General features: G+C 68.6%; 102 protein-coding genes. 61 read left to right on the plus strand and 41 right to left on the minus strand.

Annotation, left to right across the window (positions count from 1 at the left end; all coding sequences use genetic code 11):
- Positions 1–204: 204 nt before the first annotated feature.
- The gene (pip, locus tag FHP25_RS22665) at positions 205–1,167 is read right to left on the minus strand and encodes a prolyl aminopeptidase (RefSeq protein WP_147849249.1); all 963 of its coding nucleotides are present in this window, start codon (positions 1,165–1,167) and stop codon (positions 205–207) included.
- A 556-nt stretch (positions 1,168–1,723) separates the two neighbouring features.
- On the opposite strand from pip, the gene FHP25_RS22675 reads away from it, so the two are divergent.
- From FHP25_RS22675 to FHP25_RS22740, 14 genes are all read left to right on the plus strand, one after another.
- On the plus strand, positions 1,724–2,248 hold the full coding sequence (locus FHP25_RS22675; RefSeq protein ID WP_147849343.1) for a protein kinase domain-containing protein: 525 nt from the start codon (positions 1,724–1,726) through the stop codon (positions 2,246–2,248).
- 93 nt (positions 2,249–2,341) lie between these two features.
- Entirely contained in the window at positions 2,342–3,367 is a 1,026-nt protein-coding gene (locus FHP25_RS22680; RefSeq protein ID WP_147849251.1) for a peptidoglycan-binding domain-containing protein, read from the plus strand.
- 264 nt (positions 3,368–3,631) lie between these two features.
- Positions 3,632–4,174, plus strand: coding sequence for an RNA polymerase sigma factor (locus tag FHP25_RS22685; protein WP_147849252.1), 543 nt, complete (start codon positions 3,632–3,634; stop codon positions 4,172–4,174).
- A gap of 73 nt (positions 4,175–4,247) precedes the next feature.
- Positions 4,248–5,204 (plus strand): FecR family protein, encoded by a 957-nt coding sequence (locus FHP25_RS22690; protein ID WP_147849253.1) that lies wholly within the window; start codon positions 4,248–4,250, stop codon positions 5,202–5,204.
- A 194-nt stretch (positions 5,205–5,398) separates the two neighbouring features.
- Positions 5,399–7,696 carry a TonB-dependent receptor domain-containing protein gene (locus tag FHP25_RS22695; protein WP_178133707.1) on the plus strand — a complete coding sequence of 766 codons (2,298 nt, stop codon included), beginning with the start codon at positions 5,399–5,401 and terminating at the stop codon, positions 7,694–7,696.
- A gap of 15 nt (positions 7,697–7,711) precedes the next feature.
- Positions 7,712–8,866 carry a PepSY-associated TM helix domain-containing protein gene (locus tag FHP25_RS22700; RefSeq protein ID WP_147849255.1) on the plus strand — a complete coding sequence of 385 codons (1,155 nt, stop codon included), beginning with the start codon at positions 7,712–7,714 and terminating at the stop codon, positions 8,864–8,866.
- Complete coding sequence (locus tag FHP25_RS22705) at positions 8,863–9,060, plus strand: hypothetical protein (RefSeq protein ID WP_231712436.1); 198 nt, start codon at positions 8,863–8,865, stop codon at positions 9,058–9,060. The genes FHP25_RS22700 and FHP25_RS22705 overlap by 4 nt, the downstream gene beginning before the upstream one ends.
- Before the next feature lie 326 nt (positions 9,061–9,386).
- A complete protein-coding gene (gene mnmG / locus FHP25_RS22710; RefSeq protein WP_147849256.1) occupies positions 9,387–11,351 on the plus strand; it encodes a tRNA uridine-5-carboxymethylaminomethyl(34) synthesis enzyme MnmG in 1,965 nt (654 codons plus the stop codon).
- 1,820 nt (positions 11,352–13,171) lie between these two features.
- Positions 13,172–13,798 carry a 16S rRNA (guanine(527)-N(7))-methyltransferase RsmG gene (gene rsmG / locus FHP25_RS22715; protein ID WP_147849257.1) on the plus strand — a complete coding sequence of 209 codons (627 nt, stop codon included), beginning with the start codon at positions 13,172–13,174 and terminating at the stop codon, positions 13,796–13,798.
- A gap of 124 nt (positions 13,799–13,922) precedes the next feature.
- On the plus strand, positions 13,923–14,780 hold the full coding sequence (locus tag FHP25_RS22720) for a ParA family protein (protein WP_147849258.1): 858 nt from the start codon (positions 13,923–13,925) through the stop codon (positions 14,778–14,780).
- 60 nt (positions 14,781–14,840) lie between these two features.
- Entirely contained in the window at positions 14,841–15,887 is a 1,047-nt protein-coding gene (locus FHP25_RS22725; protein ID WP_147849259.1) for a ParB/RepB/Spo0J family partition protein, read from the plus strand.
- A gap of 70 nt (positions 15,888–15,957) precedes the next feature.
- Positions 15,958–17,178 (plus strand): adenylate/guanylate cyclase domain-containing protein, encoded by a 1,221-nt coding sequence (locus tag FHP25_RS22730; RefSeq protein WP_147849260.1) that lies wholly within the window; start codon positions 15,958–15,960, stop codon positions 17,176–17,178.
- 85 nt (positions 17,179–17,263) lie between these two features.
- Positions 17,264–18,091 (plus strand): isocitrate lyase/PEP mutase family protein, encoded by an 828-nt coding sequence (locus tag FHP25_RS22735; protein WP_147849261.1) that lies wholly within the window; start codon positions 17,264–17,266, stop codon positions 18,089–18,091.
- A gap of 72 nt (positions 18,092–18,163) precedes the next feature.
- A complete protein-coding gene (locus tag FHP25_RS22740; RefSeq protein ID WP_147849262.1) occupies positions 18,164–18,886 on the plus strand; it encodes a haloacid dehalogenase type II in 723 nt (240 codons plus the stop codon).
- Between the two features lie 37 nt (positions 18,887–18,923).
- On the opposite strand, the gene holA is transcribed toward FHP25_RS22740, so the two are convergent.
- Positions 18,924–20,003: a DNA polymerase III subunit delta gene (gene holA, locus FHP25_RS22745; protein WP_147849263.1), complete on the minus strand. Its 1,080-nt coding sequence runs from the start codon at positions 20,001–20,003 to the stop codon at positions 18,924–18,926.
- A gap of 3 nt (positions 20,004–20,006) precedes the next feature.
- Positions 20,007–20,576: an LPS assembly lipoprotein LptE gene (lptE, locus tag FHP25_RS22750; protein ID WP_147849264.1), complete on the minus strand. Its 570-nt coding sequence runs from the start codon at positions 20,574–20,576 to the stop codon at positions 20,007–20,009.
- A gap of 280 nt (positions 20,577–20,856) precedes the next feature.
- Between lptE and FHP25_RS22755 the strand changes: the two genes are divergently transcribed.
- Positions 20,857–22,794 carry an autotransporter assembly complex protein TamA gene (locus FHP25_RS22755; protein ID WP_147849265.1) on the plus strand — a complete coding sequence of 646 codons (1,938 nt, stop codon included), beginning with the start codon at positions 20,857–20,859 and terminating at the stop codon, positions 22,792–22,794.
- Positions 22,794–27,098, plus strand: a complete 4,305-nt coding sequence (locus tag FHP25_RS22760) for a translocation/assembly module TamB domain-containing protein (protein WP_147849266.1) — start codon at positions 22,794–22,796, stop codon at positions 27,096–27,098. The genes FHP25_RS22755 and FHP25_RS22760 overlap by 1 nt, the downstream gene beginning before the upstream one ends.
- A 121-nt stretch (positions 27,099–27,219) precedes the next feature.
- On the opposite strand, the gene leuS is transcribed toward FHP25_RS22760, so the two are convergent.
- On the minus strand, positions 27,220–29,835 hold the full coding sequence (gene leuS / locus FHP25_RS22765; RefSeq protein ID WP_147849267.1) for a leucine--tRNA ligase: 2,616 nt from the start codon (positions 29,833–29,835) through the stop codon (positions 27,220–27,222).
- A 367-nt stretch (positions 29,836–30,202) separates the two neighbouring features.
- Between leuS and FHP25_RS41955 the strand changes: the two genes are divergently transcribed.
- Both FHP25_RS41955 and FHP25_RS41960 read left to right on the plus strand, forming a co-directional pair.
- Positions 30,203–31,378 (plus strand): OmpA family protein, encoded by a 1,176-nt coding sequence (locus tag FHP25_RS41955; protein ID WP_231712437.1) that lies wholly within the window; start codon positions 30,203–30,205, stop codon positions 31,376–31,378.
- 222 nt (positions 31,379–31,600) lie between these two features.
- Positions 31,601–32,776, plus strand: a complete 1,176-nt coding sequence (locus tag FHP25_RS41960) for an OmpA family protein (protein ID WP_231712437.1) — start codon at positions 31,601–31,603, stop codon at positions 32,774–32,776.
- Between the two features lie 277 nt (positions 32,777–33,053).
- Here FHP25_RS41960 and FHP25_RS22780 read toward each other — a convergent pair whose 3' ends face one another.
- On the minus strand, positions 33,054–33,617 hold the full coding sequence (locus tag FHP25_RS22780; protein WP_231712438.1) for a DUF3576 domain-containing protein: 564 nt from the start codon (positions 33,615–33,617) through the stop codon (positions 33,054–33,056).
- A 524-nt stretch (positions 33,618–34,141) separates the two neighbouring features.
- Here FHP25_RS22780 and FHP25_RS22785 point away from each other — a divergent pair.
- Positions 34,142–35,359, plus strand: coding sequence for a porin (locus FHP25_RS22785; protein ID WP_147849268.1), 1,218 nt, complete (start codon positions 34,142–34,144; stop codon positions 35,357–35,359).
- 200 nt (positions 35,360–35,559) lie between these two features.
- Here FHP25_RS22785 and hemW read toward each other — a convergent pair whose 3' ends face one another.
- The 3 genes from hemW to rph all read right to left on the minus strand — a co-directional run bounded on the left by hemW (position 35,560) and on the right by rph (position 38,252).
- The gene (hemW, locus tag FHP25_RS22790) at positions 35,560–36,768 is read right to left on the minus strand and encodes a radical SAM family heme chaperone HemW (protein WP_147849269.1); all 1,209 of its coding nucleotides are present in this window, start codon (positions 36,766–36,768) and stop codon (positions 35,560–35,562) included.
- A gap of 135 nt (positions 36,769–36,903) precedes the next feature.
- Positions 36,904–37,515: a non-canonical purine NTP pyrophosphatase gene (locus FHP25_RS22795; protein WP_147849270.1), complete on the minus strand. Its 612-nt coding sequence runs from the start codon at positions 37,513–37,515 to the stop codon at positions 36,904–36,906.
- A gap of 14 nt (positions 37,516–37,529) precedes the next feature.
- Positions 37,530–38,252: a ribonuclease PH gene (gene rph / locus FHP25_RS22800; protein WP_147849271.1), complete on the minus strand. Its 723-nt coding sequence runs from the start codon at positions 38,250–38,252 to the stop codon at positions 37,530–37,532.
- A 171-nt stretch (positions 38,253–38,423) separates the two neighbouring features.
- Between rph and hrcA the strand changes: the two genes are divergently transcribed.
- The 6 genes from hrcA (at position 38,424) to dapB (ending at position 45,521) form a co-directional block, all read left to right on the plus strand.
- Entirely contained in the window at positions 38,424–39,548 is a 1,125-nt protein-coding gene (hrcA, locus tag FHP25_RS22805) for a heat-inducible transcriptional repressor HrcA (RefSeq protein WP_147849272.1), read from the plus strand.
- Positions 39,549–39,809: 261 nt separating this feature from the next.
- On the plus strand, positions 39,810–40,490 hold the full coding sequence (grpE, locus tag FHP25_RS22810) for a nucleotide exchange factor GrpE (RefSeq protein ID WP_178133708.1): 681 nt from the start codon (positions 39,810–39,812) through the stop codon (positions 40,488–40,490).
- Between the two features lie 212 nt (positions 40,491–40,702).
- A complete protein-coding gene (gene dnaK, locus FHP25_RS22815; protein ID WP_147849274.1) occupies positions 40,703–42,640 on the plus strand; it encodes a molecular chaperone DnaK in 1,938 nt (645 codons plus the stop codon).
- Positions 42,641–42,800: 160 nt separating this feature from the next.
- On the plus strand, positions 42,801–43,934 hold the full coding sequence (gene dnaJ, locus FHP25_RS22820; protein ID WP_147849275.1) for a molecular chaperone DnaJ: 1,134 nt from the start codon (positions 42,801–42,803) through the stop codon (positions 43,932–43,934).
- Between the two features lie 156 nt (positions 43,935–44,090).
- A complete protein-coding gene (locus FHP25_RS22825) occupies positions 44,091–44,681 on the plus strand; it encodes a DNA-3-methyladenine glycosylase I (RefSeq protein WP_147849276.1) in 591 nt (196 codons plus the stop codon).
- A 39-nt stretch (positions 44,682–44,720) separates the two neighbouring features.
- The gene (gene dapB / locus FHP25_RS22830) at positions 44,721–45,521 is read left to right on the plus strand and encodes a 4-hydroxy-tetrahydrodipicolinate reductase (RefSeq protein WP_147849277.1); all 801 of its coding nucleotides are present in this window, start codon (positions 44,721–44,723) and stop codon (positions 45,519–45,521) included.
- 90 nt (positions 45,522–45,611) lie between these two features.
- On the opposite strand, the gene FHP25_RS22835 is transcribed toward dapB, so the two are convergent.
- Complete coding sequence (locus FHP25_RS22835; RefSeq protein WP_147849278.1) at positions 45,612–46,112, minus strand: DUF2244 domain-containing protein; 501 nt, start codon at positions 46,110–46,112, stop codon at positions 45,612–45,614.
- Between the two features lie 77 nt (positions 46,113–46,189).
- Between FHP25_RS22835 and nth the strand changes: the two genes are divergently transcribed.
- From nth to FHP25_RS22850, 3 genes are all read left to right on the plus strand, one after another.
- A complete protein-coding gene (gene nth / locus FHP25_RS22840) occupies positions 46,190–46,837 on the plus strand; it encodes an endonuclease III (RefSeq protein WP_147849279.1) in 648 nt (215 codons plus the stop codon).
- A 53-nt stretch (positions 46,838–46,890) separates the two neighbouring features.
- Positions 46,891–48,027: a 3-isopropylmalate dehydrogenase gene (leuB, locus tag FHP25_RS22845; RefSeq protein ID WP_147849280.1), complete on the plus strand. Its 1,137-nt coding sequence runs from the start codon at positions 46,891–46,893 to the stop codon at positions 48,025–48,027.
- Positions 48,028–48,180: 153 nt separating this feature from the next.
- Complete coding sequence (locus FHP25_RS22850) at positions 48,181–49,383, plus strand: CaiB/BaiF CoA transferase family protein (RefSeq protein WP_178133709.1); 1,203 nt, start codon at positions 48,181–48,183, stop codon at positions 49,381–49,383.
- A 21-nt stretch (positions 49,384–49,404) separates the two neighbouring features.
- On the opposite strand, the gene FHP25_RS22855 is transcribed toward FHP25_RS22850, so the two are convergent.
- The 6 genes from FHP25_RS22855 to FHP25_RS22880 form a co-directional block, all read right to left on the minus strand.
- Positions 49,405–49,839 carry a carboxypeptidase-like regulatory domain-containing protein gene (locus tag FHP25_RS22855; RefSeq protein WP_147849282.1) on the minus strand — a complete coding sequence of 145 codons (435 nt, stop codon included), beginning with the start codon at positions 49,837–49,839 and terminating at the stop codon, positions 49,405–49,407.
- Between the two features lie 72 nt (positions 49,840–49,911).
- Positions 49,912–51,366: a DegQ family serine endoprotease gene (locus tag FHP25_RS22860; protein WP_147849283.1), complete on the minus strand. Its 1,455-nt coding sequence runs from the start codon at positions 51,364–51,366 to the stop codon at positions 49,912–49,914.
- Positions 51,367–51,438: 72 nt separating this feature from the next.
- Complete coding sequence (locus FHP25_RS22865; protein WP_147849284.1) at positions 51,439–52,788, minus strand: ATP-binding protein; 1,350 nt, start codon at positions 52,786–52,788, stop codon at positions 51,439–51,441.
- Positions 52,785–53,447 (minus strand): response regulator, encoded by a 663-nt coding sequence (locus FHP25_RS22870; RefSeq protein ID WP_147849285.1) that lies wholly within the window; start codon positions 53,445–53,447, stop codon positions 52,785–52,787. Before FHP25_RS22870 ends, FHP25_RS22865 begins: the two co-directional genes overlap by 4 nt.
- 79 nt (positions 53,448–53,526) lie before the next feature.
- Entirely contained in the window at positions 53,527–54,987 is a 1,461-nt protein-coding gene (locus FHP25_RS22875) for a Do family serine endopeptidase (RefSeq protein WP_147849286.1), read from the minus strand.
- 255 nt (positions 54,988–55,242) lie between these two features.
- Positions 55,243–55,653 (minus strand): DUF2000 family protein, encoded by a 411-nt coding sequence (locus tag FHP25_RS22880; RefSeq protein ID WP_147849287.1) that lies wholly within the window; start codon positions 55,651–55,653, stop codon positions 55,243–55,245.
- A gap of 90 nt (positions 55,654–55,743) precedes the next feature.
- On the opposite strand from FHP25_RS22880, the gene FHP25_RS22885 reads away from it, so the two are divergent.
- Complete coding sequence (locus FHP25_RS22885; RefSeq protein WP_178133710.1) at positions 55,744–56,571, plus strand: AraC family transcriptional regulator; 828 nt, start codon at positions 55,744–55,746, stop codon at positions 56,569–56,571.
- 179 nt (positions 56,572–56,750) lie between these two features.
- Here the strand turns inward: FHP25_RS22885 and FHP25_RS22890 are convergent, their stop codons facing one another.
- Complete coding sequence (locus FHP25_RS22890; protein WP_147849289.1) at positions 56,751–57,611, minus strand: TauD/TfdA dioxygenase family protein; 861 nt, start codon at positions 57,609–57,611, stop codon at positions 56,751–56,753.
- A 108-nt stretch (positions 57,612–57,719) separates the two neighbouring features.
- Here FHP25_RS22890 and FHP25_RS22895 point away from each other — a divergent pair, with 108 nt between their 5' ends.
- Positions 57,720–58,739: a methionine synthase gene (locus FHP25_RS22895; RefSeq protein ID WP_147849290.1), complete on the plus strand. Its 1,020-nt coding sequence runs from the start codon at positions 57,720–57,722 to the stop codon at positions 58,737–58,739.
- 28 nt (positions 58,740–58,767) lie between these two features.
- On the opposite strand, the gene FHP25_RS22900 is transcribed toward FHP25_RS22895, so the two are convergent.
- From FHP25_RS22900 to FHP25_RS22910, 3 genes are read right to left on the minus strand one after another with little or no spacing between them, the layout of a single operon-like run.
- Positions 58,768–59,814: an MBL fold metallo-hydrolase gene (locus FHP25_RS22900; protein ID WP_147849291.1), complete on the minus strand. Its 1,047-nt coding sequence runs from the start codon at positions 59,812–59,814 to the stop codon at positions 58,768–58,770.
- 37 nt (positions 59,815–59,851) lie between these two features.
- Complete coding sequence (locus FHP25_RS22905; RefSeq protein ID WP_178133711.1) at positions 59,852–60,997, minus strand: hypothetical protein; 1,146 nt, start codon at positions 60,995–60,997, stop codon at positions 59,852–59,854.
- Positions 60,998–61,507 carry an ImmA/IrrE family metallo-endopeptidase gene (locus tag FHP25_RS22910; protein ID WP_147849293.1) on the minus strand — a complete coding sequence of 170 codons (510 nt, stop codon included), beginning with the start codon at positions 61,505–61,507 and terminating at the stop codon, positions 60,998–61,000.
- A gap of 478 nt (positions 61,508–61,985) precedes the next feature.
- Here FHP25_RS22910 and FHP25_RS22915 point away from each other — a divergent pair, with 478 nt between their 5' ends.
- Positions 61,986–62,177 (plus strand): hypothetical protein, encoded by a 192-nt coding sequence (locus tag FHP25_RS22915; protein ID WP_147849294.1) that lies wholly within the window; start codon positions 61,986–61,988, stop codon positions 62,175–62,177.
- Between the two features lie 250 nt (positions 62,178–62,427).
- On the opposite strand, the gene FHP25_RS22920 is transcribed toward FHP25_RS22915, so the two are convergent.
- The 3 genes from FHP25_RS22920 to purH form a co-directional block, all read right to left on the minus strand.
- Complete coding sequence (locus tag FHP25_RS22920; protein WP_147849295.1) at positions 62,428–63,381, minus strand: transcriptional regulator GcvA; 954 nt, start codon at positions 63,379–63,381, stop codon at positions 62,428–62,430.
- Between the two features lie 143 nt (positions 63,382–63,524).
- Complete coding sequence (locus FHP25_RS22925; RefSeq protein WP_147849296.1) at positions 63,525–65,543, minus strand: S9 family peptidase; 2,019 nt, start codon at positions 65,541–65,543, stop codon at positions 63,525–63,527.
- A gap of 313 nt (positions 65,544–65,856) precedes the next feature.
- A complete protein-coding gene (purH, locus tag FHP25_RS22930) occupies positions 65,857–67,470 on the minus strand; it encodes a bifunctional phosphoribosylaminoimidazolecarboxamide formyltransferase/IMP cyclohydrolase (protein ID WP_147849297.1) in 1,614 nt (537 codons plus the stop codon).
- A 156-nt stretch (positions 67,471–67,626) separates the two neighbouring features.
- Here purH and FHP25_RS22935 point away from each other — a divergent pair, with 156 nt between their 5' ends.
- Positions 67,627–68,922 (plus strand): SDR family oxidoreductase, encoded by a 1,296-nt coding sequence (locus FHP25_RS22935; RefSeq protein WP_147849298.1) that lies wholly within the window; start codon positions 67,627–67,629, stop codon positions 68,920–68,922.
- Positions 68,919–69,395, plus strand: a complete 477-nt coding sequence (locus tag FHP25_RS22940) for a DUF2269 family protein (RefSeq protein WP_218578530.1) — start codon at positions 68,919–68,921, stop codon at positions 69,393–69,395. The genes FHP25_RS22935 and FHP25_RS22940 overlap by 4 nt, the downstream gene beginning before the upstream one ends.
- 16 nt (positions 69,396–69,411) lie before the next feature.
- On the opposite strand, the gene FHP25_RS22945 is transcribed toward FHP25_RS22940, so the two are convergent.
- Positions 69,412–70,206: a M91 family zinc metallopeptidase gene (locus FHP25_RS22945; protein ID WP_147849299.1), complete on the minus strand. Its 795-nt coding sequence runs from the start codon at positions 70,204–70,206 to the stop codon at positions 69,412–69,414.
- Positions 70,207–70,271: 65 nt separating this feature from the next.
- Between FHP25_RS22945 and FHP25_RS22950 the strand changes: the two genes are divergently transcribed.
- Entirely contained in the window at positions 70,272–70,526 is a 255-nt protein-coding gene (locus tag FHP25_RS22950) for a hypothetical protein (protein ID WP_147849300.1), read from the plus strand.
- Here the strand turns inward: FHP25_RS22950 and FHP25_RS22955 are convergent.
- Positions 70,495–71,745 carry a threonine ammonia-lyase gene (locus tag FHP25_RS22955; RefSeq protein ID WP_147849301.1) on the minus strand — a complete coding sequence of 417 codons (1,251 nt, stop codon included), beginning with the start codon at positions 71,743–71,745 and terminating at the stop codon, positions 70,495–70,497. The genes FHP25_RS22950 and FHP25_RS22955 overlap by 32 nt on opposite strands.
- 139 nt (positions 71,746–71,884) lie before the next feature.
- Complete coding sequence (locus FHP25_RS22960) at positions 71,885–73,129, minus strand: CaiB/BaiF CoA transferase family protein (protein WP_147849302.1); 1,245 nt, start codon at positions 73,127–73,129, stop codon at positions 71,885–71,887.
- Between the two features lie 176 nt (positions 73,130–73,305).
- Here FHP25_RS22960 and FHP25_RS22965 point away from each other — a divergent pair, with 176 nt between their 5' ends.
- The 4 genes from FHP25_RS22965 to FHP25_RS22980 all read left to right on the plus strand — a co-directional run bounded on the left by FHP25_RS22965 (position 73,306) and on the right by FHP25_RS22980 (position 76,315).
- A complete protein-coding gene (locus FHP25_RS22965) occupies positions 73,306–74,010 on the plus strand; it encodes a CoA transferase subunit A (protein WP_147849303.1) in 705 nt (234 codons plus the stop codon).
- Positions 74,011–74,031: 21 nt separating this feature from the next.
- On the plus strand, positions 74,032–74,691 hold the full coding sequence (locus FHP25_RS22970; protein ID WP_147849304.1) for a CoA transferase subunit B: 660 nt from the start codon (positions 74,032–74,034) through the stop codon (positions 74,689–74,691).
- Positions 74,692–74,755: 64 nt separating this feature from the next.
- Entirely contained in the window at positions 74,756–75,196 is a 441-nt protein-coding gene (locus FHP25_RS22975; protein ID WP_147849305.1) for an SRPBCC domain-containing protein, read from the plus strand.
- Between the two features lie 165 nt (positions 75,197–75,361).
- Positions 75,362–76,315, plus strand: a complete 954-nt coding sequence (locus tag FHP25_RS22980) for a DMT family transporter (protein WP_147849306.1) — start codon at positions 75,362–75,364, stop codon at positions 76,313–76,315.
- A 20-nt stretch (positions 76,316–76,335) separates the two neighbouring features.
- Here the strand turns inward: FHP25_RS22980 and rmuC are convergent, their stop codons facing one another.
- Together rmuC and FHP25_RS22990 are read right to left on the minus strand one after the other, a co-directional pair.
- Positions 76,336–77,835, minus strand: coding sequence for a DNA recombination protein RmuC (gene rmuC / locus FHP25_RS22985; RefSeq protein WP_178133712.1), 1,500 nt, complete (start codon positions 77,833–77,835; stop codon positions 76,336–76,338).
- A 121-nt stretch (positions 77,836–77,956) separates the two neighbouring features.
- A complete protein-coding gene (locus FHP25_RS22990; RefSeq protein ID WP_147849308.1) occupies positions 77,957–78,301 on the minus strand; it encodes a YkvA family protein in 345 nt (114 codons plus the stop codon).
- Positions 78,302–78,427: 126 nt separating this feature from the next.
- Between FHP25_RS22990 and FHP25_RS22995 the strand changes: the two genes are divergently transcribed.
- Positions 78,428–79,915, plus strand: a complete 1,488-nt coding sequence (locus FHP25_RS22995) for an MFS transporter (protein WP_178133713.1) — start codon at positions 78,428–78,430, stop codon at positions 79,913–79,915.
- Between the two features lie 57 nt (positions 79,916–79,972).
- On the opposite strand, the gene cobT is transcribed toward FHP25_RS22995, so the two are convergent.
- On the minus strand, positions 79,973–81,004 hold the full coding sequence (gene cobT / locus FHP25_RS23000; RefSeq protein ID WP_147849310.1) for a nicotinate-nucleotide--dimethylbenzimidazole phosphoribosyltransferase: 1,032 nt from the start codon (positions 81,002–81,004) through the stop codon (positions 79,973–79,975).
- A gap of 66 nt (positions 81,005–81,070) precedes the next feature.
- Here cobT and FHP25_RS23005 point away from each other — a divergent pair, with 66 nt between their 5' ends.
- The 7 genes from FHP25_RS23005 (at position 81,071) to FHP25_RS23035 (ending at position 86,566) form a co-directional block, all read left to right on the plus strand.
- Positions 81,071–81,889 (plus strand): adenosylcobinamide-GDP ribazoletransferase, encoded by an 819-nt coding sequence (locus tag FHP25_RS23005; RefSeq protein ID WP_147849311.1) that lies wholly within the window; start codon positions 81,071–81,073, stop codon positions 81,887–81,889.
- Positions 81,889–82,545, plus strand: coding sequence for a histidine phosphatase family protein (locus FHP25_RS23010; protein WP_178133714.1), 657 nt, complete (start codon positions 81,889–81,891; stop codon positions 82,543–82,545). The genes FHP25_RS23005 and FHP25_RS23010 overlap by 1 nt, the downstream gene beginning before the upstream one ends.
- A gap of 10 nt (positions 82,546–82,555) precedes the next feature.
- The gene (gene cobU / locus FHP25_RS23015) at positions 82,556–83,128 is read left to right on the plus strand and encodes a bifunctional adenosylcobinamide kinase/adenosylcobinamide-phosphate guanylyltransferase (protein ID WP_147849313.1); all 573 of its coding nucleotides are present in this window, start codon (positions 82,556–82,558) and stop codon (positions 83,126–83,128) included.
- Between the two features lie 130 nt (positions 83,129–83,258).
- Positions 83,259–84,161: a DMT family transporter gene (locus FHP25_RS23020; RefSeq protein WP_231712439.1), complete on the plus strand. Its 903-nt coding sequence runs from the start codon at positions 83,259–83,261 to the stop codon at positions 84,159–84,161.
- Positions 84,162–84,225: 64 nt separating this feature from the next.
- Positions 84,226–84,708 (plus strand): hypothetical protein, encoded by a 483-nt coding sequence (locus FHP25_RS23025; RefSeq protein ID WP_178133715.1) that lies wholly within the window; start codon positions 84,226–84,228, stop codon positions 84,706–84,708.
- A gap of 225 nt (positions 84,709–84,933) precedes the next feature.
- Positions 84,934–85,542: a lipid-binding SYLF domain-containing protein gene (locus FHP25_RS23030; protein WP_178133716.1), complete on the plus strand. Its 609-nt coding sequence runs from the start codon at positions 84,934–84,936 to the stop codon at positions 85,540–85,542.
- A 112-nt stretch (positions 85,543–85,654) separates the two neighbouring features.
- Positions 85,655–86,566, plus strand: a complete 912-nt coding sequence (locus FHP25_RS23035) for a DUF882 domain-containing protein (RefSeq protein WP_147849317.1) — start codon at positions 85,655–85,657, stop codon at positions 86,564–86,566.
- A 169-nt stretch (positions 86,567–86,735) separates the two neighbouring features.
- Here FHP25_RS23035 and FHP25_RS23040 read toward each other — a convergent pair whose 3' ends face one another.
- From FHP25_RS23040 to rsmI, 5 genes are read right to left on the minus strand one after another with little or no spacing between them, the layout of a single operon-like run.
- Complete coding sequence (locus FHP25_RS23040) at positions 86,736–87,308, minus strand: ankyrin repeat domain-containing protein (RefSeq protein ID WP_147849318.1); 573 nt, start codon at positions 87,306–87,308, stop codon at positions 86,736–86,738.
- A gap of 23 nt (positions 87,309–87,331) precedes the next feature.
- Positions 87,332–88,285 (minus strand): glutathione synthase, encoded by a 954-nt coding sequence (gshB, locus tag FHP25_RS23045; protein ID WP_147849319.1) that lies wholly within the window; start codon positions 88,283–88,285, stop codon positions 87,332–87,334.
- Between the two features lie 38 nt (positions 88,286–88,323).
- On the minus strand, positions 88,324–89,199 hold the full coding sequence (locus FHP25_RS23050) for a SirB1 family protein (protein WP_147849320.1): 876 nt from the start codon (positions 89,197–89,199) through the stop codon (positions 88,324–88,326).
- Positions 89,200–89,230: 31 nt separating this feature from the next.
- Positions 89,231–89,617 carry a YraN family protein gene (locus tag FHP25_RS23055; RefSeq protein ID WP_147849321.1) on the minus strand — a complete coding sequence of 129 codons (387 nt, stop codon included), beginning with the start codon at positions 89,615–89,617 and terminating at the stop codon, positions 89,231–89,233.
- The gene (gene rsmI / locus FHP25_RS23060) at positions 89,614–90,495 is read right to left on the minus strand and encodes a 16S rRNA (cytidine(1402)-2'-O)-methyltransferase (RefSeq protein WP_178133717.1); all 882 of its coding nucleotides are present in this window, start codon (positions 90,493–90,495) and stop codon (positions 89,614–89,616) included. The genes FHP25_RS23055 and rsmI overlap by 4 nt, the downstream gene beginning before the upstream one ends.
- Positions 90,496–90,514: 19 nt before the next feature.
- On the opposite strand from rsmI, the gene FHP25_RS23065 reads away from it, so the two are divergent.
- The 5 genes from FHP25_RS23065 (at position 90,515) to ada (ending at position 94,778) form a co-directional block, all read left to right on the plus strand.
- The gene (locus FHP25_RS23065) at positions 90,515–91,756 is read left to right on the plus strand and encodes a penicillin-binding protein activator (RefSeq protein ID WP_147849323.1); all 1,242 of its coding nucleotides are present in this window, start codon (positions 90,515–90,517) and stop codon (positions 91,754–91,756) included.
- A gap of 13 nt (positions 91,757–91,769) precedes the next feature.
- Positions 91,770–92,423 (plus strand): LysE family translocator, encoded by a 654-nt coding sequence (locus tag FHP25_RS23070; protein WP_218578531.1) that lies wholly within the window; start codon positions 91,770–91,772, stop codon positions 92,421–92,423.
- 72 nt (positions 92,424–92,495) lie between these two features.
- A complete protein-coding gene (locus tag FHP25_RS23075; protein ID WP_147849325.1) occupies positions 92,496–92,876 on the plus strand; it encodes a histidine triad nucleotide-binding protein in 381 nt (126 codons plus the stop codon).
- Between the two features lie 77 nt (positions 92,877–92,953).
- Complete coding sequence (locus tag FHP25_RS23080; protein WP_147849326.1) at positions 92,954–93,526, plus strand: hypothetical protein; 573 nt, start codon at positions 92,954–92,956, stop codon at positions 93,524–93,526.
- Between the two features lie 94 nt (positions 93,527–93,620).
- Complete coding sequence (gene ada / locus FHP25_RS23085) at positions 93,621–94,778, plus strand: bifunctional DNA-binding transcriptional regulator/O6-methylguanine-DNA methyltransferase Ada (protein ID WP_269434401.1); 1,158 nt, start codon at positions 93,621–93,623, stop codon at positions 94,776–94,778.
- A 32-nt stretch (positions 94,779–94,810) separates the two neighbouring features.
- On the opposite strand, the gene FHP25_RS23090 is transcribed toward ada, so the two are convergent.
- From FHP25_RS23090 to FHP25_RS23100, 3 genes are all read right to left on the minus strand, one after another.
- Positions 94,811–95,077 (minus strand): hypothetical protein, encoded by a 267-nt coding sequence (locus tag FHP25_RS23090; RefSeq protein ID WP_147849328.1) that lies wholly within the window; start codon positions 95,075–95,077, stop codon positions 94,811–94,813.
- Between the two features lie 128 nt (positions 95,078–95,205).
- Positions 95,206–95,811 (minus strand): sigma-70 family RNA polymerase sigma factor, encoded by a 606-nt coding sequence (locus tag FHP25_RS23095; protein ID WP_147849329.1) that lies wholly within the window; start codon positions 95,809–95,811, stop codon positions 95,206–95,208.
- A 138-nt stretch (positions 95,812–95,949) separates the two neighbouring features.
- Complete coding sequence (locus FHP25_RS23100) at positions 95,950–96,471, minus strand: sigma-70 family RNA polymerase sigma factor (RefSeq protein ID WP_231712440.1); 522 nt, start codon at positions 96,469–96,471, stop codon at positions 95,950–95,952.
- Between the two features lie 680 nt (positions 96,472–97,151).
- Between FHP25_RS23100 and FHP25_RS23105 the strand changes: the two genes are divergently transcribed.
- The 3 genes from FHP25_RS23105 (at position 97,152) to FHP25_RS23115 (ending at position 100,261) form a co-directional block, all read left to right on the plus strand.
- Positions 97,152–97,571 carry a PaaI family thioesterase gene (locus FHP25_RS23105; RefSeq protein WP_147849330.1) on the plus strand — a complete coding sequence of 140 codons (420 nt, stop codon included), beginning with the start codon at positions 97,152–97,154 and terminating at the stop codon, positions 97,569–97,571.
- 11 nt (positions 97,572–97,582) lie between these two features.
- Entirely contained in the window at positions 97,583–99,124 is a 1,542-nt protein-coding gene (locus tag FHP25_RS23110; protein WP_147849331.1) for a class I adenylate-forming enzyme family protein, read from the plus strand.
- Positions 99,125–99,244: 120 nt separating this feature from the next.
- Complete coding sequence (locus FHP25_RS23115) at positions 99,245–100,261, plus strand: quinone oxidoreductase family protein (protein WP_147849332.1); 1,017 nt, start codon at positions 99,245–99,247, stop codon at positions 100,259–100,261.
- A 209-nt stretch (positions 100,262–100,470) separates the two neighbouring features.
- Here FHP25_RS23115 and FHP25_RS23120 read toward each other — a convergent pair whose 3' ends face one another.
- Genes FHP25_RS23120 through FHP25_RS23130 form a run of 3 tightly spaced genes read right to left on the minus strand, consistent with a single transcriptional unit; the run spans position 100,471 to position 104,345 of the window.
- Positions 100,471–101,562 carry an ABC transporter ATP-binding protein gene (locus FHP25_RS23120; RefSeq protein ID WP_147849333.1) on the minus strand — a complete coding sequence of 364 codons (1,092 nt, stop codon included), beginning with the start codon at positions 101,560–101,562 and terminating at the stop codon, positions 100,471–100,473.
- A gap of 27 nt (positions 101,563–101,589) precedes the next feature.
- Positions 101,590–103,272: an ABC transporter permease gene (locus FHP25_RS23125; protein WP_178133718.1), complete on the minus strand. Its 1,683-nt coding sequence runs from the start codon at positions 103,270–103,272 to the stop codon at positions 101,590–101,592.
- Between the two features lie 29 nt (positions 103,273–103,301).
- A complete protein-coding gene (locus tag FHP25_RS23130) occupies positions 103,302–104,345 on the minus strand; it encodes an ABC transporter substrate-binding protein (protein ID WP_178133719.1) in 1,044 nt (347 codons plus the stop codon).
- 133 nt (positions 104,346–104,478) lie between these two features.
- Here FHP25_RS23130 and FHP25_RS23135 point away from each other — a divergent pair, with 133 nt between their 5' ends.
- Positions 104,479–105,852 carry an MmgE/PrpD family protein gene (locus tag FHP25_RS23135; protein ID WP_147849336.1) on the plus strand — a complete coding sequence of 458 codons (1,374 nt, stop codon included), beginning with the start codon at positions 104,479–104,481 and terminating at the stop codon, positions 105,850–105,852.
- A 7-nt stretch (positions 105,853–105,859) separates the two neighbouring features.
- Here FHP25_RS23135 and FHP25_RS23140 read toward each other — a convergent pair whose 3' ends face one another.
- The gene (locus FHP25_RS23140) at positions 105,860–106,591 is read right to left on the minus strand and encodes an oxygen-binding di-iron domain-containing protein (RefSeq protein WP_147849337.1); all 732 of its coding nucleotides are present in this window, start codon (positions 106,589–106,591) and stop codon (positions 105,860–105,862) included.
- A gap of 86 nt (positions 106,592–106,677) precedes the next feature.
- Here FHP25_RS23140 and FHP25_RS23145 point away from each other — a divergent pair, with 86 nt between their 5' ends.
- Positions 106,678–107,283 carry a TetR/AcrR family transcriptional regulator gene (locus tag FHP25_RS23145; RefSeq protein ID WP_178133720.1) on the plus strand — a complete coding sequence of 202 codons (606 nt, stop codon included), beginning with the start codon at positions 106,678–106,680 and terminating at the stop codon, positions 107,281–107,283.
- A gap of 248 nt (positions 107,284–107,531) precedes the next feature.
- Positions 107,532–108,080, plus strand: a complete 549-nt coding sequence (locus tag FHP25_RS40905) for a hypothetical protein (protein WP_178133721.1) — start codon at positions 107,532–107,534, stop codon at positions 108,078–108,080.
- A gap of 69 nt (positions 108,081–108,149) precedes the next feature.
- On the opposite strand, the gene FHP25_RS23155 is transcribed toward FHP25_RS40905, so the two are convergent.
- Entirely contained in the window at positions 108,150–108,698 is a 549-nt protein-coding gene (locus FHP25_RS23155; RefSeq protein WP_231712441.1) for a Smr/MutS family protein, read from the minus strand.
- A 333-nt stretch (positions 108,699–109,031) separates the two neighbouring features.
- Between FHP25_RS23155 and FHP25_RS23160 the strand changes: the two genes are divergently transcribed.
- The 4 genes from FHP25_RS23160 to FHP25_RS23175 all read left to right on the plus strand — a co-directional run bounded on the left by FHP25_RS23160 (position 109,032) and on the right by FHP25_RS23175 (position 112,651).
- Positions 109,032–110,432, plus strand: coding sequence for a tetratricopeptide repeat protein (locus tag FHP25_RS23160; RefSeq protein WP_178133722.1), 1,401 nt, complete (start codon positions 109,032–109,034; stop codon positions 110,430–110,432).
- Positions 110,433–110,442: 10 nt separating this feature from the next.
- A complete protein-coding gene (locus tag FHP25_RS23165; protein WP_147849340.1) occupies positions 110,443–111,126 on the plus strand; it encodes a YggS family pyridoxal phosphate-dependent enzyme in 684 nt (227 codons plus the stop codon).
- A gap of 276 nt (positions 111,127–111,402) precedes the next feature.
- On the plus strand, positions 111,403–112,113 hold the full coding sequence (locus FHP25_RS23170; RefSeq protein WP_178133723.1) for a histidine phosphatase family protein: 711 nt from the start codon (positions 111,403–111,405) through the stop codon (positions 112,111–112,113).
- A gap of 121 nt (positions 112,114–112,234) precedes the next feature.
- A complete protein-coding gene (locus tag FHP25_RS23175; protein WP_147849342.1) occupies positions 112,235–112,651 on the plus strand; it encodes a hypothetical protein in 417 nt (138 codons plus the stop codon).
- Positions 112,652–112,822 lie beyond the last annotated feature (171 nt).

Here is a 112,822-nt window from a genome sequence, read left to right on the forward strand (position 1 = left end):
CGCGCCGCCTGCGGCGGTGGCCTGCGGCCAGCCTTGACCCGTCTTGCGCGCGGCGCTCTGCAATCTTCATGGTCGGGACGAAGGGATGGTCTGTGCCGATCAAACAAAGGGATGCTTTGTCGATGAAAGCCTCTTGACTTCCAAATGCTCATATAAGGATGACAACGAGGCTGCCCTCACGATGTGCGCTTTACGAGCCGCTCGTCATTCGCCCGGTGCGAATGCATCCAGCGCGGCACGCATCTGCGCCATCGACAGCGGCCCGCCATGTCCTTCGGCTTCCACGATGACCAGCCGGCTTGCCGGCCAGTGGCGGTGGAGATGCCAGGCCGTCGCCGCCGGCCCGCTGATGTCGCGGCGACCGTGAATCAGAACAGCGGGGATATGGCCGATCGTGCCGAGACGGCGTCGTATTTCCTTTCCGTCGTGGAGAAATCCATCGTTCGACCAGTAGTGCGTGACGAGGGTTGCGAAGACCAGGCTCTGCCGCTCGTCGAAGCGCTGGCCGATCGGCTCCCAGTTCGGATCGAGCGAGATGTGCGTTGACTCCCAGTCGTTCCAGGCGCGCGCCGCCCGCCGCCGATCCGCCACATCCATCGTGGCAAGGCGCCGGGCATAGGCGTCGACGATGCGCTCTCCATCGCGCCTGCCGGAGGCATGCTCGAGCCGTTGCCAGGCTTCGGGAAAGAAGCGCCCGACACCGTCGGTAATCCAATCGACCTCCTCGCGGCTGATCGTGGTTACGGCGACGAGAACCAGTTCCGAGATCCTGTCTGGATGGGCCTGGGCATACGCGAGCGCAAGCGTCGTTCCCCAGGACACGCCCGACACCAGCCACGCATCGATGCCGAGGTGCGTTCTGAGCGCTTCGATGTCAGCGAGCAGCGACTGTGTCGTGTTGCGGTGCAGCTCGCCCAGAGCGTCGGTGACAAGGGGGCGGCTTCGACCACATCCGCGCTGATCGATCCCGACGATGCGATACTTCTGCGGGTCGAAGTGGCGGCGATAGCTGCCCGAGCGAAGCGCGCTGCCCGGGCCGCCGTGCAGATAGAGAGCGGGCTTTCCGGCGGGATTGCCCGATGCTTCCCAATAGATCTCGTTGCCGTCGGCGACGCGGAGGAACCCGGAATCGAACGGATCGGCCTGAGGGAATAAATTCTCGGTCATGGCGTAGGCTCAATACATCAGCAGAGGTGATCCTCGACAGGGATCCCGATGCCACTGCGCAAGGTAAGGGCGATGTCAGGGGGCCACGCCATTGTCTGATCAGGGAACGCGATAATGAACGAGGAGCGGCCGGCGGCGGCGCCGATCACGACGGCATCCGATACCGGTCAGGAAGACCCGTTCGGCGGGCTGCGGCCGGGCACGCAGGTCGGCAAGTACGAGATCGTGGAGATGCTGGGCCAGGGCGGCTTCGGCATCACCTATCGCGCGCGCGACGCGCAGCTGCGCCGTGACGTGGCCATCAAGGAGTACCTGCCCACCAGCTTCGCCGTGCGCCAGGGCGGCACCACGGTGCTGCCGCGATCGACCCAGACCGCCGAGGATTTCCGCTGGGGCCGCGAGCGCTTCCTCGACGAGGCCCGCACGCTGGCGACGCTCGAGGACGCGCCGGGCATCGTCAACGTCTACGACTTCATGGAGGCCAACGGCACAGCCTACATGGTGATGGGGCTGGTGCGCGGCGAGACCGTCGAGGCGCGGCTGAAGCGACGGCCGCCTGCCGCAACCGGCCGTCGAGCAGCTCGTCTACCCGCTGCTCGACGGCCTGGAACGGGTGCATGCGGCCGGCTTCCTGCATCGCGATATCAAGCCGGCCAACATCCTGCTCGACGGCCACGGCCGGCCGACCCTGATCGATTTCGGCGCCTCGCGCGTAGCGCTGCAGGGACGCACGCAGGCGCTGACGGCCGTGTACACGCCGGGCTATGCCGCCTTCGAGCAGTCGACCTCGGCCCGGCAGGGACCGTGGACCGACATCTACGCCCTGGCCGCCACACTCTATCATTGCATCACGGGCGCGCCGCCGCCCAGCGCCATCGACCGCATGATCGATGATCGCCTCGTGCCGGCAGCGGACGCGGGCAAGGGGCGCTACGCGCCCAGCCTGCTGGCGGCGATCGATGCCGGCCTGACGCTGAAGCCCACGGAACGGCCGCAGGCGATCGCGCAATGGCGGCAGGTGTTGTCGGGGATCGCACACAGCGCCGGCCATGTATCGCCGGATGACACGCGGCGGATGTAGGCGACGCGACGGATCGGCAGTTCCACGCCGCAGGGGGCGGCGCCGGCGCAGAGCCGCAAGCGCATGCCCGTGGCCCGGATCGCGGCCGGCATCGTGGCGCTGGCCGTCGCCGTCGGCGGCGCGTGGCTGGCCTTGCGTCCGGGCGAGGACAGGACGGCGATGGAAGGCGTGCCGCCGCCACAGACGGATGACGCGCAGCGGCGTGGCGCGGACGAGCAGCGCGCGGGCCGGGAAGCGCAGGCGCGCAAGGTGGCCCAGGAGAAGGCGGCGGCCGAGGCGGCGCAGCGCCAGGCGAAAGAGCAGGCCCGGGCCGCCGCCGCCGCCAGGCAGCAGGCCGAGGCGGAGGAGGCCAAACACCGGGCGGAGGCCGAAGCGCGCGCCGCCGAGGCCCAGGCCAGGGCGGACGCGGAGCGGCAGGCCGAAGCGGCCGAGACAGCGCTGCGCCTGTCGGAGCAGGACCGCAAGCGGATCCAGGTGGCGCTTTCGTCCCTCGGCTACAGCACGCAGGGCAATGACGGCGCTTTTGGTCCGCGGACGCGCCAGATGATCGCGGCCTGGCAGAAGAGCCAGGGTGCGCTGGAAACCGGTTATCTCACGGCGGGTGAGCTGGCGGCGCTACGGCAGCAGGCGGCTTCGGCGCTGGCGCGCTACGACGATGAGCAAAGGAAGATCGAGGAGGACAAAAAGCGGGCCGATGCAGACGCCAGGCGGCAGCAGGAGGAGGACGCCCGCAAGCGCGCCGAGGAGGACCAGCGCCGGCAGGCGCCGCCGCCCGCCTCCGTCGCAGTGGCGCCACCGCCGAGCGCGGCAGCGGCCGACGGATCGTACTATGGAGAGCACTGCTCGGGCCTCAAGGGCGAGGAGGTGTCATGCCGGGCGGTCAGCGCGGTCGTGACCGGCGGCGTGGGAAGCTTTCGCTGGCGGGTCGGCCGTTGCGGCAACGGCTCGTTTGGATCGGCGACATTCAAGATCGACCCGACCGGGGCCCTGACCGGCACCGTCATGGGCTTCAACGAAAGATGCCTGCCCGGCGGCGCCCAGATCTGGGGTCAATATGCGGCCGGCCGGATCACGATCCAGAGCCGGGGCAACCTGCGCGCCACCTTGATCCGGAAATAGGCGTGTGTGGTTTACCTTCCCCCGCTTGCGGGGGAAGGTGGCGCGCAGCGCCGGATTGGGGGGTGCTTCACCGCAAATGGTGCATCCGATCGAGCATCGGCGCTGTTGCACCATCCCCCATCCGCCCTTCGGGCACCTTCCCCCGCAAGCGGGGGAAGGTAGATGACATCAGAGGTGGTTGCGAGTCGCTCGCAACAGGGGTAGCGTCGGCGGTGGTGATTCCGCGATGCCGCAGACTGGCAAAGCAGGGTCTGCGTGCCGCCGATGTCAGATTCGCATCTCAAGCTTCTTGCCGTCTTCACCGAGCAGCGCGCCGCGCTGACGCGCTTCCTTGCGCGGCGCCTGGGCAGCCGCGACACGGCCGAGGATCTTACCCAGGAGGCGTGGCTGCGCGCGTCGGGCGGCGGCGCATCGGCGGTCGTCAACCCGCGCGCCTATCTATTCCGCATCGCGGCCAATCTGGCGGTCGACCATCAGAGACGCGAGGCGCGCCAGCCACTGGCGGCCGCGGAAATCGATGCCTTGCTCGACGTGCCTGACGATGCACCGGATGCGGCTGCCATCGCGGCAGCGCGTGATGAGCTGATCATGCTGCAGCGAGCGCTCGACGAGCTGCCGCCGCGGCGGCGGGCGATCTTCCTGGCCGCGCGCCTGGGCGCGCAGACCCATCGCGAGATCGCCGACCGCCACGGCATCTCCACGCGTGCGGTCGAGATCAACCTGCAGCGCGCCCTGGAGCATTGCGCACGGCGGCTGGAAAAAAATCCGGTCCGCCGCTTCGGTCCGCGCCGCGTCGCGTCGTCTTGATAGGCGAGGAATTGCGATTGGTGCCGGCGCTGCTATTGCTGCGCGCAGCAGGTGCCGCTCGACCCGAGTTGTCATGGCCGATCACTCCCACGACAAGATTGCCGCAGAAGCTCTCCAGCGCGAGGCGCTCGCCTGGGTGGTCCGCCTCACATCCGGTGCCGCGACGCAGGCCGACGCCGATGGGCTGAAGGCCTGGCGCCGGCGTACGCCGGCGCATGACACAGCGTTCCGGGCCGCGGTGCGGCTGTGGCAGCAGGCGGGCGCGGCGGCGACATTGGCGAACGGCGTGCGGCCAAGACCGAAGTTGCCCGGCCGGCGGATGGTCATGGCAGGCGCGGCGTTGGCAGCCGGCGCTGCGGGCGTGATGCTCGCCGGCGTGCGGCTGGGCTACGTGGCGGAGCCCAGCGCGTGGCTGGCGGAGCACCGCACGGGCACCGGTGAGCAGAAGCGGGTGGTGCTGCCCGACGGCAGCGTTGCGGAGCTCAACACGCGCACCAGCCTGTCGCTGCGGTTCACACCGGCGCAGCGGGGGGTCGAGCTGCTGGACGGAGAGGCCTCGTTCGCGGTGACGAAGGACGCATCGCGGCCCTTCGTGGTGATGGCGGGTCGCGGCACGACGACGGTCACGGGCACGCTGTTCACCGTGCGCGACCAGGACGACGTCGTGCGCGTGGTCTGCGTGGAAGGATCGGTCGAGGTGCGGGCCAGGGAGACGGCGCGGCTCTCGGCGGGCGACCTTGCCACCTACGACGATCGCGGCCTGCACAGCGTGGCGCGCGCCGATGCCGCCGCGGAGACCGCGTGGCGCCGGGGCATGCTGGTGTTTCGCGGCCAGACGCTGCGCCAGGTGGTGGAAGAGATCAACCGCTACCGCCGCGGCCGGATCTGGCTGGAGAACGCGGCGGCGGCGCAGCGCAAGCTGAGCGGCGTCTTCCATCTCGACCGGCTGGACGAGGCGATCACCCACATCCAGCGCACCTTGGGCCTGCAGGCCACGCAGCTGCCCGGCGGAATCGTCTTCTTGCGCTGAAATTCAAAGAAATCGTCCGGCGGGATTCGGTCCCGCGCACTGCCGCACGTCCTTGAAAGTAAGACCTATTCGCATTTCAGAATGGGCGTGACCGTGCGTGCCTTGGGGGACTGATGCAAAGCCTGACGAGCCTGACAGGGAAATTCCGCAGAACGAACCATCAGGGGGCCAACCGGCGACAAGGTCATGTGGTCATGGCGGTGCTGGCGGCCACGTTCTTCCCGGCGGCCGGGGTGCATGCCCAACCCGCGCCAGCGTCACGCCCGACGCTCGTGGCGCAGACCCGGCCCTTCAATATCCCGGCACAGCCGCTGGATTCGGCGCTGGCGGCCTACGCTGCCGCCACCGGCGTGCAGGTGCTCTATGACAGCCGCATCACCAGCGGCCTGCGGTCAGGCGGCGTCACCGGGCCGCTGGCGCCCGAGGAAGCGCTGCGCCGGCTGGTGGCCGGCACGGGCCTGCTGGTGCGGTTCACCGGCCCGCGCGCCGCGACGCTGGAGAGGGTGCAAGCCTCGGCGCCGGATGTCACGACGCTGGCGCCGGTGACGGTCGCGGGCGAGAAGGTGCAGCGCTCGCTGCGCGACACGGCCAGCAGCGTCAGCGTTTTCGGACCGGCGGATCTGGGCCGCAAGCGCCCTGGCCTGTCGACCACCAACGACGTGATGGCGCGCATTCCCAACGTCGTGACAACCGAGTCCAACAACCTGGCGCCGGCGATCCGGGGCATCGACGGCACCGGGCCGGCCCAGGGTGTCGATGCGTTCGTCGGCGGCATCCGGCCGCGGATCACCTACACCGTGGATGGCCGGCCGCTCAGCTTCAACGAGGCGATCTTCGGCGACCTGTCGCTGTGGGACCTGGAGCGCGTCGAGGTGTTCCGCGGTCCGCAGAGCACCCTGCAGGGGCGCAATTCCATCGCCGGCGCCGTCGTGGTCAAGACCCGCGATCCCTCTCTGACCGAGACCGAGATCGGCGGCCAGGTGATCGTCGGCAACCAGAACCAGCAGCAATACTCGGCGGTCGTGTCGGCGCCGGTGGTCAAGGACGAGCTCGCGCTGCGCCTGGCCGTCGACTACAAGGCCTACGACAGCTTCGTGCACTTCCAGGGCTTCGGTGGGGCCAAGGATCCGGGCGATTACCGCTCGCTGACCGTGCGCGGCAAGGTGCTGATTCAGCCGGAAGCGCTGCCGGGGTTCTCGACCCTGATCACCGTGACCCACCAGGACTATCGCGGACCGCAGACCGACATCGTTCAGAAGCCGTATCGCGAACATATCCCGTCGACGCCGGACATGCCGGTGTTCGAGCCGACCGCGACCAGCGGGGTCATGGAGACCACGTGGAAGATCTCCGACACGCTCACCTTTCAGAACACGTTCTCGCTGGCCGATGTGAAGGTGAAGCGGCTCGTGGCCCAGTTAAGCGACGGACCGGCCTACGTGCACAGCCGCGAGATCCTGGCCGAGCCGCGGCTGCAGTTCACCGGAATGGAGGGACGCCTGAAGGGCTTCGCCGGCCTCTATTTCTTCCGCGCCAACCAGGACGACTGGCTCAACTTCAACGGCTTCAACCGGTGGGATGACCGGACGACGACGCTGGCCGCCTACGGCGAGGCGACGCTGCGGGTGTTCGGCAACCTCGACCTCACGCTGGGCGGCCGCTTCGAGCGCGAGCACCGTCGTCGCGTCGGCGGCATCCCGCCCCTGTTCGACGTGGATTTCAAAGAGACCTACAACGTGTTCCTGCCCAAGGTCGGCGTTGCCTGGCACGCCACCGACGAGCTGACCGTCGGCGCCACGATATCGCGGGGCTACAATGGCGGCGGTGCCGGCGTCAGCTTCAACGTCCCGTTCGTCAGCTACACCTACAAGCCGGAATACGTGTGGAGCTACGAGGCCTACGCGCGTGCCGAGCTGTTCGACAAGCAGCTGCAGCTGACGGGCAACGTCTTCTACTCGCGCTACAAGGACATGCAGCTGCCGTTTGCGCTGAGCCCGGTTTCGACCGAGATCCGCAATGCCAAGTCGGCCATCACCTACGGCGCCGAGCTGGGCGCGCGCTGGCTGGCGCTGCCCGGACTTGAGCTGTTCGGCGAGATCGGCCTCCTGAAGACCGAGATCCTGAAGTATCCCAACTCCGGGATCGAGGGCGAGGCGCTGCCGCGGTCGCCGGCGTTCACCGCCACGGCCGGCGCCAGCTACAAGCACAGCAGCGGCTTCGACGTCAGCGTCGATGCCCGCTACTCATCCTCGTACTATTCCAGCGCCAACGCCAACACGAGCCAGCCCAACAATCCGCGCGGCCGCGTTGATCCCTATGTCGTGGTCAACGCGCAGGCGGGCTTCACCTACGGCAATGCCCGCGTCTTTGCGTTCGTGAACAACCTGTTCGACTCGGGCAAGCCGGTGGCGGTGTGGCCGTTCGGCGCGGTCGAGGAAGCCAACATTCTGCGCCCGCGCTGGTTCGGCGTCGGCGTGCAGGCAACATTCTGATCGGCGAGGCGAGCGATGAGCCCGGGCACGATCCGCAAATGGTCTTGGGTGCACAAGTGGTCGAGCCTCGTGTGCACGGCCTTCCTGCTGCTCCTGTGCATCACGGGATTGCCGCTGATCTTCCATGAGGAGATCGAGCACCTGTTGGGCGACAAGCCCGAGCCGCCTGTCATGGCGGCCGACACGCCCAGGGCCAGCCTCGACCGGATCATCGCCGCCGGGCTGGCGCGGCGGCCCGGGCAGGTCGTGCAGTTCGTCGTGTGGGACAAGGACGAGCCCGACGTCGTGATCGTCAACATCGCCAGGACGCTGGTCGAGCCGTTCGACAAGAGTCAGGTGATGATCTTCGATGCGCGCACGGCCGAGCTGCTGATGGAGCCAGGCGGACATGTCGGCTTCATGGACATCATGCTGAGCCTGCACGTCGATCTGTTCGCGGGCCTGCCGGGCAAGCTGTTCCTCGGCCTGATGGGCCTGCTGTTCGTGGTCGCCATCATTTCCGGCGTCGTGCTCTACGCGCCGTTCATGCGCAAGCTGCCGTTCGGCACGGTGCGCAAGGACAAGGCGACGCGCACGCGATGGCTCGACTTGCATAACCTGCTGGGCGTCGTGACGGTGGGCTGGGTGCTGGTGGTCGGCGCAACCGGCGTGATCAACACCTGGGCCGATCTGCTGATCCAGCTCTGGCGCTTCGATCAGCTCGCCGACATGGTGACGCCCTATGCTGGCCAGCCGCCGGTCGGGAAGCCGGGGTCGCTCGACAAGGCGATGGTCACCGCGCATGCGGCGGCGCCCGGCATGCGGCCGAGCTTCGTCGCGTTCCCCGGCACCTTGTTCAGCAGCGGCCATCATTACATGGTGGCGATGCGCGGCGAGGCGCCGCTGACCAAGCGGCTGATCCAGCCGGTCCTGGTCGATGCCCAGACCGCGGGGCTGACCGATCTGCGCAAGATGCCGTGGTACATCACGTCGCTGCTGGTGTCGCAGCCGCTGCATTTCGGCGACTATGGCGGCCTGCCGTTGAAGATCGTGTGGGCGCTGCTCGACATCATCTCGATCGTCGTGCTGGGCAGCGGCCTGTATCTCTGGATCGCGCGCCGCGGCGTGTCGATGGATGTGCGGCTGGCCGCGCTGGCGCAGGACGATCAAGCCGTGAGGGCCGGACGATGACGATGCGCCCGCCCTCCGGGTCGACCTTGTCGTTGCAGCGCATCTTCGGCGTGCCGCTGCTGCTGGCGACCGTCACCGTCATCGGCCTGGTCTCGGCGCTGCTCGACGACGGTTTCTGGGACGCGCTTTCGTGGGCGACGCTGGCGTTGCCGATGCTCGTGGCCGCATGGGCGATCTGGTTTCGGCGGGAATAGCAAGCGGTTGTGGAAGCAGAGCGCGATACGCGCGAATATTACCGGCATTTTTCACTGCACGCGGAACGCGTGACTGAATCCTCCCCCTCCGCGGCAGGGCATTGGCATATGCCCCTACCGTCATCCCGAGCGCAGCGAGGAATCTCCCGCGAATTGGGCACCGTGCGCTTGCCGCAGAAGATCCCTCGCTGGCGCTCGGGATGACAGCGAGGTCATATGCGAATGTCCTGCCCTCCACGGGAAGATTGAAACCACAAGCTCCTGGGAAAATCTGGCACGGCCACGTCCGGCTTGACTCGGCGGGTGGGATTCCCACTCTGCGCCGCATGACGGACGGCACCCCGGTGCGGGCATCCTACGACGTGATCGTCATCGGCGGCGGCCATGCCGGCACCGAGGCGGCTGGTGCTGCCGCGCGCATGGGCGCGCGCACGCTGCTGCTGACGCATGATCCGGCGACGATCGGCGAGATGTCCTGCAACCCGGCGATCGGCGGCCTGGGCAAGGGGCACCTGGTGCGCGAGATCGACGCGCTGGACGGGGTCATGGCGCGGGCCATTGATCAGGCCGGCATCCAGTTCAGGATGCTCAACGCCAGCAAGGGGCCGGCGGTGCGCGGGCCGCGCGCGCAGGCCGATCGCGCCCTCTATCGCCAGGCCGTGCAGGCGCTGCTGGCGCAGCAGCCGGGCCTGGAGATCGGTGCCGACGCGGTCGAGGACGTGCTGCTGGACGGCGGGGGCAAGACCTGCGGCGTGCTGACGGCGTCGGGGCGGCGCATCGCCGCCGCAGCGGTGGTGGTGACCACGGGCACGTTCCTGCGCGGGCTGATCCATTGCGGCGAAGTGAAAATTCCGGCCGGGCGTGCGCGCGGGCAGCGCAGCGGCGGGGGGCCTCTGGACCTGCCCGCATCCGCCGCAGTCGCGTCGTTCGACGCGCTGGAGCCGCCCTCTTCCGGCCTGGCGGCAACCCTCGCGCGCTTCGGCTTCCGCCTGGGGCGGCTGAAGACCGGCACACCGCCGCGCCTGGACGGCCGCACGATCGATTGGGCCAGCCTGGAGGAGCAGAAGGGCGATGATCCCCCTCTTCCCTTCTCCTACGCAACGTCGGAAATCACGGTTCCGCAGATTTCTTGTTTCCTTACTTCCACGACTGCTGCGACCCACGCACTGATCCGCGCCAATCTGCATCGCGCGCCGATGTATTCGGGCCAGATCGACTCGACGGGCCCCCGCTATTGTCCTTCGGTCGAGGACAAGGTCGTGCGCTTCGGCCAGCGTGACCGGCACCAGATCTTCCTGGAGCCGGAAGGCCTGGACGACATCACCGTCTACCCCAACGGCATCTCGACCTCGCTGCCGCGTGAGGTGCAGATCGAGGTGCTGAAGACGATACCCGGTCTCGAGCGCACGGTCATGCTGCGCCCGGGATATGCGATCGAATACGACTACGTCGATCCGCGCGAGCTGTGGCCGACGCTGCAGACCCGCCGCATTCCCCGTCTGTTCCTGGCCGGCCAGATCAACGGTACGACGGGATACGAGGAGGCCGCGGCGCAGGGCATCATCGCCGGCGTCAACGCCGCCTTGCGTGCCGGCGGGTCGGCCGTCGAGGCGGACGCGGGCTTTGTGCTCGACCGTGCCGACGCCTATACCGGCGTGATGATCGACGACCTGGTGACCCAGGGCGCGCCTGAACCCTACCGTATGTTCACGTCGCGTGCGGAATATCGCCTGAAGCTGCGCACGGACAATGCCGACCAGCGGCTCACGCCGCTGGGCCTCGCGGTGGGCTGCGTCGGCAGCGCCCGCCGGATGATGCACCAGGGCAAGATGGCGGCGCTTGACTCGGCGCGCTCCCTGGCGCGGTCGCTGGCCATGAGCCCGTCCGCGCTGGCCAGGCTCGGCATCGCCGTCAACCAGGACGGTGTCGTGCGGTCCGCCGCCGACCTCCTGGCCTATCCGGGCATGTCCGTGAAGCGGTTGTCCTCCGTGTGGCCGGCGCTGGCACAGATCACAGCGTCCGTTGCCGAGCAACTCGAGATCGACGCCCTGTATGATGGCTACCTCAGCCGGCAGCAGGCCGATATCGACGCCTACCGCCGGGACGAGGCGCTGCTGTTGCCCGTCGATCTCGACTATGGGGCCATCGGCAGCCTGTCGGGGGAGATCCGGCAGAAGCTCACGGCACAACGCCCCACGACCCTGGGCCAGGCGGCGCGGATTGCCGGCGTGACGCCGGCGGCGCTGGTGGCGCTGCTCAAGCACGTGCGACGCCGCGCCCGAGCGGCTTAAAGCATTCTGCCCTGATCGGATCGACCGCGTCGCTCCGATCGCAGCGAACGGGTCCGTCTGATTGTCGGCAGCACCAGGCAATACCTGGGATTAGCTTCGCGAGGACGACGCTTCCGTCCGGTCGCGATACGCTTCAGGCCCGAGATTCGGCGCGGGTCGCACGACAAGAGGGATCCGAGCGATATCGCAGTCGCGATTGCTCCACGTGGAACAATCCAGCCCAGCGATGTTCTGCCACCCTGCCAGGCAGGAGGACAGGCAGACCGTTCCACGTGAAACTTTCTGCGGGTGTTGGCAACGTGTTGCGAGCGAGGTCGGAGGCGCGACTCGCTGATTCAACCCGAACCCGAACGAATCATCGTCTGTGATTGATACACCAGACCGCAGCGTCCGATCTCTTTGCGCTCGAAGGAAACGGGATCCGAAGCACGGACGGCGCCTGCCCTGTTTGCGACGTGTGTGACCGAATTCTCTTCTGAGAAGAGGCTCCGAGGTGGTGGCATGCACCATCGCAGCAACACCTCATGGCGAGCATACATGAACACGAAGCATTCACCGGTGCTCGTCATGAAGGTTCTTTCTCCCATCGAGCTGCGTGCGCTGGCTGTCTCTCTCCCGAACGAGCTATCGGATCCATACATCCTAAGCGTCCCATCCCTCGGAGGCGAAAGGGAATGCTCGGGCAGAATCGGCGGCTGTTCAGCAGCATCGAAGCGGTTGCAACATCCCCTTCTGGCCCTTCGGTAAGCTCAGGGCAGGCTGCTGCGCGCCATCATCTCCCTCCAGGGGAAGGGACAGCGCGCAGCGTCTCAGGTAGCGGGCGCGATGTGTGAATGCCGCAGCCCAGAGAGGAAGGAGCCCCGAAGAGCCGGATGGGGGATACCTGAACGGATTCACGGGTCTCGAATCGCACCGAATCCGTCGAAGCACTTCCCCTCCAGCGCTTCGCGCCCCCTCGCCCTCCGGGCCTACAGTATTCACACATCTTCACAGTCGCCCTCGCTGCGCTCGGGATCGCCAACCTGACCTCAGGTGTGGAACCGCGTCTTGGGCTTTGCCGGCCTACAAGTCGGGGCCACTGGCCTCGCTGCACGGCGAATCGAACGGAGCCGCGGCGCTTGCTGCCGACAATGGGAATGGTTGACGCCTCGGTGGCCCTGCGGGGCTCTCCTGCTGCCAGCCTCTGCCCGATCGACACGCCTGTCGGCAAATAAGGAGCATCCCCTATGGAACCAAGCGCGCACTTGGAGGCGGCGTGTCGATTGGGATGGCTTCGCGGGCTGTCAGCGCGATCGGCTCGGTAGCGGCAATCGCGTTTGACGGCGCGGGCTTCCGACCCCGGTCCAGAGGCGGTCCCCAACACCTTTTCATGGCGCAGTCGGATGCGATGGCAGCGTTCAGTGGGAGATCCACCTGCCCCATTGTTTCATGTGGAACACGGCGGAACTCGCCGATGTGGCGTGATCGGCCATCCAGCCTCCAATGAAAAGGAGACTGCGTGTCGGCGAACGAGCCTCGCTGTAGCGCCGTTTCACGGTTCGACTCGACGAATGCGTAGCATTCAACCGTGCGCACCATGAGGGCCCTCCTCCCCATCGGGCCGCACGCCCGCGCGCTGCCTGTCTCTCCAGGACGACGGGACCCGTGTCCCAGCCGCAATTGTCCATCGTGAGGGTCGATAGACCGGCTGCTCCATGGTGAACGCGCCCCTGCGCACGCTGGCGGCGGCTCGATTTGGCACCCAACCGTCCGGGCAGGCGAAACAGGGGTGTCGGGTGTGGTATGGAACCTCCACCCGATTGACTGTTTCATGTGGAACAATGGCGCGAGACGACATCGCTGGCGCGGTCGCCCAGCTTGGCCTGAGCCTTCCCGAAGATGTGTGGCGTGGGCTGGAGATCCATGTCGGCGCCCTTCTGAAATGGCAGCGCAGTATCAACCTTGTCTCCCGCAGCACGCTTGACGAGGTGTGGACCCGGCACGTCCTGGACAGCCTCCAGCTCCTGCCGCTGATCCCGGCCGGCGCCCGGACATTGGTCGACCTTGGCTCCGGGGCGGGCTTTCCCGGCCTTGTCGTCGCCATTGCACGTCCCGATCTGTCGGTCCGGCTCGTCGAATCGGATAATCGAAAGGCCGTGTTCCTGGGCGAGGTCGCGCGCCAGGCGGCGCCGACGACCGTCATCGTCAACAAGCGGATCGAGGCGGCAGCGCCCGATCCGGCCGACGTGATCACCGCACGGGCCCTGGCTCCTCTCCCCGAACTCCTTGATTGGGCTCACCGATTCACAATTGATCCCACTATTTGCCTTTTCCACAAGGGCAGAAGCATCGACGACGAATTGACCGATGCCGAACGGCGCTGGATGATGACCATGGACCGCGTGCCGAGTGTGACGGCGCCGGACGCCGCGATCCTGAGGGTCGCCCGCCTGCGGCCCCGACGCTGAGCGCCGCGCTACCACTGGGCGCGCGGTCCTCCTAACGATACGTGGTGCAGGTGTCCTTGCTGCCACCCAACATCAAGTGATAAGTCTCAACTGACCGAGAGTCCTTACGCGCAGCATATCCCTGATGGCCGACGCCCCCTCTTCCTCGCCTGCTTCGGCCCTGACCTCGACCGCGGCTGTGGTGCCGCCCCGGGTCTACGCCGTGGCCAATCAGAAAGGTGGCGTCGGCAAGACGACGACCGCCATCAACCTCGCCACGGCGCTGGCCGCCGTGGGGCAGAAGGTTCTGCTGGTCGACCTCGACCCGCAGGGCAATGCCTCCACCGGCCTGGGCATCGACATCGCCGACCGAACCATCGGCACCTACGAATTGTTGTGTGGTTTCGCGCAGCTGCCGCAAGCGATTGCGGCAACGCGCATTCCCAACCTCGAGATCGTGCCGGCCAACGTCAATCTCGCCGGCGCCGAGCTGGAGCTGATCGACCTCGAGAAGCGTGAGTTCCGGTTGCGGGATGCGCTGGAGGGCAAGCAGTCCCATTGGGATGTCATCCTGATCGACTGCCCGCCCTCCCTGGGGCTGCTCACCATCAACTCCCTGGTTGCCGCCGAAGCCGTCCTTGTTCCTTTGCAGTGCGAATTCTTCGCTCTCGAGGGTTTGGGTCAGCTCACGCGCACCATCGAGCGCGCGCGGCGCGCCCTCAATCCGAAGCTCTACATCGCGGGTGTGATCCTGACGATGATGGACCGCCGCAACACGCTGGCGCAGCAGGTCGAGCGTGACGTGCGAGGGCATTTCGCCGATGTGGTGTTCGGCACCACGATACCGCGCAATGTCCGGGTGTCCGAAGCGCCGTCCCATGGCCTGCCCGTCCTTCTCTATGACCATACCTGCACCGGCTCCCAGGCCTACATCCTGCTTGCCAGCGAATTGCTGCACCGCCGCCGCCACGGCGTGCCGCCGCGGCCACAGGCAGCGGCATAGTTCTTCAACCCGAACGCGTAGAGCGCGATAGCGACCGGCGTACGCGATGAGACGTCCATCATGACCAAGGAACCCAAGCATCGCGGACTGGGCCGCGGGCTGGCCGCCCTGCTGGGCGACGACGTGCAGGCGGCGCCGCCACCGGGCGCATCGCCGGCAAGCGCGCCTGCGGCCGGCACGCCTGCGCCAGCGAGCCCGCCGGCAGCGCCGGTTGCAACGTCGGCGGGAACCACCACCGTTCCCATCACCTGGCTGAAGGCGAGCCGCTATCAGCCCCGCACCGTGTTCGATCCGGCGCATATTACGCAGCTCGCGGACAGCATCCGGGCGCACGGGCTTGTACAACCTTTGCTTGTGCGCCCCGTTACCGACGCGCCCAACCGCTACGAGATCGTCGCCGGCGAGCGACGCTGGCGGGCGGCGCAGCAGGCGCAGCTCCATGACGTCCCGGTGGTGGTCCGCGCGCTGGACGATCGCGAGGTCCTCGAGATCGCGCTGATCGAGAACGTGCAGCGCGCCGACCTGACGCCGATCGAGGAGGCGCGCGCCTATCGCCGCCTGGTCGACGAGTTCAGCCATACGCAGGAGCAGCTCGCCGCGACCATTGGCAAGAGCCGGGCCCATGTCGCCAACCTGCTGCGGCTGCTGGACCTGCCGGCGCCGGTGCAGGCGCATGTCGAGCAGGGTCGCCTCGACATGGGCCATGCGCGGGCGCTGATCGGGACGCCCGACCCGGTGTTCCTGGCCGACTACGTCATCAACAAGAAGCTCACCGCGCGCCGCGCCGAGCAGCTGGCCGCCGACGCCAAGGAGGCGCGCAAATCAGGCTGGGACGGTCGCGGCCTGCCGCCGGCCTGGGCCGAGCCGGCGGCAGGCGATGCGGCGGGCACGCCGCGCGCCGGCAAGGCGCCGGCAGCCGAGGCGATGCCGAACGCCAAGGCCAAGACGGCCGAGACCCGCGGGCTGGAAAGGTCCATCGAGGAGGCGCTGGGGCTGAAGGTGTCGATCGATGTCACCGGCCCTCGCGAGGAGGCGCGGCTGACCATCTGGATGGACAATTTCGACCAGATGGACGACGTGGTCGAGCGCCTGACGCGCCGGCGATAGGTCTCGCACGGGCCGAGGGCCGGCGCGCCGGTGGTGAGCGCCGGAAGCGGTGGCGTGCTAGCATGCGGCCATGCCCGAGGCGCCGTCTCTGCCCTTCCTCCAGGCCTGGCTGATCGCCGAGAGCCTGCGCGGCTGCGGCGACACCGCGCTGATGCAGGGCTTCTGCGAGCGTCTGCTGGCCCAGGGCGTGCCGGTGTTCCGCGTCTTCGTCGGTTCCGACGTGCTGCACCCGACGCTGGCGGCGCGCACGCTGCGCTGGCGTCGCGGCAGCACGCTGGTCGATACCGACGTGGTGCGCGGCGACGGCACGGACACCGCCGAAGCGTGGCGGACCAGCCCGTTCTTCGCGATGATCGAGCAGGGAAGCTCGGAGCTGCGCGTGACGCTGGACGATCCGGCCAGGATCGAACGCTTCCCCGTCCTGCCCGACCTGAAGCAGGAAGGCGGCACCGACTACCTGGCGCTCATGGTGCCGTTCGGCGGCATGCTGCGCTTCGGCCAGGTCGAGGAGATCTACGCGTCCTTCGCGACCGACCGCGCGGGCGGCTTCCGCGACCAGGACATCGCGACGCTGCGCGACGTGATCCCGGCCCTGGCGCTGGCGCTGCATGCCCAGCGGCTGGGCATCGCCAGCCGCACCCTGCTCGACACCTACCTGGGCTGCGACGCCGCCGAGCGGGTGCTGGCCGGCAACATCGTGCGCGGCCAGGCCGAGGCGATCCATGCCGTGATCTGGTCGAGCGACCTGAGCGACTTCACGCGCGTGGCCGACGAGATCCCGCCGGGCGCGATGCTGGCGATGCTCAACGCCTATGCCGAGATCGTGGTCGATGCCATCACGACCCAAGGTGGCGACGTGCTGAAGTTCATCGGCGACGGCATCCTGGCGATCTTCCGCGACGAGGATCCGCACGGCGCCTGCGGCCGGGCTCTGGACGCAGCGCGCGCCATGCTGGCGAAGGTCGACGCGCTGAAGGTCCGGCGCCGCGCCGACGGCCTGCCGGTGACCAACGTGACCCTGGCGCTGCATGTCGGCGAGGTGCTGTACGGCAATTTCGGCAGCGCCACGCGGCTCGACTTCACGGTGCTCGGTCCGGCGGTCAACGAGACGGCGCGCATCGCGGCGCTGAGCCGCTCGCTCGACCAGCGGGTGATCGTCTCGCAGGCGTTCGCGATCGAAGCCGGTCCGCGCCGGCGCGAGCTGGTGTCGCTGGGCCGCTATGCACTGCGCGGCGTCGCGCGCCCGCAGGAGTTGTACACGTTCGATGTCGAGGCCGTCGCGGTGGCGTGACGACGGTCTCGCTTCGGCGCGCAGCGAAGCATGCGCGATGGCCCGCCTGATAGACGGCCGCCAGGTATCGGAGCGGGAGGAAGCCATGACCCAGGCCCAGAAGATCGCGCAGTTCCGCGCCCTGCATGAAAGCGGGCTGTTCGTGATGCCCAATCCCTGGGACCTCGGCAGCGCGGCCTATCTGCAAAGCCTGGGCTTCAAGGCGCTGGCCACGACGTCGCTGGGCTACGCCTTCAGCATAGCCAAGCCGGATTTCGAATGGGCGGTGACGCGCGACGAGATGCTGGCGCATATCGCCAGCATGGCGGCCGGCACGACGCTGCCGCTCAACGCCGACTTCGAATCGGGCTATGCCCATGATCCTGATGGCGTCCACGAAAGCGTGCGCCTGTGCGTCGAGGCCGGCGTCGCCGGGCTTTCGATCGAGGACAACACCGGCGACAAGGCGCGGCCGCTGTATGGCCTGCACGACGCAGTCGCGCGCATCCGGGCGGCGCGCGCCGCCATCGATGCCAGCGGTCTTCCCGTCGTGCTGACCGGACGCGCCGAATGCTGGCTCGTCGGCCATCCCGAGCCGCTGGCGGAAAGCACCAAGCGCCTCGTCGCCTATGCCGAGGCCGGCGCCGATTGCCTCTATGCGCCGGGCGTGCGCAAGCCCGAGGAGATCGCGGCCTTGGTCAAGGCCGTCGCACCCAAGCCGTTCAACCTGCTGATCGGGGCGCCCGGCGTCAGCGCCCGGCAGGCGCAGGACCTGGGCGTGCGACGCATATCGGTGGGCGGCGCGCTGGCGCGCGTGGCCTGGGCAGCGTTCATGCGCGTCGCCGGCGACATCGCGCGCGAGGGCACGTTCGGCGGCCTGGCGGGCATCGCCTCGGCGGCCGATCTCAATGCCCTCTTCCGGGCGCGACGCTGAGCGCGCGACGGCGGCGCTCGACAGGGCGCGCAACTTGGTCCTTGATCGGCAGCCTGCTCATCATGCGAGGAAATGTCCATGGCCGCCGACATCAGAGCCTGCATCTTCGACGTCTTCGGCACGGTGGTCGACTGGCGCAACAGCGTCAGCCGCGACCTCGCCGCCTTCGGTGCCGACAAGGGCATCAGCGGTGTCGACTGGCTTGCCTTCGCCGTGGCCTGGCGCAAGCTCTACCAGCCGGCTATGGAAGAGGTGCGCAGCGGCCGCCGCGCCTTCACCGTCCTTGACGTGCTGCACCGCGAGAGCCTGGTGACGCTGATCGGCGAGTTCGCCATCACGGGGCTGAGCGAGGCCGAGATCGACCATATGAACCGCGCCTGGCATCGGCTCGATCCATGGCCCGACGCCGTCGCGGGGCTGACACGGCTGAAGAGCCGGCACATCATCGCGCCCTGCTCCAACGGCAACATCGCCCTGATCGTCAACATGGCCAGGCGCGCCGGCCTGCCCTGGGACTGCGTGCTGGGCGCCGAGACGGCCCGCGCCTACAAGCCGATGCCGGAAGCTTATCTCGCGGCGTGCCGGATGCTGGACCTGCAACCGGCGCAGGTGCTGATGGTGGCGGCGCATAACGGCGATCTGAAGGCCGCCAAGGCGCAGGGGCTTGGCACCGCGTTCGTGCCGCGGCCGACTGAGCACGGGCCGGACCAGAAGACCGACCTGGCGGCCGACGCAAGCGTCGTCGACATCGCCGCCGACAGCTTCGTGGACCTCGCCCACAAGCTGGGGTGCTGAGTCGCCGAGCGCGCTACTCGAAGAGCTCCCTCGATCCTTACCGCCGCGCCGGCGCACGCGCCAGGGAGCGGGCGCCCTGGGCGATGCGCAGGGCGGTGCGGCGCAGGATCGCCTCGTCGGGCAGGCCGGTGGTCTTGCATTGCATCTCGGCCTCCAGCAGCAGGTCGACGAGGTCGGCGAGCCGCCGCGATGGCCAGGTGCGGGCCTGGCGCTGCAGGGCCGCGCGCCGGCTGAAATGCGGCGGCGGGCGCAGCCGGGCGACGGCGTCGTCCGGCCGGGTGCCGGCCTCGATGGCGCCGGCCAGGCGATGCAGCTGGTCGGCGTGCCGCTGCAGGCCGCGGATCGCCGATGCCGGCGCCACGCCCTCGGCGAAGACGCGGTCCAGCGCGCGGTCGAGCCCCCCCGGATCGCCGTCGAAGGCAGCGAAGATGGCGTCGTCCAGGCCGATCGCGGCGCTGTCGCCGATCACCGCCACGGCATCGTCGAACGTCACGATGCGCGCCGCCGGCGGCGCGTCGGGCTTGGCGATGCCTTTGTACAGCGCCAGCTTCTCAAGCTCGCTGCGCGACAATCCGCGGTCGCTGCCGAGGTTGTCGACGAGGTAATCACGGGCATCGTTGTCGGCGCGCAGCCCGGCGGCGCCCAGGACTTGCTCGATCAGGCCTTCCAGCGCGCGCTCGCCGTCCTCGAAGCAGGCGATCGCAGCACCCGCCGGGGCGGCGGCGACAAGCTGGCGCAGGCGTGAGCTGGGCGGCAGGTTGCCGGCCTCGAGCACGATCAGGGCATCGCCGGCGGTGGCGTCGAGCACGGTCTGAACGGCATCAACCGACTCGTCGCCCGCCGGCCGCACGCGCACCACGCGCCGGCCGCCAATCAGCGACAGCGACTGGAACTCGTCGCCCAGCCGTGCCGGGTCGTCCTTGAGCTGCGCCCCGCTCAGCTCGACGGCGCGGAAGGCATCGCCGAGATCCGGGCAGACGGCTTGCGCCAGCGTGCGGCCGCGCTCGGCGATCATGCCTTCGTCATTGCCGTAGATCAGCGCCACGCGCAGCGCCGGATCCGGCTTGCGCACATAGCCGGCGACGAAGGCTTCCGACTGGCCGGCCTTGATATCCATCGCTCAGAGCTTGCGCCGGTAGGCATAGAACACCGCCAGCTTGGCGCGGATGTCCTCGGCAAGCTCGCGCGTGGCGCGCTCGCGCGCGTTGTCCTCGGCGGCGATGGTGGCGTATTGCGACTCCAGGGTGTTGTAGCGGGTGATGGTGCGGCTATAGCCCGTGGTCAGCACATTGCCCTGCGGGTCGCGCACCTCGTAGTCGACGCTTAGGCGCAGGTTGGTTGCGGTCGAAAACTCATCGCTGCGCGTCAGAACAGAGTCCTTCTGCTCGTGGGTGCGGATGACCAGATAGTAAATCGGCTGCGCCGGCTCGCCGTGCGGATTGAGCCGGTCGATCAGCCGGTTGCGCAGTATCTGGCCCGCCCGGTCCTGAATCGTGGTCACGCGCGTGCTGAACAGGTCGTTCTGCACGCTGCCTTGCGCCGTCTGCTGGTCGGGTGGCGCGGTGCCGGTGCGATCGGCGTACATCGGCTCGAAACCACAGGCCGCCACAAGCGTCATCAGTAGCAGCGCAGCAGCGCACCGCGCGATCACTTCACGATTGTGCAAATGCACCGACAGGCGGGCAGTCATGCAGGACGGCAGACACAGCGGCACGTTCAGCCTCGACAGCAGCAGCAGGACGTTCGGGCGTCACGGCCGTGCCGCCACGGCGCCACTATCGTGCAGCAGGTACCATCCGGCAACGATGGATGAAAGCCTGCAGGTGCAGTTCCATTGCGGTAAGGAGAGAGTAGCTGTGATAGTTGGTGCCGGTTGCATCGAACCTGCACCTTGGGTGTGGACCGATTGGCGCCCAGGCACGGGCCGGCGCTGTTTCACAGGGTGTCAACAGGAGCACGGTCTGGTCAGGATGCAGGATAGATATAGTCCCCTGGCGAGGCTCAGCGTCCTGTCGGCCGCGCTCTCCCGCAAGTTCGGCTCCCCGGCAGGTGCCATCGCGCTCGCGCTGGCCGCGGCCACGGCCGGAGCGCAGGCGCCCGATGCCACGCCACCTGCCGCGCCGGCGCCGGCAACGCCCGGAGCGCGCGGCAAGGCCGTGGTCTCGCTGCAGTTCACCGGCAATGAGAAGCTGCGCGAGGAGCTGCAGAAGCTGGTCGGCGCCGACGCCGAGGCGCAGGCCGCCGGCGCGACCTCGATCACGATCCTGCAGCGCGCGCATGCGCAGCGCGACCTGGTGATCAAGGCACTGCGGGCCTATGGCTACTACGCCAATCGCGTCACGGCGCGCGCCGCCGGACGGGATGTCGACGACCCGGCCGCCATTGATGCCATCGACGCGCTGCCGGCCGGCGCCGACGTGCCGGTCGAGGTCGCGGTCGAGAGCGGTCCGCGGTTCAACGTGCAGAGCATCGACGTCGTGCTGCCGCCCGCGGCCAGCGGGATGCTGGCGCGCGACAAGCTCCCGCTGGCCGTAGGCCAGCCGGCTGAAGCGGCCAAGATCCTGTCCACCGACGACGAGATACTGAACCAGCTGCAGCGCCACGGCTATGCGCTGGCGCGCATCGTCAAACGCGATGTCCTCATCGACCACGACACGCGCACGGCACGCATCACCTGGCGGATCGATCCCGGGCCGCCCGCGACCATGGGGACGGTGACGTTCCGCGGCCAGCAGCGCACCGAAACCGAGTTCCTCGAACGGCGCGTGCCTTATCAGCCGGGCCAGCCCTATCATCCCGACCGGATCGAGGATCTGCGCACGCGCATGACCGAGCTGGGCATCTTCAGCAGCGTCAACATCATCCGCGGCAATGCGCTGGACGCTGACGGCCACCTGCCGGTCGTGGTCGAGGTCACGGAGCGGCCGCCACGCACGATCGGATTCTCCGCCAGCTATGCCTCGTCGGAGGGCGCGGCGCTGCGCGCCTACTGGCAGCACCGCAACCTGACCGGCGAGGCCGACTCGCTGCGCCTGTCGGCCGGGGCCACGGGCCTCGTCGAGCACTCGCTGGCCGACACCGGCTTTGCGATCACCGCCGACTACCGCAAGCCCGACTTCCTGCGCATCGACCAGGCGATGACCCTGCAGGCGGCGGTTATCCGCGAGATCAACGACGCCTATCGCCGCCAATCGGCGATGATCGGTGGTGGCATCGAGCGCCTCATCAACAAGGGCTTCGTCGTGCGCGCCGGCATCGCGTTCGAGACCGAGGTCGTCGAGACGGCGGAGCGGCGCGCCACCTACCTGCCGCTCAGCCTGCCGATGGGCATGACGCTGGACCGCGCGAACAGCCCCCTCGATCCGACCCGCGGCTATCGGCTGGCGCTGGACGTCATCCCCTATTTCGATTTGCGCAACCCCGGCCATCCGTTCGTGAAGCTGCGCGCCACCGGCAGCACGTATCTCGACTTGACGGGCAGCGGCTCCACGGTCGTGGCGCTGCGGGCATCCGTCGGCGTCATGCCCGGCGCCACCAAGGACGCGGTGCCGCCGGACAAGCGCTTCTACGCCGGCGGCGGCGGCTCGGTGCGCGGCTTCGATTATCAGAGCGCCGGCCCGCGCGACGCCGACCACCGGCCGCTGGGCGGCCAGAGCCTCATCGAGGGCAGCGTCGAGCTGCGGCAGCGGCTGACGGAAAAGTTCGGCGCCGTCGTCTTCGTCGATGCCGGCACGACCTATTCCAGCAGCCTGCCCGGCAAGGGCGATCCGCCGCGGATCGGCGCCGGCGTGGGCGTGCGCTACTACAGCGATTTCGGGCCGATCCGCGCCGATGTCGCCACCCCGATCAACCGCCGGCCGGGCGATTCCTGGTACGGCCTCTACATCAGCATCGGGCAGGCTTTCTGATGCGAGTCCGCCGCATCCTGTTGCGTTCGGCCGCCGTCATCGCCGGTGCCGTCGCCGTGGCCTTCGCCGGCCTGCAGACCGGCCCCGGCCAGCGGGCCCTGTTCGACATGGCGGGATCGCTGGCCTCGGCACCGGGCCGCACGATCCGTCTCGAAGGCCCATCAGGGTTCTTCCCCACCGACCTGCGCCTGGCCCGGGTCGAGATGGCGGACGCCAAGGGCACGTGGCTGTCGGCCGATGACGTGCAGTTGTCCTGGTCGTTCCTGCCCCTGCTCGGCGGCAAGCTCGAGGTGCAGGCGGTGCGCGCCGCGCGTCTCGCCGTCACCCGGCCGCCCGAGCCCGCGGCGGAACCGGCACCACCGCCGGCCACGACGTCCGGCGGCAGCGGCGGCCTGCCCGTGCAGGTATCGCTGGGCGCGCTCGCGATCGACGAGCTGCAGCTGGGCGCCGCGCTGACCGGAGTCGAGTCGCGCTGGCGCATCGACGGCGCGGCACGCCTGGAGGGCGCGCAGGGCGTCAACAGCGTGACGCTCACGGCCGCCCGCAGCGATGGCCGCGAAGGGCGCTTGGCCTTGCGCGCCAACTATGACGCGGCGCGGGGTGTCGCCAGCATCGACGGCGATGTCGTTGAAGGCGAAGGCGGCGTGCTGGCCGCCCTGCTCGGCCGGCCCGATCTGCCGCGCACGACAGGCAGGATCAAAGCGGAAGGCTCCAGCGACAGCGGCGACGTCGAGATGACGGTCGAGGCCGGCGATGCGCTGCGCCTCAACGGCTCGGGCCGCCTGCGCCCGGATCCGGCAGGCCGCCATGTCGCGCTGAGCCTGCGGATCGAAGGCGGCCACATGCCGAACCCGACCTGGGCGGCGGCGCTGGCACAGCCGGCGACGGTCGAGGCCGATGTGTTGCTGCAGAGCGCCGGCGCGATCGATATCCGCACGCTGCGCGTGGCAACGGCGCCGCTGGAGGCCACCGCCAGCGGCCGCTACGTCCCCAACGACAAGCGCCTTGACCTGCGGCTGGCGGCGACCGGGGGCGATCCGGCGGTGCTGGCCACGATTCTGCCCGGCGCCTCCTGGCGTGACCTGCGCCTGGAGGTGAACGCCAGCGGCACGATGGCGGCGCTCGATGCTACGGTGTCGCTGCGGGCAGCGGCGCTGATGATGGCGCCGACAGCGGCAGCGACGGATGTGAGCCTGACCGGATCGACTCAGGGCGCCGACCTGACCGGCCCTGCCCTGCGGGCACAGCTCGACGGCACCGTCGGCTCCCTCACCGCGCAGCTGGAAGGCGGCAAGGAGGCGGTCGTCAACGACATGCGCCTGGCCCTGCGGGCCGAGCGCAGCACAGCCGGCGTCGTCACGATCAGCGGCCTGGACCTCGCCTCGTCGCTGGGCCACGTCACGGCGACCGGCCGGCTGGCGGCCGACAGCAGCCTCGATGCGACGGCGACCCTTGAGGTCCCCGATCTCAAGGCGCTGGCCGCGGTCACCGGTCAGGCCCTGGGTGGCGCCGTGCAGCTGACGGCGCGGGTCACCGGCAAGCCCGATGCGCCCGCGGTTGCGGTCGATGCCACGCTGCGCGACGCCGTCGTGCCGGACGTGCCGCCGGGGCTGCTGACGCCCAGCACGCGCCTCACGGCCAATGCCGCGCTCGATCGCCAGGGCAGTTGGCGCCTGGACAAGATGACGATTGCGTCGGACGCGTTGTCGATCGAAGGCAGCGGCCAGGGGCGCGGTGCCGCAGGGACGGCGGATGTCACCATCGTGCTGCCCAGGCTGGAGGCGGTGGATCCGCGCTACACCGGCAACCTGCGCAGCAACATCCGCATCGACGCAACCGGCGAACGCCGCACGGTGCAGCTCAAGGCGCAGCTGGCGCAAGGCCGCCTCGACGGCACGGCCGTCGAGCGCCTCGACCTCGAGGCCGACATGACGCTGCACCAGGACGGCATCGAAGCGACGCTGGCGCTGGACGGCAGCAGCGGCGACCGCCCGCTGCATGCCAACGGCCGGATCGCGGCGACAGCCGGGCAGCGCCTGTCGATCCCGACATTCGAGGCTGTGTTGGGCAAGGTCAGCCTGTCGGTGAAGGACCTCACGGTGGATCGCACATCGGCGACGGGATCCGCCCGGCTGCTGGTCGAAGATCTGTATGAGGTCGGCGCGCTTGTCGGCCAGAAGCTGGCCGGCAAGCTGGAGGTCACGGTGGCCCCCGATCCGGCGGCCACCGACGGCAAGCTGAAGATCGCGGTGCGCGGCAGCAATCTGGCCTCGGGGAACCTCGGTGTCGGCACGCTGACCGGCGACGCCACCGTCGTGGACCCCTTGGGGCGTGCCGGGTTCGAGGCCACCATCGTGGCCCACGCGCTGCGCGGCATCGCCGAGATCACCAGCGTCAACCTGAAGGCGTCCGGCGATCGCACCGCGGTCGCTGCGACCACCGACGTGTCCGGCCCCGGCGTGCAGGCGAGCACGGCGATCAAGGCGCGATTGAACGGCGGCGAGACGACCATCGACATCGAGAGCCTGAAGGCCGTGCGCAACGGCCGCACGCTGGCGCTCACCAAGGCGGCGCAGATCCGGCTGGCGGACGGACGCACCACGATCGACCCCATGCAGCTGGCCGTTGTCGGCGGACAGATCCGCATCGCCGGTGTCGTGGATGCCGCCAACAGCGACCTGCAGGTCGACCTCACAGGATTGCCGCTGGCCGAGCTGGCGGCCCTGGGCGGCGCCGAGCTGCAGCTGGCCGGCGCGCTGCAGGGCCAGGTGCGCATGCGCGGGTCCAGCGCCAACCCGGATATCGACGTCACCTACGCAATTAGGGACGCGCGGTTGCGCGGCCTCGCCCTGGCCTCGGTGCCGGCGGTCACGCTCACCGGCAAGGGCGCGCTGCGCAACCGCCAGGCGACGGCGGAGGCACAGCTTGCCGCCGGTGCCAGCAATCTGTCGCTCAACGTTGCCGCCCAGCTGCCGCAGAGCGGCGCGCCCGATCTGCGCCTCACCGTCAAAGGCCCGGTCGACCTCGCGATGCTTGCCAGCGTGCTGGGCCCCGACATCCAGCAGGTGGGCGGCCGCGCCGTATTCGACGCGGTCATCGCCAGCCGCGGCGGGCGACCCAGCGGCACCGGCACGGTGCGCCTGGAGGATCTGCACCTGGCGCTGCCGTCGGAGGGGTTGGTGCTGTCGAAGGGCACCGGCCTGATCCGGCTCGCCGACGACCGCGTCGTCATCGAGCGGTTCATCTTCCCTGCCGTCGGCAAGGGCGATATCTCGGCCTCGGGCGATGTGCGGCTGGACCCGCGCTTCACGCTGCCCGTCAACCTGCGGATCGAGACCCGCCGGGCACGCCTGCTGGGACGGCGCGACATGCTGGCAGAGCTGACATCGTCGTTGCAGTTCAGCGGGTCGGTCGCCGAGGGCCTGACGATCAGCGGTCCGATCCGGATCGACCGGGCCGAGATCAATGTCGCGATGGGTGGTGCCTCCGCGGCTGTGCCCTCTGTGCCGGTGCGGGAAATCGGCACCGGGGCGCCGAAGCAGGCCAAGGCGTCGACGCCGGCCAAGCCGATGACGCTGGATCTCAAGATCAGCGCGCCGCAGGCCATCTTCGTGCGTGGCAAGGGCCTGGATGCGGAAGTGCAGGGTGACCTGGCGATCGCCGGCACCAGCGACAAGCCCAGCGTCACGGGCGGCCTGCAGCTGCGCCGCGGCACTTTCCAGATCCTGGGCCGCACGCTGAACTTCACCCGCGGCGTGGTGAGCTTCGTCAGCGCCGACCGTATCGAGCCGCTGCTGGACATGCTGGCCGTGTCGCGCAACGGCAACGTGACCATCAATATTGCTGTCACGGGATCGGCCTCCAATCCGAAGATCAAGCTGAGCTCGACGCCGACATTGCCGCAGGACGAGATTCTGGCGCAGTTCCTGTTTGGCCGGGGCGCCGCCGAGCTGGGACCGTCACAGCTGGCGCAGGTGGCCGAGGCGGTGGCGCAGCTGGCCGGCGGCGGATCGGGCGGCGGCGTGGTCGATTCGATGCGCCAGGCGCTCGGGCTGGACCGTCTCGGCATTGGTGCCGGCGGCCAGGACAGCGGCAAGTCCGGCAACGGCGGCGCCGTCGGCGGCGCCACGGTCGAAGGTGGCCGCTACATAGCGCCCGGTGTCTATCTCGGAGGCCGCCAGGGCATGCAGGGCGACAGCCGCGGCGTGGTGCAGATCGAGGTCATCCCGCACGTCAAGATCGAGGCGGAAGTCGGCACGAAATCGACCGGCCGGGCCGGCGTGGCCCTGGAATACGATTATTGACGCCTTGCCCGAGAGAGTTCGCTGTCATCCCGAGCGCAGCGAGGGATCTCCCGCGAACGACGCACTGTGCGCCTTGCCGCGGGAGATCCCTCGCTGCGCTCGGGATGACAGGTAATCCGGCTCACACCACGATATTGACGATGCGGTTGGGCACCACCACGACCTTCTTCGCCGGCTTGCCGGCCATGGCGCGCTGGGTCTCGGGCAGCGCCAGCGCCGCGGCCTCGGCGGCATCCTTGGCCGTGTCCTTCGCCAGGCGAATCGTCGCCCGCAGCTTGCCGTTCACCTGGATCGCGACCGTGACCTCGTCGTCGGCCAGCAGCGCTGTCTCCGGCGTCGGCCACGACGCGTCGGCGAGCAGCCCCTGCCCGCCCAGCATCTGCCATAGCTCCTCACCCAGATGCGGAGTCATCGGGCCGATCAGGCGCACGAAGATATCGAGCGTCTCGCGCAGCGCCCAGCGGTCCGCGTCCGTCGTCGGCTTGAACGCTTCGATGGCGTTGGCGAGCTCGTAGAGCCGCGCCACGCCCTTGTTGAAGTGGAAGCGCTCGACATCCTCCCCGACGCCGATGATGGCGCGATGCGCGGCGCGGCGCAGCGCCGTCGCGGCATCGGAGAACGCAGGCGGCCTTGCAGCGCCCGCCGGCGGCAGCCCGGCGATGGCGCCGCCCAGCATCCGGTATAGACGCTGCTGGAACCGCCAGGCGCCCGCGACGCCGGCCTCGGTCCATTCCAGGTCGCGCTCGGGCGGCGAATCCGACAACATGAACCAGCGTGCGGTGTCGGCGCCGTAGTCGCGGATGATCTGGTCGGGGTCGACGACGTTCTTCTTCGACTTCGACATCTTCTCCGAGCGGCCGACGCTGACCGGCGTGGCGTCGCTGGCCCGCACCACGGCGCCATCCTCGCCGTGCTTCACCTCGTCGGGGAACAGCCACGACCCGTCGGCGGCGCGATAGGTTTCGTGGCACACCATCCCCTGGGTGAACAGGCCAGCGAAAGGCTCGTCGCGATCGGCCAGGTCGACGGTGCGCATCGCGCGCGTCCAGAAGCGCGAATAGAGCAGATGCAGGATCGCGTGCTCGACGCCGCCGATATACTGGTCGACCGGCATCCAGTACTCGTGCTCCGCCCTGTCGAAGGGCGCCGTCGTGCATCGTGCCGACGTGAAGCGGTCGAAGTACCAGCTCGAATCGATGAAGGTATCGAACGTGTCGGTCTCGCGCCGCGCCGGCTTGCCGCAGCTGGGGCAGGCGACATGCTTCCAGGTCGGGTGGCGGTCGAGCGGATTGCCGGGCGTGTCGAACTCGACGTCATCGGGCAGCGTGACCGGCAGGTCCTGCGCCGGCACCGGGACCACGCCGCAGCTCTCGCAATGGATGGCCGGGATCGGGCAGCCCCAGTAGCGCTGGCGCGACACCAGCCAGTCGCGCAGCTTGTATTGCACCGTGCCCTTGCCGACGCCGTTCTCCTCCAGGTGCCGGATGATGCTGCGCTTGGCATCCGCCACCGGCAGGCCGTTGAGGAAGCCGGAATTGTACAGCGTGCCGTCATCGACATAGGCGACGTCGCGGATCACGAAATCGGCCGGGCTCTCGCCCGGCGGCAACACCACCGGGATCACGGGCAGGCCGTACTTGCGCGCGAAGTCGAGGTCGCGCTGATCTCCTGCCGGACAACCGAAGATGGCGCCCGTGCCGTAGTCCATCAGCACGAAATTGGCGACGTAGACCGGCAGGGTCTCGCCCGGCTTGACCACGTGCTTCACCGACACGGCCGTGCGGTAGCCTTTCTTTTCGGCGGTCTCGATCTCGGCGGCGCTGGTGCCGGTGCGCCGGCAGTCGGCGATGAAGTCGGCCAGCGCCGGGTCGTGCCGCGCCAGGCGGGTGGCCAGCGGATGGTCGGGCGACACCGCCATGAACGAGGCGCCGAACAGCGTGTCGGGGCGCGTCGTGAAGATCTCCAGGGTTTCGCCCGGCTCGACCCCCGCTCCGGTCAGCTCGAAGAAGACCCGCGCGCCCTCGCTCTTGCCGATCCAGTTGGCCTGCATCAGGCGCACCTTCTCCGGCCAGCGATCCATCGTGTCGAGGCGCTTCAGCAGCTCGTCGGCGAAGTGCGTGATCTTGAGGTTCCACTGCGCCAGCTTGCGACGCTCGACCGTGGCGCCGGTGCGCCAGCCCTTGCCGTCGATCACCTGCTCGTTGGCGAGCACGGTGTTGTCGACCGGATCCCAGTTCACCCAGGCTTCCTTGCGGTAGGCCAGACCGGCCTTCCAGAAGTCCAGGAACATCTTCTGCTGGTGGCGATAGTACGCCGGATCGCAGGTCGCGACCTCCCGGCTCCAGTCCAGCGACAAGCCCATCACCTTGAGCTGGGCCTTCATCGCCTCGATGTTCTGATAGGTCCAGGTCTTGGGGTGGACCTTCTTCTCCATCGCCGCGTTCTCGGCCGGCAGGCCGAAGGCGTCCCAGCCCATCGGGTGCAGCACGTTGAAGCCCTTGGCGCGCCGGTAGCGGGCGACGACATCGCCCTGGGTGTAGTTGCGCACGTGGCCCATATGGATGCGTCCCGAGGGATAGGGAAACATCTCCAGAACATAGTACTTCGGCCTCGATTGATCGGCTGTGGCCTTGAATGTCGCCGCCGCTTCCCAGGCCTTTTGCCACTTGGCCTCGGTCTCGCGAAAATTATAGCGCGGCGGCTCGCTGCGGCCGGTGGCGCTGGTCGGTTGCGACACGATCTCTACTCCTGGCGCTTGCCTGGCGTCGCGCGGACATGCCGGCAAACGACGCGAAAATCAGGAACGAAGCGGCATGCCGCGCAGCCTGGGCGGCGTCAAGCATGTTGTCGTCCTGTCGGCGGGCCCTTCCTGCCGCACTGCAAAGCCTGTCGAAGCACCCACGCTAATTCATTCATGGCGGTGAATATTCCTCGGATCATCTGTTGCGCGAATGCCACACCTTTCGTGATTCTGGCGCCATTGCCCGTCGATCGCTGATCAAGCCTTTGGACGGACACGCCTTCCAGCATAGTATGCGCCCCGGAGATTGGACGGCGATCCTCCAGTCGAGGGTCGAGGACAAGCAAGAGAGAGGGGACTAGGGATGCGGAAGACACTGCTTGCGGGTGCCGCGATTGGCACGCTGATGGTGGCCGGCGGCGCCCAGGCCCAGGTGCAGTCGGGCCCGGGCTTCTTCGGCTACATGGACGGGATGTACATCCTGCCTGGCAACACGGGCATGAGCGAAGCGTCGACCATTCCCGGCAAGGCGGGCCGCGGCGACGGCTGGGGCATCGACGGCAAGCTGGGCTATCGCTTCGATGGCGCGTACGACCTGGCGCTGGGCGGCCGCTACTTCGACCGCAGCAAGGGCAAGGGCGCCGGCGTCTTCGACTGGCACGGCACGAAGAACACCTATTGGAACATCGACGCCGAGGTCGGCTACAACATCACCGGCCCGGGCTACGGCGTGCGGCCGTTCATCGGCATCCGCTACCAGCAGTGGCGTGCCTCGTTCGCCGATAGCGTCGCGCCGGTCTTCGGCGGCGGCGAGTACTCGTGGGGCGTCGGCCCGCGCATCGGCGTGGATGCCTCGCTGCGCCTGACGGACATCGTCAGCCTGTTCGGCGGCATCGACACGGCGTTCCTGTACGGCAAGACCAAGGGCAAGACCAGCGTGCCGCCGGGCGGCAGCCTGAACAGCGAGCGGCTGATCTGGGATATCGGCGGCCGCATCGGCATCGACGTCGAGCTTGCGCCGCTGTGGCATCTGGGCGTCGGCTATAAGGTCGAGTGGTTTGACGGCGTGAACCATGCGCTGTCGCAGGGCGGCGGTGGCCCGAAGGGCCGCTCGGGCGAGCTGGTGCACGGCCCGTTCGTGCGTCTGGCGTACAACTGGGGCGCGCCGCCTCCGGGTGCGCCGGCGGTGGCGCCGCCGGTGCCGGGCGCGACGCGCTCGTTCATCGTGTTCTTCGACTTCGACAAGTCGAACCTGACGCCGACGGCGGTGCAGACGATCAAGCAGGCGTCGGACCAGGCGAAGTCTGGCCGCACGACGCGGATCGACGTGACGGGCCATACGGACCGCGCGGGCACGGATGCGTACAACATGGCGCTGTCGCTGCGCCGTGCGAACGCGGTGAAGAACGAGCTGGTGCGCACCGGCATCCCGGCGACGCAGATCGCGGTCGTGGGCCGTGGCGAGAGCCAGCCGCTGGTGCCGACGGCGGACGGTGTGCGTGAGCCGCAGAACCGCCGCGTGGAGATCGTGCTGAACTGATCCGTACCATCCGGGACGGAACGCGACGGGCGCCCCCCAGGGGCGCCCGTTTCTGTTGCGAGAATGCCACATCTTCCAAAAATACCGCGTCAAGCGCATGGGAATCGCGTGTCGAGGCTTTTGATTGCGCGCCGTTCGGGATTAAATGCACGCGGCACGACTGGCGATCCCCGTGAGGCGGCCGCGCGGATCGTCGCCAAAGAGAGAGGTGAGTGAATGAACATGCGGAAGACACTGCTTGCGGGTGCCGCGATTGGCACGCTGATGGTGGCCGGCGGCGCCCAGGCCCAGGTGCAGTCGGGCCCGGGCTTCTTCGGCTACATGGACGGGATGTACATCCTGCCTGGCAACACGGGCATGAGCGAAGCGTCGACCATTCCCGGCAAGGCGGGCCGCGGCGACGGCTGGGGCATCGACGGCAAGCTGGGCTATCGCTTCGATGGCGCGTACGACCTGGCGCTGGGCGGCCGCTACTTCGACCGCAGCAAGGGCAAGGGCGCCGGCGTCTTCGACTGGCACGGCACGAAGAACACCTATTGGAACATCGACGCCGAGGTCGGCTACAACATCACCGGCCCGGGCTACGGCGTGCGGCCGTTCATCGGCATCCGCTACCAGCAGTGGCGTGCCTCGTTCGCCGATAGCGTCGCGCCGGTCTTCGGCGGCGGCGAGTACTCGTGGGGCGTCGGCCCGCGCATCGGCGTGGATGCCTCGCTGCGCCTGACGGACATCGTCAGCCTGTTCGGCGGCATCGACACGGCGTTCCTGTACGGCAAGACCAAGGGCAAGACCAGCGTGCCGCCGGGCGGCAGCCTGAACAGCGAGCGGCTGATCTGGGATATCGGCGGCCGCATCGGCATCGACGTCGAGCTTGCGCCGCTGTGGCATCTGGGCGTCGGCTATAAGGTCGAGTGGTTTGACGGCGTGAACCATGCGCTGTCGCAGGGCGGCGGTGGCCCGAAGGGCCGCTCGGGCGAGCTGGTGCACGGCCCGTTCGTGCGTCTGGCGTACAACTGGGGCGCGCCGCCTCCGGGTGCGCCGGCGGTGGCGCCGCCGGTGCCGGGCGCGACGCGCTCGTTCATCGTGTTCTTCGACTTCGACAAGTCGAACCTGACGCCGACGGCGGTGCAGACGATCAAGCAGGCGTCGGACCAGGCGAAGTCTGGCCGCACGACGCGGATCGACGTGACGGGCCATACGGACCGCGCGGGCACGGATGCGTACAACATGGCGCTGTCGCTGCGCCGTGCGAACGCGGTGAAGAACGAGCTGGTGCGCACCGGCATCCCGGCGACGCAGATCGCGGTCGTGGGCCGTGGCGAGAGCCAGCCGCTGGTGCCGACGGCGGACGGTGTGCGTGAGCCGCAGAACCGCCGCGTGGAGATCGTGCTGAACTGATCCGTACCATCCGGGACGGAACGCGACGGGCGCCCCCCAGGGGCGCCCGTTTTGCGTTGGCAATTCCCGCAAGCGCACCACTCGATCTCAGGAAGGCTGGGCTTGCGTTTAGTCGGGCCGCGCCGCTCCAGCGGCGCTCTTCTATCAATGACTCGTCAATAGGTCAGTCCGGGTGGCGCGAGCCTCCGATGACGTGCGATTCGGCCAACGCCGGTCAAATTCGGTCAAAATGCAAGAGCGCCGCTGGAGCGGCGCGGCCCGACCAGGCGCGGCGCCCTTACTGACCCGTCTGGGCGATTCGCAGCTGCCGTGCGCGCGTGAGGATCTGGTTCTCCAGCTCCAGGCTGGTGCGCGGGTCGACACTGGCATCCACCCAGCCGCGATTGCCGCCGGTCTGGCGAAACACGGATGCACGCACGCCATCGGCCCGCAGGTCGCGATCGAGGATCGTGATCTGCACCTTCATGCGCTCGTTGGGGCTCTCCGGCGGGCTGTACCAGTCGGTGATGATGGTGCCACCGAACGGATCAGCCGATGCCAGCGGCATGAACGATACTGTGTCCAGCGAGGCCCGCCACAGGAAGGCGTTGACCGCGATGCCGGGCTCGTCGAGCCCCTTCTTCTTGTCATCGCGCGAGCCGAACAGGCCGCCGGGGCCGAACAGCCCGCTGTCCGATGGCTGGGTGCGACCGCCGATGCCGCGCTGGATCGCATCGCGGCGGCGGTCGATCGTGTCCACATCGGCGCCCTGGTTCGAATTGCATCCGGTCAAGCTGCCTGCCGTCATGACCAGGAAGAGACCGGCGAATGCCATTGCACCCGGGCGGACGATACGATTCATCGAGCCTTGCTCCTGCGCCGCCGGCGACTCCCTGCCCCCCAGGCGGCTGCCTTAGACTTCGGGCGTTGCTGCCCAGCCGGCGTTATGAGGGACTTCCAACCGCGCGGCAAGCCGCTTGCGCATCGCATTGCAGGAACAGTCGCTGAGAAACCGCCCGGCGCCGTATCGAAATGAAACAGCCCATGGCGTGCAGATTCCGTTTTGCGGGCGTAAGTGGCAAATCGAAACTTGGTGTGACCGACGGTGACCCGCTGTCGATGCCGCCGTCCCGGACCGCGTCCGCAGCACCCGCGATCGGCAAATAATCCTGAAGACACAGTCTGTTGCCGAATAGCCACACCTTCCGACAGAATCATGTCAAAGCGCTTTGGTTCCTTGACCCTGATTGCGACCCGGTGGTTACATGCGGCGTCGTCCGTTCGTGGCGGGGGCGGTTTGTTGGCCGGCTCAGGCTAGACCCCTCGAACCGGCCAAAGACGGTCCGACATGCGTAGCGTAATTCAGACCCACGAGAGAGGGAGAACATGAAAAAAGCACTACTGGGCTCGACCGCGCTGGTCGCCGGTGGTCTCCTCGCCGCGCCGGCGATGGCTGCCGATCCGATCAAGCTCGAGCTGCGTGGCTACTTCCAGTTCATGATCGTGGTCGGCCACACCGACCGTGACGTGGTTGGCACGACCGGAACGAGCTATCGCCCCGAGAACCTGAAGTACGAAGGCGAAATCTGGTTCACCGGCACGACCAAGCTGGACAACGGCACCTCCATCGGTATCCGTGTCGAGCTGGAAGGCTGGTCACAGGGCGGCGGCACCACCTCGACCAACGACCAGATGGACGAGGAATACCTGTTCGCGTTCGGCGACTGGGGCCGCATCGAGTTCGGCGGCACCGACTCGGCGTCGTTCAAGATGCAGTACTCGTCGCCGTCGGCGTTGATCGGCTGGGGCTTCAACGATCACAACTTCAACTACTTCGGCAACGGCTTCAACGCCAGCAACCAGGCCGGCCGTGGCGGCAACATCCTTGGAACCGGCGCTGCCCACAATGCCGGCTTCAGCGCTGACGCCAACAAGTTCACGTACTTCACGCCGCGGTTCGCCGGCTTCCAGCTCGGCTTCTCGTACACGCCGTCGTTCGGCCTCGGCGCGCTCGCCACGTGCACTTCGCGCAACGGCAACGCGAACTTCAACAACTGCCCGAAGAACTCCAACATCTGGCACAACGGCCTCGACATCGCGGCGAACTACCTGAACAAGTTCGGTGACGTGTCGATCGCCCTGTACGGCGGCTACGCGACTGCCGGCTTCGATCGTGGTCCGGGCTTGGTGGGCGTTTCAACGACGCTGGGTAGCCAGGCTGGCCGCTACAAGACCTGGGCTGCGGGCGCGCAGATCGGCTTCGCCGGCTTTACGCTGGGTGGCGGTGCCGGTGGCGACAACAACGGCTTGAAGGGCAACAACCAGACCCGCTGGTATACGGCCTCGCTGATGTACGAAACGGGTCCGTGGCAGCTCTCGGCCGGCTGGTGGGGCGGTCGCAACAACGACGGCAACGCCGTGGCGGGCTCGCAGAACGCGCCGGGCAAGGACAAGATCGACTACTTCGAGCTGGGCGCCAACTACGCGCTTTCGCCGGGCATCAAGCTCACTGGCGGCGTGTTCTATTACATGGGCTCGGGCCAGAGCAAGAGCGAGAAGGCGGACTCCTGGGCGTTCGTCTTCGGTACGGCTCTGACCTTCTGATATCGATACTCACGGGTCTGAGTACAGGGAGAGCGGGCTGCGGCCCGCTCTCTTTTTTTGTGGCCATATACGCCCCCATTGTCATCCCGAGCGAAGCGAGGGATCTCCTGAGGATCGAGGCTCCATTCGCGGGAGATCCCTCGCTTTCGCTCGGGATGACAGTGAAAGGATGACAGTGAAGATGTGTGGCGCCGAGAGCGCTAAGCTCGGGATGAGGTGCGAACCGCGTCCAGCAGCCGCGCCAGCACGGCGTTGAGCACCTGCCGGCCGTGGGCGGTGGCGCGCAGCGTCTGCGTGCTGATGGCCAGGAAGCCGCCCTCGACCAGGCGATGCAGCGCATCGGCATCGCACGCGGCCACCGGATCGACGCCGGTCACGCGGCGGAAGACCATGCGGTCGATCCCGTCCGTCAGGCGCAAGCCCATCATCAACGCCTCGGCCACAAGGTCGGCGCCTTGGACGATCGTGTCCTCCACCGTCGCATGGCCATGGGCTTCGACCTGCTCGAGCCAGGCTTCAGGGCCGGTGGCTTGGCGCGTGGCACGCTTGCGCGCGCTTGCGTCGCCGCCACCCGGAGACGACACACGGCCGTGGGCGCCGGGGCCGACGCCGACATAGTCCTCATAGCGCCAATAGGCGAGATTGTGCCGGCAAGCCCCGCCGCTCCGGGCATGATTTGATATCTCGTATGCCGGCAGGGCTGAATCGGCGAGCCGCATCTGGGTTGCTTCGAACAAAGCCGCCTGGGTGTCCTCGTCCGGCAGCGCGAACAGGCCGCGCGCGTGATCCTGCCAGAAGCGCGTGCCGCGCTCGATCGTGAGCTGATAGACCGACAAATGGTCGCGCACGAAGCCCAGCGCCCGATCCAGCTCGGCATGCCAGGCATCGACCGTCTGGCCAGGGCGGGCATAGATCAGATCGAAGGAGTGGCGGGGGAAGATATCGCGCGCCAGCGCCAGCGCCGCGAGCGCTTCGCCGACGTCGTGCTCGCGGCCCAGAAAGCGCAAGGCCTGGGCGTCGAAGGCCTGCACGCCCAGCGACACACGGTTGACGCCGGCCGCGCGCAAGGCCTCAAACCGGGCGGCCTCGACCGAGGTGGGGTTGGCCTCCAGCGTGATCTCGACGTCCTGGCTCACCGGCCACAGGTTGCGGATGCTCTCGATGACGGCGGCGACCGTCTCCGGCGGCATCAGCGAGGGCGTGCCGCCGCCGAAGAAGATGCTGGTGACGGCACGGCCTGGCGTCTGTGTCGCATAGTGCCAGAGCTCGGCCTGCAGCGCATTGCGCCAGCGCCGTTGATCGACGGCATCGCGCACATGGCTGTTGAAGTCGCAATACGGGCACTTCGACCGGCAGAACGGCCAGTGCATATAGATGCCGAACAACGGCGTGCGCGAGGTCGATGTCATGGGCACCGCCGCAAATGAGTCATGGGTCGGGCCGCGCCGCTCCAGCGGCGCTCATGCAACGACGTTCCGGACGGATACGACCTTCGACACTGAGCGCCGCTGGAGCGGCGCGGCCCGACCGGATCGCTTGGCTCATCAAAAGCAGGCGGCGATCAGCTTGCGGAAGGCGTTGCCGCGATGGCTGATCGCGCTCTTGGCCGCGGGGTCCATCTCGGCGCAGGTGAGCGCCGAGCCCTGCGGCTGAAATGTCGGGTCGTAGCCGTGTCCCTGCGTGCCGCGCGGCGGCCAGACGATGTGCCCGGGCATCTCGCCCCGCACCAGCTCGCAATGGCCGTCCGGCCACGCCAGCGCCAGCACGCAGACGAAGGTGGCGCGCCGGGCCTCGGGTGATTCCGGCACCCCGCGCGCCGTCAGTTCGCGCTGGATACGTGCCATGCCCACCATGGCGTCGCGCGTGGGGCCCTCCCAGTCGGCCGTGATGACGCCGGGCTGTCCGTCGAGCGCCGCGACGCAGAGGCCGGAATCGTCGGCCAGCGCCGGCAGGCCGGCCTCCAGGGCCGCCGCCCGTGCCTTCAGAGTGGCGTTGTCCTCGAACGTGGCGCCGGTCTCCTCCGGCGCCGCCAACCCCAGCTCGGCGGCCGAGACGACATCGATCGCGGCATCTCCCAGCAGGTGGCCGATCTCGGCTGCCTTGCCGCGATTGTGGGTCGCAACGACCAGCCTGGGTCCGCTGAAGCGCCGAGCCATGATCCACCGCCCGCTCAGGCCGTCAGCCCGAGCGCCGCACGCTGCGCGGCGCAAAGCTCGGTGATGCCCTTGCGCGCCAGCGTCAGCAGCGCCAGGAACTCGGCTTCGCTGAACGGCGCCTTCTCCGCCGTGCCCTGCACCTCCACGATGCCGCCGCTGCCCGTCAGCACGAAGTTGGCGTCGGCCTGCGCGCCCGAATCCTCGGGGTAATCGAGGTCCAGCACCGCCGCGCCCTCGTGGATGCCGCAGGAGATGGCGGCGACCTGGCCCGTGATGGGGTCGCGCGCCAGCTTGCCGGCCTGACGCTGGCGGTCGATGGCCTGGCGCAGCGCCACCCAGGCGCCGGTCACGCTGGCGGTCCGCGTGCCGCCATCGGCCTGCAGCACGTCGCAGTCGATCTTGATGGTGGTGTCCGGCATCGCCTCCAGATCGACCACGGCCCGCAGCGCGCGGCCGATCAGCCGCTGAATCTCCTGGGTGCGGCCCGACTGCTTGCCGCGCGCCGCCTCGCGGTCGGAGCGCGTATGGGTCGATCGCGGCAGCATGCCGTACTCCGCCGTCACCCAGCCGCGGCCGGAATTGCGCAGGAAGGACGGCACCTTGTCCTCGACGCTGGCCGTGCACAGCACATGCGTGTCGCCGAACTTGGCGAGGCATGATCCCTCGGCATGGCGTGAGAAGCCGGGGACGAGCTCGATACGGCGCAGCTGATCGGGGGCGCGGCCGGAGGGGCGCATGATGGTCTCTTTCCTGTTGTCCGGGCATCACCAACACCGGAACCCGCCCGGTCGACAACTGTTATTTCGCCCGCCCGCCATCCCTGGCCCGGCGCGGGCCGGGCACGATCCCACATTGACGCCCGGCAGGCCACGGCCTAACTCTGGATGGTATCGGAGGTGCAGCCCGCGATGAGCCGCGTCACCCGCATCGACCCCTCTCCGGCCGCCGCGTCCCGGCGCGATCCGAGCGCTGTCGCCCGCACGCTGGCCGGCGCCGGCGCGCCTGTCGCCGAACTCAACGAGCGGGCCCGTGAGGTCTTCAGGCGCATCGTCGAAGCCTATGTCGAGAGCGGTGAGCCGGTCGGCTCGCGCACGCTGACGCGCCGCCTGACGGAGCAGCTTTCGCCGGCCACGATCCGCAATGTCATGGCCGACCTGCAGGATGCCGGGCTGCTGTTCGCGCCGCATACCTCGGCCGGCCGGGTGCCGACCGAGGCCGGGCTGCGGCTGTTCGTCGATGGCCTGCTCGAGATCGGCAACCTGTCGCAGGAGGAGCGCGACAGCATCGACGGCCGCTGCGCCGCCGTCGGCCGCAGCATGCAGGACGTGCTGAGCGAAGCCTCCAGCCTGCTGTCGGGGCTGTCGCGCTGCGCCGGCGTGGTCATCTCGCCGCGTGTCGAGCAGCCGCTGAAGCATATCGAATTCGTCAACCTGGGCCCCGGCCGCGCGCTCGTGGTGATCGTGACGGAGAACGGCGCGGTCGAGAACCGCATCATCGAGACGCCGTTGGGATTGCCGCCATCGGCGCTGATCGAGGCCTCCAACTACCTCTCAGCCCGGCTCGTCGGCCGCAGCATCGAAGAGTCGCGCCGCCTCATCGAGGAGGAGCTGCTGGCGCAGCGGGCCGAGCTCGATGCCCTGACGCAGCGCATCGTCGAGGCGGGCCTGGCGCGCTGGAGCGGCGAGCCCGGCTCGGCGCTGATCGTGCGCGGCCAGGCGCGGCTGCTGGAGGATGTCACGGCGCTGGAGGACCTCGAGAACGTGCGCCGGCTGTTCGATGCCCTGGAGCGTGGCGAGTCGTTCATGCGCCTGCTCCAGCTGGCGGGCGACGCCGAAGGCGTGAAGATTTTCATCGGCGCCGAGAATCCGCTGTTCGGACATGCCGGCTGCTCGGTGATCGTGGCACCGTTCCGTAACAGCCAGGAACGGATCGTCGGCGCCGTCGGCGTCGTCGGCCCGACCCGGATCAACTACGCCCGCATCGTGCCGATGGTCGACTACACGGCCCGGGTGGTGGGGCGGCTGCTGGGCTGAGAAACCTGGAGCGTGGCTCTTGCGGGCACGGTGCCCGCGTCATGGCCTTGACGCTGCTGATCGCCCCGATCAACACCGCGGTGCGCCATGCGCTGGCCCTGCCGGCAGGGGGGTGTATCCGACGGGTGCGCTGGCAGTGCTTGCAGTGCCATGGCCGCACCCGCTTGACCCCGGGCACCACAGCCCCTAAGTGCGGAGCATGCGGCGGGGCTTGGGTCTCGCCGCCGCTGTTTTCGAGACATGAGGCCAATCAGGATCGCCATGCCGACCAACCCCGCGCAGAACAAGCCATCCGGCGCCGAGTCGGGTGCTGCCAATGCGCCTGAGAACGACAGCAGCCTCGATATTCCCGAGGTGCCAGGCGACGCCGCCGATCCCGCCCAGGTGATCCGTGCTGCTGCCGGCGCGCGGATCGAGCAGCTCGAGGCTGAGCTCGCGACGGCGCGCGAGACCTGGATGCGCACGGCTGCCGATGCGCAGAACGCCCGCCGTCGTGCCAAGCTCGACGTCGAGGAGGCGCACAAGTTCGCGGTGTCGCGCTTTGCGAAGGATTTACTGTCCGTCGCTGACAATCTCGGCCGTGCGCTGGCGTCGATGCCGCCGCAGGACCAGAGGCTGGACGACCGCCTGAAGAACATCGCTGCCGGCGTCCAGGCCACGGAGCGCGAGCTGCAGAGCGTCTTCGAGCGCAACGGCATCAAGAAGATCGCAGCCCTGGGCGCGCCCTTCGATCCGCAGCTCCACCAGGCGGTGAGCGAGATCCAGGACCCCTCGCGGCCCAACAACTCGGTCGCGCAGGTGTTCATGGACGGCTACACGCTGAACGACCGGCTGTTGCGCGCCGCCATGGTCGTGGTCGCCAAGGGCGGCCCCGCTACTGCACCCGCACACGCCGCCGAGCCTGAGCCGGCCAACACCGCCGTGGATGCCGACGGAGCATAATGGGCGTCCGGGCCTCCCAAGTCAGGCGCCTGGCCGGGCAAAAATGCCCGGCTGGCCTCCGAACGGACCCGTTGCAGGGGCGCGGTTGCACCCTATATAGCCCTTGTCACACACGGGTTTATCGCCCGGTGTGGCGATAATCCCACCTCCAGGGGGCTGCCCCGGCGCCGTCAGGGCCGGCCCGGCCCGCCGCAGAAGAGAGAGGCATGGCAATGTCGAAAGTTATTGGTATCGACCTGGGCACGACCAATTCGTGCGTCTCCGTCATGGAAGGGGGCGACACCCGGGTCATTGAGAATTCCGAGGGTGCGCGTACCACCCCCTCGATGGTCGCCTTCGCCGACTCCGGCGAGCGCCTGGTCGGCCAGGCCGCCAAGCGTCAGGCCGTCACCAATCCGATGAAGACGCTTTATGCCGTCAAGCGCCTGATCGGCCGCCGTTTCGAGGACCCGATGGTCCAGAAGGAGGCCGCCATGGTCCCCTTCAAGATCGTCAAGGGCGCCAACGGCGACGCCTGGGTCGAGGCCGACGGTCAGCAGTACAGCCCGAGCCAGATCTCCGCCTTCATCCTCGCCAAGATGAAGGAGACGGCCGAGGCCTATCTCGGCTCCGCGGTGACGCAGGCCGTGATCACCGTGCCGGCGTACTTCAACGACGCCCAGCGCCAGGCGACCAAGGATGCCGGCAAGATCGCCGGCCTGGACGTGCTGCGCATCATCAACGAGCCCACCGCAGCGGCGCTCGCCTACGGCATGGACAAGAAGAAGTCCGGCCTGATCGCCGTCTATGACCTGGGTGGCGGCACCTTCGACATCTCCATCCTGGAGATCGGCGACGGCGTTTTCGAGGTCAAGGCGACCAACGGCGACACGTTCCTGGGCGGCGAGGACTTCGACAAGCGGATCATCGACTACCTGGCCGACGAGTTCAAAAAGGACAACGGCATCGACCTGCGCGGCGACAAGCTGGCGCTGCAGCGCCTGAAGGAAGCCGGCGAGAAGGCCAAGATCGAGCTCTCCACCAGCAAGGAGACCGAGATCAACCTGCCCTTCATCACCGCCGACGCCTCGGGCCCGAAGCACCTCGTGCTGAAGCTGACGCGCGCCAAGCTGGAGGCCCTGGTCGACGATCTCGTGCAGCGCACGCTCGAGCCGTGCCGCGCGGCGCTCAAGGACGCCGGCGTCAGCGCCGGCCAGATCGACGAGGTGATTCTGGTCGGCGGCATGATCCGCATGCCCAAGGTCGTCGAGACGGTGAAGTCGTTCTTCGGCAAGGAGCCGGCCCGCAACGTCAACCCCGACGAGGTCGTCGCGGTCGGCGCGGCGGTGCAGGGCGCGGTGCTGAAGGGTGAGGTCAAGGACGTCCTGCTGCTCGACGTGACCCCGCTGTCGCTGGGCATCGAGACGCTGGGCGGCGTTTTCACGCGCCTGATCGACCGCAACACCACGATCCCGACCAAGAAGAGCCAGATCTTCTCGACGGCCGACGACAACCAGACGGCCGTGACGATCCGTGTCTTCCAGGGCGAGCGCGAGATCGCGGCCCACAACAAGCTGCTGGGCCAGTTCGACCTGGTCGGCATTCCTCCGGCGCCACGCGGCATGCCGCAGGTCGAGGTCACGTTCGACATCGACGCCAACGGCATCGTGCAGGTGTCGGCCAAGGACAAGGCCACGGGCAAGGAGCAGCAGATCCGCATCCAGGCCTCGGGCGGCCTCAGCGACGCCGACATCCAGCGCATGATCAAGGAGGCGGAAGCCAACGCCGCCGAGGACAAGAAGAAGCGCGAGCTGATCGACGCGCGCAATCAGGCCGAGGGCCTGGTCCACTCGACACAGAGAAACCTGCAGGAGCACGGCGACAAGGTGCCGGCCGCCGACAAGGCGACCATCGAGGGCGCGGTCGAAGCGCTGAAGGCGGTGATGACCGGCGAGGACGTCGAGGAGATCAAGTCCAAGACGAATGCGCTGGCCCAGGCCGCCATGAAGCTCGGCGAGGCCATGTACAAGACCCAGCCGCCGCCGGATGCGTCAGCGGCAGGTGCCGCGGCGGCGGGCGCCGCCGGTGGCGAGCCAGCCAACAAGGACGACAAGGTGGTTGACGCCGATTTCGAGGACGTCACGGACAAGAAGAAGAGCGGCACTGGCTGAACCGCTGCAATAACGGTATGACGTTGCCGGCCCGCATTGCCTGCGATGTTGACCGCCTCCCGGCGAGGCGGTCGACAGCCGCTGAAGGGCGGTGGGCCGGGACTTCTTCTAGGAGGAGACGCGACGGCATCCGCCGAGCCGTTGCCTGAGGACAGGCCGCATGGCGCAGGACTTCTACGAACTGCTTGGCGTTGGGCGCAGCGCAAGTGCGGACGAGATCAAGAAGGCGTACCGCAAGCTCGCCATGCAGCATCACCCGGACCGCAATCCGGGCGACAAGGCGGCTGAGAAGAAATTCAAGGAAATCAACCACGCCTACGACATCCTGAAGGATGAGCAGAAGCGCGCTGCCTACGACCGGTACGGCGCGGCTGCGTTCGAAGGCGGCGCCGGCCCCAACGGGCCGGGCGCCGGGCCGTTCGGCGGCGGCGGTTTCGATTTCAGCGACATCTTCGAGCAGATGTTCGGCGGCGGCGACATGGCTGGCCGCGGGCGCAGCTCCGGACCGGCACGCGGCAACGACCTGCGCTACAACCTGGAGATCTCGCTCGAGGAGGCCTTCGCCGGCAGCGATGCCAGCGTGCGCGTGCCCAGCTCGGTGAGCTGCGACACCTGCCATGGCAGCGGTGCCGAGCCCGGGTCGCGCCCGGTCAACTGCCCGACCTGCCAGGGCCGTGGCCGCGTGCGCATGCAGCAGGGCTTCTTCACCATCGAGCGCACCTGCCCGACCTGCCACGGTGCCGGCCAGAAGATCGAGAAGCCGTGCCGCGTCTGTCACGGCGCCGGCCGCGTGCGCAAGGACAAGACGCTCAACGTCAAGATCCCGTCGGGTGTCGAGGACGGCACCCGCATCCGGCTGGCGGGCGAGGGCGAGGCCGGCGCGCGCGGCGGCCCGCCGGGCGATCTCTACGTCTTCCTGTCGGTGCGCAAGCACCGGCTGTACGAGCGCGACGGCGCCGACCTGCTGTGCCGGGTGCCGATCAGCATGGTGCAGGCGGCCCTGGGCGGCTCGATCGAGGTGCCGACGCTCGACGGCAAGATGGCACGCGTGTCGATCCCGGCCGGCACCCAGGCCGGCCATCAGTTCCGCCTGCGCGGCAAGGGCATGCCGGTCCTGCGCACCACCCAGAAGGGCGATCTCTACATCGAGACCGTGGTCGAGACGCCGGTGAACCTGACGGCGCGCCAGAAGGAGCTGCTCAAGGAGTTCGACGCAGCCGGCAAGGGCAACGGCACGTCGCCCGAGTCCGAGGGCTTCTTCAACAAGGTCAAGGAGATGTTCGGCGGCGACTGAGCGCGCCGCCGACGTCAAGCCACCGTCATCCCGAGCGCAGCGAGGGATCTTCCGCGGGTGACGCAGGGTGCGCCATTCGCAGGAGATCCCTCGCTGCGCTCGGGATGACGGTCGCTGTCCTGTTGACCGACGCCACCGGGCACGCCACCGTCGGCCATGGCCTTGAAGCAAGACATCATCACCCTGGCGGATGGCAAGCCGCGCTGCGGCTGGGTCAGCGACGATCCGCTTTACCTGCCCTACCACGACGATGAATGGGGCCGGCCGCACCGCGATCCGCAAGCACTCTTCGAGCTTCTGATCCTCGAAGGCTGCCAGGCCGGCCTGTCGTGGATCACCGTGCTGCGCAAGCGGGCGCACTACCGCAAGGTCTATGACGGCTTCGACCCGGCCAGGATCGCGCGCTACACGCCCAGGAAGCTCGAGCGGCTGCTGGCCGATCCCGGCATCGTGCGCAACCGCAGCAAGGTCGACGCCAGCGTCACCAACGCGCGCGCCTGGCTGGCGCTCGCCGAGCGCGAGGATCCGGTGGCGTTCCTGTGGTCCTTTGTCGGCGGCAGCCCCAGGATCAACCGGCCGCGGTCGCTCAAGCAGGTGCCGGCGCAGACGCCGCAGAGCGAGGCCATGTCCAAGGCCCTGCTCAAGCTCGGCTTCCGCTTCGTCGGCCCGACCATCTGCTACGCCTTCATGCAGGCCACCGGCATGGTCGACGATCATGTCGTCGGGTGCTCGTGCATCGAGCCCTAGCTCTGCGCTACAACGCCACCAGCAAGGGGAGTATCGGGCATGAACATCACCATCACCGGCGCGGGCGGCCGCATGGGCCAGATGCTGATCCGTCAGGTCGCCAAGACGCCGGGCGCGGTCCTGGCGGCGGCGCTGGAGGCGCCGGGCAGCAAGGCGCTGGGCCGGGACGCAGGCGAGCAGGCCGGCCTCGAGGCGCTGGGTGTGAAGGTCACCGATGATGCCGGTGCCGCCATCGCGGCGGGGCGGGTGACGATCGACTTCACGGTTCCGGCCGCGACGGTTGCGCATGCCGAGATCGCGGCTGCCAAGGGCAGCGCCCTGGTCATCGGCACCACGGGCCTGACGCCGGACCAGGCCAAGCGCATCGAGGCTGCTGCCGGCAGCGTGGCGATCGTGTGGGCCGCCAACATGTCGCTGGGCGTCAATGTCCTGCTGGCGCTGGTCGAGCGCACCGCAGCCCTGCTCGATGCCGACTACGACATCGACGTGCTGGAGATGCACCACCGTCACAAGATCGACGCGCCATCGGGCACGGCGCTGGCGCTGGGCCATGCCGCAGCAGCCGGCCGCACCGTCAAGCTGGAGGAGGTCTGGCGCAAGACCCGTGACGGCCACACCGGAGCGCGGCCCAGTGGCGAGATCGGCTTCGCCACCCTGCGCGGCGGCGACGAGGTGGGCTTCCATACCGTGATGTATGCCGGGATCGGCGAGCGGCTGGAACTGACCCATCGTGCCTTCAGCCGCGAGATCTACGCCAACGGCGCACTCAAGGCGGCGCGCTGGCTGCTCGACCGCAAGCCGGGGCTCTACACGATGAAGGACGTGCTGGGGCTGGGGTAGGGCGGCTGCCGATCCCTGGGAGCGCCGGCTTCCAGCCGGCTCATGACCCGTCGCTTCGCGCCGGTGCCGGCGAGATGCCGGCGTTCCCTGTCATTCCCACCGGTGATCGTAGGTCGGCGTCCGGATGCGGGCGACGGCGGCGCGCAGCGCCTTGGCCACCTCCAGGCGCTCGTCGGGCGTCAGGAAGCGGCCGACGACCAGCCGGTTGCCGCGCGAGATCAGGGTCAGGCGGCTCTCGTGCTCGGGCGGGTCGTCCATGTCCACCCGCAGCCAATAGGCGTCCAGCCGGGTCTCCTCCACCAGCCCCTCGGGGTCCAGGCGGGTGACGATCAGCGCGCTGTCGGTCAGCTTCAGCGTCTCGGTCAGGCGGCCGCTCTTGTAGTTGAGCCGGAACAGCACCACCACCAGGGCCACGTCCAGGCCCATGAAACCGATCACCGGCCAGGCGCCCAGCAGGAAGACCGGCAGGCCGATCAGCAGGTTGGCCGCCAGCAGCACGCCGATCAGCCACCGGAAGCCGCGCCGCGACAGGCTCCTGTGCGGCACCAGCGTGGCGTTGAAATGGACAGCTTGTGCGACCGCATCGCTCATCGCTACACCATAGTCGTCAAAACGTCGCACGACCACGGGCGGGATGCTGCGTCGGATGGCCGCGAGGAGAGACCTGAATGGCCCAGCTCAAGCCGGCGCAGATCGAGGAATTCTACCGGCGCCTGCAGGAACGCGACCCGGCGCCCAAGGGCGAGCTGGAGCATCATAACGTCTATCAGCTGCTCGTGGCCGTCGTGCTGTCGGCGCAGGCGACCGATGCCGGCGTCAACAAGGCGACGCGGCCGCTGTTCGACAAGGTGAAGACGCCGCAGCAGATGCTGGCGCTCGGCGAAGCGGGGCTCACGGGATACATCAAGACCATCGGCCTCTATCGCGGCAAGGCCAAGAACGTCATCGGCCTGTCCCGGATCCTGGTCGACTCCCATGGCGGCGAGGTGCCGCACGACCGTGAGGCGCTGGAGGCGCTGCCCGGCGTCGGGCGCAAGACCGCCAATGTCGTGCTCAACATCGCTTTCGGCGAGCCCACCATCGCCGTGGACACCCATGTCTTCCGGGTCGGCAACCGCACCGGCCTGGCGCCAGGCAAGACGCCGCTCGAGGTGGAGCGCAAGCTGCTCAAGCGCACGCCGCCGCAATTCCTGCGCCATGCCCATCACTGGCTGATCCTGCACGGCCGCTATGTCTGCCGGGCGCGCGCGCCCAATTGCCCGGTCTGCGTCGTTGCCGATATCTGCACCTTCAAGGGCAAGACCGTTTCCGTCTGACCCAGCCGCGGAACGATCAAAGCCAGCAACAGCGTCGCGTCGGGAGAACCACTGTGTCCAGCTCCAGCAACAGCTACCGCCTGCTGATCCTGCCCGGCGACGGCATCGGCCCCGAGGTGATGGCCGAGGTGCGCCGGGTCGCCGAATGGTTCCGCGATCGGCGGGCGCTGCCGATCGACCTGCGACAGCGGCATTTCGGCCTGGCGTCCTGGCAGGCGCATGGCTCGCTGATGCCTGACGAGACCTGGGCCGAGATCGAGGCGGCCGACGCGATCCTGTTCGGGGCCATGGATTCGCTCGACCAGGCGATCCGGATCCCGCCCAGCGAGCGCCGCAAAGGCAGCCTGCTGCGCCTGCGCAAGAACCTGGACACGTTCGCCAACCTGCGACCGATCCGCGCCGTGCCCGGCCTGCTCGATGCCTCGACCTTGAAACGGGAGGTCGTCGACGGTGTCGACCTCGTGTTCGTGCGCGAGCTGACCGGTGGCGTCTATTTCGGGGAGCCGCGCGGCGTGGAGACGCTGTCCGATGGGCGCGAGCGCGGCGTCAACACGCACGTCTACACCAGCGACGAGGTCGAGCGGGTGGCGCGCTTCGCCTTCGAGCTGGCGCGCCGCCGCCGCGCCGACGGCAAGCCGGGGCGCGTGCACTCGGTGGACAAGAGCAACGTGATGGAAGCCGGCGCCATGTGGCGGCGCATCGTGCAGCGCGTGCACGATGCCGACTATGCCGATATCGAGCTGCATCACATGCTGGCGGACAACTGCGCCATGCAGCTGATCCGCTGGCCGCGGCAGTTCGACGTCATCGTCACCGACAACCTGTTCGGCGATCTGCTGTCGGATTGCGGCGCCATGATCACGGGCTCGCTGGGCATGCTGCCGTCGGCCTCGCTGTCGGCGCGCGGCGGTGCCAGCAACCGCCGGCGCGCCCTCTACGAGCCGATCCACGGCAGCGCGCCCGACATCGCCGGGCGCGGCATCGCCAACCCGCTGGCCGCGATCCTCAGCTTCGGCATGTGCCTGCGCGAGACGATGGAGATGGCCGACGAGGCCGACCGGCTCGAGCGCGCCGTCGACGCCGTGCTGGCCGCCGGCGCGCGCACGGCCGATCTCGCTGCCCCGGGAAAACCCCACCTGTCGACAGCGGCGATGGGCGATGCGGTGCTCGATGCGCTGGGGCGCCCGTGACGCGCGGACGATCGTCACGGGAGCGGCGAGCCACCAGATATAGCGGCGGCGGCGCATGGCTCCCCTGACGGCGCCGGGCGCGGCGGCGGTGGACGGCAGGTGAGCAATGGTTTAGCCACGGCTTCATTGCGCCACCACGGATGGATGCCCGACATGACGGATCGCCAGGCCTTCTCCGGCCTCACGGTTCTCGACTTCAGCCAAGGCGTCGCCGGCCCGCACGCCACCACATTGCTGGCCCTGCACGGCGCCGACGTCATCAAGATCGAGCCGCTGGAGGGTGACTGGGGCCGCGGCCTGGGCAAGATCGAGGGTGATCACTGCGCGCACTCGGTCGCCTTCAATCGCGGCAAGCGCTCCCTGGCGCTCGACCTGAAGGCGCCGGACGCCATCGCGGCGGTGAACAAGATCGCGGCCAAGGCCGCGGTGGTCGTCGAGAGCTTCCGGCCCGGCGTCATCACCCGCCTGGGCTTCGGCTACGAGGCCATCAAGAAGATCAATCCCAGCGTGATCTACTGCTCGGTGTCGGGCTTCGGCCAGACCGGGCCCTACAGCAAGCGGCCGACCGTCGACGGCCTGATTCAGGCCTTCAGCGGCATGATGGTGATGAACCGCCTGCCCGACGGGACGCCCTGGCGCCAGGGTATGATCGCGGTCGACGTGACGACGGGCCTCTACACCTTCCAGGCCCTGTCGACGGCGATCCTGCGCCAGTTCCGCTTCGGCGAGGGCTGCCATATCGATTCGAGCCTGATGCGCGCCGCGGCCGCCTGGCAGGGCGCCAAGCTGATGGAGTGGGTGCACACGGAGGGCAACCCGCAGCCCCTCTACATGCCGGCCGGCAGCTACAAGACCAGCAACGGCTACATCATGCTGAGCGCCATGCGCCCGCATCACTTCCGCAAGATGTTCGAGCTGATCGGCCGGCCCGACGTCGCTGCCGATCCGGACCTGCAGACGCACGAGAACCGCATCAAGAACGCGCCCAAGATCGTCAAGGCGCTGAACGAGACCATGCCGGCCCGGACCACGGAGGAGTGGATCGCGCTGCTGCAGCCCAACGAGGTGTTCTGCGAGCGCGTCAGCAACTACGAGGACTACCTCGCTCACCCCCACGTCAAGGAAACCGGCGCCGTCGACTGGATCAAGCAGGATGGGTTTGCGTCCATGCCGATTGCCAACATCGCCGGGCTGCCGCCGGCGCGGGAGGATCCTGCCCGGCATCATGCGCCGCATGTCGGCGAGCACAGCCGCGCCATCCTGGGGGAACTGGGCTACTCGGCTGCCGAGATCGATGCCATGGTCGCGAAGAAGGCGATCGTGGTGCCGTCCCTGCCGGCGCGCGCGGCCGAATAGCGCCGCGCGCCGCCGGTCATCTCACCACTCGAAGACAAGGCTCTGGTGGTTTCCCGCAGCGACATGCACCGTCTGCTGCTTGGCGATGCCGCGTTCGGTCGCGGTCACGGTATAGGTGCCGCCCGGCAGGTTTGCGAGCAGGTAGGGGCCGCGTGACCTGGTGTCGAGCACGACGTGGCCTTCGGCGTTGCGGATGACGACCGGCACATAGGCCAGGTAGTCGTCATTGCCGCGCTGGCGCTTGGCGAACACCAGCTCCAGCCCATAGCGCGATGCGGCCTGCTTCATGGCTGCCGATTCATCCGAGCCGATGCCGCCGGACACGAAATGCACCGTGCCGTAGGTATGCTCCATTGGCATGACCGCGCGGGCGCTGGCAGCCGGCGCGAGGCCGGTCAGCAGGACCATGCCGACGACCGGCGCAAGGGCGAGGGAGCGCATGATGAACGGTTTCATGGGTCGTACTCCTGTTGCCTGGAGAAAAGGCCGTCCGGGCGCGGGACGGCCGTGGGGCGTGCCACCTGGCCGTCAGCCGAGGTCGAGCGGCACGAAGATCTTGGCGTTCTCGCGTCGGATCAGCAGGGCAGCGTGGTCCTGCGCCTTGGCGGCGAGCCCGCGCAGCGCGTCGATTGAGGTCACCGGCTGACCGTTGAACGAGAGCACCACGTCGCCCGGCTGGACGCCGGCGCGCGCTGCCGGTCCGGTGACGCCCTCGACCAGCAGGCCGCCCTTCTCGTCGATCGAGCGGGCTTCCTGCGGCGACAGCGGCCGCACGGCAAGACCGAGGCGCCCCTGGGTGGCGGGGGTGCTGGAGTCGGCCTGCGCCTGCTGGTCGGCATGGCGCTCGCCGATCGTCACCGCCAGCTGCTTGGCCTCGCCGCGGCGCCAGATGTCGAGATGGGCGCGCGTGCCGGGCGCCAGGTCGGCGATGCGCGGCGGCAGGTCGCCGGAGCGCGGCACCTCGCTGCCGTTCAGCTTCAGGATCACGTCGCCCGACTGCAGGCCGGCCTTGGCGGCGGGGCTGTCCTGCTCGACGCTGCTGACCAGCACACCGCCGGGCTTGGCGAGGCCGAAGGCGTCGGCCAGCGCCTGGGTCACATCCTGCACGGTGGCGCCGAGCCAGCCGCGATGCACGGTGCCATGGGCCACGATCTGCTTCTGGACCTTCATCGCGACGCTGATCGGGATCGCGAACGACAGGCCCTGGTAGCCGCCGGTGTCGCTGTAGATCTGCGAATTGATGCCGACCACCTCGCCGCGGGTGTTGAACAGCGGTCCGCCGGAGTTGCCGGGGTTGACCGGCACGTCGGTCTGGATGAACGGCACATAGGACTGGTTCGGCAGGGCCCGCGAGGTCGCCGACACGATGCCCGCCGTCACGGTGTTCTCGAAGCCGTAGGGCGAGCCGATCGCCAGCACCCATTCGCCGACATGGACCTTGTCGGCATCGCCGATGGTGACGGTGGGCAGGTCCTTGGCGTTGATCTTGAGGACCGCGACGTCGGTCGCCTGGTCGAGGCCGATCACCTTGGCGGCGAACTCACGCTGGTCGGAGAGCTTCACCGTGACCGTCCTGGCGTTTTTCACGACATGCGCGTTGGTGAGGATCAGGCCGTCGGATGCCACGATGAAGCCGGATCCGAGGCCCCTGACCGGGCGGTCCGGGCGCTCCAGCCCGAAGCGGCGCGCGAAATCCGGCGGCATGCCGGGGAACATCGGCGTGTCGTCCGACGCCGCCCTGGCGGTGCCTTCGACCCGGATATTGACCACCGCAGGCCCGAAGCGTTCGACGATCGGTGAGAAATCCGGGCCGCCCATGGCCGGCGCGGCGGTGGCGGCACGCGCCGGCTCGTCGCCCAGGCCGGCTGCGAGCGCGGCGGTCGAGGTCAGGGTCTTGGGCGCGAATTCGACGATGGCGCCGCCCAGCACGCTCACCAGGGCGACGGCGGCGAGACCGCGGGTCAGGATGTTCTTCTTGGACATATCGGGCTCCGTGTCGTCGCGGCGCTGGAAGGCACCGGACTGTTGCAGTGGAGCCGATGTAGTCGGCCAAGCTTAAGGTTTGCTTAGGGGCAGCGGCTGCATGTCGATTTCCGAGGTGCCGGCGGCGAAGACGACGCGGGCGCTCAGGCCGCCCGCGCGTGAATCGCCCAGCACGATGTCGGCGCGGTGGCGCTCGGCGATGACCTTGACGATGGCAAGGCCCAGGCCGCTGCCCGGCTCGTGCGTATCCTTGCCGCGATAGAACCGGTCGAACACATGTGGCCGGTCCTGGGCCGCAATGCCGGGCCCGGAGTCGGCGACCTCGAGGTAAGGGCGCCCGTCGGCGATGCCCACCGTCACGTCCACCGTGCCGCCCGGCGGGGTGTAGCGAATGGCGTTGTCCAGCAGGTTGCTGATGAGCACACCCAAGGCGGCGGGATCGCCAACGGTCCTGGCATTGTCGTCCAGCGCCGCAGCGCCGAGGTCGATCCCCTTGGCGATCGCGACGTCGACCTGGCCGGCAATGGCCTCGCGCGCCAGGGCCGCGAGGTCGGCGGCGGCCGGCGGCGGTCCGGCCGCGCCCGGCTCCTGGCGGGCCAGCGTCAGGAGCTGACCGACCACATGCGTCATGCGGTCGAGCCCGCGCTTGAGCTCACCGACCGCCTTGGCGCGCGCCGCATCGTCCGTCGCCCGCTCCACCAGCTGGGCCTGGAGCCGCAGCGCCGCCAGCGGCGTGCGCAGCTCGTGCGCAGCGTCGGCGACGAAAGCGCGCTGGAGCGACAGCGCCTTCTCGAGGCGCGCCAGCAGGTCGTTGAGCGCATCGACCACCGGCGCGATCTCCGCCGGCGGCGAGGACAGCGCCAGCAGCCCGAGCTCGCCCGGCCTGCGGCGGGTCAATGCAGCCGTGAGCTGCTCGAGCGGCTGCAGCCCGCGTCCGACCGCGATCCAGATGCCGATGGCCAGCGCCGGCAGCAGCAGCAGCGAGGGCACCAGGATGTGCGATGCCGCCGACAGCGCCTGGCGTCGCCGCACGCTCATCGGCTGCGCCACCTGCACCGTGCGGCCCTGGAGCTGCAGCGCGAAGACCCGCCATGTGCCGTCGCTGGTCTCGACGTCGGCGTAGCCCATGCGCGCCCAGTTGGGCAGCACGCGATGCGGGTGCGAGAAGTAGATCGTCACGCCGTCGCGGCGCCAGATCTGCACCACCAGGTCGAGCGCCGGATCGGGCGTGACGAGCCCGGGCACCAGCGCCATGTCCATGTTTCGCTCGCCCACGGACAAGGCCACCTGGCGCAGCTGGTAGTCGAAGAGCGTGTCGACCTCCTGGCGCGCGATGCGGTAGGTGACCACGGCGCTCAGGCCGACGATGGCCGTGGCCGCTGCCATCAGCACCAGCAGGAGGTTGCGGCGGATCGACCTCATGGCTGTCGCGGCATCATGTAGCCGACGCCGCGGACGGTGCGGATCCAGCCGGCGCCGAGCTTGCGGCGCAGGGCATGGACATGCACCTCGATGGCGTTGCTTTCGACCTCCTCGCCCCAGCCGTAGATTGCCTCCTCCAGGCGCGAGCGGGAGAATGGCATGCCAGGGCGCTGCAGCAGCGTGCGCAGCAGCGCGAACTCGCGCGTGGTGAGCCGCACCGGCGCGCCGTCCAGCGTCGTCTCGTGCCGTGCCGGATCGAGCGCCAGCGCACCATGGCGCAGCACCGCCTCGCGCTGGCCGGAAGGGCGGCGCAGCAGCGCCCGTACCCGCGCCAGCAGCTCGTCGAGGTCGAACGGCTTCACGAGATAGTCGTCGGCGCCGGCGTCGAGGCCCGTCACGCGATCGCCGACGGCATCGCGCGCCGTCACCACCAGCACCGGCATCTCGCTGCCGTGGGCGCGCGCCGTGCGCAGGACATCGAGGCCGCCTTTGCCGGGCAGGCCCAGGTCGAGCAGGATCAGGTCGTAGGGTTCGGCCTGCAGCGCCGCCTCGGCGTCGACACCGTCACGCACCCAGTCGACGGCATAGCCCTCCTGGCGCAGCGCCGTGCGCACGCTCTCGCCGATCATGCGATCGTCCTCGACAACAAGCAGTCGCATCACCGACCTCGTCGTTCGAGACGACTATCGCATGAGCAGGCTTGTCGTGCATGGCGCACTGCGCTCTGGATGACGGATCTCAGCCCAGGGTCAGCGGCAGGAACAGCTTGGCACCCTCGCGCCGGATCAGCAGCGCGGCATGATGGCCGCTCTTGTCCGCCAGCGTGCGCAGCTTCTCGACCGTCGTCACCGGCTCGCCGTTGATCGCCAGCACGACATCGCCGGGCTGCATGCCGGCGCGGGCCGCCGGGCCCGAAACGGACTGCACCAGCAAGCCGCCGCCTTCGTCGAGCGCATCGGCCTCCTTGGGCGACAGGGCACGCACAGATAGCCCCAGCCGGCCCTGGCCCCGCGCCGGCGCGGCCGGTGCCGCCGCGGCTTCGACCTTGAGCGCGCCGACCACGACGGCGAGCTGCCTGGTCTCGCCGCGCCGCCATACGTCGAGCGTGCTGCGCGCGCCGGGCGCCAGGTCGGCGACCTTGGGCGGCAGATCGAAGGAGCGGTTGATCGCCACACCGTCGATCGCCAGCACCACGTCGCCCGGCTGCAGGCCGGCCTCGGCGGCCGGGCCGTTCTTGTCGACGTTGTTCACCAGCGCGCCACGCGGTGTGGGCAGGCCGAAGGCGTCAGCCAGCGCCTGGGAGACATCCTGCACGCCGGCGCCCAGCCAGCCGCGCCGGATCACGCCATCACTCTCCAGCCTCTTGGCGACCTTCATCGCGACATCGATCGGCACCGCGAATGACAAGCCCTGGAAGCCGCCCGTGTCGGTGTAGATCTGCGAGTTGACGCCGATCACCTCCCCGTTGGCGTTGAACAGCGGGCCGCCGGAGTTGCCGGGATTGACCGGCACGTCGGTCTGGATGAACGGCACGTAAGCCTGATGCGGCAGCGACCGGGTGGTCGCCGACACGATGCCGGCAGTGGCCGTGCTGTCGAAGCCGTGGGGCGAGCCGATCGCCAGCACCCAGGCGCCGACGCGCAGGCGGGTAGGATCGCCGATGACCACGGTCGGCAGGTTCTGGGCGTCGATCTTCAACAGCGCCACGTCGCTGGGACGATCAAGGCCGATCACCTTGGCGGTGAACTCACGCTGATCGGACAGGCGCACCGTCACCGTGGTGGAGTCGGCGACGACATGGGCGCTGGTCAGGATCACGCCGTCAGGGTTGATGATGAAGCCGGAGCCAAGTCCGAATGTCGGTTGGTTGTCCGGGCGGCTGGGCGCGCCGAAGGCGTGCGGCTGGGTGACCGGCGGCTGGCCAGTCTGCGGCGCTTCGCCGGGGCCCGGCGTGCTGCCGTTGCCCTCGACCGCCACGTTCACAACCGCCGGTCCGTAGCGCTCGACGATGGCTGAAAAATCCGGGCCGACGACGGGAGATACCGGTGACGCTGCCGGTGTCGCCGGGGCATCGAGCCAGCCTGCCGCTCGTGCCATGGGCGCTGCGGAGGTGACGGGATCGAATAGGCTGATGCCGCCGGCCAGCACGGCGATGAGCGCGCCGATCGCCAGGCCGCGGGTTGGAAGTCGGTCGCGCATGTCGCCCTCCGTCGTCCATCGGGCCGCGATCATCCGGGGCGACGTCGGCGCATGATGCTGCGGGCCAGTGAGAACAGGCTGACAGCGCATCCCGGACTGCGGGCAGGGTCAATTGACCGCACGTGCACGCACTACGTGCGGTCCGGCTCGAGGCGTTTCCAGCGCCGTGCGACGGGGCGCCGCGGCGCGATCGGCCTTGTGAAGGCGCGTGATCTGTTCGTGAGCGCCCGCCGGGATGCCCGCGAGCGGCCGACACTAGGGGTGCAAAACCAATCCTTTCATGACCTTGTCGACGGTCTTGCGATCGGCGTGCAAAGCCAGGCCCACGAGGTCGAGCGATTCGGCCGCCACCGCCGCGACCGCGGCGCGGTTGGCCTCGTCGTGGCCGGTGGCGAACAGCTCGCGGGTGTAGATGGCGATGCGCTCGTTGCGGTCGAGCGCCCGCCGGTGCGTGGCCTTCAACGCCTCGCCCGTGCCCGCGAAGACCAGGATCGGCTGGCGTGACATGGCGAGATAGAGGTTGCCGGACGCGTCGCAATAGGGCGCGCCGATCAGCGTCTGGTCGGCGCCCGCGATGGCGCTGGTCAGGAACGCGGCCACGTTGAGCTTCTGCCAGACGGCGAGGTCCTGGTGGACGGCAACGGCGATCTTGGTGTCGAAGCGCATGGCGTGACCTTGAGGCTCCCGAGGATCGGCAAGCTCTAGCTGCGGCCGGCGGCGCGCTCTTGTACGATGTTGCGCGGTGGAGCCGGGACCATGGGCACGTACACGCACGACCGGGACTGGGTACGCTACGATCAGCCGCGGCGCGGGATCGAGACGCTGAACGCATTCTTCCGCGGCCATGCGTTCGATCGGCACGCGCACGAGACGCTGGCTGTTGCGTGCACCGACAGCGGCGTCCAGCGCTTCCGCTACCGCGGCCGGCAGCACGACAGCACATGCGGCGGCATGATCGTGCTGCACCCCGGGGAAGCGCATGATGGCGAGTGCGGCGCCGATGACGGCTTCGCCTACCGCATGGTCTATCTCGATCCGTCCTATGGCCTGGAGCTGCTGCGCGAAGCGGATCTCGGGCCGCATCTGCCGTTTGCGCCCGATCCGCTGACGCGTGATCCTCATCTAGGCCGCGCATTCGCGGTCCTGTGGGATGCGCTCGGCGAGCCGGGCGAGCGCCTGCGCCAGGACGAGGCGCTGGTGCGGTTGTGGCAGTCGCTGGCCGGCAACCGCGCGCGCGGGCAGGCCGTGCCGTCAGTATCGTATCGGCTGGCGCGTGTGCGTGACGCGCTCGCCGATGCGCCGCAGGAGCATTGGTCGCTGGATGAACTGGCGGCGCTCGCCGGCATGAGCCGGTTCGCCGTGTGCCGCGCATTCCGGCGCGCCTACGGCGTGCCGCCTTACACTTACTTGTTGACCTGTCGCCTGGCGCGCGCCCGGCAGGATCTTGCCGCCGGCGTGCCGGCAGCCGAGGCCGCGCTTGCCGCCGGCTTCGTCGATCAAAGCCACCTGACACGCAACCTGAAGCGCCGCTTCGGCATGGCGCCGGGGCGCTTCGCACGCGCCGCGGCCGGGGTTGTCGGCTGAGGCCGCGCACGTCAGGTCAGTGCAGCCAGCCCAGCGCCCACATCAACAACAGGACCGGGATCGGTACGCCCAGGAGCCACAGAATCGCCGCGCGTCCCATGTCGAGGTTTCCTTCTGCATCCGCATTCGATGCAGGGGGAACGCGCCTTGCGCGGGCCGGGTTCCCGGCCCGCCGGGCATCAGAACACGCGGTCGCCGTCGATCGTGACCCGGTGCATCTCGCGGCGGAAGCCGTGGTAGTCGTTGAGGGCGTAATGCTGCGTGCAGCGATTGTCCCAGAACGTGAGAGTGTCGGTTTCCCAGCGCAGGCGGCAAGTGAACTCGGGCCGTGTGTAATGCTCGTAGAGCCAGCGCAGCAGTGGCTGGCTCTCCTGCCTGGTCCAGCCATCGAAGCGTTCGACGAAGGCACGGTTGACGAACAGGCATTTGCGGCCGGTCTCGGGATGGGTGCGCACCACCGGATGCGTCACCTCCTTGCGCGCCTCCGCCGAGGTCCGTGGCTTCATGGTGCGCTGGTCGTTGAGCTTCGCGGCCTCGCTGCCGTCGACGCCATATTGCTTGTTGGCGCTGTGCACGGCGCGCAGGCCGCTGAGCATCCGCTTCATGCCGTCCGACAGCGCGTCGTAGGCGAGGTACATGTTGAGGAACATGGTATCGCCGCCATGAGGCGGCACGTCGCGGGCATAGAGCATGGAGCCCAGGACGGGCGTCTCCAGGAAGGTCATGTCGGAGTGCCAGCCGCCGCCGAAATTGGCCTTGTCCGCCTTCTCCTTGAAGATGGTCATCACCTCGGGATGACCTTCCAGCGCCGGCGCGTAGGGATGCACGTTGAGGCTGCCGAAACGCCGGCCGAACGCCTTGTGCTGGTCGGGCGTCAGCCGCTGGCCGCGAAAGCAGATCACCAGGTTGTCGAGGAAGGCGTGGTGGATCTCGGCGAAGGTCTGGTTGTCGAGTGGCTTGCCCAGGTCGACGCCGTCGATCTCGGCGCCCAGCGCGCCTGCGATCTTGCGTACGGCGATGCGGGAATAGGATTCGGTCATGGCGTGTCCTTCAGCGTCCCGGCGAGGGTAGCGAGGAATCCCGTTGCAGCAAAGGCCGCAGCCATGTCGCGGCTATGCTAGGCTCGCCGCCAAAAGGGAGGTGGCAAAATGCTCGAGACGACATTGGCCGGCAGCCTGCCCAAGCCGTCCTGGCTGGCCCAGCCCGGCGTGCTGTGGGCGCCGTGGACGCTCGCCGGCGCGCCGCTGCACGAGGCCAAGCTCGACGCCACGATGCTGTCGGTGGCGGCGCAGGAGCGCTGCGGCATCGACATCGTCAGCGACGGCGAGCAGGCGCGGCAGCACTTCGTGCACGGCTTCCTGGCCGAGGTCGACGGCGTCGACTTCGCGCGCAAGAAGCGCATCGGCATCCGCAACAACCGCTACGAGGCCGACTGCCCGACAGTGGTCGGGCCGTTGAAGCGCCGCCGCCCGGTGCACGCCGAGGAAGCGCGTGCGGCGCGGGCGGCAGCGACGCGCAAGCTGAAGTTCACCCTGCCGGGGCCGATGACCATCGTCGACACGCTGGCCAACGAGCACTATGCCGACAAGGTGGAGATGGCCTTCGCGTTCGCCGCCCTGCTCAACGAGGAGGCGCGCGAGCTGGAGCAGATCGGCGTCGACGTCGTGCAGTTCGACGAGCCGGCCTTCAACGTCTACATGGACGAGGTGCCGGAATGGGGCATCGAGGCGCTGCACCGCGCTGCCGCCGGGCTGCGCTGCCGCACGGCGGTTCATATCTGCTACGGCTATGGCATCGAGGCCAACATCAAATGGAAGACGACGCTGGGCGATCAATGGCGCCAGTATGAGCGCACCTTCCCGCATCTGGACCGCAGCCGCATCGACCAGGTGTCGCTGGAATGCGCCAATGCCAAGGTGCCGCTCGAGCTGATGGCGCTGCTGAAGACCAAGACCGTGCTGGTCGGCGCCATTGATGTCGCGAGTGACTCTGTCGAGACGCCCGACCAGGTCGCCGCGACCATCCGCGCGGCGATGAAGCATGTCGATGCCGAGCGCATCCAGCCCTGCACCAATTGCGGCATGGCGCCGATGGCGCGCGACACGGCGTACGCCAAGCTTCGCGCGCTCGCGGCCGGCGCGGCCATCGTGCGCAAGGAATTGGGTTGATGGTGGCGGGCCGGGAGGTCCGCGCTGATTACAGCGCCCGCGTCTCACCCAGCCGCAGGGTCCAGACATCCTCGTCGGCGTAGCCGGCGGCGCGGGCGGCAGCGCGCAGGCGTTGCGGCGGCTCGAAGGCCGGCTCGCCCGACAGCACGATCGCGCCGTAGTGCATGCCGACAAGCTGGCGCGCGCCCAGCAGGCGTCCCATCTCGACAGCTTCCTCGGGCGTGGCGTGACTAACCCTGAAGATGGCGCGCGGCTCGTAGGCGCCGATGCCCAGGATCGCCAGGTCGAACGGGCCGTGGCGCTGGCCGATCTCGCCGAACACCGGCCCGAAGGCGCTGTCGCCGCCGAAGAACAGGCGCTTGCCGCCGCCGTCCAGCACGAAGCCGCACCACAGCGTGCGGTTGCGATCGAACAGGCCGCGGCCGGAGAAATGCACCGCCGGCGTCGCCACCACCCGCAGCGGCGCATTGCTGCTGCCGCCCACGGTCAGCGCGTGATGCCAGTCGACCTCCGTGACGTCGGCATAGCCCAGCTCGAGCAGCCGCGGCCCCAGCCCCAGCGGCACGATCATGCGCCCGCCGCGCGGGAAACGCGGGTGCGAGAGGGTCGCGACGTCGAAGTGGTCGTAGTGGTTGTGCGAGATCAGCACCACGTCGGGCGGCGGCAGGTCGCGCAGCCGCAAGGCCGGCGGCGTGAAGCGGCGCGGCCCGAAACCCTCGATCGGCGCGGCATAGTCGCCGAGGAACGGATCGGTGAGGATCGTGCGGCCGCCGAGGCGGATCAGGAAGCAGGCGTGCCCCAGCCAGGTGACGCTGTCGATGCCGCGATGGCGGCGCAGCTCGTCGCGCACGGCCTCACGCGGCAGCACGAAGCCGTCGGGCACCTCGGGTTGTCGCGGCACATGCCGTGTCAGCCACAAATAGCGCAGGATCACCCAGAGATGGCCCAGCGTGCCGTGATCGCGCGCGCTGCCCGGCGGATTGCGAAATCCGCGCCGCGTGTGATGGGCTGGCCGCACGCCTGATGCAGCCGTGGAGGCTTCGGACAGGCGGGGCGTCTGGATGTCATCCGGCATGCCCGGGGAACATAGGCATCCGCGGCCCGCGCCGCCATCACGCTTCCTTGTCGTCGGGCGCCCTGTCGTCGCCCAGCTGCCGGCCGCGGACCTTGGCGGCCTGCTCCTCCAGGTTCTTGGACAGCTCGAGGTCCAGCGAACCCGAGCCCGCCGCAGCGGCCTGGTCGTGGACGAACTGCTCCTCCTTGCCCATCTCCTGGCTGATGCGCCGGCGGATGGTGGCCAGCTTCTCGCTGTGCTCGGGCGGGACGGTGCCGTAGACGCAGCGGTCGGCGACAACGATGTACGGCATCACCAGGATGGGCGCTTCGGCGATGAAATGGCCGCACATGTCGCGCAGCGCCTCGGCATTGCACGACGTGCGGCTCATCAGCCGTTCGAGGCTCGAGCGCGGCGAGCGGTGCGAGAGCGCATCGACCCAGATCACCGGATACTCCTTGTCGTTCAGGATCCCCTTCAGCACCTGGCCTTCGTCGACCTGCAGGTTCACGCGGTCGATCAGGTCGTTGCGCACCATCATGTCGGCCAGCACGTAGGCGAGCTCGACCGAGACGACGAAGCGGCGCGGCGTGGCAAGCTCGGCGAGCCGGAATCCGAGATCGATCGAGGGACCGACGAAATCGCGCTGATGCGGCAGCGTGCCCTGGTCCAGGCGCGCGATCTGCACCATGGTGTTCTGCACGATCGCGTCCTGCACGATCGCATCGTCGCCGTACGCGTCCGCGTACGAGCCAACCAGCGGGATCTCCTTGTTGAGGTTGGGAAAGCCGCCAAGCCAAGCGGTGGCCTTGAGCTTCAACCGCCCCTCGCTGCGGCGCAGGATGGCGTCGTTCTGCTGCACCAGCACGTCCTTGAAGGCCAGGACGGCGCTCAGGCATTGCAGCGGATGCGTGATCTCCTTGACGAACAGCAGCTCGTCGCCCGCCGACTTCCAGAACACGGGCTCCGGGCCCGGCTCGGCGGCCGGCACGTCGTGGCGCAGCCGCTGGGCGATCTTGAGCCAGCTTCGCTCGACGGTAGATTGGGTCTCGATGTAGAACCAGTGGATGATCGGCAGCCACGTCTCGACGTTGTCGGACGCATACTTGAAAGACGTCGATCCCTGGATATCGAGGCTGACGAACAACCTCAGGCGCGGCGCCAGGTAGTCGTAGCGATCGGCCATTTCCGGCGCGGCGGGCACCTATGCCAGTCCGAGGCTCTTTGCGCGAATGGCCGCCGCCTGCGTCGACACCTGGAAGAGAGCCGCGACCTTGCCGACGTCGCCGGCATACGCCTCGAATGCGCCACGGAACTGCTCGGACGGCATCAGCAAGCCGGCTGCGAACCAGTTCGCCTCCCACTCGACGCGGTCGCTGCCGTAGCGCCGTGCCGCCATGGGGCACGAGCACAGAGGGAAATGCAGGAAGTAGTGGCCAAGCTCGTGCGCGATTGTGAACCGGTCGCGCGCGGCGCCGGTGTAGGTCGGCAAGGTGATGGTGAACTTGCCGTGGCGCTCCACCACGATCGAGCCGTTGTCGAAGTCGGCATCGTCGAGACGCTTGTAGCAGACCTGCCCGCCCAGGCGTTCGACCAGTGGCTCGAGTGGGTCGCCCGGCTGCAGCTCGACGTCGCGTGCGAACTTCTCGGCCGCCGCCACGATGGCAGCCTTGCTGGCGTTACAGGGCGTGGGCGCCGCGTGCTTGTCGCTCATGACCAATCGTCCGAGACGGACCAACCAGTTTCAACTGCCTACCAGTGTAGCAGACAGAGTCATATATGGGAAACGGTCGGCGTTTTGTCATTCCCTTTGATTGTATTTGTATATCAATGAGTTACGGGGCGTGCCAGATCCTGCCGACGGCAAAGATCGGTCGGGACCGTCATCCCGAGCGCAGCGCGGGATCTCCTGCGAAGGACGCACCGTGCGTCTTGCCGCAGGAGATCCTCGCTGCGCTCGGGATGACGGGTGAATGTGAGGGATCCGAACGCCGTCCGCGCAAGCGCCGCTTAAGCTTCCTTCAAGAATTCATCGTTTGTTGCCGATGGGCCGCGCTTTCTAGTGTTGCACCCGTCGGCGGTCGACCTGATCGACGGGGCCTCGAGCTGCTGGAGTGCGTGTGATGACGTGCGGTCACGTTCCTGCGGCAAGCCGGCCGGCGAACGCGCTGGTACCGATCCGGAGGCTGCTGATGGAGATGATCCATGTCGATTGGCTGCCGTTGCGCTTCTGGCTCGCGGCGCTGGGCAGCACGTCGCTGCTGATCCTGGGCCTGCTCGCCGTCGGCGCGATCGACGATGGCGCCGGCGACAATGTCGGGATCACGGCGCTGCTGCGCGATGCCGACGCAGCGCTGTACCAAACGCCCGCGCGCACGAACTGAGACGGAACCGCGGCGCTCGGGATGACCCCTCGCCCCGCGGGAGCGGGGAGAGGGAGGAGGCCATCGCAAAGCGATGGGAGGGTGAGGGGTACGAGCGATCAGTCCCCGTTCTTACCGCATGGCTTGATCGTTCCTACCCCTCACCTTCCCATGCCTTCGGCATGGGCCCCTTCCTCTCCCCGCTGCCGCGGGGCGAGGAGACAGCACCGATTGCGCTGGGAAGGACAGCAGGGCTACGGTCGGCTGTGCTTCACAGCGATGAGGATGTCAGCGAGGCGTCGACCAGCGTCGCATCGTTGCCGGTCTGGGCGCGCAGCCAGCGCAGGAAGGCAACGACCTTGGCCAGCGACGTCTTGCGCCGCGGGCACACGAGGTAATAGGCGAAATCGAGCGTCTGCGTGACGTTGAACGGCCGGATCAAGCGGCCGGTGCGGAGATCCTCGGCCGCCAGCGTGCCCTTGGCCAGCGCCACGCCCTGACCGGCGACCGCAGCCTCGAGCACCAGGCTCGACTGGTTGAATCGCAGGCCGCGCGCCGCTTCCACGTCCGTGACGCCGGCAGCCTTCAGCCACATGCGCCAGTCGGGGCAGCTGGGGTCCTGATCTGGGCTGTCGTCATGCAGCAGGGTGAGCTGCGCCAGGTCGCGCGGCTTCTTGAGCGCGCCGCCGTTCTGCGCCAAGGCCGGGCTGCAGACCGGAAAGACGGTCTCTTCCAGGATCCTCTCGGCGAACAAGTCGCCGTAATCTCCGGCACCGTAGCGGATGGCGCAGTCGACATCCTCGACGTCGAAGTCGACCAGGTGCATGGAAGCGCTGATGCGCACGTCGATTTCCGGATGAACCGTGCGGAAATTGTCTAGCCGCGGCACCAGCCACTTGGCGGCGAAGGAGGGCGCGACCGAGACCGTGATTGGCCCGGCCTGGCCGGCGGCGTCGATCTGCTCCAATGCATGCACGATGCGCTCGAACGCTTCGGCGAGGCCGGGCAGGCAGGCCTGGCCCTCGTCGGTCAGCACCAGGTTGCGGTTGGAGCGCCGGAACAGCTCGCAACCCAGCTGGTCCTCGAGCTGCTTGATCTGCTGGCTGATCGCCGCTGGCGTGACGTGCAACTCGCCGGCAGCCCTGGAAAAGCTCATATGCTTCGCCGCCACCACGAACGCGCGCAGCGCGTTGAGCGGCGGCAGCCGGCTGAGGGAAATGCGCATCGCCGAATTTCTGATTGGACCTGAGGAGCCGCTGCCGGTAGGTGCTACCGGTTTCCTGCATATCGTTGATGCCGCCGCGAGGCGCAAGAGCGACCGCGCTTTCAACGATAGTTCTTCTTATGCGAGGATGAGGCTCCCTCCGTTCACGGCGGCAGGCCGGGAATCAGGTCGCCGCCGGTCTCGATCCTCAGGCTGGAGCCGGTGAAGTCATCGATGACCGGCTGGAAGCGGCCGCCCAGATACCGGGCAAGGAAGGCCTCGACCACCGCATGGAACGCCATCCGGTTCTCGGGACGGACAAAGCCGTGCCCTTCGTCGGCAAAGGTGAGGTACGTGACCGGCACCCGGCGCTGCTTCAGCGCATCCACCATCTGCTGCGATTCAGCGGCCACGACCCGCACGTCCCGCATGCCCTGCGCGATCAGGATCGGCCGCCTGGCGCGTGCGATATGCGTGAGCGGCGAGCGTTCGCGCAGGAAGGCGCGGCCGGCTTCCGTGTCGGGATCTCCCAGCCGCTTCTTCCAGATGCTGAACCACGGCCCCCAGTAGGGCGGGACGGTGGCCATGAAGGTCAGCAGGTTGGAAATGCCGAACACGTCGACGATGCAGGCGAAGGCATCCGGCGTCTTCGTGGCTGCCGTCAACGCGGCGTAGCCGCCATAGCTTGCGCCGTAGAAGCCGACGCGCCGACGGTCGGCGATACCCTGCGCGACGGCCCAGCCGACGGCGTCGATCAGGTCGTCATGCATCTTGCCGCCCCATTCCCCGTCGGCGGCGGTGACGAAAGCCTTGCCGTAGCCGGTCGAGCCCCGGTAGTTCACGCTCAGCACCGCATAGCCGCGATCGGCCAGCCACTGATGCGTGGCGGAGAAGCCCCAGCGGTCCCGCAGGTAGGGGCCGCCATGAACCATCAGCACCAGCGGCAGCCGACCGTCTGCCGCCACCGCGCCGGCCGACGGCCTGGTCAGATAGCCGTGCAGCATCAATCCGTCGCGGGCGGGGAAGGCCACCGGCTCCATGGGCCTGAGAGTGACATCCGCGAGCCTGGGTCTCTGGATGAACAGCGACCGCACCAGATTGGATGCACGATCGAGCAGCACATACGCGCCGCTGGCGCTGTCGCGCTCGTAGTACACGGTGACGCGGCCGTTGTCGGCGCTACGGCTCGTGAAGCTGATATCGCCGGGGCCGAAGGCAGCGAGTTGCTCCAGCTCGTCGCGCGCTATCGGCTCGATCGCCTGCCAATGGGCGTGCGCCCTGAACGACAGGGCCGCGATGGGCCGGCGCGTCGCGGGATCGAACGTCGCCGCCGCGATGTCGGCCTCGTCGTCCTGCGCCAGCACGCGCGACTGGCGGGTGGCCATGTCGACGGCGACGAGCGCCGCCGTGTCGCGCCCGCGCGAATCCAGCATGAACAGCGTCTTCCCGTCGTCGCTGAAATCGAGAGGCCAGGTCGAATCGACATCGGTGATCGGCACCGTCGTGAACGGCGCCCAGCTGCCGTCGGCCTGGCGCTCGACATAGATGCTGCTGCCGTCGGCGTCGTAGTGGAACCCCAGCCGCAGCTGGAACCGGCTGTCGGTGACCAGCTTGACCTGGTCGCGGTTCTCATAGACCAGCTCGCTCTTGCCGGTGACGATGTTGACGCGGAACAGGTCGAAGCGGCTGCGATCGCGCTGGTTGTGGCCCAGCAGCATCTCCTCGGGAAAGCGGCGGTCGGCCTCCTGCACGAACGCGCGCACGCCGCGCTCCGGCGTCAGCGCGACGATATCGCCCGACACGATGTCGATGCTGGAGGCGCGCCAGTTCTCATCGCCGTCGCGCTCCTGGAAGAACACGATGTGGCGATTGCTATGGGCCCAGCGGAACGCGCCGAGGCTGCGGTCGGTGACGCGCGTCAGCGGCCGCGCGGCGGCGAGATCGTCGAGCGGCGCGACCCAGAGATTGCGCACGCTGCCGATCGGCGCCAGCCATGCAAGGTGCTGCCCATCCGGGCTGATCGCGACGCTCCCGTAATCGGGGTTGTCGAAGAAGAGGCGCCGTTCGACCAGGGGCGCCTCCGGCGCGGCGATCGCGCGCACGCCGGCATATCCGGCGAACCCGGCGGTGATCGCGGCGATGTTGCGCACGAAGCGACGGCGCGGAAACGGCGAGCCCATCATGGCAGCCACCCAGGAATGGAGGCCAAGCCTAGCACGCCGCACGGCGTGCAGCGCATGATCGGCGCGAGGGCTTTCACCATTGGCTGCTCGCGGAAGATCCGGGCGTACGAGCTATCGGTGGAAGGTGAGTCGCGACTGTCATCCCGAGCGCCCCTTCGACAGGCTCAGGAGAGGGATCTCCTGCGAATGGCGCACCGTGCGTCGCTTGCAGGAGATCCCTCTCCTGAGCCTGTCGAAGGGGCGCTCGGGATGACGGGTGTGTCAGCGACCAGCGGTTCCAGGTACCAGGCAACCGCCCCGGATCGCGCGGCGATCAGTGCCGGAAATGCCGCATCCCCGTGAGCACCATCGCGAGGCCCTTCTCGTCGGCGGCGGCGATCACCTCGGCGTCGCGCATCGAGCCGCCGGGCTGGATCACGGCGGTGGCGCCCGCGGCGGCCGCGGCCAGCAGCCCGTCGGCGAAGGGGAAGAACGCGTCGGAGGCGACGACACTGCCCTTCGCCAGGCTTTCCGGCAGGCCGGCGGCCTTGGCTGCTTCCTCGGCCTTCCAGGCGGCGATGCGGCTGGAATCGACGCGGCTCATCTGGCCGGCACCGATACCGACGGTGGCGCCGTCCTTGGCGTAGACGATGGCGTTGGATTTCACGTGCTTGCAGACCCGGAAGGCGAATAGCAGATCGTCCAGCTCCTTGGCCGTGGGCGCACGCTTGGTGACGACCTTCAGCGCCTCGCGCGAGACGTGGCCGTTGTCCGACGTCTGCAGCAGGATGCCGCCGGCGATGCTCTTGAATGTCATGCGCGGCTGCGCCGGGTCGGGCATGCCGCCGGCCAGCAGCAGGCGCAGGTTCTTCTTCCTGCCGATGATGGCCTGCGCCTCCGCCGTCGCCTCGGGCGCGATGATCACCTCGAGGAAGATCTTGGCCAGCTCCTCGGCCAGCGGCGCATCGAGCGGCCGGTTCATCGCCACGATGCCGCCGAAGGGCGATACCGGATCGCAGGCGAACGCCCGCAGCCAGGCGGTCTTGAGGTCGGGACCGATCGCCACGCCACAGGGATTGGCGTGCTTGACGATCACCACCGCCGGCTGGTCGAACTCGGCCACGGCCTCGTAGGCGGCCTCGGTGTCGGCAAGGTTGTTGTAGGAGAGCTCCTTGCCTTGCACGACCTTGGCCGTGGCGACGCCCGGCCGCTGGCTGCCGTCGCTGTAGAAGGCGGCCTGCTGGTGCGGGTTCTCGCCGTAGCGCAGCGTCTGCACCAGGCTGCCGCCGATGGCGAGCCGGGCCGGGAAGGGTGTGCCGAGCTGCTTGCCGAACCACTGCGCGATGGCCGCATCGTAGCTGCCGGTGCGCGCGAAGGCGGAAGCGGCCAGCTTGCGGCGCAGCGCCAGGGTCGTGGCGCCGTCATTGGCCTCCATCTCCTGGCGCACGGCCGCATAATCGGCGGGATCGACCACCACGGTCACGAAATCATGGTTCTTGGCGGCGGCGCGGATCAGCGCCGGGCCACCGATATCGATGTTCTCGACACAGGTCGCGACGTCGGCGCCGCGCGCGACCGTGGCCTCGAAGGGATAGAGATTCACGACCACCAGGTCGATCGGCGCGATCTTGTGCGCCGTCATCGCGGCGGCATGCGTCTTGTCGGTGCGCCTTGCGAGGATGCCGCCATGGATCGCCGGCTGCAGCGTCTTCACCCGGCCGTCCATGATCTCGGGAAACCCGGTGTGATCCGACACCTCGACGACCCGGATGCCGGCATCGCGCAGCGCCTTGGCCGAGCCGCCGGTCGACAGGATTTCCACGCCGCGATCGGCCAGGAAGCGGCCGAGCTCGACCAGCCCGGCCTTGTCGGACACCGAGATCAGCGCCCGGCCGATCTTGGCGCGGTCAGGCGTGGGCGAGGGCACGTATTGGGCGGGCGCGGGCATGGCGGCTTCCTGCGAGGGCGGAACGTGGCGGCGGCTCTATAGCCGGCCGGCCGGCTGCAGGCCAGATACGCAGCGCCGCAGGCCGGCGGCGAGAAACCCTCCCTATCGCCGGAATGCCGGGTAATAGTGGAGCCCTGACGTGGCTGCAGAGTGACCATGCGTATTCTTCTGACCGGCGCCAACGGTTTCATCGGCAGCCACCTCCTGGCGGGCCTGCAGGCACGGGGGCATCAGGTCGTGGCCGCCGTGCGCGACCCCGAGGCGCTGCGCCGGCGGTTTCCCCACACCACGGCGGTCGCCTGCGATTTCAACCGCGACGTCAGGCCTGAAGCCTGGCTGCCGCGGCTGGCCGGCATCGACGCCGTCGTCAACTGCGCCGGCGTGCTGCATGGCGGACGCGGGCAGGTGATGTCCCGGGTCCACGCCGACGCGCCGATCGCCCTGTTCGACGCCTGCGTCGCGGCCGGCGTGCGCAAGGTGATCCAGATCTCGGCGGTGAGCGCCCTGCCTGGCGTCACGACGGCCTACGCCGAGACCAAGCGCCGTGCCGATGAGCACCTGCAGTCGGCGCCGCTGGCCGGGACGGTGCTGCGGCCATCGCTGATCTATGGGCCGACCAGCTACGGCGGGATGACCACGCTGCGCAGCCTTGCGGCGGCGCCACTGGTGGTGCCGCTGGTGGGCGACGGCTCGGCATCCTTCCGGCCCATGCATGTCGATGATCTTGTCGAGACCGTGCACCTGGTCCTGCATGCCGATCGTCACGCCGGCCAGGTCCTCGAGCCCGTCGGGCCCGATCGGCTTTCCATGCGCGACATCGTCGCCAGGATCCGCCGATGGCTGGGGTTGAAGCCGGCCCGGTTCGTCATGGTGCCTGTGCCGGTCCTGAAGATCACGGCGCGTATCGCCGACATGGTCGGCGGCGGGCCCATGGGCAGCGCGTCGCTGGCGCAGCTGCTGGCCGGGAACGCCGGCAGCCAGCCCGATGGCCACTTCGCGGCTGAGATCGGCTTCCAGCCGCGTGCCATGGACGACGCGTTGGCGCGCCAGCCGGCCGGCACGCAGGATCTCTGGCACGCACGCCTGGCGCTGATGCGGCCGGCCGTGCGCACGGTGCTGGCGCTGCTGTGGCTGCTGTCGGGTATCCTGGGGTGGTTCGCGCCGCCCGAAGCCTGGCGTGACTTGTCGGCGACGCTGACTCGGCTCGATATCCCGGCCGCGCTGCTGGCCAACGCATTCTGCGCGCTCGACGTCGTGGTCGGCGTGCTGATCCTTCTGCGCTGGCGCCCGGCGCTGCTCGCCACGCTCCAGGCCATCGTGGTGGCAGGCTACACGGTCGTCCTGTCGGTGCTGGTGTCCGATCTATGGCTCCACCCGTTCGGCCCGCTGCTCAAGAACCTGCCGATCCTGGCATTGATCGCCGTGTGGGCCGTCCTGGAGCGGGAGCGATGATCGATCCGTACCTGGCGCTGAAGTGGATTCACATCCTCAGCAGCACGGTGCTGTTCGGCACCGGCATGGGAACGGCGTTCCACATGTGGATGGCGCATCGGCGCGGCGATGCGCGCGCCATCGCCACGGTGGCGGGCAACGTGGTGCTGGCCGATTGGCTGTTCACCCTGCCGGCCGGCATCGTGCAGCCGGCGACGGGCTTCACCATGGCGCTCATGGCCGGCTTCGATCCTCGCGAGTCATGGCTCGTCGCGACCTATGCCCTTTACCTGCTGGCGCTGGCCTGCTGGGTGCCGGTCGTGATCCTGCAGATGCACGCCCGCAGCCTTGCTGCCGTGGCGGCGGCAGAGGGCGCGCCGCTGCCGCCGGCGTATCACCGCATCATGCGCCGATGGTTCGTGCTGGGCTGGCCGGCATTCGCGGCGCTGATCGTGGTGTTCTGGCTGATGGTGGCCAAGCCCAGCCTGTGGTGAGCGCACCGTTCGGATATCAGGGCCTCGTCAGGCGGCCGAGGTCGCGCAACGGGTTGTAGCTGGTGCCGATCTTCGCCACGGCCTGCGCCACGGGATCCTTGGCGAAAGCGGCCAGCGTCTCGAGGTAGGGCTTGAAGGATCTGAGCGTGTCTTCGGCCGCGGCCTGGTCGCCCAGCTGGCTGGTGTCGTAGTCGATGGTGAAGACGTGACCACCCTTCTCCGAAATGTAGATGTTGGCCATCTGTGTCGCCAGGAACTCCTCCGGGCTGGTGCCGTTGGGCGCCGCCGTGCCGCCATCGCTCAGGATGGCCTGCCGTGGCGCCGGCAATCCCTTCTTCGCGAACCTGTAGGCATGCACCAGCTCGTGGAAGAGCACTTCGTCGGGTCGCGAGTTCGGCAGCTGGCCATAGGCCGAATAGGCCCATGTCTCGGGCGAGAACTTGATGCGCACGCCCTGCTTCAGCCCACCCGACCGCGGGTTGGTGTCGGCGAACGCGAATGTCTTCTTGTTGTGCGCTGCCTGGCTGTCGACAGGGATGATCCAGAGATGCGGCTCGCGCGGCAGGCCGTCCAGCAGCGTCCTGCCTGTGACGGTGTGGCGGATAAAAGCCAGCAAGGCGCTGACGCGCTTCTCGTACCATTGCGAATTCGGACTCTTGTCTTCCTGGTATGCGCGCTTGTCCATCTCGCCCAGCAGGCGCCGCATCTCCTCGAAGCGATGGGCGTTGCGGGCCGCCTCGATTTGCGGGCGCAGGGCCTCGCCGAGATAGGAGCCGTTGATCGTGATCGGGTAGGGCGGAAATGTCCGCATCGCGTCTGGCCTCGCTGCCGGTCTGACACGTCATCCACGCGGGACCAGCGCGCGCCCAACTCTCGATGATCGATGCAGCCTTCTTAATCGAAGCCGCCATGGCCGGCGCGCAGGGTACGCGCCTTGCCGGCCATCCGGCTTGGTCTGATGCATTGCCCTCGATCGTCGAGAATACCACCGTCAGCCTGAAGGCGACGCTCAAATCGTTGTCAGTCGAGCGGCTGCATGACGGTTGTTTCGCGAGCGCCGGTTACGAATCGATCCCAGCACGAAAGCAGCGAGTCGATATCAATCCTCGGTCGTGCCTTCCAGCAGCTTGACCTTGTAGCCGGTGCTGTCGAGCGCCGCGATCATGTCACGCACCTGGGCCGCGTCGCGCGTCTCGACGATCACCTCCAGCGTCGCCGACTTGGCGGCGACGCCGCCGAACAGGCGCTGGTGCGAGACTTCCAGCACGTTGGCGCCGATGTCGGCAATGATGCGCGAGACGCGCGCGAGCTGGCCGGGCCGGTCGTTGATCTTGATGCGCAGCCGCACGATGCGCCCGTCGCGCACCAGGCCGCGCATCAGGATCGAGGCCAGCAGGCGCGTGTCGATGTTGCCGCCGCACAGCACCAGCCCGACGGTGCGGCCGGCGAAGGCTTCGCGGTTGGCCAGCACCGCCGCCAGGCCGGCAGCGCCGGCGCCCTCGGCCACGGTCTTCTCGATCTCGAGGAACATGACGATGGCGCGCTCGAGATGCTCCTCGTCGACCAGGTGCACCTCGTCGACGAGACGCCGGCACAGCGCCAACGGCAGCGCGCCGGTGTCGCGCACGGCGATGCCTTCGGCGATCGTGTCGCCGCCCACCACCACCGGCTGGCCGTGCAGCTGCTGGTAGAGCGCCGGGTAGCCGGCGGTCTCGACGCCGACCACCCGGATGTCCGGCTTCAGCGCCTTGGCCGCGACCGCGCAACCCGAGATCAGGCCGCCGCCGCCCACCGGCACCACCAGCGTGTCGATGTCGGGCGCATCGTGCAGCATCTCCAGCGCCACCGTGCCCTGGCCGGCGATGATCGCGGGATCGTCGTAGGGGTGCACGAACACCAGGCCTGCAGCCTGCGCCATGCGGCGTGCTTCCTCGGCGGCCTCGGCCAGGGTGTCGCCGAACAGCACGACACGCGCGCCATGCGCCTGCGTATGCCTGACCTTGGTATAGGGCGTGAACGACGGCATCACGATGGTGGCCGGGATCCCCAGCCGGCCGGCGTGATAGGCGACGCCCTGGGCATGGTTGCCTGCCGACATCGCGATGACGCCGCGCCGGCGTTCGTCGCGTGTCAGGCTGCCGAGCTTCACCAGCGCACCGCGCTCCTTGAACGAGGCAGTGAATTGCAGGTTCTCGAACTTCACCCAGACAGCGCAGCCGAGCTCGTTCGAGAGCGTGCGTGACAGCAGGGTCGGTGTGCGGGCGACCTGACCCGCCAGCTGTGTCGCGGCGGCCTCGACATCGGCGAGGGTGACGACAGGCGGCGCCGCGGTGATCAAGGTGTCGTTCATGGAGCCATCTTACACCTCTCCGCCCACGAAGTGGGGGGGAGAGGGAGGGGCCCATCGCGCTAGCGATGGGAAGGTGAGGTGGGTGTTGCGGGAGAACGTGGTCTCGTTCCAGAAAGCTTGTATGTCTTGAACGCCCACCTCACCCTCCCACGCTGCGCGTGGGCCCCTCCCTCTCCCCCCGCTGCGCGGGCGGAGAGGGGGCGATCATGGCGCCATTCTCGGCCAGCGCCGTGATCTCCGACTCGGGTACGCCGGCCTCGCGCAGGATGGCGCGGGAGTCCTCGCCCAGCAGCGGCGCGCCGCGATGATGCGCGCCCGGCGTGGCGCTGAACATCAGCGGCGAGATCGGCATCGTGATCTCGCCTTCGCTGTGATGCTGCGTCTTGCGGAACAGGCCACGCCACTTCAGATGCGGATCGTCGAACAGCTCCGCCAGCGACTTCACCGGCATGCACGGCACCTCGGCCGCCTCCAGCACCGCCACCCATTCGGCGACGGTCTTCTGCGGCGCCAGGGCCTCGATCAGGCCGTACATCTCCTCGACGTGCTGGCTGCGTGCGTTCATCGTGGCGAAGCGCGGCTCGTCCATGACCTCGGGCCGGCCGGCGATCTCGAAGAACTTGCGCCAATGGCGGTCGGTGTAAGGCAGGATCGCGAGCCAGCCGTCGCGGGCACGGTAGGGCTTGCGGCTGGGCGCCAGCGTGCGGGGATAGCCCAGCGCCCCGTCGTCCGTGAAGGTGCGCTCCCACAGATGCTCCAGCGCCAGCCATGTCACCATGGTCTCGAACATCGGCACCTCGACCTTCTGTCCCTCGCCGGTGCGCACCTTGTGCATCAGGGCGCATAGCGCGGCATAGGCGAGCGTGAGGCCGACCGTCTTGTCCGCCATCACGGTGGGCGCATAGCGCGGCTCGCCGTTGCCGCCCATCAGGGAGGCGACGCCGCAGAGCGCCTGGATGGCGTCGTCATAGGCCGGCAGGCGCCCGTAAGGGCCGTCGGAGGCATAGCCGCAGGCGCCGATGTAGCAGATGCCGGGATTGACCTCGCGCACCGCGTCGTAGCCCAGGCCGAGCCGAACCATGGCCTGGGGCCGGATCGAGTAGATCAGGGCGTCGGCGCCGGCGATCACCTTGAACAGCGCCTCGCGCGCGGCCGGCTGCTTGAGGTCCAGGCACAGCGAGCGCTTGTTTCGGTTCACGAACAGATGGTGCGGCCCCATGCCCTTGTTGACCTTGGAAGGGCCGATATGGCGCGTCGTATCGCCGTCCGGCGACTCGACCTTGATGACCTCGGCGCCCTGCTCGGCCAGCAGCATCGTGGCGTAGGGGCCCAGCGCCACGATGGTCATGTCGACGATCTTCAGTCCCTGCAGCGCGCCCGGCATCCCAAATCCTCTCCGTCTTTGGTGGCCGCGGATGATGACCGCCCGGCATGGTCGCGTCCATGCCGATGCCAGAGACTGTCCGGGGGGACGCGGCATCGCATTGACTCTGCCCCGCCGGCCGGCTCATATCTGCGGGACGATTTTGCAGCGCAGCATGGGGTGAGGATACATCCGACATGGCGAACAAGGTCTACAAGGACGCCAAATCGGCGCTCGACGGTGTCGTCCGCGACGGCATGATGGTCATGTGCGGCGGTTTCGGCCTCTGCGGCATCCCGGAGAAGCTGATCCTGGCGCTGCGCGATACGGGCGTGAAGGATCTCACCTGCGTCAGCAACAATGCCGGTGTCGACGGCGCCGGGTTGGGCCTGCTGCTGGAGACGCGGCAGATCAAGAAGATGATCTCGTCCTATGTCGGCGAGAACAAGATCTTCGCCCAGCAGTACCTCGCCGGCGAGCTGGAGCTGGAATTCAACCCGCAGGGCACGATGTCCGAGCGCATCCGCGCCGGCGGCGCCGGCGTGCCGGCCTTCTTCACGCCCACCGGCGTCGGCACGATCATCGCCGAGGGCAAGGAGGTCCGCGAGTTCAACGGCCGCAAGTACGTGATGGAGACCGGCCTGTTCGCCGACGTCTCGCTGGTCAAGGCGTGGAAGGCCGACACCGTCGGCAATCTGGTCTATCGCAAGGCGGCGCGTAACTTCAATCCGATGATGGCCACGGCCTCACGCTTCACGGTCGCCGAGGTCGAGGAGATCGTGCCAGCCGGCGCGCTCGATCCCGACCATATCCATACACCGGGGATCTACGTGAAGCGCCTGATCTGCGGCGCGCCGTACGACAAGAAGATCGAGCAGCGCACCGTACGCAAAGCTGCCTGAGACGAATTCGAGGAGGCACATATGCCCTGGACCCGTGACCAGATCGCTGCCCGCGCCGCCAAGGAACTGAAGGACGGCTACTACGTCAACCTCGGGATCGGCATCCCGACCCTGGTGTCGAACTATGTGCCGGAGGAGATGGACGTCACGCTGCAGAGCGAGAACGGCATGCTGGGCGTCGGACCGTTCCCGCTGGAGAACGAGGTCGACCCCGACATCATCAATGCCGGCAAGCAGACGGTGACCGAGGTCAAGGGCACCGCCTATTTCTCGTCCGCCGATTCCTTCGCGATGATCCGCGGCGGCCACATGGACCTGACGATCCTGGGCGCCATGGAAGTGGCCGAGAACGGCGATCTCGCCAACTGGATGATCCCCGGCAAGATGGTCAAGGGCATGGGCGGCGCCATGGACCTCGTCGCCGGCGTCAAGCGCGTCATCGTCGTCATGGAGCACGTCGCCAAGGACGGTCAGTCCAAGCTGCTGAAGCAGTGCACGCTGCCGCTGACCGGCCAGCGCGTCGTCGACATGGTGATCACCGAGCTGGGCGTCTTCGCCATCGACAAGCAGGGCGACGGCGGCGTCACGGTGGTGGAACTTGCCGATGGCGTGAGCGTCGATGAGGTGAAGGCCAAGACGCAGGCTAAATTGACCGTACCGGCGACGGTGAAAGCCGCCTAGCCACGGGCCGGGCGGCGCCGGCGCCGCCCGGCCCGGCAAACGGCCCTTTTTCGGGTCAGGCTGAATGTTCGAGCGCTACATCGAAACCGCCATCGACATCATGGCGCCGCCGGAACGCGTCTGGGCCATCCTGACGGATTTCGCGGCCTATCCGTCGTGGAACCCCTACATCGTGTCGGCGTATGGCAAGCCGGCCGCGGGCGCTTGGCTGGAGGTCCATATCCAGCGACGCGGCAGGCGCACCATGATGTTCCGCCCCACCGTGCTGGTCGCCGACGTCAACCGCGAGCTGCGCTGGCGCGGCCGGCTGCTCATTCCGGGCATGTTCAATGGCGAACATTTCTTTCGCATCGAGGACCGCAGCGGCACCGTCCATTTCGTTCACGGGCAGGCTTTCTCCGGCCTCCTGGTGGGTCTGATCCGAGGTCCCCTGTCGGCGACCCGCGCCGGCTTCGAGGCGATGAACACGGCGCTGAAGGAGCGGGCCGAACGATCCGGCGCCTGAGCAACACACGAGAGCGACCAGGAAATTGGGCCGATTTGTGAACGGCATCGCGGGGAAGGTCGCATCCGAGCTATGCAGTCTCGCTTCTGGTGCTCAAATTATGCATAACGTATGTAGGCGCGGCACGGACGATCGGGCTTGAGGCCGCGACTTCCGTCGGAGCCCATGATGTCCGCCGCCGTCGCCCGTCTGTCTGCCTTGCCGCTGTTCGCAACGATCCGGGCGCTGCCGCCCAACCTGCGCGGTGCGCTGTGGGTGATCGCCAGCGGCGCGATGTTCACCCTGGTCAGCGTCTTCATCCGGCTGTCGGCACGCGAGCTCGACAGCCTGCAGGTGTCGTTCTTCCGCGCCGTGTTCGGCCTGCTGTTCATCGCGCCGCTGCTGATCCGTCTGCGGGTCAATCCGTTCGATTCGCCGCGCCTGGGGCAGCACTTCACGCGCGCTTTCCTGGGCACCGCGTCGATGCTCTGCGGCTTCTATGCCGCGGCGCACCTGCCGATTGCCGATTCGACCTCGATCGGCTTCTCCACGCCGCTGTTCATCACCATGATCGCGGCGCTGTTCATGGGCGAGATCGTGCGCTGGCGGCGCTGGACCGCCACCATTATCGGCTTCCTCGGCGTTCTGCTCATGGTGCGCCCGGGCGGCGACGTGCTGCAGGTGGCGGCGCTGGTCGCGGTGGCCGCGGCGCTGCTGACGTCGGTCTCGGCGATGATGGTGAAGCGCCTGTCGGCCCACGAATCGGCGCTGCGCGTCCTGGCGACGTTCGCGATCTTCTCGACCCTGCTGACCGTGGTGCCGGCGATCGTCGTCTGGCGCTGGCCGTCCCCCACGGTCTGGCTCTATGTCGCGGCCATCGGGTTGTGCGCCACCATCGGCCAGTATTTCTGGGTGCGCGGCTATGCCATCGCGCAGGCCTCGGCGGTGGCGCCGTTCGACTACCTGCGCATGCCGCTGTCGGTGCTGATGGGTTTCCTGGTGTTTGCCGAGCTGCCGACGATCTGGACCCTGGTCGGCACGCTGATCATCGCCGCCTCGGGCCTCTACATCGCCTACCGCGAGGCGCAGCTGGGAAAGAAGATCACGGCCGGGGTCAAGCCGCACAAGGCGCCGGCGTAGCCGGCGCCTCGGCTGGCCGATCACGCCGCCTCGACGGGCGACGGCAGCAGCGGGGCCTCCGGCTCATGCGTCTCGCGCGGCCGGGTATCGACCGGCGCGATGTCGGACAGATCCTTGCTGCTCTCGCCCGGCGCCAGCTCGCGCAGCTGACGCACGGCCGGCATGACGCGGGCCTCGAGGCTGCCGACATACTCGTTGTAGGCGCCGACGGCGCTGTTGAGATTGCGGCCGACGCCCGACAGATGCCGCGACAGGGTCGTGATGCGCTCGTAAAGCGTATGCCCCAGCATGCCGATCCGCCGCGCGTTCTCCTCGATGCGCTGCTGGCGCCAGCCATAGGCTACCGCCTTGGCCAGGGCGATGAGCGTCGTAGGCGTCACGACCAGGACCCGCTCGCGCAGGGCGTCGTCGAACAGGGTGCGGTCGCGCTCGACGGCGGCGCTGTAGAAATTCTCACCCGGCACGAACATGGCCACGAAATCGGGGGCGTCCCTGAACTGCGCCCAATAGGCCTTGCCGGCCAGGGTACTGACATGGGTGCGGATCTGGCGCGCATGCTCGGCCATCTTGGCATCGCGGGCGTCGTCGTCGGTGGCCTCCAGCGCCTCGAGATAGGCCGACAAGGACGTCTTGGCGTCGATCACGATGCTGCGGCCGCCCGGCAGGCGCAGGACGGCGTCGGGCCGCAGCCGGGCGCCGTCGTCGGTGGCAACCGTCTGCTCGACCTCGAAGTCGACATGCTCGCTCATGCCCGACAGCTCGAGCGCACGGCGCAGCTGCTGCTCACCCCAGCGGCCGCGCGTCTTGGGTGCGGCACGCAGCGCATTGGCGAGCTTGGCCGCCTCGCCGCGCACGGTCTCCTGGCCCAGCACGACGTTGCGCAGCTCGGCCGACAGCGCGCCCATCGCCTTGGCGTTCTCCTGCTCCAGCACCGCCAGCCGCTGCTGGTATTTCTCCAGGGTCTCGGCCACGGGCTTGACCAGTCCGTCGATGGCGCCCTGGCGCTCCTTGAGGTCGGCCGCCGCCACCTGCTTGTGGTTGTCCAGCAGCTGCTTGGCGACGTCGATCAGCGCGCTCTGGCTGTCGCGCAGCGCGGCGTCGGCCAGGGCCTTCATCTTGGCCTCGACATCCGCGCGCAGCGCGCTCAGCGTCGCGACCTTCTCGCCATGGGCTTCCTCGGTCTTGCGCAGCGTCTCTTCCAGCTTGGTCTTGGCCGCGGCCAGGGCCTCGACGCGGCCGCGCAGCAGCACCAGCTCCTGGTCCATGACGGGCAGGCGTTCGGCATGCGCCGCCAGGCGCTCGGCGGTTGCCAGCCTGGTCTCCAGGGCCGGCACGCGCTCGGCGATGGCCTGGCTCGCCGCCAGTTGCGTTCGCACCTGGGCTGCAAGCTCGCGTTGCTGCTCGAGCTCGGCGCGTGCCGTGTCACGGTCGGCCAGCGCCGCGCGCTCGCCGCGGCCGCGCAACAGCCAGCCAAGCATCAGCCCGAGCATGATGCCGACCAGCGATACGGCGGCCAGCAACGGCCAGATCAGGTCCGGTGGGATAGACGGTAAAGGGGGCATAGGCGACTCTTGTCGTTGACGACCAGAGTCGCAGATCGCCGGCCGAGGATCAATCGGTCAACCCGGCCGGCGGGAAAAGTCAGGCGACGTCAATCGACTGCAGCCAGCGCCGCGCCCGGGTGCGGTGGGCCTCGCTGATGTTGCTGCCGACCAGCTTGAGCGCCGCCAGCAGCACGGCCGCATCGTCGGTGAAGCCCAGCCCCAGGACGAAGTCGGGGACCATGTCGGTCGGCAGCACGAAATAGGCCAGCGCGCCGATCAGCGTGGCGCGCACCCTCAGCGGTGTCGACGGATCACGGGTGCAGAACCACGCTGCCACGGCGTCCTCGGCGAACGGGATGCGCCGCGCCACGGCCTTGATCTTGTTGACGAAACCGTCGCGTACAAGGACTTCGTCACGGCCCAAGGTGTCGCTGTTCTGCATCGGGCCCCTCCTGATGAGCCGCGTTACGACATGGGGAGCGCGGCCCGCCACTGCAAGATCACCGCCCACCTTGCCAAGCGTGCCGGGGGCCCACAAGGTGACGCCGACCGCGTCGGGGGAGGCAGCATGGCAATCGCGCGCAACGAGTTGGCGACATCCGCGTCCACCGTGAGCGCGCCGCAGGTGGAGGCCTCCAGGCTGGGGCAGGTGTCCTGGGCGCTGTTCGATTGGGCCAACCAGCCGTTCTTCACCATCATCACCACCTTCATCTTCAGCGCTTATTTCGCCAACGTGCTGGTCTACCAGCAGGAGCTCACGGCCCTGAAGGCGGCCTATCCCGACAAGAGCGCTACCGAGCTGTCCCAGCTTGCCGCAGCCGCCGGGCAATCGGCATGGGCCTTCACCCAGTCGGCATCGGGCCTCCTCATCGCGTTGCTCAGCCCGTTCCTGGGCGCGATGGCCGATGCCGCCGGGCGGCGCAAGCCCTTCATCCTCGTATCCCAGCTCGTGCTGGTGCTGGGCTGCATCGCGCTGTGGTGGGCGCGGCCGGATCGCGCCGACACGATCGGCTTGATTTCGCTGGCCGTCATCGCGGCCACGATCGGCGCCGAGATCTCGATCGTGTTCAACAACGCCTTCCTGCCCAACATCGTGCGGCCGGAACGCATGGGCTGGCTGAGCGGCTTCGGCTGGGGCATGGGCTATCTCGGTGGGCTCGTGGCGCTGTTCATCGTGCTCGCGATCGCCCGCCCCAGCCTGCTGGGCCTGGCGCCACCGGGCAGCCCGCCGCTGCTGGGCCTCGACCCCGCTGCCTACGAGGTCGAGCGGTTGATCGGGCCGGCGTCGGCGCTGTGGCTGATCGTGTTCGTCGCCCCCATGTTCCTGTTCACACCCGACGGCAAGGCGACCGGGCTGGGCCAGGTCGAAGCTGCCCGGCAGGGTATTCGCACGCTCATCGGCACGCTGCGCAAGCTGCGCCATTACCGCAATCCGCTGCTCTATCTGATCGCCTTCATGATCTACAACGACGGTCTGGCGGCGGTGATCGCCTTCGGCGGCGTCTATGCCTCGGCGACCTTCCGATGGCCGACCCAGACGCTGGGCGTGTTCGGCATCATGCTGACGGTGCTGGGGGTGGCGGGCGCCTTCCTCGGCGGCTGGCTCGACGACCGCATCGGCTCCAAGCGCACGGTCCAGGCCGCGATCCTGGGCGTCACCATCGCCACGCTGGGCATCCTGTCGGTATCGCGCACCGGCGTGCTGTTTGTGGTCGACGTGCCCGAGCCGCTCGATGGCCGCGGCCTGTTCGGGTCGCTGCAGGAGCAGGTCTTCATGGGCTTCGCCCTGCTGGTCGGCATCTGCATGGGGCCGATGCAGGCCGCCAGCCGGACCTTGATCGGGCGGCTGGCGCCGCAGGGGATGTCGGGCGAGTTCTATGGCCTGTTCGCGCTGTCGGGACGCGCCACGACGTTCATGGCGCCGTTCCTCATCGGCGTGCTGACGGGCCTCTCCGGCTCCAACCGTCTGGGCCTGGTGGTCGTGCTTGTGTTTCTCGTCACCGGCTTCACCCTGCTGTGGTGGGTGCGGGAAGAGCAGGCGCAACGCGTTCATTGACGCCATGGCGTGCCCGACATGCGCTGGCCTGCCTGGCAGCAGGCGAGCCGCCGGCGTTCAGACCGGACCCGAGACGCCGGCCCGGTTGAAGGTCGCCATACCGTCGAGGCAGGCGCACGCAGCCTTGAGCAGGCTGACGGCCAGGGCCGCGCCGCTGGCCTCGCCCAGGCGCATGCCGAGATCGAGCAGCGGCTTCTGGCCAAGCCGGGCGCACAGCGCCGCATGTGCCGGCTCGGCCGAGCGGTGCGCCACCAGGCAGTGGTCCAGCGCGTGCGGATCCACTGCCTGCAGGACCGCCGCTGCGGCCGTGCTGGCGTAGCCATCGAGCAGCACCGGGATGCGGCCCATGCGTGCCGCCAGGATGGCGCCGCAGATCGCCGCCAGCTCCTCGCCGCCCAGCGCTGCGAGCACCTGCAGCGGGTCGTCCAGCACGGCCCGATGGCGCTCGACGCCCAGCCGCACCGTCTCGATCTTGCGCTCCAGCGCCGCGCCGGCCACGCCGGTGCCGGGACCAACCCAGTCCTCGGCCTGGCCGCCCAGCAGGGCCAGGCACAGGGCGGCCGCGGACGTGGTGTTGCCGATGCCCATCTCGCCCAGGCACAACACGTCGATGCCGGTCTCGGCCGCCATCATGCCATAGGCCATGGCACGGGCGCAGCGCGCCTCGTCCATCGCCGGGCCCTGGGTGAAGTCGCCGACCGGATGCGCCAGGTCCATCTCGTAGACGCGCAGGTCGCCGTCGATGGCGGCAGTGAGCTGGTTGATGGCCGCGCCGCCGGAAACGAAATTCTGCACCATCTGCGTGTTCACATCAGCCGGATAGGCCGAGACGCCGCGGGCGACGACCCCGTGGCTGCCGGCGAACACGCACACGCGCGGCCGGCGGCAGCGCGGCTCGCTGCTGCCTTGCCACGCCGCCAGCCATTCGGTGATCTCCTCGAGCCTCCCGAGCGATCCCGGCGGCTTGGTCAGGTCCGCCTGGCGCAGCCGCACCTTGGCGCGGGCCGCCTCGTCCGGCCCCGGCAGTCGGGCCAGCACGGCACGCATTTCCATGAAAGTGGCAGAAGGCGGAGGTGAGCTGGTGGTCATCGAGCGTCGGCGAGGCTGCACGCCGGGCGCGCCGACGCCGCGGACTTCTCCTACAATCGTCCGGCCATGACCAGCGAAAATCCCCCTCCCGGCGGGCCGCGCACGCCGGAGGACTGGCTGCACGCCGCAGGCGAGGCCGCCACCTTCTTCACCTGCCTGCCACTGGGGCAGCGCGCGCCGCGGTTTCGCGTCGCGGATATCCTGCCGGCCTGGCCGGTCGTCGGACTGGCCATCGGCGTGGCCGGCGGCATCGATCTGGCGGTCGCGCGCTGGCTGGGCGCAGCGCCTTGGCTTGCGGCCGTGGTCGGCCTGCTGACCGGCGTCGTGCTCACGGCGGCGCTGCACGAGGACGGGCTGGCGGACACGGCGGATGCCTTCGGCGCGTCCGGCGTCGACCGCGCCCGACGGCTCGAGATCCTGCGCGACAGCCGCATCGGCACCTATGGCGCGCTGGCGCTCGTATTCTCGCTGCTGCTGCGGCTGGCGGCGCTGGCTCAGGTGGCTGTCGTGGCGGGCACCGGGCCGGCGTTGCTGGCCCTGGGCGCGGCGCATGCCGTCTCGCGTGCTGCTATGGTGTGGCCGATCCTCTGCACGATGCCGGCGCGTGCCGACGGCCTGGGCGCCAGCCTGGGGAGGCCGGCGGCCGGCAGCATCGGCTGGACTCTGGTGATCGGCGGCGGCATCGCATTCGTGGCCCTGCTGGGGGTCTCGGCGCTGGCGGCCATCGCAGCGCCGCCGCTGGCGCTGGCGCTGGCGGCCGGCATGACAACAATGGCGCGAGCGCGGATCGGCGGCTATACGGGCGACACGTTGGGCGCGACCCAGCAGGTGGTCGAGATCGCCGTGCTGGTGCTGGTCGCGCTATGTGTCGGCGGAGGAGGCTGATGACAGCGGCGGTGAATGGCAGCGCGGTGACACGCTGGTGGTGGGTACGGCACGCGCCGGTGCCGAACCCGGAAGGCCGCTGCTACGGCCAGCAGGACAAGGATTGCGACGTCTCCAACGATGCCTTGTTCCGGCATCAGGCGAGCATGCTGCCCAGGGGCGCGGTATGGCTGACCAGCGGATTGCTGCGCGCCAAGCGCACGGCCGCCGCGCTTGCGGCCTGCGGCGCCGACTGCGGCGAGCCGATCGCCGAGGCGCGCTTCAACGAGCAGCATTTCGGCGACTGGCAGGGGCGCACCTATGTCGAGCTGCGCAGCAGCAACAGCCACCTGTTCTGGCTCGGCCCGCCGGCCGTGCGCGTGCCGGGCGGCGAGAGCTTCGTCGATCTGTTCGAGCGCACGCGCGACGGCATCCTCGACCACACGGCGCGCCATCGCGGCCGCGACATCATCGCCGTCACGCATGGCGGCACCATCCGTGCCGCCATCGCCCATGCCATGACGCTGGATCCCGAGCAGGCGGTGCGCTTCGAGGCCGACAACGTGTCGGTGACGTTGATCGAGCACTACGAGCATGCCGACCCGGCGCATGCCTGGCGCGTGGTGTTCACCAACGTGATGCCCAGCGAGCACCGGGCGCATCGCGCCTTGGCGTGAGGCGCCGGCCGTGGCCGCCGCGCTGCCGCTGCCGCATGTCACGCTGGTGCTGGGTGGGGCGCGCTCGGGCAAGAGCACCTATGCCGAGAAGCTCGTCGAGGGCACGCTGGCCGGCGGCGCGCCGCGGCCGGCGCTGCTGGTCGCCACCGCCGATCTCGCCGACAGCGCCCGCCACAGCGACGATGAGATGGCGGCACGGGTTGCGATGCATCGCCGGCGCCGCGGCGCCCACTGGCAGACCATCGAGGAGCCGGTCGATATCGCCGCGGTCCTGCGACGGCAGGACGGCACGCGGCCGGTCCTGGTCGATTGCCTGACGCTGTGGCTGTCCAATCTGCTGCTGCGCGGCCATGACGTCGACAGCGCCGGCGAGTCCCTGGCGGCGGCGCTCGCGGACTCGCGGGCGACCGTCGTGCTGGTGGCCAACGAGGTCGGCCTGGGCATCGTGCCCGACAATGCGCTGGCGCGCCGCTTCCGTGACGAAGCTGGCCGCCTGAACATGCGCCTGGCGCGGCAGGCGGGCCAGGTGGTGCTGCTCGTGGCCGGCCTGCCGATGGCGATCAAGGGCGTGCTGCCGGCTTGACGGAAGCTGCTGGCGCCGAGTTCGCCGCGCGCGGGCGGATGGTGCCGCGGCGCCTTGCCGGGATAGCTCTCGGGACGCGGCTGTGCCGCTTCGGAGCCGTCGATCGATGTCCTCTCCCGCAGCACGTTCCATGAATGGCCTCGAGTGGCTGCTGCTGATCAGCCTGTCGGTGCTGTGGGGCGGCTCCTTCCTGTTCGGCAAGATCGCGGTCGCCGAGATGGCGCCGCTGTCGGTGAGCTTGGGCCGCGTGGCGCTGGCGGCGCTGGCCCTAAACCTGCTGTTGCTGGCGCGGGGCCAGCACCTGCCGTTGGGCCGGGCCAGCTGGCGGGCGTTCCTGGGGATGGGGCTGCTCAACAACGCGGTGCCGTTCACGCTGATCTTCTGGGGCCAGGTCCATATCGGCGCCGGCCTGGCCTCGATCCTCAACGCCACCACGCCGCTGTGGACGGTGGTCGTGGCGCATCTGCTGACCACCGACGAGAAGATGAATGCCGGCAAGCTGCTGGGGGTGCTGCTCGGCATTGCCGGGGTTGCCGCGCTGATCGGCCCGTCGGCGCTGGCGGGCATCGGCGGCGACGTGCCGGCGATGATCGCGGTCGTGCTCGCGACCCTGTCCTATGCCTGCGCCGGCATCTTCGGCCGGCGCTTCGCGCGCATGGGGCTGGCGCCGCTGTCGGTCGCCACGGGGCAGGTCACGGCGGCGACGGCGATCATGCTGCCGCTGGTGCTGCTGGTCGATCGCCCCTGGACCGCAGCCGCGCCGGGCTCGGCCGCGGTTGCGGCGCTGGTCGGCCTCGCCCTGGCCAGCACGGCGCTGGCCTATGTCATCTACTTCCGCGTGCTCGCGACCGCCGGCGCCACCAACCTGCTGCTGGTGACGTTCCTGATTCCGCCCAGCGCGCTGGCCTTCGGCGTGACGCTGCTCGGCGAGCACGTGCTGCCGCGCCATCTGCTGGGCCTCGCCCTGATCGGCGGCGGGCTGGTGGCGATCGACGGCCGCGTGTGGCGGCGCCTTCGGCATCGAAGCGCCTGACGCTCCTCCTGGTGATGGATAGCGATGGCGCCGCCGCCATGCCGCGTTATGCTGGCATATGCGTGTGCGTGATTCGGGGACCGACCTGGTGGTCGACGATCATCCGACCTTCGATCGGTGGGTCGGCCTGTTCAATTGCGTGATCGCCGGCGCCTGCGCCGCGATCGCCATCGACCACTACCGGCCGGGCGGCGAGCTGCGCGACGTCTTCCTGCTCCTGATCGTGCCGTTTGCCATCCTGATCGCCGCGCTGGGCCTGTGGCGGGCCCTGGCGCGGCCCGATACCTTCCTTCACGTCGACGGTGCCCATGGCGTGGTCCGGCTGGTCCGTCGGACCGTTCTGCGTCGGACCGACCGCCGGTGGCCGGCGGCAGAGGTCGTACGCTTCGTGCGCGCGCAGCGGCCGGGGCGCGACGGCGAGCCGGCCTATCGCCTGCGCATCGATCTCGCCGACGGCACGACGCTGCCGGCATCCACCTTGTGGCTGACCGACAGTGCCGCCATCGACGGCGTGATCGCCCGTGCCCATGCGCTGCTGGGCAAGTGAGCGCCGACTGCTGAAAAGCTGCCACATTTCTGCCCTGACCGAAATCGATGATCCCGGCGCCCGGGAGTGTTATGGTGGTCTCGCCATGGCGAAAAAGGCGTCCCTCCGCCGGCCATGGCCAGAAACGGAGAACAAAATATGCCGACGTCCCGCCCGACGCTTTCGCGTCGTCTACTCGTTGCTTCGGCGGCTTTTGGGCCCCTGATCGCTGCAACAACACCTGCCATGGCCGACGCCAAGCGCCAGGCCCTGGTCAACGATGCGCTTGCGGCCGCGCAACGCGTGCTCGAGAGCAATGAATTTCCCGATGCTCCCAACCAGCTCAAACGGGCGCGGGCAGTCCTGATCCTGCCCAGCTTCGCCCAGGCCGCCTTCCTGATCGGCGGGGCTGGCGGCCGCGGCGTGCTGATGGCCCGCTACGGCGCCGGCGACTGGGGCTACCCGGCCTTCATGACCATGGGCTCGGGCAGCCTGGGCCTGCAGATCGGCGGCCGCGTGCAGGAGATCCTGCTGATCGTGCTCACCGACAAGGGCCTGAATGCGCTGCTCGACAGCAGGTTCAAGTTCGGCGCCGAGGGCGGCGTCACGGTGATCAATGCCGGCGTCGGCATCGCCGGGGCCACGACCGGCGCCGTCGGCGCCGACATCGTGGCCTATTCCAAGGCCAGCGGACTGTTTATCGGCGGCGCCCTCGAAGGCTCGTACCTGGAGCCGGACAACGACTGGAACGCGCTCTACTACGGCCAGGGCGCGCGCGGTCGCGACATCGTCATGGACCGGCGCTACACGAACCCCGGTGCGAACGGGCTGCGCCAGTATCTGGCACGGTACTGAACCCGCTGCGGCGCGTCCCCACGCTGGGGCGCGCGACCCCACCATTGCCGTCCGTCGTCAGGTGTTGCCGCGGCAGCACCTCCTTTCCGCGTTGAGTTGAGAGTAGTTGCCCATGCTGGGAAAGATCATCGCGTTCGTATTGAGCCTGTCTATCGCTTCCACTGCCGGTATCGAATTTGCCACGGCCGCCCCGGCAGCGCCTGCCAAGCCAGCCAAGCCGGTTCACAAAGCTGCGCCCAAGGGGCAGCCGGCGGCGGCGCAGCCCCGCCCCGCCAAGAGGAAGCCGGCGGTCGCGCAGGGGACAAAGGCGCAGCGGCCCGCCGCCAAGCGGCCGCAGGCCGTCAGGACATCGCAGCGGTCGGCGGCGCCCTCGCGCAATGCCCGGCCGGCCAAGAAGACCGCCATGCGGGCCTCGGCGCGCATGGCGCGGCCAGGCTCGCGCCTGCCGGCGCGGCCGACCTCAGGCCGGCCCGCCGCGACGTCCGACGCCGCTGTCGTAGCCGACAACAAGCGCCGCTCGACACGCTTCGGCCGGATGCCGACCTTCACGCCGCCGCTGGGGCCGCTGCCCGATACGGGCGCGGACCGGACCCTGTCCTTCTATAATGTCCATACGGGCGAGTCGCTGGTCGTCACCTATTGGCGCGATGGCCAGTACGTGCAGTCCGAGCTCGATCGGCTGAATGCATTCCTGGCCGATCGCCGCAACGGCGACCAGGTGCAGATGGACCCGGCTCTGTTCGATATCCTGTGGCGGGTCCGCCGCCAGCTGCGGTCGACGGCGACGTATCGCGTGCTGTCGGCCTACCGCTCGCCGCAGACCAACGCCTGGCTCGCCAGCGTCAGCAGCGGCGTGGCCTCCGACAGCCTGCATATGCGCGGCCAGGCGATGGACATCATGCTGCCCGGCCGCACTGCCGGGCAGATCCGTCAAGCGGCCCGCGCCCTGGGCCTGGGCGGCGTCGGCTACTACCCGCGCAGCGGCTTCGTGCACCTCGACACGGGACCGGTGCGCTACTGGTGAGGCGGCGCCGCCGCTACAGGGCCCGCAGGAAGGCGACCAGGTCGCCTTTCTCGGGCTGCGTCAGCCTGGGCTCCAGCGCCAGTCGGCGGCCGTCACCGGATCGCCGTCGAACTAGGCGGCGCGCTGCTCGAGCCCGGTGAAGTCCTCAGACGGCCGGTCCGAGCAGAGGTCAGCCCTTGCCGCCGGCGCGGCGCAGCAGATCGGTGACGCTGCTGCCACGGCGGGACTCGCGCGCATAGGCCATCGCGGTGCGGCCGGTGTAGTCGGCGACGTTGGGGTCGGCGCGCTTGTCGAGAAGCGCCCGCACGATCTCGGTCGAGCCGTTGCGGGCGGCCATCATCATCGCCGTGAGGCCCTGGCGGTCCTGGGCGTTCACACGAGGATTGCGACGCAGCAGAAGCTGCACCATCTCCGGATCGTTGCGTTCGGCCGCGCGGATCAGGGCCGTGCGGCCGTCGCGGTCCGTTCCGTCGATGATCGCGCCGCCCTTCAACAGGGCATCGGCGATCTCGACATAGCCCTTGGACACGGCCACGATCAGCAGCGGCTGTCGCTGCACGTCGATCTGATTGGCGCTCTCACCCTTCAGCAGGCCTTGCCGCACGCCCGTGAGGTCACCTTTCTCGACCGCTGTCACCATCGGCCGCGTGAGCTGGATCTCGATCTGCGCCTGCGCCGGCGCGGCGGACAAGGCGCCGAGCGCCAACATCGCGGCGCAGGCCAAAGCCCTGGTGTGCTTCATGGGATGTCTCCGTACGCCCGCTTCTATCGCGCGCCGTGCGCGCGCTTTTCCTCGACCACATCCCAGATGCGGCCCTCCAGGTTCACGCCATCGAAGCGGTTGATCTGCTGCAGGCCGGTGGGCGACGTCACGTTGATTTCCGTCAGCCAGTTGCCGATGACGTCGATGCCGACGAAGATCAGGCCGCGCTCCTTCAGGGCCGGGCCGATCGCAGCGCAGATCTCGCGATCACGCCGGGTCAGCGTCGCCTTCACGGGCACGCCGCCGACATGCATGTTCGACCGTGCCTCACCTTCTGCGGGCACGCGGTCGATGGCGCCGACCGGCTCGCCGTCGATGAGGATGATGCGCTTGTCGCCCTGGCGCACTTCCGGCACGTAGCGCTGGGCGATGATCGGCTCGCGCGACGTCTTGGAGAACATCTCCAGCAGCGCGGTGAGGTTCTCGTCGTCCGGCTTGACGCGGAACACGCCGGCGCCGCCGTTGCCGAACAGCGGCTTCAGGATGATGTCCTTGTGCTCGGCGCGGAACTCGCGGATGCGGGCGCCGTCTGACGCGATCAGCGTCGGCGGCATGATGCCGTCGAAATGCGTCACGAACAGCTTTTCCGGCGCATTGCGCACGCTCGCCGGATCGTTGACCACCAGCGCCCTGGGATGAATGTGCTCCAGCAGGTGTGTCGTGGTGATGTAGGCCATGTCGAAAGGCGGATCCTGCCGCAGCCACACGACGTCGAGGGTCGCGAGGTCCAGGATCTCGGCGGGGCCGAGCTCGTAGTGGCGGCCCTTCTCGCGCCGCACCGTCATCGGCTGCGCCTTGGCCATCACCTTGCGGTCGTGAAAGAACAGGTCCGGCGGCGTGTAGTGGTACATCGTGTGGCCGCGGGTCTGCGCTTCGAGCGCCAGCGCGAACGTCGAATCGGCCTCGATGTCGACGGTCGAGATGTGATCCATCTGGAAGGCGACGACGAGACCCATGCGCGATTCCTCCGGCACCGCCCGGCCGGCGGCCACGCTCAGTTAAGCCGCCGCCGCAGTTCGCGCAAGAGAGCCGTGGCGTCGCGCCGTGCCTTGGCGCGGGCTGCCGTCACCTCGGGATCGTGCGACTCGGGGGTTTCGGCGTCGACAGCCAGGAACCGGTCGAAGGCGCGGCAGGCAGCGCCGACGGCGTCGACCTGTGCGTTGAGCGAGCCGGCTTCGAACCACAGCTCCGATCGTTCGGGGGCGACGGCTGTCATCCGTTCCAGCGTGGCCGTGGCCCCGGTCGTGTCGCCGCTGTTGAGCTGGCGGATCTTGATGTTGTTCTCCAGGCGCAGCAGCACGTCGCGGTCGGGCACGGTGGCGACATGCTGCGGCTGAAGCTCTGCCTGCGCGCCATGCATGGCTTTCAGCAGCGCCCGCAGGTCGGGCGGCTGCAGGGTGGCCCCGGCGTTGAATGGATCGAGCACCGTGCGCGTGCCCTCGGCATCGAGCAGCACCAGGAAATGCCCGGGGAACGATACGCCGACGCAGTACCAGCCTTGCGCGCGTGCCGCCTGCAGCCAGACCAGGCTGAGCGCCACCGGCAGGCCGCGCCGCCGGTCGATCACCGCAGCCAGGTCGGCGTTCTGCAGGTCGTCGTAGGTCTCGCGGTCACCGCGGTAGCCGTAGCCGTGCACCAGAACCTCGCGCAGCGCCTCCACCGGCCGCCGCCGGCGGCGCACCTGGTCGCCGACCTCCGCGCACAACGTCGCCACGTGGGCCCGATAGGGAGCATCTTCCAGGCCGGGACGGCGCAGCGCCGACAGGACCAGGCCGGCTTCGACGATATCGACGGCCACATCGCCTGCGGCGCACAGCGCCGTCAGCCGCCGCAACAGCGCGGGGCGATCCGCCTTGGCCTGGTCCGTCATCGCGTTGCTGCCATTGCGACCATCCGCGCCGTCACGGTCGCCAGGCGTCAACGATATGCGTCGGCCAGCCGCGCGGCGTCACCAGCATGGCATCGAAGCGGATCGCGCATCCGGCCAGTCCCGGACGGCGCGCGATGAACAGCTCTGCCGCACGAGCGATGCGCCGCCACTGAGGTTCTGTCAAGGCGAAGGCGGCATCGGCCGCCCGGGCGCGCGCCTTGACCTCGACGAATGCCACCAGCGTGCCGCGGCGAGCCACGATGTCGATCTCTCCGGCCGGCGCACGCCATCGCCGGGCCAGAACGCGATAGCCGCTCAGCCGCAATCGCCAGACGCACCGCCATTCCGCCCATCGTCCCATCCGGTCGGCGGCGATGCGCCGCGGATCGGCGGCGCCGCCGGATGGCACCGATGTCATGGCGCTGATCGCTTCAACGCCAGCGCCTGGGCATAGACCTCGCGGCGCGGCAGGCCGAAACGGGCCGCGACCTCGGCCGCGGCCTCGCGCACACCCGTCTGGGCGAGCGCCGTGCGCAGGGCAGCCTCGATATCGCCAGCGGCAGGCCCGGCCTGCGGCCCCGGCGGCGCGATCACCAGCACGATCTCGCCCTTGGGCGGACCCGCTTCCGCGTAATGCCCGGCCAGCGCATCGAGCGGGGCGCGGCGCACCTCTTCGAAGCGCTTGGTGAGCTCGCGCGCCACGGCGGCCGGCCGTGCGCCCAGGAGATCAGCGAGATCGGCCAGCGTCTCGACCAGGCGATGCGGCGCCTCGAAGAACATCAGCGTGGCCGGCACCGACGCCAGCGACGCGATGGCCTCGCGCCGCGCCGATGGCTTGGCCGGCAGGAAGCCGGCGAACAGAAACCGTTCATTGGGCAGTCCCGCCAGCGCCAGGGCGGCGAGCGGCGCCGACGGGCCGGGCACGACGGTGACGGGCCGTCCGGCATCGATCGCGGCGCGAACCACGCGGTGGCCGGGATCGGATACGAGCGGCATCCCCGCGTCGCTCACCAGCGCCACGACCTTTCCGGCTGCGACCTCGGCGAGGATGCGGTCGGCGGCCGTGGCCTCGTTGTGGTCGTGGCAGGCGATCACCGTCGTTGAAATGCCGTAAAGCGTCAGCAGCGTGCGCGTGACCCTTGTATCCTCGCAGGCGATGATGTCGGCGGCGCGCAGGATGTCCAGAGCGCGCAGCGTTATATCGCGCGCATTGCCGATCGGTGTCGCGACAAGGTAAAGGCCCGGCGCCGGTTTACTTGCGTCGGCCCGGTCGCTACCGTCCTCGAGTGCCGGCATTGTTCGTGTTGGGAGGGCCATGATGCTCCGTTCGCTCGCGCCGTTTCCGTCGATGGGCCGCGCCCCGGGATCCGGCGCTGCCGGATGGCTGGCATTGTCGGCCATCGGCCTCATGCTGGGCGCCTGCGCCGGCACCATGCAATCTAGCACGCCGCCGCCGCCGCCAGCACCTGCCGTCGCGGTGGCGACCCCCAGGCCGGAGCCGGCGCCGCGCGTGACCGCCACCGGCAAGCTCAAGGTGGCGTTGCTGCTGCCGCTGTCGGGCCGGGCGCGCGACATCGGCACGTCCATGCTGGAGGCCGCCGAGATGGCGATCTTCGATGGCGCCGGCCGCGACATCGCCATCATGCCGGTCGATTCCGGCGATACCCCCGATCGCGCCGTCGCGGCCGTGGAGCGGGCGGCGCTGAACGGCGCGGTGATCCTGCTCGGGCCATTGTTCGGGCCGGCGACCGCCGCTGCCGCGCCAGCCGCGCGCGATGCCAATCTGGAGATGGTGAGCTTCTCCAACGACGAGGGCGTGGCGCAGCCGGGTGTCTACCCCATGGGGCTGGGCGTGCAGACGCAGGTCCGCCGTGTGGCCGACTATGCGTTGGCGCAGGGTATCCGCCGGTTCGCCGTCTTCGCGCCGGCGACCGCCTATGGCGACCAGGCGACGCTGGCTCTGCGCGATGCCGTCACGACGCGCGGCGGCAGCGTGGTCGCGGCCGAGCGGTTCAACTTCAGCGGCGGCAACCTGACCGGCAGCGCCGGCCGCGTGACCCAGGCGGCCGGCGCCGAAGGCAGGACCGCCGTGCTGCTGCCGGTAGCAGGCCCGCCGCTGGCCGCGGCGACGCAAGCGCTGGAGGCCACCAGCCCGGATGCCAGGAAGGCGCAGTACATCGGCACCGGGATATGGGACACGCCCACCATCGCGGTCGATGGCAATCTGGATGGCGCCTGGTTCGCGGCGCCGGATCCTTCCCGCCGCGCCGATTTCGAGCGCAAATACACCGCCGTGCATGGCAAGGCGCCGCACCGGCTCGCGACCCTGGCCTACGATGCGGTGAACATGGCGGCGAAGCTGGCGCGCACCAGGCCCGGCGGCGACTTCACGGCCGCGGCGCTGAACGATCCGGAGGGCTTCCGCGGTCTTGACGGGCTCTTCCGCTTCCGCTCCGATGGGCGCGTTGAACGGGCGCTGGCAGTGCTGGAGATCGGCAAGGACCAGGTCCGTGTCATCGACCCGGCACCCAGCAGCCTGGACCGTCCAACCAACTGATGATCCTCGATCCGTGATCCTCGACCCGCAACTTCTGTGGCTCTATCTCGGGGCCGTGGCGCTGCTGATCCTCACGCCGGGGCCCGATACCTTCCTGGTCGCCAGCACCAGCGCCACGCATGGCGTGCGTGCCGGCACGCTGGCGGCATTGGGCGTGTTCTGCGGCTGCCTGGTCCATGTCACCCTGGCGACGACCGGCATCAGCGCCCTGATCGCGGCATCGCCCTGGGCGTTCGGCATCCTGAAGATGGCCGGCGCCGCCTATCTCTGCTGGCTGGGCGTGCTGGCGCTGCGCGACGCCTGGCGGGGCCACGCCCTCGGCGCCGGCACATCCAGGCCGGCAGTTCCCGCCGACCGGTCGACGCTGGGCCTGTTCCTGCGCGGCGCCGTGACGAATGCGCTCAATCCCAAGGCCGCCGTCTTCTTCGTCGCCTTCCTGCCGCAGTTCGTCGAGCCGTCGCTGGGCCACACGTCGCTGCAGCTGGCCTTGCTGGGCATGATCTTCAACGTGCCGGGCACGCTCTACCTGATCGGCTTGGCGGCCGTCAGCGGCCGAGCCACGGCCTCGCTGCGCCGGGTCCCGTGGGTGCGGCGGACGCTCGATGCCGTCGTCGGCGTCTTCTTCATCGGACTGGCGGCCCACATGGTGCGCGCCCAGGCCAAATAGGGCCCCACCCGGCACCGTGTCTTGACTCCCTTCGCGGTGATCGCCGTTATGGCGCGCTGACAGGAGCAGGACATGGAGTACGACCGCAACAACGTCTTTGCGCGCATCCTGCGCGGCGAGCTGCCGTGCAAGAAGGTCTTCGAGGATGAGCATGCGCTGGCGTTTCACGACATCAATCCTTTGGCGCCGGTGCATGTGCTGGTCGTGCCCAAGGGCGAGTACGTGTCGAACGCCGACTTTTCGGCCCGCGCGCCCGACGCCCTTGTGGTGGGCTTCTGGCGCGCCGTCGGCACGACGGCGAAGATGCTGGGCCTGGAGCCGGATGGTTACCGGCTGGTTGCCAATCATGGCCCCAATGGCGGCCAGCTGGTCTTCCACTTCCATGTCCACATCTTCGGGGGCCGGCAGATGAGCCACCGGATGGGCAATATGCCGCGGCCCGGCGATGAATGACGGCCGGGCCGGATGCCACGCCGGCGCCCCAATGGCTTCCTACATCGCATCAACCTGATATGCCTGTCGGAGACCCCATGCGACGCCTCGGTCCCGCTCCGCTCGCCCTGCTGGCGCTGGCGCTGCCATCGGCAGGTCTGCGCGCCGAGCCGCTGCCGAAGCCAACCACGGACTATGTCGCCGAAGGCACGATCACGTCCGGCAAGAAAGGCAGCAGCCCGGCCTCGGTGCGCCACGGCGCCGGCAAGCTGCGCGTCGACACCGAGGTCGACGGCAAGAAGGCAGCGATCTTCATCGATCTGGAGGCGCGCACGGCCACCGTGGTCAGCCAGCGCCTGGGCCAGAAGATCGCCATGCAGATCGATCCGGAGCGGGCGGGCGAGGCCGTGAGCATGCTGGACCGCGATGCCAGGCGTGTCGGCGAGGCGAAGATCGCGGGCGAAACGTGCGATGAGTACGAGTTCGAAACCGCCAAGGGGCATACCGTGGTGACCTGTGTCACCCGTGACGGCATTGCCCTGCGCACGCGCGATGTCAGCCGCAACCGGGTGATCTGGGAAGCCTCGCGCGTGACGCGCGGGCCGCAGGACGCCGCGCAGCTGGTGGTCCCGTCGGACGCCCTGCCCCTGCAGATTCCCAAGCTGCGCTAGCCCGGTTCCGGACGCCGGGGCGCCGTCGGAAATTGCCGTCAGGTGGCGGATAGCGCAGGATCGTCGCGGGATGTTCACTGCGGGCATGACCGAGATGAGCCGATCTTTCTTCGCCCCGAGCCGCGCGACGCCGCGTGAAGCCGTCGTGCCGGCCCCCGCCATGAGCGCGTCCGACGGTGACATGCCGGATGCCGAGGCCTGCTGGGCGGCGCTGCGCCGCCGCGACCGGGCATTCAACGGCCGGTTCTACTTCGCCGTGAGGACGACGGGCGTGTACTGCCTGCCGTCGTGCGGCGCGCGCACGCCGCGGCGCGAGAATGTCGCTTTCCATGCTTCATGCGAGGCAGCCGAGGCGGCAGGATTCCGCCCTTGCAAGCGCTGCCGGCCGCGTGAGTGGCTGACCGACAAGGGCCTGAGCCGGGCGGTGGCCACGGCGTGCCGGCTGCTCGATGATATCGATGCCGACACACCGCCGTCGCTCGAGGCCATCGCGCGCAAGGTGGGCATCACCGCCTCGACGCTCACCCGTCGCTTCCAGCGCGAGCTCGGGGTCAGTCCCCGCGACTGGCTGGCGGCGCGCAAGACCGGTCGCTTCAAGGCGGCGCTCAAGAGCGGCGAGAGCGTGACGGAAGCTCTGTACGGCGCCGGCTACGGCTCCTCCAGTCGCGTCTATGAGAACGCCGACAAGGTGCTGGGCATGACGCCGGCGACCTACCGCAAGGGCGGCGCCGGCGCCCGCATCGCCTATGCCATCGCCGACAGCGATCACGGCCGGGTGCTGGTCGGCGCCACGCGCAAGGGCATTGCGGCGGTCTATCTCGGCGACAACGACACGAAGCTGGCCGACGACCTGCTCCGCGACTTCCCGGCAGCCGAGATCGTCCGCGACAACGATGCGCTGGAGCCGCGCGTGAAGGCGGTGCTGGCGCGGCTCGACGGCCGCAAGCCCAGCGCGATCGATGCCGTCGACCTGCCGCTCGACATTGTCGGCACCGCGTTCCAGTGGCGCGTCTGGAAAGCGTTGACCGACATTCCGGTCGGCGAGACGCTGACATACGGTGCGATCGCCGAGAGGCTCGGCGAGCCCGGCGCAGCCCGCGCCGTCGGCCGCGCCTGCGCGACCAATCCCGTGGCGATCGTCGTGCCGTGCCATCGCGCGGTCGGGGCCAGCGGCGCGCTTACCGGCTACCGCTGGGGTGTCGATCGCAAGAGGAAGATCCTGGCCGAGGAGAAGCGCCGCGCGGCGCGTTGAAATCTGCTTCAATCAGCAGCGCGGCAGGCGCCTCAGCGCTTGTCGCGCCCTGTTTCATCTTCCGACTCGGACTGATGGCTGGCCCCATCCTTCATCGCACCCTCGACCGCTGCCTGCTGACCGTCCCGCTCGATCAGGTCCAGGACGTCCTGCGGCAAAGGCTCGTGCGCAATGTCGTCGTACATCGCATGGAGCTGGCGGTTGAGCCAGACGTCGAACGGCCTTTCCTCGCGGGACGCGTGCGACGGCTGCTTGCGCGGACGCAGCTCTGGAGGGGTCTCGTGCCGATCATCGGCCATGACGCCCCTCGCGCGGCTTCCGGGCATCAATGCGTGAACCACCGTACATCGAGGGCTTCACCGACCATATGGGGCTCAAATGCCGTCCGGCCAACAGCACAACCCCGACGCAACAGCTGGGTATGCTATCACGGATTGGGCTCAGGCGGGGACGAAAACGATGTCCCGCGCCGATCGTGGCGGGAGGCGTCCGCGCGTTCGCCGTTGACGGCATCGATTGCCGCCTGCGCGGTGTCGCCGTCGCCGACCAGCAGCCGCTCGAGCATGTCGCGGGCACGCGAAATGCGGCTCTTGATGGTGCCGACCGAAACACCGGCATGGCGCGCGATCTGCTCGTAGGACTGGCCGTCGACGACGGCCAGGACCAGGGCCTCGCGCTGCCCGACGGACAGCTTTCCGAAGGCCATCAGGAACTCCGCCATCACCAGGCCACGGTCCTGGTGCGCCGGATGCGACAGCGCGTTGCAGATGGTCTCGTCGAGCGGCACGGTCGGGCGCAAGCGCCGCAGGCCGGAGATGAATTCATTGCGCTGGATGCGGAACACCCACGCCGAGAAGCAGGTTCCCGGCCGGAAGCTCTTCTGGCCCGCCAGGGCTTTCACGACGGTCTCCTGCACCAGATCATCGGCACGGTCGCGGTCGCGCGTCAGGGACAACGCGTAGACCCGCAGCCGGGGGAGGATCGCCTTCAGGTCGGCGTGAAAGTTGGTGGCCTTGGCTTCTGCCGTCGACATCGTGCTGCTCCGTCGAGGTTCTTGATTAGGCTTGCGTGGGATCAATGCCGCGGCCAGTGAAAGGGTTGCCGGATTCCTTCATTTTGCTGGATTTTGATTAAAATTGCCGATCAACCACATTCAGTAGTGGTGTCCGGTTCATGCCATGGCTTCGGCCAGCTGCCGTCGAGCCCGCGAGACGCGGGCCTTCATCGTTCCGACGGCGCAGCCGCACAGCTCGGCAGCCTCCTCGTAGGAGAAGCCGCCTGCACCAACCAGGATCAGCGCTTCCCGGTACTGCGGATTGAGGCGCCAGAGCGCTGCCGTCAGGTCCATCAGCTCAGCCCGATGCTCGGGCGAGGGCACGACATTATCGCTGCAGGCGCTGTCCAGGGCGTCGCGGCGCCGGCGCATCGATCTGAGGTCGGAATAGAATTGCGTCCGCATGATCGTGAAAAGCCAGGCCTTCAGATTGGTGCCGGCTTCGAACTGGTGCTGCTTGGCCAGCGCTGTCGCGATGGTGTTCTGCAGCAGGTCGTCGGCTGCGGCGCGCTCACGGCACAGGAAGCGGCTGAAGGCACGCAGGTCAGGCAGCAGGGTGATCAGCTCTTCCTTCAACGCACCCATGCCGCCCGACGACGGGGCAAGGCTTTCGGGTTGCGTCTTGGTGCCTTCGTTCATGCACCGCACATGGGGCCTGAGCACCGTGGAGAGAAGGGCTTAATCTGTGGCGTCCGGGATTTGCAGGAACCGTCAATGGGTTGCGGCGTTGCCCTCGCTCCCGATCTGCCTGCGATGCGCGGCGAGCCGAGGCGGCATTGTGATGAGCTGGGAGCGGATTGATGGCAACTGGAGGCAATTCTCGGGCAAGATCAAGGAAGGCTGGCAAGCTGACCGACGACGATATCAAGGTCGTCAGCGGCAAGCGCGACATCTTACGCGAAGCACTCGTCCGTTATCCTGAGTGTTTGTGATTCTAATCCTCCCCCATGGAACAGCGAATCCGTTCGAACATCCCCCATCCGCCTCTGTCGACGCGACAGCGTCGAAACGTCATTTCGGAGCACCTTCCCCCTCCGGGGAGGGAATGAGTCACACGCGCTCAGGATGACAGCGGCGTTGACCCCCGAGATGTGTATAGCAGGATTGCAGGCACCGGCGCGCGCGTGAAGCGGCCTTGAGAATCACATTTCGGCAACGGGTGAAAGCGCGAAATCAGTTTGCCCGCCTTGCGGCGATGCGGGCAAAAAAGCCAAGCAATTTTCCCAGCTCTCCGCTAGCGTTCGGCATCACGCGGCCACGGCCGCGCCATCTGCGTTTGCAACACCGCGCGTCCGAGGACGTGCCGCTTGGGGGAGTCCATGTCGGAACCGCTGACTGTCGAGGTTGTCACAGCTTGGCTTGCCGATTCGCCGTTCATCAGCTTTCTGAACCTCACGGTCGAGTCGCTCGATGAGAAGGCCCAGACGGTCACCATGAAGATGCCGATGCGGCCCGAGCTCGAGCGCGCGGCCGGCACCGGGCAGTTCCATGGCGGTCCGATCGCCTCGTTCATCGACACGGTCGGCGACTATGCCGTCGCCATCGTGCTCAAGGGCGGCGTGCCGACCATCAACTTCCGCGTCGACTACCTGCGTCCCTCGGTGGGAACGTTCCTGCGCGGCAAGGCCACGGTGCGCCGGCTGGGTCGCACGGTGGCGGTGGTCGACATCGACGTGACCGACGATCAGGGCCGGCTATGCGCCGTCGGTCGCGGCACCTATTCCGCGCAAGTGGGCTAGGAGCGACGGTCATGTACCGACCTCCGTATGAACGGGACCCGGATGTCACCAACCTTGGCGACGTCTTCGATCCCCAGGCACCCGACGACCGTGCCTGGGTGATCGATGTCGAGCCGGACGGCAACGCGACCACGCTGACCTACGGCGAGGCGCGCGCGCTCATCGATGCGGTCGCGCGCGGCCTGTCGCGCCGCGGCCTGTCGCGGGGCGCATCCGTGGGGATCCTGTCGGCGAACCGGGCCGAGGTGCTGATCGCCTATTTCGGCATCATGCGGGCCGGATTCGTGGCCGTGCCGATCAACCACAAGCTGCCGCGCGACGTGGTCGATCACATCGTCAAGGACTCGGCGATCGCGCTGATGTACGCCGATGCCGAACGCGCCACGATGGTGCCCTCGCATCTGCCGATGATCCCACTCGATGCGACCGCTGCCGGCTGGCGCGACCATCTCGATCCCGGCGCCTTCACGGCCGTCGCCATGGAGCCCGACGAGCCGGCCACGATCCTCTACACGTCGGGCTCGACCGGCATGCCCAAGGGGGTGCCGCTGCTGCACGGTCCGTATGTGTGGATGGTCAACCGCGACATCGGCCTGCGTGACGTGCTGAGCGGCAAGGCCGCGATCGTCGCCGCGCCGCTGTTCCATATGAACGCGCTCTTCTTCTCCAAGCAGATCGCCCAGCTCGGCGCCACCAACGTGCTGCTGCGCCAGTTCAGCGGCCGTGCCTATATCGAGGCCATCGACCGCTATCGCGTGACGGTGCTGACCTCGGTGCCGACCATGCTGGCGCTGGCCGTGCGCGAGCGCGAGGCGTTGGCGCGGGCCGACCTCTCCTGCGTGAAGTTCGTCTTCACCGGCTCGGCGCCGCTCACGCAGGCGCTGGCCGACACCGTGCGCGCCACTTTCCCCGGCGCCGTGTTCTCCAACGGCTACGGCACCACCGAGGGCGGACCCAGCCAGTTCGGCCCGCATCCGCAGGGCAAGCCGCGCCCCGACACGGCGATCGGCTATCCTCAGTCCTATGCCGAGGTGAAGCTGGTGGGCGGCGCGACGCCGGACGAAGGCGTGCTGCATCTGCGCACGCCCACCATGATGCCGGGCTACCTCAACCTGCCGCAGAAGACGCGCGAGAAGCTGAACGACGGCTGGTACGACACCGGTGACGTGATGCGCCGCGACGCTGACGGCTTCTTCCACTTCGTGGGCCGCGCCGACGACATGTTCGTGTGCGGCGGCGAGAACATCTATCCCGGCGAGGTCGAGAAGATGCTGGAGCGCCATCCCGCGATCCACCAGGCCTCGGTCGTGCCGGTCGCCGACGAGATCAAGGGCGAGGTGCCGGTCGCGTTCCTGGTGGCGCGCAAGGGCATGTCGCCGACGGAGGCCGATATCAAGCAGCACGCGCTGGCCAACGGTCCGGCCTATGCCCACCCCCGCCGCGTGGTGTTCCTGCCCGAGCTGCCGCTGGCCGGCACCAACAAGATCGACCGCAAGGCGCTGATCGGCCGGGCCCGCGAGATGTTCCCCAACGGCGTGCGCGAAGGGCGTTGAATCCCTCTTCCGCTTGCGGGAGGGGGAGGCGGCAGACCTTCAGTTCTTCATCCGGCCGCCGCGCTGCGGCGTCCATCATCTCCCGCCGGCGGGAGAGCGAAATAAGCAAGGAGCAGAGACATGCGTGCCATCGTGCTGCATCGGCATGGGCCGATCGCGGACATGACCTACGAGACCGGCTTCCCCGATCCGACGCCCAAATCAGGCGACGTGATCGTGCGCGTGAAGGCCTGTGCGCTGAACTACCACGACGTCTTCACCATCCGCAGCATGCCCGGCATCAAGATCAGCATGCCGCGCGTCGTCGGGCTGGACCTCGCCGGCGAGATCGCCGAGGTCGGGCCGGATGTCACGGGCTGGAAGGTGGGCGACCGCGTCCTGGTCGATCCCATCGACCGCGTGCGTGGCGGCCTGACCGGCGAGACCTTCGATGGCGGCATGGCCGAGTACGTGCGCATCGCCGCCCACCAGCTCCTGCGCCTGCCTGAAGGAGTCGGGTTCGACACCGCGGCCGCGCTGCCCTGCGCCTACGGCACCGCCTATCGCATGATGATGACGCGCGGCGCCGTGAAGGCCGGCGAGAAGGTGCTGATCCTGGGCGCCTCGGGCGGTGTCGGCACCTGCTGCGTGCAGCTCGCCAAGCTGGTGGGCGCCGAGGTCGCGGTCTGCGCCAGCAGCGACGAGAAGCTGCAGCGGCTGCGCGCCCTGGGCGCCGACCACCTGATCAACTACGCCACCGAAAACTTCATGGCGGCTTCGCATCGCGTCTTCGGCCGGCCGCGCGTGTTCGGTGCATCGGCGCCGCCCGACGGCGCCGACGTGGTGGTGAATTTCACGGGCGGCGACACCTGGGTGCCATCGATCCGCTGCCTGCGCCGCCAGGGCCGCCTGCTGACCTGCGGCGCCACGGCCGGCTTCGATCCCAAGGAGGACATCCGCTACATCTGGACGTTCGAGCAGAACATCATGGGCTCCAACGGCTGGATGAAGGAGGACATCGAGGCGCTGCTGGACCTGGTGCAGCAGGGCAAGCTCGACCCCTGCATCGACCAGCGCTTCAAGCTTGCCGACGGCCTGGCCGCCCTGCATGCGCTCGAGCAGCGCACCATCACCGGTAAGATCATCGTCGAGCCTTGATGTTCTTGGAGCGCGGGCGCGGCGATCGCCTATGACTCTCCCGTCATCCGGAGCGCAGCGAGGGATCTCCTGCGGCAAGGCGCACGGTGCGCCATTCGCGGGAGATCCCTCGCTGCGCTCGGGATGACAGAAAGGGCAGCAGCACGGCGTTACGCCATATGCGATCGTCCTGGGAGGCGGGCGAGGTGCCCGCGCCTCGGACGCGCCGATCACGGCGCCTGCGCCGTGTCGTCGATCGCCACCAGCCGGCAGAATTCGGGCGCGACGCGCAGCGTGACCTGGGCGCCGACATCGAAATCGGCGGCGGCGTGGACCTTGATGCGCGCGCCTGCGACGTCGACCATGTATTCGGTGTAGGCGCCCAGGTAGTGGCTTTCGACCACCTGGCCGCGCAGCACGTTCAGGCCGTCGTCAGGCGCTTCCGCCCCGCCGCCGGCGCTGATGGCGATGGTTTCCGGACGCAGCATCGCCTGGTAGCGCGGCGCCGTGGGCGCGTCGGTATCGTCCAGGCGCAGTGCGAGGCCGCCGGCCGTGGTCCAGCCGGCGCCGTCGCGGCGCGTCACGTCGATGAAGCTGGCGCGTCCCACGAAGTCGGCCACGAAGCGATTGGCCGGGCGGCGGTAGAGCTGCTTGGGTGTGCCGGCCTGCGCGATGCGGCCGCCATCCATGACAAGCACCCGATCGGACATCGACAGCGCTTCTTCCTGGTCGTGGGTGACGTAGACGGTCGCCACGTCCAGCTCACGCTGCAGGCGCTTGATCTCGGCGCGCGTGCTCTCGCGCAGCTTGGCGTCGAGGTTGGACAGCGGCTCGTCGAACAGCAGGACGCGCGGCCGCCCGACGATGGCGCGCGCCAATGCCACGCGCTGCTGCTGGCCGCCGGAGAGCTGCGCCGGATGGCGCTGGCGCAGATGGCGCATGCCCACGATCTCGAGCGCGTTGTCGACCTGCCGCGCCACGTCCCTGGCCGGCACCTTCCGGATCGCCAGCGGGAAGCCGACATTGGCGGCCACCGTCATGTGCGGCCAGATCGCGTAGGACTGGAAGACCATGCCGACCTGGCGCTCGTGCACCGGCACCACCAGGTTCTGCGCCGGCGCCGAGACGGTCTGCCCGTCGATGCGGATCACCCCGCTGCTGGCGTCCTCCAGGTCGGCGATGCAGCGCAAGGTCGTGGACTTGCCGCAGCCCGACGGCCCCAGCAGCGACATGAACTCGCCGCGGGCGACCTCGAAGGAGATGCCGTGCACGACGGTGAGCGGCCCGTAGCCCTTGGTCAGGGCCTCGACTTGGATGCTCATGGCACGCCCTTCTTCACTCTCTCTTTCTCATCCGCGGCGCGCCGTCGGCGCCAGGCGCAGGATCAGCGCCATGGCGACGAAGATGATCACCGTGGCGACGACAGCCAGCGCGCTCGCCAATCCCCAGTTGGCCTGCTCGAAGAACGACCAGATCGATATCGAGATCACCGAGGTGTTGACTGAATAGATCAGGATCGCCGAGGAGATCTCACGGAAGAAGGCCATGAACAGCAGGAAGTAGGCGCCCTGCAGCGAGAGCGAGACCAGCGGCAGCAGGATGCGCGACATTCCCTGCAGGCGGGTGGCGCCGTTGACCCAGGCGGCTTCCTCCAGGCTGCGGTCGATCTGCACCATCTGCCCGCCGATGGTCTCCGTGGCGTAGGGCAGGAAGCGCGTCACGAAGGCGATCACCATCAGCGCCAGCGTGCCGTAGAGCGGCACCGGCAGGTAGGCGTAGGCCCATAGCAGGCCCAGCCCCAGCACCACGCCGGGCACGCCGAAAGGCAGGCTGGCGAGGAAATCCAGCGTGCGATGTCCGGCAGGCCGCAGCCGCAGCGTGAAGTAGCAGCACAGCAGCCCCAGCCCCACGCCGATCGCCGCGCCGGCGCCCGACACGATCAGCGTGTTGGTGAAGCTGCCCATGGTCGAGCCGCTTTCCCAGATGAAGGCGTAGTTGCGCAGCGTGTAGATGCCCTCCAGGGGGTTGACGGTGAACCACTTCAGCACCGAGGTGTAGAGCAGGATTACCATCGGCATCACCAGCCCGAGGAACACGAACCCGAAGCACAGCAGGTTCGCCGCCCAGCGCCAGCGTCCCAGCGGCAGGTCGCGCATGCGGCCGGCCTTGCCGGTGACGGTGGTGAGCCGCCCGGCGGTCGTGACGCGCCGCTGCGCCCAGATCGCCGCGCCCGTGATCAGGCTGAGCGCCACGCCGATCGCGGCCGCCAGCCCGTAGTCCGTCGGCGAGAAGCGCACGAGCAGGTAGAGCTGCGTCGCCAGCACGGTCACCTGTCCCGGGATGCCCAGCAGCGCCGGGATCGCAAACTGCTCGATCGTCATCACGAAGGTCAGGATGAAGCTGGAGATCAGCGAATAGCCCAGCAGCGGCAGCGTCACCCGCAGCAGCACGTGGTGCGGCCTGGCGCCGGCGGCGCTGGCGGCCTCCTCATAGATCGGGTCCATGCCGATGATCGGCCCGCGCATGGTGAGGTACACGAACGGCACCTGGTGCAGCACCATCACGAAGACGATGCCGATGGCGGTGTAGATGTCGGCGCGCAGCCAGGGCATGCCCAGCATGTCGTCGACGACGGTGTTGTAGATGCCGCCTGGCGCGCCGACGATGATCCACGCCATGGCCAGGATGAAGGACGGGAAATAGAACGTGAGCCCGATCAGCGGCATCACGATGCGGGTGTAGCGGAAATCCGTGCGGTGCAGGATGAGCGCGATCGCGGCGCCCGTGACGATCGAGATCACCGACGTGAACAGCCCGATCACCAGCGTCGTGAGCATCGACGACAGCACGCCGCCTGACGCAAGCCCGGCGTAGTTGCGCAGTGTCCACTCCCCAGGCAGGCCCGGCGCGCTGGTGCGGAAGCTGCCGTACACCAGCGCGACCACCGGGATCGCCACCATCGCCGCGACCAGCGCGAAGGTGGCCCAGTAGACGCCGGTCAGGACCCGGCCGGCACCGGCATGCGCGGGCATCGGCGGCCCCTGTCGTCGGTCGCCGCGGATCAGCGGATGCCGAAGGTCGACCGCCACGTCTCGACAATGGCCTTCTGGCGATCCGGCGTCAGGATCTTCTCGCCGTCGACGACGTTGCTGAGCTGCGCCGTCGCGGGCAGCTTGCTCAGCGGCGGTGCGCCCTTGCGCGTGACGGAGAGGCCGCAATAGGTCTGCAGGTGCACCTGGCCCTCGGCGGTCATGAGCCAGTTCAGGAAGACCTTGGCGGCGTTGGGGTGCGGAGCCTTGGCGGCGACGAAGGCCTTGTTGGCCGACAAAGTCGTGCCCGATTTCGGATAGACGAAGCCGACGGGAGCGCCGTCCTCCAGCAGCGGATTGAGCGGCAGGTCGGTCAGCTCGGCCACGCGCACGTCGCCGCGGATCACCGCCTGGATGATGCCGCCGGAACCCTCGAAGAAGCGCACCTCATTGGCCTTCAGCCGCGCGGCGGCGTCCTTGATGCCGAGATCCTCCCAGAAGGCGCAGATCTGCTGGATCGCGACCGAGCGCCACGGCGGGTTCATCCCGACCTTGCCCTTCCATTTCGGGTCGAGCAGGTCGGCCCACTCCTTGGGCGCGTCGGCGGGACGCACCTGGGCCTTGTTCCAGATGATGCATTCGCGCGAGTGCTGGATGGTGAACAGCATGTTGCCGTTGTTGAACTCGGGCGCGAAGTGGCCGATCTCCGCCGGCGTCCAGGCCGCCATCCAGCCCTGCTTCATGCCCTCGTCGATGCGTTCGTCCGGGAAGGTCACGAGCACATCGCAGAGATGGCGGCCGGCCGCGAACTCGGTCTGGAAACGCTCGATCAAGGGGTTGCTGCCCAGCCGGATCTGCTCGGTCTGGATTCCGGGCACGGCCTCGCGGAAGCGCCGCAGCAGCGGCTCGATCCCGTTGGGCTGCCAGTTGTTGTAGATGACGACCTTGCCCTCGCTGCGCGCCGCGGCCAGGTCGGGCGCCGCCGTCTGCGCCCGGGCCGTGCCGGCAAGCGCAAGAGCGCCGCTGCCGGCAAGGATGGCGCGCCGCGTCAGTCCGGCGGGATGCTGCTCGGTCATGACGTCCACTCCCTCTTGCGCCGCTCGCGGGACGCTCTTGCGCACAGATTGACTCGCCTGTTTGTCAACTGTCAACAGTTGGCCTATATCTGACGCCATCCGTTCGTCCCTGCCGGATCCGGGGTGATAGCCGATGAGCGTGACAGCCGAGTTTGCCGACTGCCTGCTGGCGCTGGCCGCCCGTGGCCTCGACGACGCGGCGCGCCAAAGCGCCATGGCGCTGGTCCGCGACGGTCTGGCGGTGGCCGCGCTGGGGGCGGGCGAGGCGGGTCCGACGATCCTTGCCGCGTCGGCGCTGCGGCCGGCCGACGGACGTCCGGCGAGCCTGATCGGCCGCAGCACGCATGCCGCTGCGGCCGAGGCCGCGCGCGTGAACGGCGCGGCGATGCATGTGCTCGATTTCGAGCCGATGTGGAACCCGGCCAACCATGCGCTGTCGACCACGCTGCCGGCCTTGCTGGCGCTGGCCGAGACCGCCGGCGCCGATGGTCCCGTGCCGCTCGGCGAGCAGATCCTGACGGCGCTTGCCGTCGGCATCGAGGCGCAGGCACGGTTGCGTCTGTCGTCGGGGCAGCTCGAGCCCGGCAGCCTGGTCTTCCATCCTCCCGGCGCGGTCGGTCCCATCGGCAGTGCCGCGGCCTGCGGCCTGCTGATGGCGCTGGATGTGGATCGGTTCCGGCATGCCATCGCCATCGCCGCGTCGCGGGCGGGCGGCGTCCAGGCCAATATCGGCAGTATGACGAAGGCGCTGCATTGCGGGCAGGCCGCGGCTTCTGGCCTGGAAAGCGCGATGCTGGCGGCGCGCGGCTTCACGGCGGATGCCGATGCGCTGGGCGGTCCACGCGGCTACGGCAAGGCCTTCTTCGGCGATGCCTTCGCACCCGACGCGCTGACCCGGGCGCGCGATGTGCTGCACATCGTGCAGCCGGGGCCGGCCTACAAGCTCTATCCCAGCCAGTACGGCACACATTTCGTGATCACCGCCGCGCTGGCGGCGCGGGCCGCGATGCCCGCCGGCGGCATGGCCGCCCGTGTCGTGATCCACGGCCCGCCGATGGCCTATGTCGACCGGCCTGATCCTGCGACCGGGCTGGCCGGCAAGTTCAGCTTCCAATACACCGCCGCAATCGCGCTGCTCGACGGCACGGTGAGCGTGGCGAGCTTCAGCGATGCGCGCCGTTTCGCGCCGGACCTCGCGGCCCTGCTGCCGCGGATCGAGATCCGGCCCGATCCGCGACGGCAGGGTCGCTTCGATGCGATGACGGTCGCCGTGGACGTCGAGTGGGATGGCGGCCGCGCGCGCGGCGAATGCGATGGGCCGCCCGGCATCTGGGGCCGGCCGGTGCCGGCCGAGCGGTTGCGGGCCAAGGCCGAGGATTGCCTCGCGACCGCGCTGGGCACCGATGCCGCGGCCGAGGTCCTGGCCCTCGTCGATGGCTTTCCAGGCCTGGATGGCGCCGGCCTGGCCCGGCTGATGGCATGGCTGCAGGCGCCGACCCGGCGATAGCCGGCGGCTATGCCGCCATCGCCTCGCGCAGCTGCGTTTCGTAGTAACCCGCCAGCGCTTCCAGCACAGGCACGGTCTGGCCCGCGAACGAGGCGCCGTGCATCACGGCCACGGTGCGCGGCGCCAATGCCGCCAGCCGCCGGATGGTCGGCCCGGTCCTGGGGGTCAGGCTGGTGAAGCCATAGGCCTTCTCGGCGGCGATCGCCGGACCCATGATGTCGCTGTCGGTCAACGCCGGGCTGTCGCCAAGCTGCGTGAACAGGTCGCTGCAGAACAGCGTGCCGGTCGTTTCCTCGTACAGCAGGCTGGCGTCGACGGCATGCGGCACATGGGGGGTCGAAAGGTGACGCACCCGCTTGCCGCCGAGGTCGAGCACCTCGTTGTCGGCCAGCGAGCGCGGCGGCCGCGGCGCCTGGTCGTTGAGCCAGATGGCGCAGCCGAAGCGGCCTTGCATCGCGGTGGCCTGAGGCGCCGCCGCCAGCCACTCGTTCAGCGCGCCGCACTCATCGGCCTCGGCATGGCTGTAGGTGATCCAGCGCAGCCGGTTCAGGTCGATCACCTTGGCGGCCGCTATCGAAACGGGCGCGAACAGGGAACGCATGCCGGTGTGGAATAGCAGCGGCTCGTCGGCATCGATCAGGAACTGATTGAAGGTGAAGCCGCCCGATCCGTCGGGCCCGGGGATCAACGTCGACAGGCGATAGATCTTGTCGGCGATCTCGTGGATACGCGTTTCCATGCTGGCGCTCCTCGATCTGGTTCCAGATACCGATAGTATGTAATATAATTACAGTATCTCACATGTCAATGTTTATAGAGACGCGCATGGAGACGGAACGGGAGAAGAGCCGGCGCGAGGAGTATTCGGAAGCGACCCGGCAGGCCTTGCTGGCGGCGGCCAGGCAGCTGTTCGCGGCCCAGGGCTACCACGCCACCGGGATCGAGGCTGTTGCCCAGGCGGCGCGCGTCACGCGCGGCGCGCTCTATCACCACTTCGATGACAAGAAGGCCCTGTTCGACGCCGTGGTGGTGCAGCTGCAGGCTGGCGCAGCCCAGGCCGTGGCGCGCCGCGCCAGGGCGGAGCCGGACAAGTGGCGGCGCCTGCATGTCGGCACCGAAGCCTATCTCGAGGCTTGCCTGGACCCGGCCTATCGCTGGCTGGTGATCCAGGAGGCGCCCGCGATCCTGGGCCGCAAGCGCTATCAGGAGATCGACGAGGCCTATCCGCTGGGCCTGCTGATCGCGACGCTGATGTCGCTGCGGCGCGACGGCGAGCTCACCTTCGATGATCCCGACCTGCTCAGCCGCATGCTGGCGGCGATGATCTGCGAGGTGGCGCAGCTGCTGGCCGATAGCGAGACGCCGCAGACCCTCAAGCCGCGCGTGGCGGAAGCGCTGGAGCGGATATTGCGGGCGTTCAGGCGATCATAGTTGGGATGACGATGACGTTTCCATGATCCAGAGGCAGATCAAATAGCGAGTGGAGGTTCGGGTCAATCATTTCCCGTGTTAACAAGTGATGGGCGGGTAATTGATGCCACTGGTTATTCTAGAATCATGGGGCAGGGATTGCCAATATCGATAAATTACTTGTTTGCACCTAAAGATTTACAAGGAAAAGCCAAAAAACTACTGGTTGGACGCATCCCAGACATCATCAAGCCTCGGGGAGAAGAGTAATGAAGCCAGCACAAAACTCTGCCGTGCTGCTGAGCCTTATTGAGAAGATGAAGGCGAAAGGTAGCTGGTGTGGCGAAACTCATGTGCAAAAGGCGACCTATATAATGTCGTCGCTTTTTGGCGTTCCTAATGATTTTGAGTTCGTGCTCTATAAGCATGGGCCATATTCATTCGAGCTTAGTGATCATCTTTCTAGAATGCGCGTCTCCGGCTTGCTTAAGCTTCAGCCACAGCCGTATCCCTATGGTCCGTCACTGGGATTCGGGGATGGAGCTGGGACACTGAAGGAGATGTATCCGAAGACCGTCGATCGGTATTCAGAGCTTGTCAATTTTGTTTCCGATGTTGTCGCCGGAAAAGGTGTATCTCAACTTGAGAAGCTCGCAACAGCCTTGTACGTAACTGATGAACTTGGTGAAAACAAAAGCGTTGGAGAAAGAGCTAAGCGTCTTGTCGAACACAAGCCGCATATCGATATGCAAGCGGCTAACGATGCGGTTTCAGAGATTGACGGCGTCATGCGCCTCAAACGCGCGAGATTTTCGTGATTGTTAATGCTCAGCTTGTTGGTGTTGCATCGTGTGATAGCACGATCGGATCGTGATGGCCTTCGTCTGTCACTTTGATCGTCGCACCATCACATAGAACGCGCCGCCGCCGCCATGACGGGCATGCGCCGCGCGCACGCCGTAGATCCGGGCGCGGTTGGCGGGGCGGTTGAGCCAGTGCGGGAACTCGGCGCGGATGCGGCCGCCGGCCGGCCGGCCTTCCTGCGCCCGCTGGCCCTTGCCGGTGATCACCAGCACGACGCGGCAGCCGGTGGCCTGGGCGCGTTCCAGGAAGCGCGACAAGGCCCGCTCCGCCTCGGCCAGGGTCAGGCCATGCAGGTCCAGGCGCGCGTCGGGGATCAGCCGGCCGCGCCGCAGCCTGTCGGCGGTGGCGCGATCGAGGCCCGTCGCGCCGGCCGGATCGAGCGCCTGTGGCGGCGGCGGGCGCGTGGCCGGAGCCCGCATCAGGGCTGCCGCCGGGCGTGGCTTCTCGCTGGCCGACGGACGGGCGCGTCCCGGCAGTGGCCGCTCCACGCGCCGTCGTCGCCCCTTGAGCGGCCGGGCATCCTTCATCGCAGCGCGGAACAGCGCCGCGGGATCGTCGTCATCGCTCGCCATGGCCGGGCTTGTAGCACAGGTGGCCCCGTCCCCAGGGCGATCGCATATGGGAGCATCGGTGCTATCTCCTCGCCTCGCGGCAGCGGGGAGAGGAAGGGGCCCATGCCGAAGGCATGGGAAGGCGAGGGGTAGGAACGATCAAGCCATGCAGCAAAAATGGGGACTGATCAGTCGTACCCCTCACCTTCCCATCGCTTCGCGATGGGCCCCTCCCTCTCCCCGCTGCCGCGGGGCGAGGGGGAACGGCGTCATATGCGATCGCCCTGGCCCCGTCCCTTGCCGCTGCCGGGCGTGGTCGCTACAAGCCGCATCGGAAGCGTGAGGATATCGTCGATGGCTGCGCCCACGATTGCTGTGCCGACCCTGCCGAGCGGCGGGCCTGACCCGGATTTGCGCGACGGGCTTGAGTTTTTGCGCGGCGGGCGCTTTGCCGATGCCGAGGTGCGTTTTCGCTCGGCCATGGTGCGCTTCGGCGAGCGGCCGGACATCCTGCATTTCCTCGCCGTATGCGTGGTCAATCGTGGCGATGCGGCGGCCGCCGAGAAGCTGTGGCGCAAGGCGATCAAGCGCGATCCCGACGAGCCGATGCTGCATTTCAACCTCGGCGCCGTGCAGCACCGGCAGGGCCGGTTCGATGACGCGGTGAAGAGCTGGCGCCATGTCCTGCGGCTCGACGGCGCCTATCACGAGGCGCGGCTGCGGCTGGCGGCGACCCTGGCGGAGCTCGAGCGGCACGCCGAGGCCGAAGGCGCCTATCGCGAGCTGGTGGCGGGGCTCGATGCGGCGGCTGACGGCGATGTCCCGCCCGAGGCGGTGGCGCAGCGCTGGCGCCAAGTGGCGATGGCGCAGGCCGGCCTGGGCTATGTGCTCTACCGCCTGGGGCGATCGGAGGAGGCGCTGGCGCCGTTCAACGCTGCGATCACGGCGATGCCGGCGACGGCACCGGAATGGCCGGGGGTCCAGGCCGATCGCGGCCTGGCGCTGGCTGCGTCCGGCAATGTCGATGATGGATTGGCGGCGATCGACGAGGCGCTGACCCTGGCGCCGGATCGGGCGGCGCTGCATCACAGCCGCGGCCACGTGCTGTTCCACGGCGGCCGTCCGGCCGACGCGATCGCCTCGCTGCAGCGGGCCGTCGAGCTCGATGCGTCACGCGCCGACACCGTGCGCCTGCTCGGCCTGTCGCGCGAGCACACCGGCGATGTGGCCGGCGCCATGGAAGCCTTCGAGAGCGCCTTGAAGATTCGGCCTGGATTCGCGGACGCGCTGCAGGATGCGACGGCGCTGGCGGTCGAGCGCGGCGAGTATGGCCGTGCGCTCGATCTGCTGAAGCCCTATCTCGAGCAGCATCGCGACGATGCCAAGGCCTGGAACAACGCCGGCATCGCGTTCCTGATGCTGGGCGAGCTGGAGCGCGCGCATGCCGCCCTCAAGCGCGCCCATCGCCTGGCGCCGAACGATCCGATGGTGCTGACCAACTACGGCCGCACCTTGACCCGCATGGATCGGGCCCACGAAGCCGCGGTCCTGCATCGGCGCGCGCTCGAGCTGCTGCCCGGCGACCCACGGCTGCTGGGGCACTACGGCGATTGCCTGCTGGCGCGCGGCCATCTCGAGGAAGCGCGCGCCACCTATCAGCAGGCGCTGGTCGTGGATCCCAACAATACCGATGCGCAGGCTGGCATGGAGCGCCTGCGGGCGATGCCCAACCTGTCGGCGCCGCCGTCTGCGTGAAGGGCCTGCCATGCCGGATGATCCTGCCTTCGATGCCGGTGCCAACCTCGCTGTGGTGCGGGCGCGCATCGCAGCGGCAGCGACGGCTTCCGGCCGCGACCCGCATGACGTGACCTTGGTCGCGGTCTCCAAGACGCACGGTGCCGAACGAGTCGCGGCCTTGATCGCCGCCGGACAGCGCGTGTTCGGCGAGAACCGTGTGCAGGAGGCCGAGGCGAAGTTTCCGGCGCTGAAGGCAGCGCATCCCGGCCTCGAGCTCCACCTGATCGGTCCGCTGCAGACCAACAAGGCGCGCGATGCGGTGGCGTTGTTCGATGTGATCGAAAGCGTCGACCGGCCCAGGCTGGCGGCCGAGCTTGCCAAGGAGATGGCACGTCTCAATCGTCGCCCGATCTGCTTCGTGCAGGTCAATACCGGCGAGGAGGCGCAGAAGGCAGGCGTGCTGCCGCACGAGGCGGATGCGTTCGTGCGCGCTTGCATCGACGATTACCAATTGCCCGTGACCGGCGTGATGTGCATCCCGCCGGTCGACGAGGAGCCGGCGCTGCATTTCGCGCTGCTGCGCAAGATCGCCGAGCGCAACGGGCTTGCTGCGATCAGCATGGGCATGAGCGCCGACTATGAAACCGCGGTTCGTTTCGGCGCCACGCATGTGCGCGTCGGCACGGCGCTGTTTGGCCAGCGCCCCGGCTGACGGCTTCCCTCTTGTCCCGTGCCTTGGACGATCACGGAATGGTGCGCCGGGGTTGAAGCGTCGCCACAGGATCGCCACATCTGAGCACGCATCGCGAGCGTAAGCTCATCGACAGGCCGATCCAAGCCGCGATAGACGCATCTTTGTGGTGCAACCATGGCGAGTTCTGGTCAAACAGGACGGCGCGTGGGCAAAACCATGACGATGACCGGGGATGCGCCGGGCATCGCGTGCGTACCGACAGGCTATGGCCAGTCGCGCGACGCGGAGGGAATCATGCAACCCAGGAGATGGGCGCCAGTGCTCGTGCTCGCGGCGGCGCTGGTTGCGTCGGCGGGTGCCGTGCATGCCCAGGAGCGCGCCGGCATCGTTGCCTGGCCACCCGAGGCCGACGCCATGGCGATGCGCGAAGCCCCGCGCGAAGAAGGTGCTGTTGTCGCATGGACGACGCTGGATCCGCCGGCGCTGGTCGATACGCTGCGCCGTGGCGGATTGGTGATGCTGGTGCGGCACGGCCAGGCCGCGGGCAACGATCGTGACCCGGCGCCCTGGCGTATCACCGGCGATCGCCGGGCGCAGAGCAATCTGACATCGGCTGGCAAGGCGCAGGCGCGCCTGATCGGCGTTGGCCTGCGGACGCTGGGGGTTCCCGTCACGAAGGTCGTGGCCAGCCCCTACTACCGGGCGCGCGATTTCGCCGAGATCGCCTTCCGCACCAAGCCGGTGATCGCAGCCGACCTGGGGCCGGAGAATCCCGGGCAGATCGATGCGTACCGGCGCTACCTCGACACGCCGCCGGTCGGCGGCAACCTGGTCGTGGTCGGTCACCTGCTGGCCCCGACGACGGCCCAGATCTCGCAGCTGAGCGAGCTGGCCGATGGCCATGCCGCCATCTATCTGCCGGACGGCAAGGGCGGAAAGACCCTGATCGCGCTCATCGCGCCGGCTGACTGGGCGCGGCTGATCGAAGCCGTGCCGGGCGGCTGAGCATCGCGGCACGCGAAACGCACGCACCTGTGCGCGGACAAGATGCAACCCTGCTTTTCGTGTCCGGCGCGGCGGCATAAGATGCCGCCCTCTGTCCGCACCGTGTTCGCCAGGAGCCATCATGCACTGCCCCCCGCGCGTCATTGCCGCCGCGCTAGGCGTCTTTCTGTTGACCGCCTGCACGGGCGGCGGTGGCGGCGGCGATGGCGGTGACCGCCCGGCGGTGACCTTGACCAGCGTCGAGCCGGGCCGCTTCGAATCCAGCCGGCCGGGCACGCCCATTCCGCTGGCCACCATCAAGACCATGGACGACCGTCAGGTCGCCGGCACGTTCGGCCGCCCGGTGTTCCAGCGCGACGAAAGCGGTGGCGCGCGCCTGCTGCGCTTCCGCAGCGATGCCTGCGACCTCGATCTCTTCATGTACTCGGCGGGCGGCAGCTGGCAGGTCCGCCATGCCGAAGCCCGCGACCGCTCGCTGCGCACGCTGCCGGTCGACCGCTGCGCCGGTTCGGTATCGGCGCAAAAACGGACAGCCTGACGGCCTCTTTCTTCCACCGGCGCAGTTTCCTCTCCCCGCGAGCGCTAGGGCGTCTACACATCTTGGCGCGTTGGCGCGGCAGATTGACTCGGGCCGAGGATAGCGGCTTCCCGTGCGGGTGGGCGATGTGATTCTGTATGGCGCACTTTGGTTCAGCTGGAGTGCCGCCAT

The organism is Vineibacter terrae (assembly GCF_008039615.1).
Lineage (GTDB): Bacteria > Pseudomonadota > Alphaproteobacteria > Reyranellales > Reyranellaceae > Vineibacter > Vineibacter terrae.

What these genes read in the sequence shown, in the direction of transcription:
- FHP25_RS23040 (WP_147849318.1), bottom strand. Translation starts at nt 87,308, where the DNA reads ATGAAGCACACCAGGGCTTTGGCCTGCGCCGCGATGTTGGCGCTCGGC.
- FHP25_RS22935 (WP_147849298.1), top strand. Translation starts at nt 67,627, where the DNA reads ATGCGTATTCTTCTGACCGGCGCCAACGGTTTCATCGGCAGCCACCTC.
- FHP25_RS41955 (WP_231712437.1), top strand. Translation starts at nt 30,203, where the DNA reads ATGCGGAAGACACTGCTTGCGGGTGCCGCGATTGGCACGCTGATGGTG.
- FHP25_RS23115 (WP_147849332.1), top strand. Translation starts at nt 99,245, where the DNA reads ATGCGTGCCATCGTGCTGCATCGGCATGGGCCGATCGCGGACATGACC.
- FHP25_RS23095 (WP_147849329.1), bottom strand. Translation starts at nt 95,811, where the DNA reads ATGTCGACGGCAGAAGCCAAGGCCACCAACTTTCACGCCGACCTGAAG.
- FHP25_RS22995 (WP_178133713.1), top strand. Translation starts at nt 78,428, where the DNA reads ATGGCAATCGCGCGCAACGAGTTGGCGACATCCGCGTCCACCGTGAGC.
- FHP25_RS22895 (WP_147849290.1), top strand. Translation starts at nt 57,720, where the DNA reads ATGCTCGAGACGACATTGGCCGGCAGCCTGCCCAAGCCGTCCTGGCTG.
- FHP25_RS22960 (WP_147849302.1), bottom strand. Translation starts at nt 73,129, where the DNA reads ATGCCGGGCGCGCTGCAGGGACTGAAGATCGTCGACATGACCATCGTG.
- gshB (WP_147849319.1), bottom strand. Translation starts at nt 88,285, where the DNA reads ATGGGTCTCGTCGTCGCCTTCCAGATGGATCACATCTCGACCGTCGAC.
- FHP25_RS22740 (WP_147849262.1), top strand. Translation starts at nt 18,164, where the DNA reads ATGTCCATGGCCGCCGACATCAGAGCCTGCATCTTCGACGTCTTCGGC.
- purH (WP_147849297.1), bottom strand. Translation starts at nt 67,470, where the DNA reads ATGCCCGCGCCCGCCCAATACGTGCCCTCGCCCACGCCTGACCGCGCC.
- rph (WP_147849271.1), bottom strand. Translation starts at nt 38,252, where the DNA reads ATGCGCCCCTCCGGCCGCGCCCCCGATCAGCTGCGCCGTATCGAGCTC.
- FHP25_RS22890 (WP_147849289.1), bottom strand. Translation starts at nt 57,611, where the DNA reads ATGACCGAATCCTATTCCCGCATCGCCGTACGCAAGATCGCAGGCGCG.
- FHP25_RS23155 (WP_231712441.1), bottom strand. Translation starts at nt 108,698, where the DNA reads ATGGCGAGCGATGACGACGATCCCGCGGCGCTGTTCCGCGCTGCGATG.
- FHP25_RS41960 (WP_231712437.1), top strand. Translation starts at nt 31,601, where the DNA reads ATGCGGAAGACACTGCTTGCGGGTGCCGCGATTGGCACGCTGATGGTG.
- FHP25_RS22900 (WP_147849291.1), bottom strand. Translation starts at nt 59,814, where the DNA reads ATGCCGGATGACATCCAGACGCCCCGCCTGTCCGAAGCCTCCACGGCT.
- dnaJ (WP_147849275.1), top strand. Translation starts at nt 42,801, where the DNA reads ATGGCGCAGGACTTCTACGAACTGCTTGGCGTTGGGCGCAGCGCAAGT.
- FHP25_RS23160 (WP_178133722.1), top strand. Translation starts at nt 109,032, where the DNA reads ATGGCTGCGCCCACGATTGCTGTGCCGACCCTGCCGAGCGGCGGGCCT.
- holA (WP_147849263.1), bottom strand. Translation starts at nt 20,003, where the DNA reads ATGGATATCAAGGCCGGCCAGTCGGAAGCCTTCGTCGCCGGCTATGTG.
- mnmG (WP_147849256.1), top strand. Translation starts at nt 9,387, where the DNA reads ATGACGGACGGCACCCCGGTGCGGGCATCCTACGACGTGATCGTCATC.
- FHP25_RS22945 (WP_147849299.1), bottom strand. Translation starts at nt 70,206, where the DNA reads ATGCGGACATTTCCGCCCTACCCGATCACGATCAACGGCTCCTATCTC.
- FHP25_RS22955 (WP_147849301.1), bottom strand. Translation starts at nt 71,745, where the DNA reads ATGAACGACACCTTGATCACCGCGGCGCCGCCTGTCGTCACCCTCGCC.
- FHP25_RS22950 (WP_147849300.1), top strand. Translation starts at nt 70,272, where the DNA reads ATGATCGATGCAGCCTTCTTAATCGAAGCCGCCATGGCCGGCGCGCAG.
- FHP25_RS23165 (WP_147849340.1), top strand. Translation starts at nt 110,443, where the DNA reads ATGCCGGATGATCCTGCCTTCGATGCCGGTGCCAACCTCGCTGTGGTG.
- FHP25_RS22735 (WP_147849261.1), top strand. Translation starts at nt 17,264, where the DNA reads ATGACCCAGGCCCAGAAGATCGCGCAGTTCCGCGCCCTGCATGAAAGC.
- FHP25_RS22915 (WP_147849294.1), top strand. Translation starts at nt 61,986, where the DNA reads ATGGAGATGATCCATGTCGATTGGCTGCCGTTGCGCTTCTGGCTCGCG.
- lptE (WP_147849264.1), bottom strand. Translation starts at nt 20,576, where the DNA reads ATGACTGCCCGCCTGTCGGTGCATTTGCACAATCGTGAAGTGATCGCG.
- FHP25_RS22865 (WP_147849284.1), bottom strand. Translation starts at nt 52,788, where the DNA reads ATGAGGTCGATCCGCCGCAACCTCCTGCTGGTGCTGATGGCAGCGGCC.
- FHP25_RS22795 (WP_147849270.1), bottom strand. Translation starts at nt 37,515, where the DNA reads ATGGCTCGGCGCTTCAGCGGACCCAGGCTGGTCGTTGCGACCCACAAT.
- FHP25_RS23110 (WP_147849331.1), top strand. Translation starts at nt 97,583, where the DNA reads ATGTACCGACCTCCGTATGAACGGGACCCGGATGTCACCAACCTTGGC.
- FHP25_RS23125 (WP_178133718.1), bottom strand. Translation starts at nt 103,272, where the DNA reads ATGCCCGCGCATGCCGGTGCCGGCCGGGTCCTGACCGGCGTCTACTGG.
- FHP25_RS23030 (WP_178133716.1), top strand. Translation starts at nt 84,934, where the DNA reads ATGGCCGACGCCAAGCGCCAGGCCCTGGTCAACGATGCGCTTGCGGCC.
- dnaK (WP_147849274.1), top strand. Translation starts at nt 40,703, where the DNA reads ATGTCGAAAGTTATTGGTATCGACCTGGGCACGACCAATTCGTGCGTC.
- FHP25_RS23100 (WP_231712440.1), bottom strand. Translation starts at nt 96,471, where the DNA reads ATGAACGAAGGCACCAAGACGCAACCCGAAAGCCTTGCCCCGTCGTCG.
- FHP25_RS23105 (WP_147849330.1), top strand. Translation starts at nt 97,152, where the DNA reads ATGTCGGAACCGCTGACTGTCGAGGTTGTCACAGCTTGGCTTGCCGAT.
- FHP25_RS22990 (WP_147849308.1), bottom strand. Translation starts at nt 78,301, where the DNA reads ATGCAGAACAGCGACACCTTGGGCCGTGACGAAGTCCTTGTACGCGAC.
- FHP25_RS23090 (WP_147849328.1), bottom strand. Translation starts at nt 95,077, where the DNA reads ATGGCCGATGATCGGCACGAGACCCCTCCAGAGCTGCGTCCGCGCAAG.
- FHP25_RS22850 (WP_178133709.1), top strand. Translation starts at nt 48,181, where the DNA reads ATGACGGATCGCCAGGCCTTCTCCGGCCTCACGGTTCTCGACTTCAGC.
- FHP25_RS23175 (WP_147849342.1), top strand. Translation starts at nt 112,235, where the DNA reads ATGCACTGCCCCCCGCGCGTCATTGCCGCCGCGCTAGGCGTCTTTCTG.
- FHP25_RS22760 (WP_147849266.1), top strand. Translation starts at nt 22,794, where the DNA reads ATGCGAGTCCGCCGCATCCTGTTGCGTTCGGCCGCCGTCATCGCCGGT.
- FHP25_RS22925 (WP_147849296.1), bottom strand. Translation starts at nt 65,543, where the DNA reads ATGATGGGCTCGCCGTTTCCGCGCCGTCGCTTCGTGCGCAACATCGCC.
- FHP25_RS23135 (WP_147849336.1), top strand. Translation starts at nt 104,479, where the DNA reads ATGAGCGTGACAGCCGAGTTTGCCGACTGCCTGCTGGCGCTGGCCGCC.
- FHP25_RS23140 (WP_147849337.1), bottom strand. Translation starts at nt 106,591, where the DNA reads ATGGAAACGCGTATCCACGAGATCGCCGACAAGATCTATCGCCTGTCG.
- FHP25_RS23050 (WP_147849320.1), bottom strand. Translation starts at nt 89,199, where the DNA reads ATGACGGACCAGGCCAAGGCGGATCGCCCCGCGCTGTTGCGGCGGCTG.
- FHP25_RS22705 (WP_231712436.1), top strand. Translation starts at nt 8,863, where the DNA reads ATGACGATGCGCCCGCCCTCCGGGTCGACCTTGTCGTTGCAGCGCATC.
- FHP25_RS23075 (WP_147849325.1), top strand. Translation starts at nt 92,496, where the DNA reads ATGGAGTACGACCGCAACAACGTCTTTGCGCGCATCCTGCGCGGCGAG.
- FHP25_RS22880 (WP_147849287.1), bottom strand. Translation starts at nt 55,653, where the DNA reads ATGCGCTTCGACACCAAGATCGCCGTTGCCGTCCACCAGGACCTCGCC.
- FHP25_RS22755 (WP_147849265.1), top strand. Translation starts at nt 20,857, where the DNA reads ATGCAGGATAGATATAGTCCCCTGGCGAGGCTCAGCGTCCTGTCGGCC.
- dapB (WP_147849277.1), top strand. Translation starts at nt 44,721, where the DNA reads ATGAACATCACCATCACCGGCGCGGGCGGCCGCATGGGCCAGATGCTG.
- FHP25_RS22695 (WP_178133707.1), top strand. Translation starts at nt 5,399, where the DNA reads ATGGCGGTGCTGGCGGCCACGTTCTTCCCGGCGGCCGGGGTGCATGCC.
- FHP25_RS22885 (WP_178133710.1), top strand. Translation starts at nt 55,744, where the DNA reads ATGGGCACGTACACGCACGACCGGGACTGGGTACGCTACGATCAGCCG.
- FHP25_RS22860 (WP_147849283.1), bottom strand. Translation starts at nt 51,366, where the DNA reads ATGTCCAAGAAGAACATCCTGACCCGCGGTCTCGCCGCCGTCGCCCTG.
- rsmI (WP_178133717.1), bottom strand. Translation starts at nt 90,495, where the DNA reads ATGCCGGCACTCGAGGACGGTAGCGACCGGGCCGACGCAAGTAAACCG.
- FHP25_RS23145 (WP_178133720.1), top strand. Translation starts at nt 106,678, where the DNA reads ATGGAGACGGAACGGGAGAAGAGCCGGCGCGAGGAGTATTCGGAAGCG.
- FHP25_RS22730 (WP_147849260.1), top strand. Translation starts at nt 15,958, where the DNA reads ATGCCCGAGGCGCCGTCTCTGCCCTTCCTCCAGGCCTGGCTGATCGCC.
- FHP25_RS22855 (WP_147849282.1), bottom strand. Translation starts at nt 49,839, where the DNA reads ATGAAACCGTTCATCATGCGCTCCCTCGCCCTTGCGCCGGTCGTCGGC.
- nth (WP_147849279.1), top strand. Translation starts at nt 46,190, where the DNA reads ATGGCCCAGCTCAAGCCGGCGCAGATCGAGGAATTCTACCGGCGCCTG.
- FHP25_RS23055 (WP_147849321.1), bottom strand. Translation starts at nt 89,617, where the DNA reads ATGACATCGGTGCCATCCGGCGGCGCCGCCGATCCGCGGCGCATCGCC.
- FHP25_RS22725 (WP_147849259.1), top strand. Translation starts at nt 14,841, where the DNA reads ATGACCAAGGAACCCAAGCATCGCGGACTGGGCCGCGGGCTGGCCGCC.
- FHP25_RS23065 (WP_147849323.1), top strand. Translation starts at nt 90,515, where the DNA reads ATGATGCTCCGTTCGCTCGCGCCGTTTCCGTCGATGGGCCGCGCCCCG.
- FHP25_RS23035 (WP_147849317.1), top strand. Translation starts at nt 85,655, where the DNA reads ATGCTGGGAAAGATCATCGCGTTCGTATTGAGCCTGTCTATCGCTTCC.
- FHP25_RS22685 (WP_147849252.1), top strand. Translation starts at nt 3,632, where the DNA reads ATGTCAGATTCGCATCTCAAGCTTCTTGCCGTCTTCACCGAGCAGCGC.
- FHP25_RS22785 (WP_147849268.1), top strand. Translation starts at nt 34,142, where the DNA reads ATGAAAAAAGCACTACTGGGCTCGACCGCGCTGGTCGCCGGTGGTCTC.
- FHP25_RS22780 (WP_231712438.1), bottom strand. Translation starts at nt 33,617, where the DNA reads ATGAATCGTATCGTCCGCCCGGGTGCAATGGCATTCGCCGGTCTCTTC.
- pip (WP_147849249.1), bottom strand. Translation starts at nt 1,167, where the DNA reads ATGACCGAGAATTTATTCCCTCAGGCCGATCCGTTCGATTCCGGGTTC.
- ada (WP_269434401.1), top strand. Translation starts at nt 93,621, where the DNA reads ATGAGCCGATCTTTCTTCGCCCCGAGCCGCGCGACGCCGCGTGAAGCC.
- FHP25_RS22825 (WP_147849276.1), top strand. Translation starts at nt 44,091, where the DNA reads ATGGCCTTGAAGCAAGACATCATCACCCTGGCGGATGGCAAGCCGCGC.
- FHP25_RS23130 (WP_178133719.1), bottom strand. Translation starts at nt 104,345, where the DNA reads ATGACCGAGCAGCATCCCGCCGGACTGACGCGGCGCGCCATCCTTGCC.
- FHP25_RS23005 (WP_147849311.1), top strand. Translation starts at nt 81,071, where the DNA reads ATGACCAGCGAAAATCCCCCTCCCGGCGGGCCGCGCACGCCGGAGGAC.
- grpE (WP_178133708.1), top strand. Translation starts at nt 39,810, where the DNA reads ATGCCGACCAACCCCGCGCAGAACAAGCCATCCGGCGCCGAGTCGGGT.
- FHP25_RS22980 (WP_147849306.1), top strand. Translation starts at nt 75,362, where the DNA reads ATGATGTCCGCCGCCGTCGCCCGTCTGTCTGCCTTGCCGCTGTTCGCA.
- FHP25_RS22720 (WP_147849258.1), top strand. Translation starts at nt 13,923, where the DNA reads ATGGCCGACGCCCCCTCTTCCTCGCCTGCTTCGGCCCTGACCTCGACC.
- FHP25_RS22835 (WP_147849278.1), bottom strand. Translation starts at nt 46,112, where the DNA reads ATGAGCGATGCGGTCGCACAAGCTGTCCATTTCAACGCCACGCTGGTG.
- FHP25_RS23170 (WP_178133723.1), top strand. Translation starts at nt 111,403, where the DNA reads ATGCAACCCAGGAGATGGGCGCCAGTGCTCGTGCTCGCGGCGGCGCTG.
- FHP25_RS40905 (WP_178133721.1), top strand. Translation starts at nt 107,532, where the DNA reads ATGAAGCCAGCACAAAACTCTGCCGTGCTGCTGAGCCTTATTGAGAAG.
- hrcA (WP_147849272.1), top strand. Translation starts at nt 38,424, where the DNA reads ATGAGCCGCGTCACCCGCATCGACCCCTCTCCGGCCGCCGCGTCCCGG.
- FHP25_RS22920 (WP_147849295.1), bottom strand. Translation starts at nt 63,381, where the DNA reads ATGCGCATTTCCCTCAGCCGGCTGCCGCCGCTCAACGCGCTGCGCGCG.
- FHP25_RS22910 (WP_147849293.1), bottom strand. Translation starts at nt 61,507, where the DNA reads ATGAGCGACAAGCACGCGGCGCCCACGCCCTGTAACGCCAGCAAGGCT.
- FHP25_RS22690 (WP_147849253.1), top strand. Translation starts at nt 4,248, where the DNA reads ATGGCCGATCACTCCCACGACAAGATTGCCGCAGAAGCTCTCCAGCGC.
- rsmG (WP_147849257.1), top strand. Translation starts at nt 13,172, where the DNA reads ATGGCGCGAGACGACATCGCTGGCGCGGTCGCCCAGCTTGGCCTGAGC.
- FHP25_RS22940 (WP_218578530.1), top strand. Translation starts at nt 68,919, where the DNA reads ATGATCGATCCGTACCTGGCGCTGAAGTGGATTCACATCCTCAGCAGC.
- FHP25_RS22975 (WP_147849305.1), top strand. Translation starts at nt 74,756, where the DNA reads ATGTTCGAGCGCTACATCGAAACCGCCATCGACATCATGGCGCCGCCG.
- FHP25_RS23010 (WP_178133714.1), top strand. Translation starts at nt 81,889, where the DNA reads ATGACAGCGGCGGTGAATGGCAGCGCGGTGACACGCTGGTGGTGGGTA.
- FHP25_RS23020 (WP_231712439.1), top strand. Translation starts at nt 83,259, where the DNA reads ATGAATGGCCTCGAGTGGCTGCTGCTGATCAGCCTGTCGGTGCTGTGG.
- FHP25_RS22970 (WP_147849304.1), top strand. Translation starts at nt 74,032, where the DNA reads ATGCCCTGGACCCGTGACCAGATCGCTGCCCGCGCCGCCAAGGAACTG.
- cobT (WP_147849310.1), bottom strand. Translation starts at nt 81,004, where the DNA reads ATGACCACCAGCTCACCTCCGCCTTCTGCCACTTTCATGGAAATGCGT.
- FHP25_RS22700 (WP_147849255.1), top strand. Translation starts at nt 7,712, where the DNA reads ATGAGCCCGGGCACGATCCGCAAATGGTCTTGGGTGCACAAGTGGTCG.
- FHP25_RS22965 (WP_147849303.1), top strand. Translation starts at nt 73,306, where the DNA reads ATGGCGAACAAGGTCTACAAGGACGCCAAATCGGCGCTCGACGGTGTC.
- FHP25_RS23080 (WP_147849326.1), top strand. Translation starts at nt 92,954, where the DNA reads ATGCGACGCCTCGGTCCCGCTCCGCTCGCCCTGCTGGCGCTGGCGCTG.
- FHP25_RS23120 (WP_147849333.1), bottom strand. Translation starts at nt 101,562, where the DNA reads ATGAGCATCCAAGTCGAGGCCCTGACCAAGGGCTACGGGCCGCTCACC.
- FHP25_RS22875 (WP_147849286.1), bottom strand. Translation starts at nt 54,987, where the DNA reads ATGCGCGACCGACTTCCAACCCGCGGCCTGGCGATCGGCGCGCTCATC.
- hemW (WP_147849269.1), bottom strand. Translation starts at nt 36,768, where the DNA reads ATGACATCGACCTCGCGCACGCCGTTGTTCGGCATCTATATGCACTGG.
- FHP25_RS22870 (WP_147849285.1), bottom strand. Translation starts at nt 53,447, where the DNA reads ATGCGACTGCTTGTTGTCGAGGACGATCGCATGATCGGCGAGAGCGTG.